This window comes from Bacillus sp. MD-5 (assembly GCF_002201875.1).
Taxonomy (GTDB): domain Bacteria; phylum Bacillota; class Bacilli; order Bacillales; family Bacillaceae; genus Bacillus; species Bacillus stercoris.
The window spans coordinates 1,149,756-1,263,755 of record NZ_CP021911.1; the positions used below are offsets into that span (position 1 = coordinate 1,149,756).

Genomic DNA, 114,000 nt, shown 5'->3' on the forward strand with positions numbered 1-114,000 from the left:
ACTGTTTTAGTTGACCAGCTTCCGAAGCTGACTGAGTTAGTCAATATTTTAACGAAGTCTTATGATTTCGCTCAGTCTGTAGCGACTGACGAAGTGTTAAAAAACGACACAGTCGGTGCGATCACTGAAATTCTTGAGCCTGTAAAAGAAACAGCGAAAGAAGTAGCTGCGACTGCGATCGAAGCAAAAGACCGCGCGGAAGCAAGCAACGAAACAATTGGTCTTTTCGGCCTGCTGCGTATGCTGAAAGATCCTCAAGCTCAAAAGCTGTTCCGTTTTGCTAACAGCTACCTTGAAGTCATGAACGAACGCGAAAACCAAAAATAATCTCAGATTCAAATTGATATAAAGGACGGAGGATATACGATGTCAAAACATATTGTCATTCTAGGCGCTGGTTATGGCGGAGTTCTTTCTGCTCTAACAGTTCGCAAACATTACACAAAAGAACAAGCACGCGTGACAGTGGTAAACAAATACCCAACTCACCAAATCATTACGGAATTACACCGTCTTGCTGCAGGCAACGTGTCTGAAAAAGCGGTTGCTATGCCATTAGAAAAACTTTTCAAAGGCAAAGACATTGATCTTAAAATCGCGGAAGTAAACTCTTTCTCTGTTGATAAAAAAGAAGTGGCGCTTGCTGACGGTTCTACATTATCTTACGATGCGCTTGTTGTAGGTCTTGGTTCTGTAACGGCTTATTTCGGCATCCCAGGTCTTGAAGAAAACAGCATGGTGTTGAAATCTGCTGCTGATGCGAACAAAGTCTTCCAGCATGTTGAAGATCGTGTGCGCGAGTACTCTAAAACGAAAAACGAAGCAGACGCAACAATCCTTATCGGCGGAGGCGGATTAACAGGCGTTGAGCTTGTTGGTGAGCTTGCTGACATCATGCCGAACCTTGCGAAAAAATACGGCGTAGACCATAAAGAAATCAAATTAAAACTTGTTGAAGCTGGTCCTAAGATCCTTCCTGTTCTTCCGGATGATCTTATCGAGCGTGCAACTGCAAGCCTTGAAAAACGCGGCGTTGAGTTCTTAACAGGTCTCCCTGTTACAAATGTAGAAGGAAACGTAATTGATCTGAAAGACGGATCTAAAGTTGTTGCCAACACATTTGTTTGGACTGGCGGCGTACAAGGTAACCCATTAGTCGGTGAATCAGGCCTAGAAGTGAACCGCGGACGCGCGACTGTAAACGACTTCCTGCAATCTACATCTCATGAAGATGTATTCGTTGCTGGAGACAGCGCCGTTTACTTCGGACCAGACGGCCGTCCATACCCGCCAACTGCACAAATCGCATGGCAAATGGGTGAGCTGATCGGTTACAACCTATTCGCTTACCTAGAAGGCAAAACACTTGAAACATTCAAGCCAGTTAACTCTGGTACACTTGCAAGCCTTGGACGCAAAGACGCGGTTGCCATTATTGGTGCTAATTCTACACCGCTTAAAGGTCTTCCTGCTTCCTTGATGAAAGAAGCAAGTAATGTACGATATTTGACACATATTAAAGGACTTTTCAGCCTGGCTTACTAATCCTTTTAATGAATCTGGCATTGCCAAAAGCATTCCTTTCCGAGTGCTTTCTGGCAATGTCTTTTTTTATGTTTATGACAGCGTTAACATTTCATTTTCAAAAAAGAGATTGATCCCAGAGGAATATAAAGGTAAAATAAAAACAAATCAAAATGTTAACGTTAACATTTTGAAATAGAATGAAAGATGGTGAGGACATGGAACCCTTCATGGGCGAAAACTTTTTATTGAAAAATGAAACCGCTGTCATCCTCTATCACAAGTATGCGAAAGACATGCCGATTATTGATTACCACTGCCACTTAAGCCCGAAAGAAATCTATGAAAATAAAACATTTCAAAACATCACGGAAGCCTGGCTGTATGGTGACCATTATAAATGGCGCATCATGAGAGCCAATGGAATTGAGGAGACATACATCACCGGAGATGCGCCAGATGAGGAGAAATTTATGGCTTGGGCGAAAACCGTGCCGATGGCGATCGGAAATCCGCTCTATAACTGGACCCACTTAGAATTGCAGCGTTTTTTTGGCATTTATGAGATTTTAAACGAGAACTCCGGGCCGGCTATATGGAAACGGACAAATGAACTGCTCCAAGGGGAAGGCTTCGGTGCAAGGGATTTAATCATGAAATCAAATGTAAAGGTTGTGTGCACAACGGATGACCCTGTCGATTCTCTTGAATACCATCTATTATTAAGAAAAGACAAAGATTTTCCTGTCAGCGTGCTGCCTGGATTTCGGCCGGATAAAGGACTTGAGATCAATCGTGAAGGCTTTCCGGATTGGGTGCAGTCACTTGAAGATGCCGCCGCCATATCCATTACAACCTATGATGAGTTTTTAAAAGCGTTGGAAAAACGAGTGCGATTCTTCCATTCAGCTGGCGGCAGAGTGTCTGATCACGCGATAGATTCAATGGTATTTGCCGAAACGACAAAAGAAGAAGCTGGACGGATTTTTGCTGACAGATTACAAGGAACAGAGGTTTCTTATGAAGATGAGAAGAAATTTAAGACATATACACTTCAGTTTCTTTGCGGATTGTATGCGGAGCTTGATTGGGCGATGCAGTTTCATATCAACGCTTTAAGAAACACGAATACAAAAATGATGAAAAGGCTCGGTCCTGATACAGGCTATGATTCTATGAACGATGAAGAAATTGCGAAGCCTTTATACAAGCTGCTGAACTCAGTTGAGATGAAGAACCAGCTGCCGAAAACGATTTTATATTCACTGAATCCCAATGATAACTATGTCATTGCCAGCATGATCAACAGTTTTCAGGACGGTATAACCCCGGGAAAAATACAATTTGGCACAGCCTGGTGGTTTAACGATACTAAAGACGGGATGCTGGACCAAATGAAAGCGTTATCAAACGTTGGCCTTTTCAGCCGTTTTATCGGCATGCTCACCGATTCCCGAAGCTTTCTTTCGTATACGCGCCACGAATATTTCAGGCGAATCGTCTGCAATTTGATTGGGGAATGGGTTGAAAACGGTGAAGTGCCGCGCGATATGGAGCTTCTGGGAAACATCGTTCAGGGAATTTGCTATGACAATGCGAAACACTACTTTCAATTTCAAGAAGAAAAAGCAAACGTGTAACAAAGTGTCCGCTCAGCATCACTGAGCGGACCACTGCCCGAAAATTCTTAAGACACAGAGGTGGAACATGCGAACTGAACTGGCAAATAAGGTTGTGTCGGTCGAAACGGAAAAAAGGCTTTCGTTGAAGGAAAAAATCTCCTATGGTTTTGGTGATTTTGGCAACGGTTTTATGTTTGATCTCGGTCAGATTTATTTATTGAAGTATTTCACTGATGTAGCGGGAATTCCGGCTGCGATGGCCGGCGGCATTTTTTTAGTCAGCAAGCTGTTTGCGGCGATAACAGATCCAATTGTCGGCTCATCAATCGATTATCGCAAAAACATCGGCAAACGAGGGAAATTCAGGCCTTATTTATTAATCGGCAGCATCGTGCTCGCGGTGCTTACTGTTCTTATTTTTCTGTCTCCAAATGTATCAACGACCGGAAAACTGATTTATGCCTATGCATCCTATATGATTTGGGGCATCGGCTATTCGTTTGTGAATATTCCCTACGGCTCATTAGGAGCAGCAATGACTCAAAATTCTGAGGACCGAACCTCCATTTCGACGTTCCGCCAAATCGGATCACTTGGCGCCTTGTTTATCACAAGTGTGGCCGTAATGCCGCTTCTCGTCAAATTTGATAATCCGAAGGTCGGCTACCCCGTGGTCATGGGCTTGTTCGCCGCGCTCGGTGTGCTTTGGTTTTATATTTGCTACCGCAATTGCAAAGAGCGCGTTGTCATATCGGAAGCCCCTAAAGAAAAATTAACATTCTCATCTGTCGTCAAAACATTTATTACAAATAAACCGCTGTTAACCCTTGTCCTAATGACGATTTTTTCAATTTCCGCATACAACATCAAATCCGCCATGCTCGTCTATTTCGCACAATATAACCTGGGCAATGTTGAATTAATGGCTTATATGAACTTCATCATTATTGGTTCTTCCTTTTTGGGCGTCGTATTCCTTCCAAAGCTCGTCAAGATGTTTGGAAAGAAACGAACGGCTATGATTGGCTTTGCCATCAGTGTGGCCGCGGATCTGATCAACTTTATGCTTCCATCTAACGTTTATGTGTTTACCATTCTCGCCAGCATCGCCTTTATCGGAATCAGTATCCCAAACGGCATCACGTGGGCTCTTGTCTCCGATATTATCGACTATGGCGAATGGAAATCCGGTGAACGGAAAGAAGCAACGACATATTCACTTTTCAATTTTTCCAGAAAGCTAGCTCAGTCTTTGTCTGGGTTTCTTTCGGGGATCGGTTTGGGGATAATCGGCTACGTGCCGAATGCAGTTCAGACAGCACAGGCACTGATCGGCATCAAAGCGCTTTTGCTTCTGTATCCGGCCATTGCTTTGGCATTGGCGATGATCATTATTGGTTTTCTTTATAAACTCACAGACCAGCAGCATGCTCAGATTGTTCAGGATCTTCATCAAAAGAGCTGATGATGTAATATAAAGAATATTTGAAATAATCCGTAAATAAAATGTGTTTGTAGGGGTTTTCACTAATGGGTGCCCGGAAGCACTGAAAAGGAAGGAGGCACTTAATTGAAAACGATAACAATTGCAGCTGAAGAAGCAAAGGGACTCGTTCGGAAAAAGCTTGCCGGTGCCGGTTTGAATGAACGAAATGCTGAAAAAGTAGCAGATGTCCTCGTGCACGCTGATTTGCGCAATGTACATTCGCATGGCGTGCTGCGTACAGAACACTATGTGAACAGGCTTTTAGCGGGAGGGATCAACCCTGAGGCACAGCCTGTTTTTAAAGAAACGGGGCCTGTGACCGGAGTGCTGGATGGTGATGACGGATTCGGCCATGTGATTTGTGATATGGCAATGGACCATGCAATTGTCATGGCCAAGAAAAATGGTGTCGGCATGGTCACAGCCGTCAACAGCAGCCATTGCGGGGCGCTAAGCTATTTTGTGCAAAAAGCGGCTGACGAAAAACTGATCGGATTGGCAATGACGCATACGGACAGTATCGTTGTCCCGTTTGGAGGAAGGGCTCCTTTTTTAGGGACAAATCCGATTGCTTACGGTGTTCCGGCTAAGCATAAAAAACCGCTTATTCTCGATATGGCGACGTCCAAAGTGGCTTTCGGGAAGATTCTGCAGGCCCGTGAAGAGGACAAGGAAATTCCTGAAGGATGGGGAGTCGATGAAAACGGAGAAGCAGTAACGGATCCTGACAAGGTTGTTTCACTTTCAACATTCGGAGGCCCGAAAGGCTATGGACTATCGATTGTGGTGGATGTGTTTTCCGGATTGCTTGCTGGCGCGGCTTTTGGCCCTCATATTGCGAAAATGTACAGCGGCCTTGATCAAAAAAGAAAGCTGGGGCATTACGTTTGCGCGATCAATCCATCCTTTTTTACCGACCGGGATACGTTTTTAGAGCAGATGGATGCCATGCTTCATGAACTGCAGCAGTCTCCTCCAGCTGCTGGAGTCGAGAGAGTGTTTGTGCCTGGTGAGATCGAGCAGCTGCATGAAGAAAGAAATAAGGAACACGGAATATCAATTGCTCGGAGTGTGTATGAATTCTTAAAAAGCAGGTGAGAAAAATGAAAGCGGTTCAAGTGCGAAAACCGTATGATCTGGTGACAGAGGAGATAAAGAAGCCGGTTCTTTCTATGGATGATGAAGTGCTCGTGAAAGTCAAGCGAGTCGGGATTTGCGGATCAGACATGCATATTTATCATGGGACGAATCCGCTCGCTACCCTCCCGAGAGTCATCGGACACGAGGTAACGGGACAAGTGGAGGCAGTTGGGGCGAATGTACAGAGCCTAAAAGCCGGTGACCATGTGGTAATTGAGCCGATTTCTTATTGCGGAACTTGCTATGCCTGCCGCAAAGGGCGGCCGAATGTTTGTGCCAAGCTCTCCGTGTTTGGCGTACATGAAGACGGGGGCATGCGGGAATATATTGTGCTTCCGGAAAGGCAGCTTTACGCGGTTTCAAAGGACTTGCCTTGGGAGGAAGCGGTCATGGCCGAGCCTTATACGATAGGGGCCCAGGCAGTGTGGAGAGGGCAGGTGGAAAAAGGTGATACCGTTCTGATCCAGGGAGCGGGGCCTATTGGGATCTGTGTGTTAAAAATGGCAAAGCTGGCGGGTGCTGCTGTCATGATGACTGACTTGAACAACGAGCGGCTGGCGTTTGCAAAAGAAAACGGCGCCGATGCTGTTGTAAATGTCCAAGCAGAACATGTTGCCGAGCGGGTCCGTGAATGGACTGGGCATGAGGGAGCAAATGTGGTCATTGATGCTGTTTGCCTGCCGGAGACTTTTGCGTTTTCCGTTGAGGCCGTTTCACCTGCGGGACGTGTGGTTGTGCTTGGATTTGATGAAAGAGCGGCACAGATTTCTCAGCTGCCGATTACAAAAAAAGAAGTCACAATAACCGGGTCGAGATTGCAGACCAATCAGTTTCCCAAGGTGGTAGAGCTTTTGAATAAAGGCCGGTTAGCGCATAACGGGCTTGTGACCCATACATTTTCAGTGGATGATGTCCATCACGCATTTCAGTTTATTAAGGAGCATCCAGATCAGGTACGGAAAGCTGTCATCGCGTTTGATTAATCGACTGAATCCGGAGGTGAAAGCATGAATATGACATTTCGATGGTATGGCCGAGGCAACGATACAGTCACACTTGAACACGTGAAGCAAATTCCCGGTGTCAAAGGCATCGTTTGGGCTCTTCATCAAAAGCCTGTCGGCGACGTGTGGGAAAAAGAAGAAATCAGAGCCGAAACCGAATATATTCAATCCTATGGTTTTCATGCTGAAGTTGTAGAAAGCGTGAATGTTCACGAAGCGATTAAACTCGGGAACGAAGAACGCGGCCGATATATTGAAAACTACAAACAAACGATCCGCAACCTTGCCGGATTTGGCGTGAAAGTGATCTGCTATAATTTTATGCCGGTTTTTGATTGGACACGCACGGACATGTTCCGGCCGCTGGAAGATGGATCAACCGCTCTGTTTTTTGAAAAGGCCAAGGTGGAAAGCCTTGAGCCCCAAGAGCTGATTCGGACGGTGGAGCAAGCATCTGACATGACACTGCCGGGGTGGGAGCCCGAAAAATTGGCTCGGATCAAAGAGCTTTTTTCGGCCTACAGAACGATCGATGAAGAACAGCTATGGGACAATTTATCATTCTTTTTGCAGGAAATTCTTCCTGTTGCAGAAAGTCACGGTGTTCAAATGGCCATTCATCCGGATGACCCGCCATGGCCGATTTTTGGACTGCCGCGCATTATCACGGGGGAGGCAAGCTATAAGAAACTGCGGGCGATATCAGATTCACCGTCTAATTGCATCACCCTTTGTACAGGTTCAATGGGAGCCAATCCCGCTAACGACATGGTGGAGATCGCTAAGACATATGCCGGCATTGCTCCGTTTTCACATATTCGCAATGTGAAAATTTATGAGAATGGCGATTTTATTGAAACATCGCATGTAACAAAGGATGGTTCGATCAACATTCAAGGCGTGATGGAAGAACTGCATAAGCAGGATTACGAAGGATATGTCAGACCGGATCATGGTCGCCATCTTTGGGGTGAGCAATGCCGCCCGGGATATGGCTTATACGATCGGGCACTTGGCATCATGTATTTGAACGGGCTGTGGGACGCCTATGAAGCAATGGCAAAAAAAGAGGTGGGCGTATGATCCCGCTGCATGAGAACCTTGCTGGTAAAACAGTTGTCATCACTGGCGGCAGCGGTGTGCTTTGCTCTGAGATGGCCAGGGAGCTAGCCCGTCATGGCATGAGGGTGGCGATATTGAATCGGACGGCTGAAAAAGGCCAGGCGGTCGTGAAGGAGATAACGGCGGCGGGCGGCACAGCGTGCTCTGTTGCAGCGGATGTGCTGGACAGGGAGTCACTGGAGCGGGCAAAGAAAGACATCCTTGGCCGATTCGGCGCTGTTGATCTGTTAATTAACGGGGCTGGCGGCAATCATCCTGACGCGATAACCGATGTGGAGACATATGAAGAAGCGGGAGAAGGCCAATCCTTTTTTGATATGGATGAGGGAGGCTTTTCAACTGTTTTTTCCACCAACTTCACCGGTGCGTTTCTGGCCTCGCAAGTGTTTGGAAAAGAGCTGCTGAAGGCGGATTCACCGGCGATTATCAATCTTTCTTCCATGAGTGCTTATTCACCTATGACGAAGGTTCCGGCATACAGTGCTGCCAAGGCGTCCATCAATAACTTTACGATGTGGATGGCCGTTCATTTTGCCGAAACCGGGCTGCGGGTCAATGCGATTGCCCCAGGCTTTTTTCTGACAAAACAAAATCATGATCTGCTGATTAACCAAGACGGAACGTTCACCAGCCGATCTCACAAAATTATCGCGGGAACACCGATGAAGCGCTTCGGAAAACCGGAGGATTTGCTCGGCACGCTTCTTTGGCTGGCGGATGAATCCTATTCGGGTTTTGTCACCGGAATCACCGTTCCTGTCGATGGAGGATTTATGGCTTATTCAGGTGTGTAACGAAAGCGGTGCAACAGAAACTGAACCAACATAGGGGTGAGGTTGAGATGTTTTCAAAAGATAAGCTTCCTATTATCCTTTTTTTGTTCCTGGCAGGGGTAATTAATTACCTGGATCGCTCGGCGCTTTCCATTGCAGCTCCTTTTATTCAGGATGATCTCACATTGTCAGCCACGCAAATGGGCTTGATTTTCAGCAGTTTTTCGATTGGTTATGCCATTTTTAACTTTCTTGGGGGCGTGGCATCCGACCGCTACGGGGCAAAACTGACCCTATTTGTCGCGATGGTCGTTTGGTCGCTGTTTAGCGGAGCAGTCGCCCTCGCTTTTGGTTTTGTCAGCCTGCTGATTATCCGTATTCTCTTTGGAATGGGAGAAGGCCCGCTGTCTGCGACCATCAACAAGATGGTGAATAACTGGTTCCCGCCGACCCAGCGGGCGTCCGTCATCGGTGTAACCAACAGCGGCACGCCGCTCGGAGGAGCCATTTCCGGTCCGATTGTCGGCATGATTGCAGTGGCGTTCAGCTGGAAATTATCCTTCGTTCTCATTATGATCATTGGTTTGATATGGGCAGTGCTCTGGTTCAAATTTGTCAAAGAAAAGCCGCCAGAGACGGTGAAGGAAGCACCGGCAATCAAAGCAGAAACGTCTCCTGGAGAAAAAATGCCGCTCACCTTTTACCTGAAGCAAAAAACGGTCCTGTTCACGGCGTTCGCTTTTTTCGCTTACAACTACATCCTCTTCTTCTTTTTGACGTGGTTTCCGAGCTATCTTGTCGAAGAGCGGGGCTTAAGTGTTGAATCGATGAGTGTTATCACGGTCATACCGTGGGTTTTAGGCTTTATCGGGCTTGCTGCAGGAGGATTTGTTTCTGACTATGTGTACAAAAAAACGTCTCGAAAAGGCGTGCTGTTCTCACGCAAGGTTGTGCTTGTCACGTGTTTGTTTTCATCAGCTGTCCTAATTGGTTTTGCCGGGCTAGTGGGAACGACTGCGGGCGCTGTCACACTGGTCGCTTTGTCAGTATTTTTTCTATATTTAACAGGTGCTATCTATTGGGCTGTGATTCAAGATGTGGTTGATCAAAACAATGTCGGTTCTGTTGGCGGCTTCATGCATTTCCTCGCCAACACAGCAGGAATTATCGGCCCGGCTTTAACCGGCTTTATTGTTGACCAAACGGGCACGTTTTCTGGAGCGTTTTTGCTTGCCGGAGGGTTAGCTGTCTTCGCGTCACTTGCTGTGATTCGTTTTGTCCGTCCGATCATCGGCAAACCAGCAGGAACAGAAGCTGAGAATCCGGTGTCTTATTAATCTGGAAATATAGTGGGAGAGGCGGTATGTTTGATGATACAATATACAGTAAATAATCGCAGCCGGTATGATAAGGAAGGGAATTAGATGGTAACCATAAAAGATATCGCAAAACTCGCTAACGTATCCCACACAACCGTTTCCAGAGCACTCAACAATAGCCCTTACATCAAAGAGCATACGAAGAAAAAAATAGTAGAGCTTGCAGAGAAGCTCAACTATACACCAAATGTAAACGCGAAAAGCCTGGCGATGCAAAAGTCACATACGATCGGGCTTTTCTTTACAAGCATCACAAACGGAACTTCACACAGCTTCTTTGCAGACACAATCAAAGGCGTCAATCAAGCCATAAGTGAGGATTACAATCTCTATGTGCGCGGCATTGATGATCTGAAAAACTATGACTCCGTTACACCGATGAGGTATGACGGCATCATTTTAATGAGCCAAAGTGATATTGATAATTCTTTCATTTACCATATACGAGAAAAAAACATTCCGCTTGTCGTGCTGAATCGTGATATTGATGACCGCACCATCACGAATATTTTATCCAATGACAAGGAGGGCTCCCAGGAAGCTGTAGAATACTTTATTAAGACCGGACATCAAAACATCGCCATCATCGAGGGGATGGAAGGCTTTAAATCCTCCCAGCAGCGAAAGGAAGGCTACTTATCCGCACTGATTCAACATCATATTCCAATCAAGCATGAATACAGTGTCAAAGGACAGTACGATATGGAAAGCGGCTTTCAAGCGATGGAGCGGCTGCTGGCGCTGCCGAATCTTCCAACCGCTGTCTTTTGTTCGAATGATGACATGGCAATCGGAGCGATGAATGCGATATTCGCAAAGGGCCTGCGCGTACCTGATGATATTTCGGTAATCGGGTTTGATGATATTGGGTTTTCACAATACATCACGCCAAGGCTTTCAACAGTAAAGCGCCCAGTGGAGAAAATCAGCGTGCTCGGCGCGCAAAAACTATTGTCGCTGATCAGCGAGCCGGAAACAAAAGCGGAGAAAATCTTGGAAAACACAGAATTCATCGTGCGTGATTCAGTCAGACGATTGACAACGTGATGCCCCGTTTTTCAGCGGGCATTCTTTACACAGAAAAATGTTAACGTATGCATAAAAGAAGAGGGAGGCAATAAGGGTGCAGAAGCTGAATAAACATGTGTACGATCACTATACTCAGTCTCCAGAAAAAATTCTCCAATTCGGAGAAGGAAACTTTCTTCGGGGATTTGTCGATTGGCAGATTGATCAATTGAATCAACACACTGATTTTAATGGGAGCGTGGCAGTTGTCCAGCCAAGAGGCTCAGAAAAAATCAAACGATTAAATCAGCAAGATGGGCTATATACGCTCTTTTTACAAGGAATGAAAGACGGAGAAGCGGTAAACGAGCATATGATTATCAACTCAATCAGCCGAGGAATTGACCTGTTTTCTGATTATGAAGCATACAAAGAATTGGCATCAAGCGAAGAGCTGCGGTTTATCATCTCCAACACGACGGAGGCCGGGATCGTATGTGATGAAAAAGATCGTTTAGAGGATAGGCCGCCAAAAACATTCCCTGGGAAATTAACTGCATTTCTCTACTTCCGCTATCAGGCTTTTAAAGGAGATCAGACAAAAGGGTGTGTCCTAATCCCATGTGAGCTGATCGAGAAGAACGGCGAAAAGCTGAAGGAAACGGTTCTTCATTATGCACATCTGTGGAAGCTGGAGGAAGGATTTACACAGTGGATTCATGAGGCCAATACATTTTGTAATAGTTTAGTAGACCGGATTGTCCCGGGTTTTCCGGTCGACAGCATTGATGAGATCACGGCAGAACTGGGCTATCAAGATGAACTGATAGTTGTGGGAGAGCAGTATTATTTATGGGTTATCGAGGGGCCGGATTGGATTGGAAAAGAAATTCCCTTTGCGGCTGCAGGGCTCAATACAAAAATCGTCAGCGACCTCACCCCGTATCGGACAAAAAAAGTAAGAATTTTAAATGGCGCTCACACAGCAATGACGCCAGTGGCATTGTTGTACGGCTTAAAAACTGTTCGGGATGCTGTCGAGCATCCGGAAGTGGGGCGGTTTATAAGAGAGCTGATCAATGACGAAATTCTTCCTGTTTTAAAACTGGAAGGTCTTTCTCAGTATGCTGACGATGTGCTGAACCGTTTTAAAAACCCGTATATGAAGCATTATCTGGAAAGCATTGCATTGAATTCCGTTTCCAAATTCAAAACGAGAAACCTGCCGACTCTTAAGGAATATGCTGAACAAAAGAGACAGCTCCCTGAACGCTTGGTGTTTTCCTTCAGCGCTCTTCTGTATTTTTATCAGGGTTACGAGACATTGCAGGATGATCCGGCTGTTCTTCAATTGTTCAAAGAGGTTTGGAGCCAGGAGGATGGAGACATGCTTCGAATTGCATCAAGAGTGTTAGGCGAACAGCGGCTGTGGGAGGCAGATCTCAATGAGATACCAAAGCTGACTGAGAGAGTCGCTGATTACTTGAATCATATTCATGAGCTGGGCATGCAGCGGGCTCTTGAAAAATACTGCATACAAAGGGGAGAGGTACGTTGAAGTCGTTTATAAAGATTCATAAGCAAGATAATGTCCTTCTTGCTCTGCGGGATATCCAAAAGGGAGAGCGGCTGCATACGGGCGGCGTGTCGATTGAAGTAAAGGATGATATAAAAAGAGGCCACAAGATTGCATTGCAGTCTATTAAAGAAAACGACAGCATCATTAAATACGGGTTTCCAATTGGGCATGCATCACAAGATATTTCGATCGGAGAGCATATTCATGTCCATAATACGAAAACAAACCTGTCAGATATCCAATCATACAGCTATACACCGAGATTTGATGAAAATCCGTATTCTAATGAGAACCGGACATTTAAAGGCTTTAGAAGAGAAAACGGTGATGCGGGTGTACGCAATGAATTGTGGATTGTGCCAACTGTCGGCTGCGTCAATGGAATTGCAGAAAAAATGCTGCAGCATTTTGTCAGAGAAACGGGAGATATCGCTCCATTTGATAACGTACTCGTGCTGAAACATCAATACGGATGCTCGCAGCTTGGCGATGATCACGAAAATACGAAGCAAATCCTGCTGAACGCCATTCGCCATCCAAATGCCGGCGGCGTATTGGTGCTAGGGCTAGGGTGTGAAAACAATGAACTGGCAAAAATGAAGGAAGCACTCCAGGATGTAAATCTGAATCGAGTGAAATTCCTCGAATCCCAGTCGGTGACCGACGAAATGGAGGCAGGCGTTGCTTTGCTAAAGGAAATACATGAAGCGGCCAAAGGGGATACGAGAGAAGACATTCCGCTGTCCGAACTGAAGATCGGACTGAAGTGCGGAGGTTCGGATGGTTTTTCCGGCATAACCGCAAACCCGCTGCTTGGCCGTTTTTCAGATTATCTCATTGCACAGGGAGGGAGCACGGTGCTGACGGAAGTTCCGGAAATGTTCGGTGCGGAAACCATCCTGATGCAGCGGGCTGCCAGTGACGAAGTGTTTCATAAGGTAGTTCAATTAATCAACGACTTTAAACAATATTTTATCAAACATGATCAGCCGGTGTATGAAAATCCTTCACCGGGCAACAAAGCGGGCGGCATTTCTACACTTGAGGATAAATCGCTGGGCTGTACGCAAAAAGCGGGGATTTCTCCTGTCACGGATGTCTTGAAATACGGGGAAGTACTCAAGACAAAAGGGCTGACACTTTTGAGCGCGCCGGGCAATGATTTGATCGCTTCCTCCGCATTGGCGGCGGCCGGCTGCCAAATTGTCCTCTTTACAACGGGGAGAGGCACGCCGTTTGGCACCTTTGTCCCGACGGTGAAGGTAGCAACAAACACCGAGCTGTATGAGGCGAAGCCGCATTGGATTGATTTTAACGCAGGCCTTTTAGCGGAGGATGATGTTCATGAGGAGTATGTGCTGCGGGAGTTTATCCACTATATGATTGAGGTGGCAAGCGGCCAGCTTGTGAACCATGAAAAAAATGATTTCAGAGAACTCGCCATTTTTAAATCGGGTGTGACGCTATAATAAGAAAAGGCTATCCGCTTGAAGGATAGCCTTCTTCATTAAATCAATTTTAAACCGCTGACTAAAATAATGGACGCCATAATAAATTGCAGCGGACGCGGGGAGAATCGAGGCGAAAGATGGCTTCCGATTAGCACGCCGGGAATTGAACCAATGAGCAGATTAGCTGCCAGCATGTAATCCACGCTTCCGAAGCTTGCGTTCAAAATGCCTGCTGCCGTAACGAGAAGAAAAGCATGCGCGATATCGGTTCCGACAATCTGAGACGCTTTCATGTTAAATAAGTAAATCATGGCGATTGCAAATAATGAGCCGGAACCGATTGATGTTAAGCCGACGATAAACCCAAACACAACACCAATAAGAATCGTCAGCGCCCGCTTATTTTCAAGCGGCATCAGCTGCCAGCGGTTCGGACGAAGCTTTCTATCCAAAAACAAACGAACGATGATTGAAATGGCAACCAGCGTTAACACGTATCCTAGAGCGTGCTTAATAATTTCTTCCTGATGCTGGTGGAAGGCGGGGAACAAATGCAAGATGCCAATGGCTAGCGAGGCACTCGGAATACTGCCGATGGCTAAGTATTTTACCAATTGAAAGTTAATCGTTTTCTGCCGCCAATGGGAGGCAACGCCAAACAGCTTTGTGATCGAGTTATATACAAGATCCGTACCGACCGCGATGGAAGGGTTAATTCCAAGCACAATTAAAAGGGGAGTCAATAAGGCGGCTCCGCCCACACCCGTCAATCCGACTAAGGCTCCGACAAACAAACCCATCAATATGATGCTTACACTCATGATAAAGGCCTCCTGAAAACCCGACTATTTTTATCAGATTATATATGATTAGGTCACGTTAATCAATTAAATTTTTTGAATTTTTGCACGTTAGATGTTTGAAATTTTGGTATGCTCCATATCTTTATTCATTTGCCCTATAATGAGTGTCTGGTCGAAGCCGGGAAGTGAGGCGGAAGCACAAAAAAAGATACCTTTTAACAGGTATCTTTTTCGTTTACGCTACATGCGCTGCTGATAGAAAGGAAGCTCTGTGTGGCCCATTTCCCGCACATAAACGAACAGGTTGCCTTTATGGTGAATTTCATGTTCCATTGCAAGCTGAAGCAGCGCGCGGCCAGTGACTTTTCTGCCGAAAGCGGATGTCAGATCAATTTCTCTGTCCAGCTGTTCTTCAGTCAGCTGTTCAAGGATAGCGACCGTTTTGTCCGTATATGTTTTTGCCAGAACATTGAGATCGGTTTCTGTTTCTTCCTGCTTGTTTTGAAAAGGTGAAGCATTGCCTTCTTTAATGACATTTGCGAACAAGTGGAACGACGTAAGAATGTGTTTGACCAATTCTTCCGCTGACATTGATGTTTCTGCCGGTTTGTAGCTGTAATGGTCTTTGCTGATTTTTTCAGCAAGCTCATTCGTCACGTTTCGATGGGATAAAAAATGGCTGACAATTTGATTGGATTGGCTCATTATGATCTCCTCCATATGTAAAAATAAATGGTGCAATGAAATCCTATATCAACGGTTACGAATTCACAAGTAATATGCTGTGGGATGAAACAAAATGCTATGTCAATCGTATATATAACGTTCACAAAATATGAAATGGAGTATAAACATGACAACCATACCTTTCATTTATCAGTACGAAGAAAAAGAGAATGAAAGAGCTGCAGCGGGCTACGGCACTTTCGGTTACCTTATCACACGGATTGAAGAAACGCTTTATGATCAATACGGTGTATTCTATGAGCTCTATGCCAGTGATGACCCGAACACGGAATACTGGGAGCTTCTTGTAGAAGATGTCCGCAGCGGTTCATTGGAGCCTGAGCATGTGGCATATATATTTGAAAAGCTTGAAAAGAAAACCTTTGCTTACGATGAAGATGAAAAAGAACCGGATTATACCGTCCATAAGTCTATAAGAAACAGCGTATACGCGTATCCTGAAAAGGGAGTTGCTTTTGCCAGAATTCCTTATTTTCAAGATGGGAGCATCATGAGTTTCGATTGTCTGTTTGCGGTTAACGATGAAAAGATGCGTGCATTTCTGGAGGGAGTCAGACCGCGTCTCTGGGAAAAAAGCAAGCGGAAAGTGACCGTTTTTACGGATGGAGATGGAGGGACTTCAAGAGAGCAGGAAGCCATTGTCAGAGAGGTTCAGCGGAGTCAGGTAATCATGAATCCGCTATTGAAAAAAGAGATATACAGATCAATTGATCAGTTTTTTCATAGTGATAAATCGTTTTATCAAACGTATGACATCCCTTATAAGCGCGGCATTCTGTTATATGGACCTCCTGGAAACGGAAAGACGACATTAGTGAAGTCGATCGCAGGCAGTATCGATGCACCTGTTGCCTATTGGCAAATTACTGAATTTACGTCGAGCGAGACAATAGAAGAAGTCTTTCAGGCAGCGAGACGCCTCGCTCCTGCAGTTCTCGTCATCGAGGATATAGATTCGATGCCGGAAGATGTGCGATCCTTTTTTCTCAATACGTTGGACGGCGCGACATCAAAAGAGGGGCTATTTCTCATCGGCACGACAAACTATCCCGAAGAGATCGATCCAGGTTTGATGAATCGTGCAGGACGGTTTGACCGTGCCTATGAAATCGGGCTTCCGGATGAAGAGCTGCGGCTGGAATATATGAAAATGAGAGGCTTTGACATCTTTTTGAGTGAAGAAGAAATAAAAAACGCCGCAAAGCTTACAGAAGGCTTTTCCTTTGCGCAGCTGGGAGAATTATATGTATCTTCAGCGCTTCAATGGCACCAAGAAGGGAATCATCATATTGAAACTATGGTGAAAGACATGACAGGAGAGCAAAGAAAAAGCCAGCAGGGAAGCTGGATGGAAAGAAACAAAGTTGGTTTTCACTAAAAGAAAGCACGGGTTTTTGAAAAACCCGCGCTTTTTTGTTGCGGTTAGCCGAAATTCGACAATTGCGGTTATTTTGCGTTCTTCTTTTTCTTGTAAATATGATAAAATATGACATATCTCGGGTAATTCAAAAGGGGGGATTAATTGAGGATGAAGCAGACGATTCCGTCCTCTTATGTCGGGCTTAAAATTAATGAATGGTATACTCATATCCGGCAGTTCCACGTCGCTGAAGCCGAACGGGTCAAGCTCGAAGTAGAAAGAGAAATTGAGGATATGGAAGAAGACCAAGATTTGCTGCTGTATTATTCTTTAATGGAGTTCAGGCATCGTGTCATGCTGGATTACATTAAGCCTTTTGGAGAGGACACGTCGCAGCTGGAGTTTTCAGAATTATTAGAAGACATCGAAGGGAATCAGTACAAGCTGACAGGGCTTCTCGAATATTACTTTAATTTTTTTCGAGGAATGTATGAATTTAAGCAGAAGATGTTTGTCAGTGCCATGATGTATTATAAACGGGCAGAAAAGAATCTTGCCCTCGTCTCGGATGATATTGAGAAAGCCGAGTTTGCTTTTAAAATGGCTGAGATTTTTTACAATTTAAAACAAACCTATGTTTCGATGAGCTACGCCGTTCAGGCATTAGAAACATACCAAATGTATGAAACGTACACCGTCCGCAGAATCCAATGTGAATTCGTTATTGCAGGTAATTATGATGATATGCAGTATCCAGAAAGAGCATTGCCCCACTTAGAACTGGCTTTAGATCTTGCAAAGAAAGAAGGCAATCCCCGCCTTATCAGTTCTGCCCTATATAATCTCGGAAACTGCTATGAGAAAATGGGTGAACTGCAAAAGGCAGCCGAATACTTTGAGAAATCTGTTTCTATTTGCAAGTCGGAAAAGTTCGATAATCTTCCGCATTCTATCTACTCTTTAACACAAGTTCTGTATAAACAAAAAAATGACGCCGAAGCGCAACAAAAGTATCGTGAAGGATTGGAAATCGCCCGTCAATACAATGATGAATTATTTGTGGAGCTTTTTCAATTTTTACATGCGTTATACGGAAAAAACATTGACACAGAATCAGTCTCACATACCTTTCAATTTCTTGAAGAACATATGCTGTATCCTTATATTGAAGAGCTGGCGCATGATGCTGCCCAATTCTATATAGAAAACGGACAGCCCGAAAAAGCACTGTCATTTTACGAGAAAATGGTGCACGCACAAAAACAAATCCAGAGAGGAGATTGTTTATATGAAATCTAAATGGATGTCAGGTTTGTTGCTCGTTGCGGTCGGGTTCAGTTTTACTCAGGTGATGGTTCATGCAGATGACACAGCAAACACAGAGGGGAAAACATTTCATATTGCGGCACGCAATCAAACATGATGCATAAAAAAAGACCCTTATGGGTCTTTTTTATTTCAGCTTCCATTCTTTTATCGTCAGCTCAGAAGATCCGCTTGCCACCAGTGGATCTGCATGCCCAATTTCCGCTGCCTCTTCCAGCGAATCTGCTTGGATGACATACGCTCCGCCTGTGGCGTCGCTGAATGGCCCAAACATTTTTAAGCGCTTTTCTGATTGTAAGCGGTCCAGAAATTCATAGTGCCCAGCCACATGCTCCTGATTAAATTTCTCCGTTCTCATTGTGAGCATTAAGTATGTATGCATATTCAGCCCTCCCATTGAAATTCAGTTTAACACATTTAACCATATAGCATTGAAAGATGATATGAGCTTTTCGTCCTACGAATGCCACCTATTTATGAAAAAAGAAAAGGAGAGATGATAGGTGAGCATTCCAGTAAAGAAAAATTTGGTTTCTGAGGCGAAATACGCATTGAAGTGTCCGAATGCAATGTCCGCTGAATACATTACCATCCACAACACGGCAAACGATGCGTCAGCAGCCAATGAAATCAGCTATATGATCGGGAACACAAGCTCGACAAGCTTTCACTTTGCGGTCGATGATAAAGAGGTTATTCAAGGTCTGCCGCTTGACCGAAACGCCTGGCACACAGGTGACGGCACAAACGGTCCGGGGAACCGCAAATCAATTGGCGTTGAGATTTGCTACAGCAAATCGGGAGGTCCAAAGTATGAGGCAGCTGAAGTCTTAGCGATTTCATTTGTCGCACAGCTTTTGAAGGAGCGCGGCTGGGGAATCGATCGGGTGAGAAAACATCAAGACTGGAACGGAAAGTACTGCCCGCACCGCATTTTATCAGAGGGGCGCTGGGATCAAGTGAAGGTGGCAATTGAAAAGGAATTAAACGGGAGCGTATCAGCGAAAAAGGCAGCAGTCACTTCTTCGGCGTCTGAATATCATGTAAAAAAAGGCGATACACTGTCAGGGATTGCCGCATCCCACGGAGTCAGTGTAAAAACGCTGCAAAGTATCAATCATATCACTGACCCAAATTACATTAAAGTCGGACAAGTGATCAAACTGCCTCAGACGGCATCTGCTTCTAAAAGCCATGCCGCATCCTCATATCCACTCCCATCCGGGGTGATGAAAGTGACAAGCCCGCTGACGAAAGGGACAAAAGTGAAGCAGGTGCAGGACGCTTTAGCCGCCCTTTATTTTTATCCTGATAAAGGAGCGAAAAATCACGGCGTTGACGGCGTCTATGGCCCGAAAACAGCTAATGCAGTCAAACGTTTTCAGTCTGTCAGCGGTTTAACGGCTGATGGGATTTACGGTCCGAAGACGAAAGCGAAGCTGGAGGAAAAGCTGTAATGAAATGACGGAAGCTTCACAGCTTCCGTCACTCATCTTACATACAAACTGCGGCAAGCACCTTTTGAATATCATAAATGCTTTCATCTTTTTTAAACTGCTTTGAGACGGCGGGAAGTTCCGCGCCAGAGATCCAAATTTTCAGCTCTGAATCAAGATCAAAGCGGCCGGCAGTTTCCACGCTGAATCTGGAAATGCTTTTGTACGGAATTGATTGAAACTCCGTTTTCTTGCCTGTGATTCCCTGCTTATCTACAAGAATAAGCCGCTTGTCAGTAAAGACAATCAAATCGCGAACCAGCTTAAACGCGGCTTCAACCTTCTCACCCTCAAGTAAAATATGAGCAAGCTCTTCTTTCACAGCAGCCGTTGACAGTGTTGACGCATTGCCGAGTAAACCATCAATAAATCCCATCATATACCTCCTGTCCGTATTCTATCAAATCATACTATAAAAAGGTTTTCATTCATAGAAGAGTAGAGTAAACTGATGCTGACTGGAAAAGGAGGGCGTTCAAAATGAAAGATCGGTATGACAGCTTTGCGGCCCTTTCTGCTTCTGAATCGGAGTACCGGATTATTTATGAGGAAAAAAACGGAAGTGAACTTATCGTCCTCGGTCCCCACGGCGGCAGAATTGAGCCTGGTGTCAGTGAACTGGTGCGGGCATTTTCCGATCGATGTTCCATTTATTTGTTTGAAGGTGTAAAACAGCGAAACAATCGTTCCTTGCATCTCACTAGCATTCGTTTTGATGAGCCGCTGGCTTTAGAAAAAGTGAATGCCCATGATTACGCATTAGCGTTTCACGGGTATTATGATCCAAACATCCCAAAAACATTGGTTGGCGGGACGGATCGCAAAAAAGCCAAGCTCATTTGTGAGCGTCTGAATGAAGCGGGTTTCAGCGCCGAACTCACTAGTGAGAAAGATCGGCTGGCAGGTGTACATCCAAACAATATTGTCAATCGGACGAAAAGAGAAATGGGGCTCCAATTGGAGGTGAGCACTGCACAAAGAAACGCGCTGTTCTGCAATTTTGGGTGCCGTGATAAAAGCTACATACAAAACGATTTGTTTGATCGATATGTGGAAGCCGTCAAACTTGGCTTTTATAAATAAAACCAGACGGGACCTGCACGGTCGGCCCATTCCTTCATACGCTGGGGTTGTGCGAAAGTGTAGGGAGGAATGATTCATGTTTTATCATATAAAAGAGCTTCAATATCAAGCAAAGCCAGCACATCCCGATCCGGTTTATGCGAAAAAGCTCCAAGAGGTGCTGGGCGGCCAATACGGTGAGATCAGTGTTATGATGCAATATTTGTTTCAGGGTTTTAACTGCCGTGCAGATGCGAAATATAAAGATTTGCTTTATGATGTCGGTACAGAAGAGATCGGGCATGTGGAAATGCTTGCGACGATGATCTCCAGGCTTTTGGACAATGCACCGGCTGATGTGCAGGAAAATGCTTATAAAAGTGATCCTGCTGTGGCAGCGGTGTTGTCCGGAATGAACCCGCAGCATGCGATTGTCGCAGGCTTAGGCGCGATGGCGGCTGACAGCGAAGGATATCCATGGAATGCCAAATATATTATTTCAAGCGGAAATTTGCTTGCAGATTTTCGCGCCAACTTAAATGCGGAATCCCAAGGCCGCCTTCAGGTGACACGGCTTTATGCCATGACCGATGATCCAGGGGTAAGAGATATGCTGTCATTTTTGATTGCAAGGGATACTTATCATCAAAATATGTGGTATGCGGCCATTAAAGAGCTGGAGGAAAGAGAACGGGATATTGTCGTCCCGACGACGTTTCCGCGTGAGCTCGAAAAGCAGGAAGTCTCCTATGATCTGTTTAACTTCTCCAGGGGGGATGAAAGCTCACAAGGAAGATGGGCACATGGGGAAGCCTTTGATGGCCGGGGTGAATTCAGGTATATCCCGGCTCCGATTGCGTTCGCATCTGCGCCTCATCTTAAACCGGCGCCAATGTGGCTGCAGAATACCATTCCACCGATGTCAAAATATTAATATCTCTGCCGGGCTGAGGATAAATGTCCCCAGCCCTTTTGGATCAAAGGTTTTTGCCGACATGATAGAACGCTTTTTCCTCTGCGACTTGCAAGTGCTGCTGATCGCTTTCCTCGTACGCATTTGGCCGCTTGTGAGCTAATAAATAAGCGAGCCGCTTCTGAAATTGAATACCTGCTTTACGCCGTTCAAACATGTCAAGCCTTTTTTCAGCAAATTCCTTTGTTACCCGGAATACCGCCGCAATTGTGGCGAGTGCCTGGCTTCTCCATTGCGGCAGTTCCATCTGCAACAGCATAAAGGTTGGCACACAGAAGTGGTACATAAATTGATTCGCCTGAAATTCCTGTAGTTCTCTGAAGAGCTTGTTCATCTGAAAGTGATTGCCTGCATGCTTTAGCACGTGGCACAGCTCATGTCCAAAATCCTCCCATTGCTCTTCCCGTGACTTTTTTTGGTTCAATACGATACTGTACATGCCGTCGTATTTCACCATCATGCTCCCCATATCCTCAAAATGCACCCAAATATCCAGGTCCTTTGCAATTTTCAGCATGTCAATGTGATGAGGGGATGTGATGCCCAGTCTGCTGTACAAATTTTTAACGTATTCCTCCAGATGTGATAAGTAATCGCCCAATTGAATACTCCCTTTCGAACGTGTGTTCTGTTTTTAGCGAGAAAGAAAAGCCCGTATAGGACTGGAAAGTGGTGTAGAAATCTTTCCCTTTTCTTTAAAAAATAAACACTTTTTCTTTATATCGGTCTATTTTTAATATGTTTTAGAGAACAGAGAACGATTTATTAATTTTTCGGCTTGCGGTTTTTCTCTTTTTCTTTTAAATAGTTGATAAATTCGATGGCCTGCTGTTTGCTTTCTGGGGAAAAATCCTGCATATCACGGTACGCAAGCTGCAGGTCCGGATCTGAGAACATATCGTCGTCGGATTTTTTGTCTTTACCCGTTAATAAGTAATCAGTCGTTACTTGAAAGTAATCAGCCAGTTTTTGGAGTGTGTCGTAATCAGGTTCGCTTCGCCCGTTTTCATAGTGGGAATATCGTGCCCGTGACACACCGATGTGTGATGCGATTTCTTCCTGTGTCCTTTTCCCTCTGAGACTTTTCAATCTGCCGCCTATCATACTATGACCTCTCTTTTTTAAACTCCCTAAGTTACTTATGATTATAGATACAATATGTATCAAAATAAAGTTATGATAAAAAAAGTATCAAAAATAACTTGATGATACTGATTGTATCGTTTATACTTGGTAACAGTTGATACGAAATGTATCGAAAACAGATCAGGAGAGTGATCACATGTATCCAATCCAAATTGTTTTTAGTGAAAATCCCATAGATCAGCGCCATCTCGGACAATCCGGCGGCACCATTTCGTTTACGGCATGCGGCCTTCCGGTGTTCCACTTTGAAACGCAAGAGCAGTTTCAAGCATACATGATGTTAAAAGGAGAAGCGGCGTACAATGAAAAACGATAAAAGCTATCCTTTTCCGATGTATTCAGGACTATTGAATTCAGAACATTATGACAAAATCGGACCGGCACTATGGCTGTTTCTCTGGTTTATCAGCTCAACAACAAAAGAAATCGAAAAAGACGGCGTAAGCTGGGGCATCGTACTCGGCCATAAGCCATTAAAAGCGAGAGAAATGGCGGCAGTCTTCGGTGTAAGTGAAAAAACCGTCAGAAGGTGGCTAGAGCTTCTCGAAACCCATGAGTACATAAAGGCAGTCCGTGCGCCATACGGACTGGTGATTTCGGTCAAGCATTCCAAAAAATTCGCCTTCAGATCGGACAAAACTGTGCACCGGAGTATAAAAGAACGGTCATTTTCGCCGCAGACACCGGACACAAGCGACCGCACAGATAAAGATAAAACAAACACATATACTGCTGCTGATGAGGCAGTAGATCACATTGCGAAGCGGTTTACAGAATTACGGTCGGCTCAAGAAGGACGCACCGTGTATCCTTCCTCAAGAGATTATCAAGCCATCGCCCGCATTGTTGCTATCGGCGTTCCTGTAACGCAAACAATCAAATGGCTTGAGGAATGCTTTCAAGCTTTTGAAAACCGGCGGACTTCCGCTTCAGAAACAATCAAGGCCTTTCGCTACTGCTCGAAATTCATTGAAGACCGATTTAACGCGCAGCAAGCCAAAAAGAATGTTGCAATTCAGCATGAGAGGATGAAAAAACATGACAAAACGAACAATCGAACAGATTTTAAACGAGCTGAGAAGAGGGAGACGTCCATTACTGGCGGACAAACCGGCCGAATTAGACGCAGGCCGGTATGATTGCCTGCGCTGCAAGGACCAGGGAGGTTATCTCGTCAGGCAGAATGGCCTGGAAGTCTGGACGATGTGCAGCTGCATGGCAGAACGGAAAGTGAAGCGGCTGCTGGGGGCAAGTGAGATTACTCACGCTTTCAGACAGCTGGGCTTCAAGGAATTCCGCACGGAGGGAAAGCCGCAGGCCATAAAAGACGCGTTTGAATGTACTAAAGAGTATGTGGCGGATTATGGACAAATCAAGGATTGCCGGAAAAACAGCATTGCCCTTCTAGGACAGCCCGGTTCAGGGAAAACGCACCTTTTGACCGCCGCTGCCAATGAATTAATGAGAACTTGCTATGTGCCTGTCATTTATTTTCCGTTTGTGGAGGGCTTTACCGATCTGAAAAATGACTTTGACCTATTAGAAGCAAAGCTGAACCGGATGAAGCAAGCGGATGTGCTGTTCATAGATGATCTGTTTAAACCGGTTAACGGCAAACCCCGCGCTACAGATTGGCAATTAGAGCAAATGTATTCGGTACTCAACTACCGCTACTTAAATCATAAACCGATTTTGCTTTCGAGCGAGCTGACAATTGAAGCACTTGTACGGATCGATGAAGCGCTCGGCACGAGAATCTACGAAATGTGCAGTGACTATTTAGTGATTATCAAAGGGGCAGCCTACGAGCTGAACCATAGATTGGAGGGCGTCAGATAATGTGCAAGCTTTGTCAGACAAAGAAAGTCATTGTGGAGCATACAGGGATTGGAGTCGTTTTTCATCCATGTCCGAACTGCAGGTCCGGCACTGATTTAACGCCTGTCATTCAAAAGCTGGAGCAAATGCTGACAGCGGGAAAAGCGAGGCTGAATGTCCGTGATTAAACAGCTGACTGCCCTGATCGCTTTGCTGTTTCGGGCAAAGCGAACAGAAAAAAACATTGAACAATGGTATAAGGATGACGGGAAGTGAAAGTGTTGGAAAAAACAAAACAGACAGAGAAAAGCCCTGCGCCGTGGCATGCTGTCCCGTGCGGGGATACAAAACCAATCTATATTTATTCAGCTTACAGTGAAGAAGAAAAAGAAAGATTTCCGTATTCAAACGGGCGGCTGATTGCCGCTGTATTTGACCTCAGCTCTTATTCGCAAAAAAGCAATGCCGCTTTGATGGCCGCTGCGCCTGAATTGCTGGAAGCGTCTAAAGCAGCTCTTGATTTTCTGAAGGGAAATGCTGTTCATTCAAAGGAGCGCATCATTCAGCTGTTAGAAAAAGCCGAAGCAAGCGCTGCACCGAAAAAGGGAGGAAAAGAAACATGATTCATCCTAAAAAACTGCTGCATATTGATTCCATCACGCTGGGGAGCCAGCTGGAAGACGGAAAAATCCGTGTCATTATTGTGGATGGGATCAAGCAAGAAGCATGGATTACAGAAGCGCCGGAGCATGGAAAAACGCTCGTTGAAACAAGAAAGGGCGACCTTGCCCGTGTGGAATTTGAAATCGGCTACAAATTAAATTAAAGCGAAAACAGAATACGTCCAAGACGGAAAGCCTGCGGACACTGATCAACTGCACAGCATTTGTGCGTTGATTGGTGTCCGTTTTTTATTTCCAAAAATGAGGAGGATCATAGAATGCAAGACTTACTATTTGAATATAAACGCACGCTCAAACAAACAAGAACACAATATAAACCGCTCGCTGAGGCAGATGAATCCGTGCTCTCAGCTGAAGAGCTGAAGGATAAAAAAATTATCAGAAATATAATTACTGATCTTGAATATGTAACAGAATGGCTTGAAAAAGGAAGACAGCCCGGCATCAGACGGGCGATTGACCGGCGTGATGCGTACCAGCGGCTTATGATTAAGGATCCGAGAATCATCGAATCATTTTCCAGCGCTATGATGTTTGAGCCGGACGGACAGGTATCAGAAGAAGACAGAGAGAGAATTCAAGCAGCATTAGCCCTGTTAACGGACAGAGAAAAAGAAATGTTTTTGCTGCACAAGGTAGAATGTTTTTCTTATGAACGGATCGCTGATCTTCTCGGCGTAAAAAAATCGACAGTGCAAACGACGATCAAACGGGCGATTGGAAAGATGCAAAGACAGCAGGAAGAATTGAATCGATCACTTGCATGAAAGCTTGTCATACGTTTGCCACCTATAAGTGAATAGAGCATGACACATAAGCGGATGGGATAATCAGCCGCTTTTATGAATAAACAACCATGCTGGAGGTGGCGGTGATGCCGTAGCATGAAAACACAACAGCGCGAACAAGCATTAGCAATCTATCAACAACATCAAGGAAAGATCACAAATCGGGCGATCGCGGACACCATCGGCGTTTCCGCGAAAACAATCGGCCTCTGGAAAAAACAAGACAAATGGAAAGAGGCCCTGTTTTCTGCGTCCAAAAACGAACAAACACAGCGCCGGATAGACAACGATGAATTAAATGAACGCCAGCGGCTGTTTTGCCTGTATTACGTCAAAAGCTTCAATGCCACGCAGTCAGCAATCAAAGCGGGCTATTCTCCGGACAGCGCTCATGTGACGGGGAGCCGGCTCTTAAAAAATGAAAAGGTCGCTGCTGAAATCAGACGCATAAAAAAAGAAATGGTCAACGAGATGTTTATTGAAGCAATGGATGTGCTGCAGGTTTATATCAAGATCGCGTTTGCGGATATTACGGACTATGTGACCTTTGGAAAAAAAGAGGTCCAGGCAGTCGGGAAATCGGGTCCGCTGTTTGATGAAGATGATAATCCGATTATGAAGGAAATCAGCTTTGTCGATGTCAAAGACTCCGGGCTCGTTGACGGCACCATCGTGACGGAAGCAAAGCTTGGCAAAGAAGGCATTGCCATCAAGCTTGCAGATAAAATGAAGGCGCTTGAGAAGCTATCCTTATATTTTGATTTGTTTCCAGATCAATTTAAACAAAAAATTGAAAATGAGAAATTGAAGCTTGCCAAACAAAAAGCGGAGAAAACAGATGACAGCCAAGAGCCGATTGAAATTATGATCAAACGAAAAGAGCGCAAGTCATGATTGTAAAAGAAATCAACCCACATTTCGAAGATTACGTGTTCAATTGGGAGCAGACGTACCAGTTTCTCGTCGGCGGCTACGGCTCATCCAAAAGCTATCATACCGCATTGAAAATCGTGTTAAAGCTGCTGAAGGAAAAACGGACGGCCCTTGTCATCCGCGAGGTGTTTGATACCCATCGGGATTCGACCTTCGCCTTGTTTCAAGAGGTGATTGAAGAGCTCGGTCTGACAAAAGCTGTGGCAGCCCTTTCTTCCCCGCTGCAGCTGCGATTTCAAAATGGCAGCCGGATCATGTTCAAAGGCATGGACAATCCGGCAAAATTAAAATCGGTTCATAACATTTCATTAATATGGATTGAAGAGTGCTCAGAGGTGAAGTATGAGGGATTCAAGGAATTAATCGGACGTCTTCGCCATCCTGAGCTGAAGCTTCATATGATCTGTACCACCAATCCCGTCGGCACCTCCAATTGGACGTACCGGCATTTTTTTCGAGATGAACGCAATAAACGGTTTGTGCTGGACGACAGCGAGCTTTATGAAAAGCGGACGATTGTGAAGGGTGATACGTATTACCACCATTCCACCGCTAACGACAATCTTTTTCTCCCGGAAAGCTATGTGAAACAGCTTGACGGACTCAAAGAGTATGATCCCGACCTGTACCGGGTTGCCCGCAAAGGACGATTCGGCGTCAACGGGATCAGGGTGCTGCCGCAGTTCGAGGTGCTCCCGCATGATCAAGTAAATGAATCTATCGCAGCCATCAGCAAGCCAATCTTTCGTACAGGCATGGATTTTGGATTCGAGGAATCCTATAATGCCGTCGTCCGGCTTGCTGTCGATCCTGAAAAAAAATATCTCTACATTTATTGGGAGTATTATCAAAACAAAATGACAGATGACAGGACGGCTGAGGAGCTTCGTGAGTTTATCGATACACAGGAATTGATCAAAGCCGACTCGGCTGAGCCGAAAAGCATCCAATATTTCCGCCAGCAGGGCTTTCGGATGGTTGGAGCCAGAAAATTTCCCGGCTCGAGGCTTCAATATACCAAAAAGGTAAAACGGTTCAAAAAAATCTTCTGTTCGGACCGCTGTGAAAATGTCATCTATGAGCTCAAAACGCTGACGTATGCTAAAGATAAAAACGGGGCTCTGATAGAGGATGAATTTACGATTGACCCGCATACGCTTTCTGCCATTTGGTATGCACTTGATGATTATGAGGTTGCTGATATGAAAGAGACAGCACACAAACGAATCCGGCCGAACCGAGAAAGGAGGAGGTCATAAATCATGCACAATCAAACAGTCAGAGCAACTGTATTTAAAGCCAATGCCGCCGCTCCTCAGACAAAGCAAATCTATGAAGATGACTTTTCTGAGCTGTACGGAGAGGACATTATCGCTCCTCCCTATAATATCCTCGAGCTCAAAACCATTGCCGAATACTCGACCATTCTGCAGCAATGCATTGATGCGTACAGAGTGAATATTACGGGTTTTGGCTTCGATGTTGAGTACACATTTGATGTCAACGCGAGTGATGTCGATCAGGCAAAAAAGAAAAGAGCGGAAAAAGACTGGGCCAGACTCGAAGCCTTTTATAAATGTCTTCACTTTGATGAATCAGCTGAAATGATTTTAGGCTATGCCATCGAAGACAGAGAAAAAACAGGCAACGGCTTTATGGAAGTGCTTCGCGACGGGGCGGGAAAACCGGCCGGCATCGAATATTTAGATGTGAAATATATGCGTGTATGCGGAGCCGGTGAGCCTGTTGAGGTCTCATTTATATATGAAGAAAACGGGAAAATGAAAAGGATCAAAAGGCAAAAACGCTTCCGAAAATATGTGCAGATGATCAATGGAAAGAAAGTATTTTTTAAAGAATACGGCGATCCGCGAAAAATGGATATGCGCACTGGTGAATATGTAAACACATTGGCAGAGAAGCATCAAGCGAATGAAGTCATTCATCTCAAAATCGGAAGCGGCGTATACGGTGTGCCCCGCTGGATCGGCAATATTGTCAATTTATACGGAGCCCGAAAAGCAGAAGAACTCAATTTTATGTATTTTAAGCAGGGGCGCCACGTCCCCGCTGCGATTACAGTGGAAAACGGGATGCTGTCAGAAGCTTCTTACCGAGAGCTGCAGGAATACATGAATGATCTTGAAGGCGTTGAAAACGCCCATAAATTTCTCCTGATCGAAGCGGAAGGAATCGCAAAAGAAAAGGATCTCCACGGAGGCGAGGATATTACGCCGGTTTCTGTGGAAATCAAATCCTTGGCGGAAATTCTGCAAAACGACGCCTTGTTTCTTGAATACGATGAAAAAAGCAGAAATAAGCTGCGCTCGGCGTTCCGCCTCCCGCCGCTGTATACAGGCGAGGCCCAGGAATACAACCGGGCGACAGCGGATACGGCGAGAAAAATTACGGAGGAGCAGGTCTTTCAGCCGGAGCGAAAAACGCTCGTGAATAAACTGAATACGCTGCTTTTGCCGGAGCTGAATATCCATGACGTCAGGCTGACATTAAAAGGACCGGACTTTCGTGATCCGCTTGAGATTGCGAAGGTGCTCGGTCCTTTTATTACAGCCGGAGCGGTCTCGCCGAATGATTTACGCGACCTTGCCGGACGGGTGCTTGGAAAAACGCTGGAGGAGTGGCCTGAGGACATTTATAAACGGCCCGCAGGACAGGATGCGGAAAAGACAAACCTGACTGCGCTCATGCAGGAGCTGAAAGAAAGCATCGAAGACATCAAAACGTCCTGAAGGGAGGTGAATCAAGCAGGTGGCGCGCGAATTAAGGAATGCCAAGATCAGCTTTGTCAGTTATGTGGACAAGGCGGCTAACCAGACTGAATTTTTCTTTACGAAATCAGCCGGACCTCCGTCATTTGAAAAAAAGGTTCGGCTGTTTACAAAAAGTGAGCAGGATGAACAAAAGCTCGTGTACGGAATCGTGTATGAGCCTAATGTTTCTGATGCCCACGGTGATTTTATGACCGCCGAGGAAATTGAAAAAGCAGCGCACGGTTTTCTCGCTGAAGCACGGGAGATTGATATCAATCACAGCTTTGAGGGCGGAACCGGCGTCGTGGTCGAATCCTATGTAGCGCCCGATGATTTTATGATCGGGTCAAAGCGGATTACAAAGGGCTCATGGGTGCTCGTGACAAGAGCGTCAGACGAGGTGTGGGAACAGATCAAGGCTGGAATCATCACCGGCTACAGCATGGCGGGCACTGCAGATGTGTATGAGGAAGAACCGGTTGAAAAAGCGGGATTCCTCAGTGTATTCAAGCAAATGCTTGCTGACAAAACAGGGAAGGAGACTGAAGAAATGAGAAAAGAAGACATGAAAGAATCATTTGAGCATGCGCTTTACCCTCTGCTCAAACGGCTTGAGCGGATTGAAAAAAACACAGACACGGAGGAAAAGCCGGAGCAGACGGGTGATGACGAGCGTCTGAAAAAGCTCGTTGAGGACATGCTTGCCCCGCTGATCGAACGAATCGAAGCTTTGGAAAAAGCGCGAGGCGCGTCTAAGCAGACAGCGGACGATACGGGCGGCAATACAGAGCAAGTCAAAAAATCAATCTGGAGCGGACTGCTGTAAAACCAGTCAAGGAGGAGGAAATCAATTGAGAAATCAAGAGATCATTCGGAAAGCGGAAATGTCGCTTTCTGCTTTAAAAAGCGGCGGGCTTATGAACCCTGCGCAAGCATCGGCTTTTATCCGCATGGTGCAAAACACGCCGACCATCTTTAGTGAATCCCGCGTGATTCAAATGGAAAACGACTCGCAAAAATTTGAGAAAATCGGCTTCGGCCAGCGTATTCTGCGGGCTGCGCAAGAAGGAAAAGCATTGTCAAACGACGAGCTGACAGTTCCAACGACAAGCACGGTCCAGCTAAACACGAAGGAAGTCATTGCGGAAATTAACATTACGTATGACACACTCGAAAACAACATTGAAAAAGACGGCCTGCAGCAGACAATCATGCAAATTTTAGCAGAGCGCGCAGCCGTTGATATTGAGGAGCTGATTGTAAACGGCGATACAGCATCAGCTGATCCATATCTGGCACAGCTGGACGGCATCCGCAAACAGGCGGTTTCCCATATCGTTGACATGAACGGTGAAGAACTGTCCAGAGCGACATTCAAAAAAGGCTTAAAAGCAGTTCCGCCGAAATATTTGCGCATCCCTCAGGAATTCAGATTCTATACGTCACATGGCTTAGAAGTTGAATGGAAGGACCGCGTGGCGGACCGCCAGACAAACCTTGGGGACCAGGCTGTTCAGGGCGGCTTGTCAACAGCATTCGGCGTGCCGGTCAAAGGGGTATCCAATATTCAGCCGTACACAGTCGGTGAAGGAGACGCGCAATATGACGCTTCTGATATCATTCTCACACATCCGAAAAATATCATTCTCGGCTTCTCTCGCAATATCCGAATTGAAGTCGACAAAGACATCCGTTCCCGTAAATTCATTATTGTCTTAACAGCCAAGCTCGACAGCAAGTTCGAGGAAGAGGATGCCTGCGCGAAATTAATTAACGTAAAAGAATAATAGAAACGGGGTGGCCAGCTCATGCTCATTGAACCGACTGACGTAGCCTCCTATTCGGTCTATGATCGGGTGAAGAACAGGCCTGAAGAACTGCTGGCGCAGGATATCATCGAGGCGGAGGCAGAAGCGGCTCTCATCACGGGCCACCGCTTTGAAGATAGCTTGTATGATCCGCTGCCCGGTAAGGTGAAGTTGGCTTTAGTAAAGCTTGCCCAGTATTTTGCGCTTGTCAACAGCGATGAATCTGCCTCATCAAGCTATCAGTCTGAGAAAATGGGGGATTATTCCTACACGGTTTCCGGAGAAGGCGGGATTCAGCGGCCAGAGGTGTATCATTTGCTCGAAGAGTTTATCACGCCGGGCTACGTCCCTGAATCCTCCAGACTGAAGGTGAGGTCTTTATGAGCTATCAGCAGATGCTCATTCATCGCTGTGACATTTATCATGAAGCAGCGCAAGCGCCATCTGCAGGCCGATTTGGTATTCCGGCAGACAGACTGCAGCCGGTGACTTCATATCCGGAGACACCCGATGAACAAGATGTCCCTTGTTATTTTACCGAAAAAACGCAGCAGCTGGTTCAGGAGGAGCCGGATCAAACTGTATATCACAGCTTTCTCGTCCATTTTCCGTTGTCAGCGGATATCCGCGTAAACGATAAAATCATTTGGGAGAATCATCAATATATACTAAAGCTGCCGAAAAGAATTAGACATCATCATTGGGAAGTCATCGCAGTCAGGGATGAAAGCCTATGAAAATAGCGGGATTGAAACAGCTAAACGCGGCATTAATAGAAGCGGCTTCGGGCGGCTTTTCCCGACAGGCGACCCGGTGGCTTGAGGAGTGCGGACAAGATTTTCTGGAGATCGTCCAATCTGAGCTCATCAGCACACAAACGGTTAATACAGAAAAACTGTTCCGCTCGTTCGAAAGAGGCACAAAGGACAATCTCTGGATTGCGCAAAGCGGCGGTCTTTCGCTTGAGGTGGGTACACAGCTTGATTACGCCTCATTCCTGAATGACGGCCATTGGACGTCAAAACAAGATGTGAGATGGGTGCCGGGACGTTTTCAAGGTTCGCAGTTTATTTATGATCCCGCGGCTTCAACGGGAATGGCGCTCAAGAGAAAATGGATCCCGGGCACGGGCTACTGGGATCATGCGCTGCTTTTATATGAACAGCTGTTTGAAAAATCGCTGGAAAGCAAACTGCGCCAGTGGCTGAAGAAGCTGTAAAGGAGGAGCAGGATGAACAGTGAAACAGGATCGATCATGGCATTTTTGTACAGCCAGTGGTCTGTTCCCATTTATGAACGCGAGCTTCCTGATCACTTTCAGGTGCCGTCGTTATATGTCCCATCGCCATCTGTTTTCGAAGAAACAGATACGGTCTCCACATTTAAAAAAACCTACAGTCTCAATGTGAAGCTGTTTCATCATGACTCCGTTCAGGCGCTGGATGAAGCGGACAGGCTCGCGGATGCCATCAGAGAAGCGAGAAACATGGTTCCGCTGCTCAGTGAATCCGGCGAGAAAACGGGGGATATGGTTCGCGTTACACGAATTGAGACAAGGGTAGGAGACAGGGGCGAGGCGGTCATGGTGATCAGGTGGAGCAGCCGATATTATTATCACAAAACAGAACAGCCTGTCTTACAGGATATCGACATGAACAGCGGGGTGAAATAAGCGGTGGCAAAGAATAAACAACAGAAGAAGGCTGTACATACGGAGAGCCGGGAAGCTCTTTTTGATACAGCGGATTTGATTAAGCACGCGAAGGAACTGTTCGGTGTTAAGCCGGATATTCTTCAGGGGGCTTTATTTGGCGTGGATCAAACACGTATGACGAAATCAGAAGCCAATCAATTGATTCAAACATTTCTAACCAAGGAGGTCATGTCATCATGAATGGCGGAACATTTACAACAGGCAAAGAAAAAGAACGTGCAGGCATTTATTTTAACTTTAAAACAACGGCACAGGAGCGGGTATCACTCAGTGAACGGGGAACAGTCGCACTTCCGGTCGCATCAAGCTGGGGCGAAGCGAAAACGTTCGTCTCCATTTCAAGCGTTGAAGACCTAAACAAAAAAGTGGGTCTCAGCATTGATGACCCGTCTTTATTGCTGCTGCGTGAAGCGAAGAAAAACGCGAAAACGGTATTGATGTACCGTCTAACCGAAGGCGTCCGAGCGTCTGCTGATATTGCTGAAGGCGTTAAAGCGACTGCGGTATATGGCGGAACCAAAGGTAATGATATTATCATCCGCGTCAATCAAAATGTGCTGGATGCTGATTCTTTCGACGTGACAACATATATGGACGAATCAGAGGTTGACAAACAGACCGTCAAAAAGGCTGAAGAATTAACAGCTAACGGCTATGTCACTTTTACCGGAACTGGCGATCTTTCTTCAACGATTCCTCTCACTGGATCAGAAGGAGACACTGCCGGTGAAACGCTGAATGCAACCGCTGGAATCCGTTTATCCGGCGGTACGGATAAAGCCCCTGTCAACTCCGACTATACAGATTTCTTAGCCGCTGCTGAAACGGAGAGCTTTGATGTGATTGCGCTGCCTGTTGCGGAAGGCGACCAGCTAAAGGCGACGTTTGCTGCTTTCATTAAACGCCTGCGCGACGGCCAAGGACAAAAAGTACAAGGCGTCACAGCCAATTATGCCGGTGACTACGAAGGCATCATCAACGTAACAGAAGGTGTCCTGCTGGAAGATGGCACGGAAGTTACACCGGACAAAGCAACAGCTTGGGTAGCTGGAGCGAGTGCAGGAGCAACCTTTAATCAATCACTTACATTTGTAGAGTACGAAGGCGCCGTTGATGTGTTACACCGCCTTGACCACGACACGATTGTTGAACGTCTGGGCAAAGGCGAATTTTTATTCACATTCGACGCCCGCGATAAATCCGTCAGTGTAGAAAAGGATATTAACTCACTCGTGACGTTCACAGCTGAGAAAAACAAGAAATTTGCGAAAAACAAAATCGTTCGTGTCCTGGATGCTGTGAATAATGATTTAACACGCGAGCTGAAAGCCTTAATTAAATCAAGAAAAGGCAGCGGGAGCGATATCCCGGCGTCTGAAGACGGCCTTCAGTATGTAAAAACGATGATCACGCAATACATGACAACGCTTCAGGATGCGGGCGGCATCACTGGCTTTGATTCCGATGAAGATATCACAATTTCAATGAATGAAGACCGTGACGGCTTCTTGATTGACCTGGCTGTACAGCCTGTCGACGCAGCAGAAAAATTCTACTTTAATGTGGAGGTAAACTAATATGGCATTAAAAGCACAAAACACAATCTCAGGAAAAGAAGGCCGCTTATTTCTCGATGGTGAGGAAATGGCGCACATCAAAACATTTGAAGCAAACGTTGAGAAAAACAAGTCTGAAGTCAACATTATGGGCCGCCGCATGACAGGCCATAAAACAACAGGGGCAAATGGAACAGGGACCGCGACGTTCTACAAAGTCACATCGAAATTCGTGCTATTGATGATGGACTATGTCAAAAAAGGCAGCGACCCTTATTTCACACTCCAAGCCGTGCTGGATGATCAATCCTCCGGCCGGGGCACAGAGCGAGTTACGCTGTACGACGTCAACTTTGACTCTGCCAAAATCGCAAGCCTTGATGTCGATTCAGAAGCGTTAGAGGAAGAAGTTCCATTTACCTTCGAAGACTTCGACGTCCCTGAAAAGCTTTCTGACACGTTTTAATCAAAACTGAAATAGCCATACGCAGACCTTTCTCAGAAAGGTCTGTTTTTCATGATGAAATCAATCAAAAGACAAGGGAGTTTTTTACATGAGCGAGAAGAACGAAAACGTATATGATCTTTCCTTTTTTATGCCGGGAAAAACAATTGAAGCTGAAGAAATCAAAGTGCCGATCTCAAAGCGTTTTGTTGATAAAAAAGGGAACATCGTGCCATTTATTTTTAAAGCGATCACAACGGAGCGTATTGATGAATTGGAGAAAGAAACTACAACGTATAAAAATGTCAAAGGCAGAGGCCGTGTTAAAGATTTAGACAGCCAACGCTTTTATGCCCGAATCGCAGTTGAATCAACCGTTTACCCTGACTTCCGTTCAAAAGATCTTCGAGAAGCTTACAAAACGGCTGACCCGGTAGAAGTTGCGAAACGCGTCCTCTCAGTTGGAGGCGAATACGCGAACTGGTTAAACAAAGCGATTGAGATTAATGGATTCGAAGATGAATTAGAGGATCTGGAAGAAGAAGCAAAAAACTAATCAAGGATGGGCATAAAGAAGCCGTGTATCTCTACTATGCGATGCACGAGCTTCACTATTCCCCATCAGATTTATTAGCGCTCTACGAAGCGCCCAGAAACTACAAAGCGCTGTTGTATGGACTGATCGGATATAAGCTTGAATTAATGGAAAAAGAATCGAGGAAAGGAGGTACATAATATCGCTAAATTGACAGCTCGTTTTGACCTGGAAGATAAAGTTTCTAAAAAGTTAAAACGAATTCATAACGGGTTTCAAATGGTTGAGAAAAAGGTGAAAACCATTAATCGACAAATCAAAATCAGTATTAAGGCAGAGGATCAAGCCTTTTACAGATTGAGAAAGATCAATGACTATATTGTTTTGAAATTCGCAAAATCACTTGAAGTTAAAGTGGTTCTTGATGATCAGGCTACTGCCGGACTTGATGTTATTGAGCATAAGCTGAAACGGCTCCCGAAAGAAAGAAACATTACTGTAAGTCTAATTGAACATGTAACAGATGCTTATAAAAAAATAGGGAAAATGTTGAGCAGAAATCAGTTTTCTGTTGGTCTTTTTGTGAATGATCAAATCACCCCAGCTATAAAACGAATATTGGGATATTTGCAAAAGAACCTTAAAAATGGGTATTCAGTTAAATTAAAAGTGATTGATGAAATAACAAAAACTGTTAATCGAATTACAGCCCTTTTAAGTGATTTTGAAAAAACGTATACAGTTAAATTAAAAGTGATGGATGAAATAACAAAAAACGCTAATCGAATTACAGCTCTTTTAAGAGATTTTGAAAAAACATATACAGTTAATATTATCGCTAATGAAAAATTAGCTGCTGATAAGATAAACGAGAAGAAACCGGAAGAAAAAAAGAATTGGTTTATGCAAACATTAGAAGACTTTGGAACAGCTTTTAAAGATAAAGTGATAGAAACGATTCTTGACTCGTTATTTGAAAAAATTCTTGGATTGAAAAAAAATGATAATGAAGCAAATACTGCGCCTGGGAATACGCAGATTAATGATAAAGTTGATAAACGCAAGACAGGGCAGAGGTGCTGTTGCTGCTGCTGTGGGTGCGGAGGTAATAGCTCTGGAAGCAAAGCCAACAAAAGATATAAAAAAAGAAAAAGTCCGACAAGTGCAAGGAATTCAGGACGAACACTGAGAGTTCCAGGAGAGGTATTACGAAGACGTCAGAGCGGTGCATCAGGAGAAAGTGCCACAAGCGGAAGAAATTCTGGTTCTAAGTTCAGAAACTGGCTTGGAGGTATGAGGTCTGCTGCCACCGACTCATCAAAATGGGGGAAAGTTTTAACGCCTTTAAAAGGTTTGGGGAAATTTGCGAAAGGTATCCCTCTTTTGGGAACTGCATTAGCGGCAACCGATTTGCTCGGGATGAACAAAGAAAATGCAGGTGAAAAAATTGGTTCCTTTGCCGGGAATCTTGGCGGAGCTGCTGCTGGTGGAGCCGCGGGAGCAGCCATTGGTTCTGTTGTCCCAGTTGTCGGCACTGCTGTTGGTGGAGTTGTCGGTAGTATCGCAGGCGGCATCGGGGGTTCTGATTTAGGATCCTCTATTGGCAAGTGGTTTGATGATGGAGGCGCTTCAAAAGCATGGGATGGAATTCAGGACGGTGCAGCAGATGCTGTCGATTGGATCAAAGATACTTGGTCTGATTTTTCAGGTTGGTTTATGGATAATGTCTGGACTCCCGTTAGTGATTGGGCCGGAGATAAGATTGATAAGATCACTGAAAAATTCGAGGATGCTAAGAAATGGCTGACTGATACCTGGAATGACGTGTCATCCTGGTTTGTGGATAACGTATGGACACCTATTTATAACACGGCAGTTCCGATCATAAATTTAGTGGTAGGTGCCTTTTTATTTGCCTGGGATGGTATCCAAGCTCTCTGGAGTATTGTTTCAACTTGGTTCATAGATAATGTCTGGAATCCACTAGTTGACGGTGTCACTGATGCTGCTGATTGGATTTGGACAAAAATAAATGACGCTTGGACTTGGATCTCAGACACATGGTCCACTGTCTCCACTTGGTTCATGGATAATGTTTGGAATCCCATTAGTGATGCAGTTGCAATTGTTGCCGGCTGGATCCAAGCACATATTGATTATGCGCGAATCTGGATCCAATTAAAATGGCTTCAGGTGGCAACTTGGTTTTATGACAACGTCTGGAACCCAATCAGTACAGCTGTTAGTAACGTAGCAAATTGGATTTGGACGAAGATCAACGAAGCATGGACGTGGATATCTGACAAGTGGAGTGCAGTTTCGTCATGGTTCAGTGAAAATGTTTGGAATCCAATTGTCTCAAAAGTGGAAGATGCCAAAAAATCCATTTCGGAAAAATTTGAATCAGCTATAACAGCAGTTAAAGACGCTTGGAAAGGTATTGAGAACTGGTTCCAAGAAAATGTAGGTGATCCGTTAGGTGGTATAGCTGACGGAATTAAGGAGAAATTCCAAGATACTTTTGCATGGGTCATTAAACTCCAAGAATTGGCCGGCGTTGGAGGACGGTTCATAAATAACCTTATCGGTAGAGGTGAGGAAGCTACTGGATTAACAACAAAGGAATCCGGTAAGTCTTCATCCGGTAAAAATTCTAACGGTGGTGGAGGAATTGCTGGTCTTGTCCAGTCTCAGTCATCAGGGCCAACAAGTATTTTTCCTAAACAAAAAAACGTTTTTGAAAAGAAGGCGACGGGTGGTTATATTACGAAACCAACCATTTCATGGATTGGTGAAGCGGGGAAAGAGTTTGTGATCCCTGTTGATAACAACAAGGGCCGCGGAAAAATGCTTCTTTCTCAGGCTGCTTCAAAACTGGGGATGAGAGTTGTTGATGACATGGCTTCTGCTTCCTCAGTAGGTGGAGAAACAGCTGTTTCACCTCTAGCTGGCGCAGCATCAGTCACCGCTACAGTATCTCCTACCGTTGATACTTCGAGTCTTAATGAACAGGCTTCTTCTTTCGGCCAACAGTTCACGCAGGGCTTTGATCAGGGTATTGAGGATAAAGTCGTTTCGATGGACGCTTGGAAACAGAAAAATGTTGGCCAGCCTATGAATAATTTGATCTCCTACTCTCCGAATTACGGAAAACAAGTTGTCAATGGCTATGCCAACGGCCAGGATAGTACAGCCACCGGCACAGATGGCTTCCTGCAGACGAAAGTCAAAACACCATTCCAGAACACCATAAATAAATCCTCTTCATGGGGAACTGGAACGATCAAAGGGTTTGCTTCCGGTCAAAATAGTTCTCAAACTGGCACTGATCAGTATGTAAATACTCATGTGAATAAGCCGTTTTTGAAGTCTAAAGAATCATCAAACGGCTGGGGAACCGGAATGATCGGGAATTTTGTTTCAGGTATGACTTCAAAGACAAGTGAAGTCCATGAAGCCGCCAAGGAACTCGCGAAAAAAGTGGAGCAGGCTTTCCGTGAAGAATTAGATATCCATTCGCCTTCTCGAGTTATGATGAGTCTCGGCCGCTTTGCCTCTGTTGGTGTCGTAAAAGGGTTGGATTCTGTCGATGTGAAAAAATACGCTGAAAAGCAAGCCGGTTCACTGGCAGCTGCTTATTCCGGAATGGGTGCAGTAGGGGGAAATGTGAAACAGTGGCTTATGGCAGCAATGATGGCCACAAAGACACCATTGAGCTGGCTCTCGGGATTAATGACGATTGCACAGTATGAATCAGGGGGCAACCCGAACTCTATTAACCTGTGGGATAGCAACGCGAAGGCGGGAAATCCATCACAAGGACTCATGCAGACAGTTCCGACCACATTTAATGCTCATAAAGCACCGGGCATGGGTAACATTAGAAATCCGATTCACAACGCTGCTGCCGCTATCGGCTATATCAAAAGCAGATACGGCTCAATTGATAATGTACCTGGCATTAAAAGCCTGAAACGTGGCGGTCCTTATGTCGGTTATGCCAACGGTGGGCTGATCACGAAAGAACAAATTGCCCGTGTCGGTGAAGGAAACAAGCGGGAATGGATCATCCCAGAGGAACGGGGCATCCGCGGTCGCTACCTTCTTCAGAGAGCGGCACAGGCTCTTGGTATGGAAGTGACAGATCCGTCTCAATCCCAGCAGTCTGAGCTTTCTTCAGGACAAGTTTCAGCTGTTACCTCGGCTAACCGGCCAACCGCAAGGGTTTCTGGATCAAAAGAGATTTATATTCAATTTAACGGTGACCAGCACTTCCATAATGGACAAGACGCCGAAAGCCTAGCGGCGAAGATCAAGCAGGCGCTTATAGATGAACTGCAAAAGGATATCAATATTGGAACGAAGGGAGTCGTTGCATTTGACTAAATCCGTATATGAATTTTGGATTTCACAAGGGAAGGACAAGCTGCGGCTCCCCGTTCTTCCCGACCAGATAAGTATTTCAAATACAGTTCAAAATGAAACGGTTAAGGTAGCCAAGTTCGGTGACCTTACATTTATTGACGAACAGGGAGCGAAAGAAATTTCGTTCTCTTCTTTTTTTCCGAAGAAATACAGTCCGATAGCAGAATATCAAAACTTCCCGTCGCCGGAAAATGCGATAACAAAAATTGAAAAATGGATGAAGGCAAAAAAACCGATCCAGTTTTTGATTACCGGAACCAAAGTGAATCTGACTTGCAGCATTGAAGGTTTTTCCTATAGCGAAGGCCAGCAGGATATAGGTGATCGTTCTTTTGATATTCAATTAAAAGAATACAAAACCGCTTCCCCCCGAAAAATCAAGCGGAAGAAAAAAACAAAGGCAAAACGCCCGTCGAAGGCTTCCCCGAAAACCTACACAGTGAAAAAGGGAGACACGCTGTGGGACATTGCCGGCAGATTTTACGGGAACAGCACGCAATGGCGCAAAATTTGGAACGCCAATAAAACAGCAATGATCAAACGAAGCAAACGGAACATCAGGCAGCCGGGCCACTGGATATTTCCCGGCCAAAAGTTAAAGATACCGCAATGAAACAGGTGATGTATGATGATAGAACTGTTCGTCATTAAAGACACAGAGTGGCTTGAGCTGGTGGCAGAAAGCGTATCGCTTGAAGGCCATCGTTATCAGGCGCCGCGCTCCATTGAAGCGACCATCGTCACCAAACAGGGCGACCAGACGTATTACAGTGTCTCAGAAGGAGATACGGTCTTGTTTAAATGGAAGGGAAAAGAGCTTTTTCGGGGCATTGTTTTTGCAAGAACCCCGGACGAGCATACGCTTGCCTTCAGCGCATATGATATGCTTCAGTACCTGGTCAAAAACCAGGATATGTACGTGTTTTCCAATCAGCGGGCCGACCAGATCATCAGAAGGATTGCCAATGATTTTCAGATACCGACAGCCTCGATCGCAAACACAGGCCACACGATCAAAAGTCTTGTCATTAAAAATGATACGACATTGTATGACATCATATTAAAAGCGCTGAAACAGACGAAAAGCCAGACAGGGCGACATTACCAGCTGTATTCGGAAAAAGGAAAGCTCGGCCTGCGTGCGTGGCCAGATCCTTCAGAGGTATGGGTGCTTGAAACGGGTGTCAATATTACGGGTTACCAATACAGCACTTCTATAAACGACACTGCTACTCGGGTGGTGCTTCGCCGGCAGAAGGACAATAAAACATATAAAGCCTCTGCCAAGGACAGTTCAGGCTTAAATAAATACGGTGTGCTTCAATATACAGAAACGGTCACAGATGACATCAACCAGGCACAGCTTCAGCAGCGGGCAGATGTACGCCTAGCTGAAAAAAAGGGCGTGAAAAAAGAACTGAAAAATATTCAGGCAGTGGGCATCCCGGAAGTGCAGAGCGGCTTGCCCGTCTATATTTCTATTCCGGAGGCCGGCATCAAGAAAACCTATTGGGTAGATACGGACCGGCATGAATTTAAAGGAACGAAACATACGATGACAATCGATGTTGTCGAAAAGAATACGATGCCGGAAGGAGTATCCTGATGAGATTAAGTGAGGCTATAAAACAGTTGGCTGTTGGCGCAGTTGATGCTGAGTCTCCGGTGGAACTGCTCCCGGCTGAGGTCGTTTCGATTTCTCCTGTGGAAATCAAATTAAAAGAAAACAGCAAACTGATCATACCGGAAGACGCCATCATTATCCCAAAACGGATGAAATCCGGAGGAGACGATGCACTCGAGCCGGGGGATCGCGTCATGACCGCGGCTCTGACTGGCGGTCAATCGTTTTTTATTTTAGATAAAGTATAGACAAACCGCTTCGATCGAAGCGTTTTTTTATTTAGCTTGTAAAAAGGAGTGGGCATCATGGCCCTGACACCAGAAGTAGAGTTTGAGGATTTTGAAGATGAGAGCGAAGTCATTGAAACCTCGCAAACGTACAAAATAGATTTTGAAAATGGAAGAATTACGAATGAGCTGATTACCGGTCTTGAAGCGATCAGGCAATTCGTCTATATCGCCTTACAGACAGAACGCTACGCGTATTCCGTATACAGCCATAATGTCGGAAATGAGCTTCAGGACGTGCTGACAGATTATGAAACGACTGATGCGTATAAAAAGATGGAGATCCCGAGACTGATAGAAGAGGCGCTGGTTTATGATGACCGGATATCGGCTGTAACAGATTTTGAGATTGAAAAACAAGGCGATGCGTTTCATGTGTCCTTCGTGGTGGAGACGGATGAAGGAACGCTTGAGATTGAGGAGGTGATTGGCGAAGATGTTTGAAGATCAGACTTTTGAAGCGATTATGGAGCGTATGCTGAACAGCATTTCCGCAGATATTGACACAAGAGAAGGCAGCGTCATTTATAATGCGTTAGCCCCGGCGGCGGCCGAGCTTGCGAAGTCTTATATATGGCTGGATACTGTGCTTGAGCTAGTTTTTTCTGATACCGCACAAGGCGAATTTTTAGACAGGCGTGCAGCGGAAGCGGGAATTGAAAGGACAGCCGCGACAAAGGCGGTCAGAGCGGGAGAGTTTACATCTGGAGTTACTATTCCTGTCGGCTCCCGCTTTTACGTCGATAATCTTTATTTTCAATATACGGCAGACGGGACGCTCATCTGTGAAACACCTGGTGAAGCGGGAAATGCGAATCTGACCGGGCGCAATTTACTATCATTGGATACCATTCCCGGTTTAGAAACGGCCATTGTCAAAGAAATCCTAATTCCGGGACGCGAGGAAGAAGGAGATGACAGCCTGCGGGAACGGTATTTTACAAGGGTTCGTCGGGAGGCTGTCAGTGCCAATAAAATGCATTATAAGGAGTGGGCTGAAGAAGTGGACGGTGTGGGGAAGGCAAAGATCTTCCCGCTTTGGAACGGTGACGGCACGGTTAAAATTGTCGTCACGAATGCGAATCTTGAGCCCGCTTCTCCTATTTTAATTCAAAAAGTGAAAGATTATATCGACCCTGAACCAGGGCAGGGAGAGGGACAGGCGCCAATCGGAGCCGTAGTCACAGTGGAAAGCGCGGTCTGGAAGGAAGTTGAGATTTCTGCCGAGGTGCTGCCAGAGATCAATCACTCAATTGATGAAGTGAAGTCAGAAATTGAGGAAGGCGTTTTAAATCTCTTTAAGAAAATGGCGTTTGAAGACAACGTCATCCGTCTTTCTCAAATTAACAATATTGTCTATAATTCGCCGTCAGTCAGTGACTACTCCAATATTCAAATCAACGGCACGTCTGAAAATCTGGTGCTGAGCGACGTGGAAATTCCTAAGCTTGGGCAGGTGAAGATTATTGAGCAAAAAAGATGACATGAGAGCTTATCTGCCGCCGTTTCTCACCAGCCTTAAAGAAATGGCTGAGCTGCTGAAAGCGGAAGCGCCTGAGTTTGATAAACAGAATAACAGCATATTTGATCTGACGGATCAGCTATTCGTGCCGACGGCGACATGGGGGCTCAGTCGCTGGGAAAAGATTTTAAACGTCCCGCGTGAATCAGGCGACACAGATGAGATCAGACGATTGCGGCTCATTTCCAAAATGTCGAACATCCCGCCAATCACTTACAAGGCCATTGAGCAGGCGGTAAATCGTTTCTTGAAAAACCCGTCTGCACAGGTCCGTCTGCTCCCCGGTGAATACCGCTTTAACGTGGATATCAATGTTGATGACCTTCAGCACATGAATGAGCTGATCGAAGCGATAGAAAACATGAAGCCTGCTCATTTGGCGTATACGCTCAGAGGCGGATTAAACGAGACGCTACACATCAAAGACACAGTCATCCTGAATCACCGCAGATACCGAACAGCCAGTGAGATGAAGGTCGGTTATTCTGTCACCCTTAACAACAATGAGGTGGTTTTAACTTGATTTCAACCATATACAGAGAACGTACAGCGGCAGATCTGAAAAGCAGAATTGATCACGTGCTGCTCAACGGCCAAAAAACAGAAATAGTAGAACTCACCATTGACGGAGCGACAGTCACCGTCCTGACAAAGCGTGAGGAAGACATTAAGCATATCGAAACGGTCCAAATTTTTGACGAGCAGGGCAATGTGATCACAGAGAGAAAGACTGACCTGGACGTCAGCGAAAACAGAACACTCGATTTCAGATTTACTTTTGAGGTGGTGTAAACATGGCATACGAAGAAAAAACAGACTGGCTTCCGGACGACCCCATCAACGAAGACGACGTCAACCGCTGGGAAAAAGGCATAAAAGACGCCCACACAGACCTGGCCGCTCACAAAAACGACATGAACAACCCCCACAACACAACAAAGGCGCAAATCGGGCTGGGGAACGTGGACAATGTGCAGCAGGCGGCTAAGAAGGATTTTGACAAGCATATTTCAGATGAAACCATACACATTTCATCCAGTGAGAGAACAAAGTGGAACAACGCACAATTAACTAAGTTAACTGATGAAAAAGGAAAATATCTAGCAAGCATCCAAAACGGTCTGGATTTTCACAAGGTTGTGGAAGAATTGGATCAAACCTTTTTCTTTTATACTGATAAGACGGGAATCAATACCCCACCGTTTGCCACTAGAGGATTGTATATTGGCTACAAATCTTATGGAGAAGCTTTGGCAATGGATTATGAAGGAGGTACATGGCGAAAAACGCTGAATGATTCCGGCTGGACTGATTGGGTTCAATTAGAAACTTCAGAAGGCGCTCAATTTAAGGTGAGGAGCCATGAAGAAAAAACTGAAATACATGTAAATAAAAGCGATAAAGACAAATGGAATTCGGGACAGTTATTTAAAGTAACTGCCGATAACGGGACACAAAAGATTAACCTGTCATCTGGATCTTTTTATGATTCGCTCAAAGATGTTGGGACTGTTACTTTCTATGGAACGAACGCGGTCACAGATAACCCGTCAAACACAAGTCTTCGTGGTATGCAATTGGTCGGTCAGCTAGGAATAGGCATTGGGTATGCTGTGGATGAGGGAGGTAACGCTTGGTGGTTTTTCTATAACGCTAACGATAATGCGATCAATTGGTATCAAATGGAGTCTGCAACGGAGGCGCAGTCAAAGATAGATGAACATGCCAATAAAACAGATATCCATGTAACACAATCTGATAAAGACAAATGGAATAATGCACAATTATATAAATTAACTGATACTCAAGGCTGCCGAACTAAAATCCCAGATGGAACTGACTTATTAACGCTGCCATCTGGCTTTTATTATGCATTAGGGAATGTCATAATAAACAATCCTGTTTCAGGAGATGGATCATGGTATAACTATGATGTAATCGAAACAGGGAGTGGCGGGCGAAAAACAATTTTGGCCTCTAAAAGTTATGACGGAACCTATTGGACGGCAACGATCCATACAGACGGCGTGTTTAAAGGTTGGAATAAGATCGAGACTGAGGCAAGTGCTCAAACCAAAGCAGATAAAGCGCTGGCTGATGCTAAAAACTATGTTGACACAAATTATACAAATCAAAAGTTAACTGTACTTACAGGCTCTAGTGCAATTCAAGACGCAAGAACTGGAGGGAATGAATATCCTCCGGGGTTAACTTTAATGGATATTGGGCAAGGTAATACAACTGGTTATCCGCTAGGTTATGGAATCGTCAAAAATGAGAAATATCATGATTATAGATTTACTCAATATTTTTACGGTACAGGAAATGAATCAAATAGTTATATTGATAGTACTGGAACGTGGGTTCGTCACTGGTGGAGTGGTTCAGGCTGGACTGCGTGGCAAAAGATATCAGGATTTGCTCATGCTAATATTGGGACTACTGGGCGTCAAGCTCTGATTAAAGGAGAAAATAACAAAATTAAATATAACCGTATTATAAAAGATAGCCATAAATTGTTTGATACAAAAAACAATAGGTTTGTAGCCAGCCATGCAGGAATGCATCTAGTCAGTGCTAGTTTATATATACAGAATACTGAACGATACTCCAATTTTGAATTATATGTTTATGTAAACGGCACAAAGTATAAATTAATGAATCAATTTAGAATGCCTACCCCTTCCAATAACAGTGATAATGAGTTTAATGCAACTGTTACTGGATCTGTTACAGTTCCGCTTGATGCAGGAGATTATGTTGAAATTTATGTTTATGTTGGTTATTCCGGGGATATAACACGATATGTTACAGATTCGAATGGAGTTCTCAATTATTTTGATGTTCTGGAGCTTGGCGGAAGAAATTATCCGAGAGTTTAGGAGGTACCTTTATGATCTTATACGACGCAATCATGTACAAATACCCTGACGCTGTGCCGAGAATGGATTTTGAGCTGAGGAATGACGGTAATGGTTCTTATATTGAAAAATGGAACCTGCGCGCCCCCATCCCAACGCAAAAAGAACTCGAATCCTGGTGGGAGGAGCTGCAAAAAAACCCGCCGTACGAGCCGCCTGATCAGGTGGAGCTCCTCGCTCAGGAGTTGTCGCAGGAGAAGCTGGCGCGCAAGCAGCTTGAAGAGTTGAACAAAACGTTGGGAAGCGAGCTGGCAGATATAAAGCTTTCCATACTTTCTTTGAAAGGAGATCATGCTGAATGAATTATTGGGTGCTTGCCCTCTATTATGAGTGGGCGACAATGGATATGGTGAAACAGGCCTTAGCATATGAAGACTGTTCTATTGAGGATCTTGCAGAAGGTGTGAACAAAAAGCTGATTACAGCTGATCAGTATAAAGAAATTACCGGTAAAGCCATGTAAAGGCTTTTTTATTTTGCCTTTTTTTAAATCAAAGGAGGATGAAAATGGTGAAGTATCAATATGAATTTCCTCTCGATAAGACTGGAAAAGCAGGAGCTGTAAAGCCCTATCGAGGAGGAAAAAATGATTTTGTGACACCTGTTTCGAATTTGTCGGGTGTAGCGGAGGTTTTAACAAATGCTTCCTTAAAGGCGACTGAGGCATACAGCCAGCTCGGGCAGGACAGGCTTGGCGCAGTTCTGATTTCGAAAGTGAAGGGCTGGGCGTATGCAGATCGTGAAGGTACGCTCTTTATAGAAGAAAGTGACAACAACAATGTTTGGACGACGACAGCATCCGTTAATGTCGCAGCAGGTGTCCTGACAGCGACGGACTGGGTATACCTTTCTAAACGCTATTACCGCTTCCGCTATGTGAACGGGAATCTTCAGCAATCAGAGTTTGTATTATACCAATCAGTCGGTGCTGGTGAGATGGATGTGCGTGTCAAAGGAAATACGCCTTTGCAGATTGACTTTCAGGAGAATCAAATACACGATGGACGGTTGAAAGTGGAGTCTCGCAAAACATTTGACTTTGTCTTTCATGAAAATGCAGAGTCCGCCGGCGAGGGTGCTGCTTTACCTGTTGACGGTGCCGGGCATTTACTCGTTGAAGTATACGGCACAGCGGAAATGAGCGAAGTCAAATTTTGGGGAAAATCGGTGTCAGGACAGAAACTACCGATCAGAGGCGTGAAAACTGATGATTCCAGCTCTGCATTGAGTACATTAGGAAAAGCTGAGGCGTGGGCCTTTGATATTAAAGGGTTTAAGGAGATCATCATGGAGATCGTCAGTGTCACCGGCGGTACTCTTTCGGTAAAAGGGACCGCTGTTTCATAACAGTTTTGGCCCTCGGAAGGGAGGTGATCTGCATGTGAAGGAGGAGTAAGTAATGCAGCAAGAGGCAGATGTGAATGTGTTTCAGCAGGATTTAGCAGACATGAAAGGCGAGCACAAAGCGCTTGAGCAGAGGGTTTCCGCATTAGAACGCGTGTCTGACCGTCAAGACCAGCAAATCATGACGCTGAACGAAAAATTAAACAAAATTGAAGAAAACACAACGTGGATCAAACGCACCATCACAGGTGCCATCATTACAGCAGTGTCTACAGGCATCATTGGCGGAGCCATCGCCATTATGTACAGCCTGCTGCAGCATTAAAGGGGGATTTTCATGAACACGTTTGACAAAGGCACGGTCATCAGGACGGTGCTTCTTTTAATTGCTTTAATCAATCAGACCATGTTGATGCTCGGCAAATCACCATTGGACATTCAGGAGGAGCAGGTCAATCAGCTCGCTGACGCTCTTTATTCAGCCGGTTCCATTGCCTTTACAATTGGAACGACACTTGCCGCTTGGTTTAAAAACAACTATGTAACAGAAAAAGGGAAAAAGCAGCGCGACTTGTTAAGAGACAATAATCTGACAAAATAAGGAGAGATGAAAATGGTTAACATTATCCAAGACTTTATTCCGGTTGGCGCAAATAACCGTCCAGGCTACGCAATGACGCCGCTTTACATTACGGTGCACAATACAGCGAATACTGCAGTAGGGGCGGATGCTGCGGCCCATGCCCGCTATTTGAAAAATCCTGATACGACGACAAGCTGGCATTTTACAGTTGATGATACAGAAATTTATCAGCATCTGCCTTTGAATGAAAACGGCTGGCATGCGGGAGACGGAAATGGCAGCGGCAACCGGGCTTCTATCGGTATTGAAATTTGCGAAAATGCTGATGGAGATTTTGCAAAAGCAACAGCAAATGCCCAGTGGCTCATCAAAACATTAATGGCTGAACATAATATCAGTCTTGCCAATGTCGTCCCTCATAAGTATTGGTCAGGGAAGGAATGTCCGCGAAAATTGTTAGATACGTGGGATTCGTTCAAAGCAGGAATTGGGGGAGGCGGCAGCCAAACTTACGTCGTGAAACAAGGTGACACACTCACATCGATAGCGAGAGCATTCGGTGTTACGGTTGCTCAGCTGCAAGAGTGGAACAATATCGAAGACCCGAATCTTATTCAGGTTGGTCAAGTATTAATTGTAAGTGCGCCATCGTCCGCTGAAGAACCAGAGCTCTATCCGCTCCCTGATGGTATCATTCAATTGACAACACCTTATACCTCAGGAGAACACGTCTTTCAGGTGCAACGAGCACTTGCGGCTCTGTATTTTTACCCTGATAAAGGCGCTGTCAACAACGGAATTGACGGCATTTACAGCCCGAAAACAGCTGACGCAGTAGCACGTTTTCAGTCTGTTAACGGTCTGACTGCTGACGGTATTTACGGACCTGCGACGAAAGCCAAGATCGCAGCGCAATTAAGCTGATCACAGACCATAAAAATCCCGGAGCTGGTTCCGGGATTTATTTTTTCTTCTTTAACTTTTTTAAAATTCCTGCACTGCGCTCCCTCACCCGAAGCGAGTACCCGGAAAGCCCAAACTTACCGTAATCAACAAACTTCACACGCCTCACCAATTTTTTCACTGTATCACCTGACATTATCCTCTGTTTGTATTTATTATATGTAACCCATTAAGAAAAGGAATAAGGACAAGAGCTGTTTTCTCTTGTCCTTTTAGTGTGATCATGCTTTTTTTCGTTTATACTCGTCAATCAGCCGTTCGTTTTCTTTGAAGATTCTCGCTGTGTGCGGACTGACTTGATAGCTTGCGACACTGGTGGTTGAACGTTTTTTCAGGATTTTAAACGGTTTGGCCGCTCTGGGCTCGCATCCGTTTTGAAACGCACGTTCCATTATCCTTCACCTTCCTCCTCAATTGGCAGCACCAAATCATATATGCTTGTTAATGACGTAAATAGCAAATAATCGAATTCCGTGACAATGCTGTCAGACGTCAGCTTGATGACATAGTTCTTTGTCTCGATGGTAAAAGGGATGAGAACCATTTTTCCGTATTGGTCGTAATAAACATCCTTTCGATCGAGCCGTGTTTGTACATCTGCCGGATCATCCATATGCTCGGTTAACCGGTCTTTATCAGCCTGTGTCGAATATTGGCAAAGAGAAGCCGTTAAGTTCATTTTATCAGCATAGGTTTTCAGCAGCTTATCAATGCCTTCAGCATAAGCATCTATACTTCCATAATAAACATGGATCGGTTCGTTTTTCAATAGGTATTGGTATGTTTTCAGCCGATTGAGATACATGTGGAGCATTTCGTTGTTTTCTTCAAGAATTTCTCTTGTGTCTGTTTCAAGCTCGCTGCCAGCCAGTTTTTTGACGTATGCACTTAAGAAGATGAAAGCATCAATCAAAGCAAAGCTGACTGCGACAATGAGATACCGATCCCAGTGGGTAAATAGGGAAGTGGGCTCATATGTCCAGTATACCATAGCGCCCAGAACAAACAGCAAATACCATGTTTTCCGGATGGCGGACATTTTTTCTTTGACCTTCGATTCGAAACGCCACGTGGCATACACGTATAACCCCAGTCCAGCCACAATGCACCAGACCATGATCTGAAAGAATAAAACCATACTCGACTCCCTCACATCTGAAATAGGTTCTGCTTATTGTATTCGAGAGATCCGGATGGTTTTCCTCTTCCATCAAAAAAACCGCTCCTTTGACAGAAGCGGTGTGACATTAAAAAATCATATTTAAAATAAAGTAGGCGATGGCACCAAGTGTCGCTGAAATCGGAAGCGTAATGACCCATGTAATGAGCATTCGCTTGGCCGTACCCCAGTTTACGCCTTTTACCCGGTGTGACGCACCGACGCCAAGAATTGATGAAGAAATGACGTGGGTTGTACTGACCGGCAAATGAATAAATGTAGCGCCGAAAATAATGGCTGCCCCGGTTAAGTCAGCGGAAACCCCGTTTACCGGGCGAATTTTCATGATCTTTCCGCCAACGGTTTTGATGATTTTCCAGCCGCCGATTGATGTTCCTAGACCCATGGCTGTCGCGCAGGCGAATTGCACCCAGGTAGGAATATCGTTAGAAGAAGTATGTAAATTCGCTGTGATGAGAGCCATTGTGATAATTCCCATTGCTTTTTGCGCATCGTTTGTTCCGTGCGTATACGATTGCAGGGCAGCTGTTACAATCTGCACTCTGCGGAATTGCTTGTTTGTTTTCGCCAAATTGCTGTCTTTGAAAATCAGCTTGACGATACTGTATAAAATAAAACCAAGGACAAAAGCGATAATCGGTGAAAAGATCAATGCTTCAATGATTTTAATGAAGCCTTTATAATTTAACGCAGTAAATCCGGCTGCCGCAACGGCTGCTCCGGCAATAGCTCCAATGATGGCATGGGACGAGCTGCTTGGGATGCCGTAGTACCATGTGATAAGGTTCCAGGCAATCGCAGCGACTAGCGCGGCCAGAATTACGACAGAGCCATTTTCCAGAGTATAAGGATCTACAATGTCTTTCGTAATGGTTTTGGCAACACCTGTAAATGTCATTGCTCCGATAAAATTCATTACAGCCGCCATGATAATGGCATGGCGCGGTTTCAGCGCTTTTGTTGATACCGAAGTCGCAATAGCGTTCGCCGTATCATGAAACCCATTGATGAAATCAAACGCCAGAGCACAAATGACTATTAGTATTGTTAATATGAATAGAATATCCATTTTTACCCCTCGTTACGCGTTTTTCATAATGATGGTTTCAAGATTATTGGCAACACTTTGGCAAGAGTCGGCAATTTCTTCAAGCGTTTCATAAATTTCACGATATTGAATAACTTTAATCGGATCTGTTTCATTTCCGAAAAGATTCTTTAATGATTTTCTGTGCAGGTTGTCACAGCTGTGCTCATACTCTTTAATTTTGATAGCGTGAGGCTGAATATCCTTTAACCGGTTTTCTGCCAGCAGTTCAATTGTAATTAAAATTTCTTTCGTACATTCTCTGATGTATCCGCTGAATTTATCAATATGCTCGTCAGATGAGGTAATTGAGAAAATCTCCATCATGGCAGAGAAATGTTCGATTCCGTCAAGCACATCATCCAGGCTGTTTGTCAGCTGAAGGATATCTTCGCGTTCAATAGGAGTGATGAACGCTTTGTTAAGCTCTTTAATCATGACATGAACATGATTGTCACCTTTTGTTTCATATTCCTTTAACGTATCTGCGAATTCTTTAAGCGTCGTTTGGTTTGTGACCTTAAAATTCACAAAATATTCGGCAGTTTCGTCTATGTTCTTTGCAATTTCTGTTAAAAGGAGTGAGAACTTATCTTTTTTTCTTCTTATCATTAAAAACCCTCCATAGTTTGAATGAGACAATGCACACATCAAATTATTATATAGCCTTTTGTCGAAAAAAAACAGGTAAAGTCGAAAAAAACACGGCTTGACTTTTTCTGCAAATCATGTCCCCTTATTTTGACCTACTTCGATTCAAAAAACCGACCCAAGTTTGCAAAATCTTTCTGCTTAACGTAAAAAGTATATCAAAAGTTGTGTTTTTCCTGTCAACTTTTATCTTCTGTTTCACCAAAAAACGGTTCCCTAAACAAGGGAACCGTTTTATCAGCTTGCTTTTCGTTTTTTCATCCAGTAATAAACAGGCAGTCCGGCAAGGCCGATGAGGATGGATAATCCGCAGCTCATTGTATCTGTAATGAGTGTGCTGCCTAATACAAAGAAGGAGCCTGCGATGGCCAAAATCGGCATGAATGGATAAAGCGGAACACTGTAGGCGCGCTTTTCTCCCTTTGTTCGCTTGCGGAGAATAAACACTGCAAAAAAGGCCATCACATAAAAAATGTAGATCATAAAAATAGAGATTTCAGAGAGCTTATCCGGGTTGCTGATCAGCATCATAATCAAAGCCAAAGCAATCTGGAAGGAAATCGCGATCCATGGTGTGCGGAATGTCGGGTGTACATGTGAAAGCTTATCAGCAAATGGAAGCTGTTTGCGTTCTGCCATTGCAAATGAAACACGCGGAAAAGAAAGTACTTTTCCATTTAAACATCCAAAGATGCTGACGATAATTCCGACACTGATCAGCTTTCCGCCAATTGAACCGAACAGCATGGTGGCAGCAGTGCTTGTCGCATTTTCGCCAAGTGTGACAATTTCGTTCGCAGACAGGATGTGAAGCAATGCAAAGTTAATGAAAATATAGATGGCTGTTACGATTAATAATCCGCCCGTCATTGCGCGTGGCAGCAGCTTTTCGGGATTTTTCATTTCTCCGCCGAGAGCGGCCAGAAGAATCCATCCGTCGTACGCAAATAGTGTAGCCAAAATGGCCGCTCCGAAGTTCATATCGGAAATACTTTCGTTTACTGCTGTGAAGATGTGCTGATCACCTTTCCAAAGGCCGAAGATGATGATGCATGCAATCGGAATCAGTTTACCGATCGTTGTCAGCGTTTGGACAAAGCCGCCGTATTTTGTACCGATTATATTAATGACGCATAAAAAGAGAACTGCTATAATTCCGATTGCTTTTGACAATCCAGATCCCCAGCCGAAAAGATTCGCCATTAAAGAGCCAAAATATAAACCCAGCGCGGCTATAATCGCCGGACCGTAAATGATAATCTGCACCCAGCCGCACAAAAATCCCCAAAATTCGCCATACACTTCTTCAAGGTACGTATAAAGCCCGCCGGTTTTTGGAATCTGCGTTCCGATTTCCGCGATTGTCAAACCGCCCGCCAGTGTTAAAATACCGCCTAACAGCCAGGCGAAAAGCGCGGTTTTTGAATCACCAGAATAAGAGAGCACAGCGCCGGGCTTCATAAAAACACCAGAGCCGATAATGGTTCCGATGACAAGAGTAAGGGCAAATAAGAGGCCTATCTCTTTTTTCAAACCGTTGTCTTCAGTATGCATGTCCGTAACCTCCTATGGTGTTGAAGCTTCATGATGAAGAATCTTTTTTTCATATTGTAAACCCTATTTTAGAAAAGTGAAATAAAATAAATTTTCTGATTTTCGATATTTGCTTTTCGTTCTGTTTAAAAAACGGTGAAACGTCTCTTTTAACAATCTATAAACGAATGAATCGCATTATTTCTTTTTATAAAGTTCGTGTTTTCTGCAGAGGAATTTTAGACGGATCAGAGGAGAGGCAGAAGTCAGAAAATGAACGAACCGTCGGTGAAGCTGATATGTTGACTTTCCCTTGCGAATAAAATACCTTGTTATTAGAACAATAAATAGATAACTATGATATGATATCTCGAAATCGAGATAAAATAACCTGGAGGGACAGCATATGAAAGTCAACGGCATTCACCATGTATCGGCATTAACGGCCGACGCACAAAAAAACTTGGATTTCTATAAGAAAGTATTAGGATTAAAGCTCGTCAAAAAATCCGTCAACCAGGATGAACCGACAATGTACCATCTGTTCTACGGAGATGAAGTGGCAAATCCGGGAACTGAGCTGACGTTTTTCGAGATTCCTCGCATTGCACCATTTCATGCGGGAACAAACAGTATTTCTTCTATTGGGTTGCGCGTCCCAAGTACAGAAGCTCTGCATTACTGGAAAGAACGTTTTGAAGAGCACGAAGTGGTACACAGCGGTATCTCAAAAAGAGCCGGACGTGACATATTGGCATTCCAAGATCATGAAGGGCAGCGGCTTGTGCTGACTGCTGATGAGAAAGGAAAAGGATATGGTCTGCCTGTTAAACAGAGCGGCATTCCGGAAGAATTTTCGTTTCGCGGATTAGGGCCGGTTGAACTGACTGTGCCATATGCCGAACCAACCTTACACGTGCTGACGAATATTCTTGGATTTACAGAAATCAGCCGTGAACCAGTTGGAGGACAAGGAACCGCTGTTATTTTGGAATCAGGTGAAGGCGGTGCGGCAACGGAAATCCATTTAATAGAAAGAAACGATCTTCCGCGCGAGCGCCAAGGCAAAGGAAGTGTTCACCACGTCGCATTTCGGGTAAGAGATGAAGAAGAACTTGCCGGGTGGCATCAGATCATCAGCCGGGAAGGCTTTAGCAATTCTGGCATTGTTGAGCGCTACTATTTCAAGGCGCTGTATTTCAGAGAACCGAACGGCATTTTGTTCGAGTTATCAACAGACGGACCGGGCTTTATGGTAGATGAAAATCTTGATGAGCTTGGCCAAACGATCGCTCTTCCGCCGTATCTTGAGCATCGAAGAGCTGAAATTGAAGCGAAATTGAAACCGATCCAATAATTTATGATTCATCTGCCTTCCGGCGCCGCCGGAGGGCTTTTTTATTTTGGTAAAACAGCATCACCCATTGGAAGGAAATATCAGATTACGGTTGGGAGAAATGGCTTGAGACCAGCTGTATCTAGGATGATTGGCATCAAATGGTCTCGGCAAAAATATTGTCTTTGTTTATTAATAGTTTATTCATATTTGCTTGTTACACTATTTCCAAGTTAGACAAAAAGGAGTGAAAAACACGTGGAAAAGAAAAAACGCGAGCTGGATATCGTCCTCATCCTCATTTTGCTCGCATCTGCATTCTTAAATATCTATAACATCTGGAATGATGATACGGTGAATCCTTACTACACCGCTGCAGTCACAAGTATGATGCAAAGCTTTCATAATTTTTTCTATGCCTCATTCGACGCGGCGGGGTTTATAACGGTTGATAAACCGCCTATTACGTTCCAGATACAAACCATCAGCGCACTTATATTCGGTATGCACGGGTGGAGCGTCATCCTGCCTCAGGCACTTGCTGGTGTAGGTTCTGTCCTTTTAATGTATCTGTTAATAAAACCGACATTCGGTAAGACGGCAGCAAGAATTGCCTCTTTCATCATGGCATGTACACCGATCGCGGTGGCTGTGGCCCGTACAAACAATGTTGATGCATTACTGGTATTTTTCTTATTGCTTGCTACATGGCTTCTCTTTAAAGCGATCAGAAAAGGAAAGCTGATCTGGTTGTTAGCAGCGTTTTTCGTTGTTGGAGTAGGTTTCAATACAAAAATGCTGCAGGCTTACATGATTTTACCGGCTTTCTTATTGTTCTATCTGATTGCGGCAAACGCCACAATCAAGAAAAAAATCATTTCGCTGGTAAGTGCGTTAGCCGTATTAGCAGCCGTTTCGTTATCGTGGCCGCTCATTGTTGACAATATCCCTGCAAGCAAGCGGCCTTATATCGGAAGCAGCCAAACCAACTCTGTGCTGGAATTGGCTTTTGGTTATAACGGAATCCAGCGGCTGACAGGCCAAAATTCCGGCAGCGGCCAGGGTGCGCCAAACAAAGACGCTTCAAAAGAAATGTCTTCTTCTGATAACACTCAAGCACCGCCTAATCAGTCATCAAGTGATGACAAATCCTCAAATGGAAATATGGCGGCACCTCCATCCAATGGCCAAATGCCAAGCGGAGGAGAAATGCCAAACGGCGGTCAAGGAGGACCTCCAAGCGGTGGAGATGGCGGCCAAGGAGGACCTGGCGGAGACGGAGGGAAAGGCGGAACAGGAACCGGCTCAAAAATGCAATCAGGTTCAGGAATGTTTGGAACGGGAACACCTGGTCCACTGCGGCTTTTCCAAACAGAGTTATCTGATCAAATCAGCTGGCTTCTGCCATTTGCGATTTTTGGAATCGCAGGCTTACTGATCGCTGGCGCGAGAGAAAGAAGAAGATTATCTATAGAGCAGAAGGAAACGGTGTTCTGGGTAGCGTGGCTTGTACCGATTGCCGGATTCTTCAGTGTCGCAGAATTTTTCCATCATTATTATCTCATCATGCTGGCACCGCCGATTGCGGCTCTTGTCGGTGCGGGGTGGGTTGCCCTTGTTCATCTGTACCGCAATCAGACAGGCTGGAAATCATGGCTTCTGCCAGGCGCAATCATTGCGACAACTGGATTTGAATTGTTTATTCTCAGAAACTACAACGATCAAATCGGTGTTGGATGGAGTATCGGGGTAGGGGTTATAGGCGTGTTGTCAGCGATTGCTTTGCTGCTGTTCAAACAGCGCCAAAAACCGATCAGTTATTATACTTCGCTTGTAGCTCTTCTCGCATTGCTGGTGATGCCGATATATTGGGCAAGCACACCGCTATTGTACGGTGGCAACAGTTCACTGCCTGAAACAGGCCCTCAGCTCGCATCAATGAGCGGAAAAGGCATGGGAATGTCTGATGCGACTGTAAATGAAAAACTGATCAAATATTTAGAGGAGAATAACGCCGGAGCTGAATACCTATTCGCCACAACCGATTCGAACACAGCGGCGCCATATATCATTAAAACGAAAAAAGCTGTCATGGCTATTGGCGGATACAGCGGTTCTGACCCGGCGATCACGCTGACTCAATTTAAAAAGCTCGTAAAAGAAGGAAAAGTGAAATACTTCTTGGCTTCAGGAATGGGGAAAGGCGGAAACAATGACATTGTCGAATGGGTTGAGAAAAATGGAAAAGAAGTAGCATCAGAAAAATGGCAATCAAGTTCTGATCAAGAAGATACTGCAGCTGATACATCAAGCAACAGCAAGGCTTCAGGCCAAACCGGCAAAATGGGCGGCGGACCTGGCGAAATGAACCAGTCAGCAACATTATACGAACTAAATGCTGATGAATAGGAGGAAAAAACATGAGCAGACATATTCAATATTCAATTGTTGTACCTGTGTATAACGAAGAGCTTGTCATTCATGAAACCTATCAGCGCTTAAAAGAGGTCATGGATCAAACGAAGGAAAACTACGAGCTGCTTTTCGTCAATGATGGCAGCAAAGATCGCAGTATTGAGATTTTAAGAGAGTACAGCCTGATCGATCCGAGAGTAAAGATTATAGACTTTTCAAGGAATTTTGGGCACCAGATCGCCATTACAGCGGGTATGGATTATGCACAGGGGAATGCCATCGCCGTCATTGACGCCGATTTGCAGGACCCTCCTGAGTTAATTTTAGACATGATTGAAAAGTGGAAGGAAGGCTATGAGGTCGTATACGCCGTACGTACAAAACGAAAAGGGGAAACCTTTTTCAAAAAACAGACAGCGGCCATGTTTTACCGGCTTCTCAGCAGCATGACAGATATTGATATCCCGATTGATACCGGGGATTTCCGCCTCATGGACAGAAAAGTCTGTGATGAAATGAAAAAATTAAAGGAAAAAAACCCTTTTGTCCGAGGACTCGTCAGCTGGGTAGGCTTCAAACAAACGGCAGTTGAGTATGTACGTGATGAAAGGCTTGCTGGAGAAACGAAATACCCGCTTAAGAAAATGCTGAAGCTTTCAATGGACGGCATTACAACATTTTCACATAAACCGCTGAAGCTGGCAAGCTATGTCGGGGTCTTAATGTCAGGCGCAGGATTTCTGTATATGTTTATCGTACTGTATTTGAAGCTGTTCACAGACAGCACGATTACCGGCTGGTCATCACTTATTGTGATCCAGCTCCTGTTCAGCGGCATTGTCCTTCTGATTCTCGGCATGATCGGCGAATATATCGGCAGAATCTATGATGAAGCCAAAGACCGGCCGCTTTACATCGTACAGAAATCGTACGGGATTGAAAATAAAAGACTCTATAGAGACCAGCACATGTCATAACCTTAAAACCTCTGTTCTTAACGGACAGGGGTTTTTTTATGTTCTGTCGATCAAAGTGAAAAATGCGAATAGATATATGGAATAAGAGAAGGAAGAAGAGATTTCGGGCTTGCACTTCGGTTCACTCACGCTGAAAGAAAAACGGCAAAGCCTAACCGTTTTCGTCTTAGGCTTTGCCGTATGTCAGCTGTTATATTGGGGGGCTTTTAAGAAACGCATGATCACTGCTGTACCAGTGACGTTTAATAGAATACTGGCACCCAGTACAACTCCCCATGCCAACGTCGATTCAGAGAGAAGAAAGCTCAGCAAAAGAAAAGCTAATCCTGCGCAGATCATACTCAATCCCGCGGTTTTCATGTTTATACCTCCTAGCAAACGATGTTTCTAGCATCTTGATGCGAATGATGTCAGTCTGTATGATATACGGATATCTCGCCAGAAAGTTTCATAGAGCAGTTAGGTCTTTGTCTATTAAAAAAGCCTCAGGCCGAATTTTGCGACCCGAGGCTTTATCTCTTACGAAGTTTTCTCTTCTTTTTGATCGAGTTTAATTTTTTTCGTCATTTCTTTGCCGTTTCTGAGAATTTTCACTTCAACGGTATCACCGATTTTTGCGTCTTTATATAAGATATTGCGCAATTCACTGCCTGTATCGGTTTCTTTACCTTTTAGGCCGATGATAATATCCTCCGCTTTTAATCCAGCCTTTTCAGCAGGAGAGCCTGAAGCGACCTCACGGATGTAAACACCTTTATTCAGCTGGCTGCCGAACAGGCCGAGTGTGCCTTCTTGGTAGTTTTGCGGCACTTGTTCTAGATCAAGCATGCTGACACCGATATATGGACGTTCAATTTGCCCTTTCGACAGCAATTCTTCAGCAATCGGTTTTACGTCATTGCTTGGAATGGCAAATCCGATACCCTCAACATCATCCTCACTGATTTTCATACTGTTAATGCCGACAATTTTGCCGTCTGTATTTAACAAAGGACCGCCGCTGTTACCTGGGTTAATTGCTGCGTCTGTCTGAATGACGTTAATGCTCGTTTCGCCGGCTGAAGTAGACATTGAAACCGTCCTGTCCACGCCGCTTACAATTCCTTGTGTTACCGTGCGGGACAGGTCTTTTCCAAGCGGGTCCCCAATCGCAATAACGGTATCGCCTGTTCTGAGATCAGATGAATTTCCGAAGTTTGCCACTTTTGTGACATGATCCTCACTGATTTGGAGGACAGCTAAATCAGTTAACGAGTCACTGCCTACCAGCTTTGCTGTCACTTCAGTGCCGTCATATAAAGATACCTTCAGTGAAGATGCTCCTTCTACGACGTGGTTATTTGTAATGATATAAGCCTTGCCATTCTCTTTTTTGAAAATGACACCAGACCCTGAACCGCTTTCTGTGTCTTCGCTGGAATCAGAGCTGGAACTGGATGAGCCAGAGCCGAACAAAGAGCTGTTTGATTGTGCCTGAAGATTTGTAATGCCGACTATTGCTGGTGAAAGGTCTTCTACCATATCTGAGATTTTAGAAGAGTCCTCGCTCTTGAATGCAGATGAGCTGCTTGAGCTTGATGAGCTTTTTTTAGATTCAGAGGACGTGCTTTTAGCAGTAACAGATTGCGTTTGCTGCTGGCTGGATGATTGTTTTGCAGTGTCCTGAGAATCATGGTCGCCAAGCGGTGTAAACGTGTAAATGCCAAGGGCGAGACTGCCGCCGATCACTCCGCCAAGCAACGGCCTGAACCATCCGAACCCTCGTTTTTTCTTCTCCTGATCATGAATGACATTGCGTGCTGAGTAGGAGGTGCTCTGATCGTTCTCTTTTGTTAAAAAGACCTCATTCTCATTACCTTCCGTTCTGTTTTCATCACGATAGTTATCCATTATGTTCACTCCGTTTCTCTATTTTCACATTACTATTTATGATAGGTTTATGACTTGAGTTTATCATAAACAAAAACTGTGGGATAAAAATGAAAAGATTATGGGAAATTGTGAAAAAGTGCGGAAAACGGTACACTTCTTATTGTATATGAAAGGACTGAGTCGATGGAACAGATTGGATTGATTGGCTATGGCAGCATGGCGGATATGATCGCCAGACAGCTGTTAAAGCATGGACAAATAAAAGAGAATGAACTATTTATTGAAACGAGAACGAAGGGGGAGCGGCTGCAGGTACTCATGTCAGATTACCCAAACGTATCGGCTGATTCGCTGGAGAATTGGGCAAATACATGCCAATTGATTTTGATATGCGTCCCGCCGCTCCATGTCATCGAAACAATGCGCCGTCTGCACCCGTATGTGAACAGAAATACTCACATCGTATCCATAGCTGCCGGTGTGCCGCTGCGTCTTTTGGAGGCGGAAACAGAAGCGGGTATCTCACGCGTTATTCCTGCCATTACGTCCGAAGCAGAAGCCGGCATCTCACTTGTCGTTCACAGTGAAGCACTGGCTGCGGAGAAGAAAGAGCATCTAAATGAATTGTTATCGGTTTTCAGCCGTGTACGAGAAATCAAAGAATCGAATGTTGATGCGGCCAGCAATTTAACGAGCTCGGCACCGGGATTCATAGCTGCAATCTTTGAAGAATTGGCACTGTCTGCCGTCAGAAACAGCAGCCTGTCCAAAGAAGAAGCCTTTGATTTTCTGATTCATTCACTATACGGAACTGGCAAGCTGCTGATTGAAAAAAATATGTCTTTCGAGGAGACGCTGGAACGTGTTGCAACGAAAGGCGGAATAACGGGAGAGGGAGCTGAGGTGATACGCGCCTCTGTGCCGGACGTTTTTGATCAGGTGTTTGAAAGAACGCTGAAAAAATATGAACTGCTTACAGAACAGACAGAAAAACAGACATGAATCCTTGCAAGAGGATTCTTTTTTATCACTGAATGGTCGAGATTTTCCCCAGTTATATTGCATTTTTCCTCTTTTTTTAATATAATTTGTTAGAATATTCATAATTTAGTAAAAAAGGAGGAGCTTTATGAAATTGTACCTGTCAGTAGATATGGAAGGTATTTCGGGTCTTCCGGACGATACCTTTGTGGATTCCGGCAAGCGTAATTATGAACGCGGGCGGCTCATTATGACTGAAGAAGCAAACTACTGTATTGCCGAAGCATTTAACAGCGGGTGTACCGAGGTGCTGGTCAATGACAGTCATTCGAAGATGAATAATCTGATGGTTGAAAAGCTTCACCCTGAAGCAGATTTGATTTCCGGTGACGTCAAACCATTTTCTATGGTTGAGGGACTGGATGATACGTTTACAGGCGCTTTGTTCCTCGGTTATCATGCGAGAGCCTCGACTCCCGGTGTCATGTCACACAGCATGATTTTCGGGGTCCGTCATTTTTACATAAACGATCGGCCTGTCGGTGAGCTTGGGCTAAATGCATACGTTGCCGGTTATTATGATGTCCCTGTATTAATGGTGGCCGGGGATGACCGGGCGGCTAAGGAAGCGGAAGAGCTCATTCCGAACGTGACGACAGCCGCGGTCAAACAAACGATTTCAAGATCTGCAGTGAAGTGCTTGTCGCCTGCGAAAGCCGGACGGTTGTTGACAGAAAAAACCGCATTTGCCCTGCAAAACAAGGACAAGGTCAAACCGCTTACACCGCCTGACAGGCCGGTTCTGAGCATTGAATTCGCCAATTACGGCCAGGCAGAATGGGCGAATCTGATGCCGGGAACGGAAATCAAAACGGGAACCACAACCGTTCAATTTCAGGCGAAGGACATGCTTGAGGCCTATCAGGCGATGCTTGTCATGACTGAGCTTGCGATGCGGACATCATTCTGCTAAAGGGGTGTTTTAGGCTTTGGCACGATACATGATAAAGCGTTTTTGGGCAATGGCAGCTACGATTTTGGTGATTACCACCCTGACTTTTGTTCTCATGAAGGTCATTCCCGGATCTCCTTTTAACGAGGAGAGAGGCACAAATGAAGCCGTTCAAAAAAATCTCGAAGCCTACTATCACTTAGACGATCCTCTCATTTTCCAATACATCATCTACCTAAAATCCATCATTACATTCGATTTTGGACCTTCAATAAAAAAACCATCCGACAGCGTAAATGACATGCTGGAACGCGGATTTCCCGTTTCCTTTGAGCTTGGAATGACGGCGATTGTCATTGCTGTGATTTCTGGGCTGGTACTGGGCGTAATCGCTGCGCTCCGCCGTAATGGCTTTTTGGACTACGCTGCGATGAGTCTTGCGGTACTTGGCATCTCCATCCCGAATTTTATTCTCGCAACATTGCTCATCCAGCAATTTGCAGTCAATCTCAAACTATTTCCTGCTGCCACATGGACGAGCCCGATTCATATGGTGCTTCCGACCGCAGCGCTTGCTGTAGGGCCAATGGCGATCATTGCCAGGCTGACACGGTCAAGCATGGTCGAAGTTCTGACTCAGGATTATATCCGCACAGCAAAAGCAAAAGGGCTTTCCCCGTTCAAAATTATTGTGAAACACGCACTCAGAAATGCACTCATGCCCGTCATTACCGTCCTGGGCACACTCGTCGCCAGCATCTTAACAGGAAGCTTTGTCATTGAAAAAATCTTTGCCATTCCGGGAATGGGAAAATATTTTGTGGAAAGCATTAATCAGCGGGACTATCCCGTGATTATGGGAACGACCGTTTTTTACAGCGTCATTCTGATCATCATGCTGTTTTTGGTCGACTTGGCCTACGGTCTCTTAGACCCGCGCATTAAACTGCATAAGAAAGGGTGAAGCGTGTGAATCTCCCTGTACAAACGGATGAACGCCAGCCAGAACAGCACATTCAGGTGCCGGATGAGTGGTTTGTCTCAAATCAGGAAAAAAATCGGGAAGCCGATTCGGTCAAGCGGCCGAGTTTGTCATACACGCAGGATGCCTGGAGGAGGCTGAAGAAAAATAAATTAGCGATGGCCGGACTCTTTATTCTATTATTTCTTTTTGTCATGGCAGTTATCGGGCCCTTTATATCGCCTCATAGTGTCGTACGCCAATCGCTGACCGAACAAAATCTTCCGCCCTCAGCCGATCATTGGTTCGGCACCGATGAACTCGGCCGGGATGTGTTTACCCGAACATGGTATGGCGCGAGAATTTCGTTATTTGTCGGCGTGATGGCAGCGCTGATTGATTTTGTGATCGGTGTCATTTACGGAGGCGTTGCCGGCTATAAAGGCGGCAGGATTGACAGCATTATGATGCGGATTATCGAAGTGCTGTACGGGCTGCCGTACCTGCTTGTTGTCATTTTGCTGATGGTGCTCATGGGGCCGGGACTGGGCACGATTATTGTGGCGCTGACTGTGACCGGATGGGTCGGCATGGCGAGAATTGTAAGAGGCCAGGTGCTTCAGATTAAAAATTATGAATATGTGCTCGCCTCGAAAACCTTTGGCGCGAAAACGTTTCGCATCATACGGAAGAATTTGCTGCCGAATACTATGGGAGCGATCATCGTACAAATGACATTAACCGTACCTGCCGCTATATTCGCAGAATCATTTTTAAGCTTTCTCGGCCTCGGCATACAGGCCCCGTTTGCAAGTTGGGGCGTGATGGCGAATGACGGCCTGCCTACGATTTTATCTGGGCATTGGTGGCGCCTGTTTTTTCCGGCCTTTTTCATATCTCTGACGATGTATGCGTTTAATGTGCTGGGGGACGGATTGCAGGATGCGCTTGACCCTAAGCTGAGGAGGTAGCTGTATGGAAAAAGTTCTGTCAGTCCAAAATCTGCACGTGTCTTTTACGACTTACGGCGGGACGGTTCAGGCGGTCAGAGGGGTGAGCTTTGATTTGTATAAAGGAGAAACCTTTGCGATCGTCGGCGAATCCGGCTGCGGCAAAAGCGTTACCTCCCAAAGCATCATGGGCCTGCTTCCGCCTTATTCGGCGAAGGTGACAGACGGCAGCATTCTATTTAAAAACAAAGACCTTTGCCGTCTCTCTGACAAAGAAATGAGAAGCATAAGGGGAGCCGACATTTCTATGATTTTTCAAGACCCGATGACGGCGTTAAACCCGACGCTGACTGTCGGCGACCAGCTGGGGGAAGCGCTATTGCGCCACAAAAAAATGGGCAAAAAAGCGGCGCGGAAAGAGGTGCTTTCCATGCTGTCATTGGTCGGTATTCCAGATCCCGAAGAGCGCCTAAAGCAATATCCCCATCAATTCAGCGGCGGCATGAGACAGCGGATTGTCATTGCGATGGCGCTGATTTGCGAGCCTGACATTTTAATTGCGGATGAACCGACCACCGCCCTGGATGTAACCATTCAGGCCCAGATTTTAGAGCTGTTTAAAGAGATTCAGAGAAAAACGAATGTGTCTGTCATTCTGATTACGCACGATTTAGGGGTCGTTGCCCAGGTAGCTGACAGAGTCGCAGTCATGTATGCCGGGAAAATAGCGGAAATCGGCACAAGAAAAGATATTTTTTATCAGCCGCAGCACCCATATACAAAAGGCCTGCTGGGCTCTGTCCCGCGGCTGGATTTAGATGGCGCTGAGCTGACCCCGATTGACGGAACACCGCCGGATTTATTTTCACCTCCGCCGGGCTGCCCGTTTGCCGCCCGCTGTCCGAACAGGATGGTTGTGTGTGACAGGGTATACCCGGCCCAGACGATCAGGTCTGACTCGCATACTGTCAACTGCTGGCTGCAGGATCAACGAGCAGAGCATGCTGTGCTGTCAGGAGATGCGAAGGGTTGAACATGAAAAGGGGGAAGAGGATGAAACGAGTGAAAAAGCTATGGGGTATGGGCCTTGCATTAGGACTTTCGTTTGCGCTGATGGGATGCACAGCAAATGAACAGGCCGGAAAAGAAGGCAGTCATGATAAGGCAAAAACCAGCGGAGAAAAGGTGCTTTATTTAAACAACGAAAATGAACCGACTTCATTTGATCCGCCGATCGGTTTCAATAATGTGTCATGGCAGCCGTTAAATAACATCTTGGAGGGGCTGACGCGTCTTGGCAAAGAGAATGAGCCCGAGCCGGCAATGGCGGAGAAGTGGTCTGTATCAAAGGATAAAAAAACCTACACGTTTACGATTCGAGAAAATGCGAAATGGACAAACGGAGATCCGGTAACTGCCGGAGACTTCGAATACGCGTGGAAGCGGATGCTTGATCCGAAAAAAGGCGCTTCATCGGCATTCCTAGGCTATCTTATTGAAGGCGGCGAAGCGTATAACAGCGGGAAAGGGAAAAAAGACGATGTGAAGGTGACGGCAAAGGATGATCGAACCCTTGAAGTTACGCTGGAAGCACCGCAAAAATATTTTCTCAGCGTCGTCTCCAATCCAGCGTATTTTCCAGTAAACGAAAAGGTCGATAAAGACAATCCAAAGTGGTTCGCTGAGGCGGATACTTTTGTTGGGAACGGTCCGTTTAAGCTGACGGAATGGAAGCATGATGACAGCATCACTATGGAGAAAAGCGACACGTATTGGGATAAGGATACCGTAAAGCTTGATAAGGTGAAATGGGCGATGGTCAGTGACAGAAATACAGATTATCAGATGTTTCAATCAGGCGAACTTGATACTGCTTATGTCCCTGCAGAGTTAAGCGACCAGCTGATGGATCAGGATAACGTCAATATTGTTGACCAGGCGGGTCTCTATTTCTATCGGTTTAATGTGAACATGGAGCCATTTCAAAATGAAAACATCAGAAAAGCCTTTGCGATGGCTGTGGATCAAGACGAAATTGTAAAGTACGTCACGAAAAATAATGAAAAACCGGCGCGCGCCTTTGTATCGCCTGGATTTACGCAGCCCGACGGCAAAGATTTCCGTGAAGCGGGCGGAGACCTGATCACGCCTAACGAAAGCAAAGCGAAGCAGCTGCTCGAAAAGGGGATGAAGGAAGAAAACTATAATAAGCTTCCTGCGATCACGCTTACTTACAGCACAAAGCCGGAGCATAAAAAGATTGCCGAGGCTGTCCAGCAAAAATTAAAAAATACCCTTGGAGTCGATGTAAAGCTGGCCAATATGGAATGGAACGTATTTTTAGAGGATCAAAAAGCGCTGAAATTCCAATTCTCTCAAAGCTCATTTTTACCTGATTACGCGGACCCTATCAGTTTTCTGGAAGCCTTCCAAGCGGGAAATTCGATGAACCGCACAGGATGGGCCAATAAAGAATACGATCAGCTGATCCAAAAGGCGAAAAATGAAGCCGATGAAAAAACACGTTTCTCTCTTATGCATCAAGCTGAAAAGCTGCTCATCAATGAAGCGCCGATCATTCCAATTTATTTTTATAATCAGGTTCACCTGCAAAATGAACAAGTAAAGGGAATTGTCCGTCACCCTGTCGGCTATATCGATTTAAAATGGGCAGATAAAAACTGATGGCGGTGATTGAGGAAATACTGCTTCTTTATGCGAAGGAGCGGTATTTTTTCTCTTTCTTTCACGTATACGTAGGGTGCAGAGCAAATGAAAGGAGTGTTTCCGTTGAATCACAAGCCGAAAGCGCTGAAAAAGGGTGATACAGTCGGAGTGATCGCGCCCGCAAGCCCGCCGGATCCAAAAAAGCTTGACACCGCGCTTTTATTTTTAGAAGAGCTCGGTCTTCAGGTGAAGTTGGGCAAGGCACTGAAAAACCAGCACGGTTATTTAGCGGGACAGGATGATGAGCGGCTGGCGGATCTCCATGAGATGTTCAGAGACGAGGAGGTGAAAGCAGTGCTGTGCGCATGCGGGGGGGTTGGGACAGGACGTATCGCCGCGGGCATTGATTTCAACTTAATCCGCAAACACCCTAAAATCTTTTGGGGATACAGCGATATTACGTTTTTACATACTGCCATTCATCAAAACACAGGTCTTATCACCTTCCATGGCCCGATGCTTAGCTCGGATATTGGCCTTGACGACGTTCACCCGCTGACAAAAGCGTCATATAAGCAGCTCTTCCAGGAGACGGAATTCACCTATACTGAAGAGCTTTCTCCGCTGACCGTGCTTGTTCCCGGCAAAGCGGAAGGTGAGCTTGTCGGGGGAAATCTGTCTTTGCTGACGTCTACACTGGGCACGCCATTTGAAATTGATACGAGAGGAAAGCTTCTATTTATTGAAGATATTGACGAGGAGCCTTACCAAATCGACCGGATGCTAAATCAGCTGAAAATGTCGGGGAAGCTGACGGAAGCGGAGGGGATTTTAGTTTGTGATTTTCACAATTGTGTCCCGGTGAAGAGAGAGAAGTCTCTCTCTCTTGAGCAAGTGCTGGAAGACTATATTATAACAGCCGGAAAACCTGCTCTGAAAGGATTTAAAATTGGCCACTGCTCCCCAAGTATTGCCGTTCCGGTCGGTGCGAAAGCTGCTATGAATACAGCAGAAAAAACAGTTGTAATAGAGGCAGGCGTTTCAGAAGGGGCGCTGAAGACATGAAAATCATTCGAATCGAAACAAGCCGAATCGCCGTCCCGCTGACAAAGCCATTTAAAACCGCGCTTCGCACTGTGTATACGGCTGAATCAGTCATTGTCAGGATCACTTATGACAGCGGCGCAATCGGATGGGGGGAAGCGCCGCCGACGGTCGTGATTACAGGTGACAGCATGGATAGCATTGAAAGTGCCATCCACCATGTGTTGAAGCCGGCATTGCTTGGAAAAAGCCTGTCGGGCTATGAGGCTATTCTGCACGACATCCAGCATCTTCTTACAGGAAATATGAGCGCGAAGGCTGCTGTGGAAATGGCGCTATACGACGGCTGGGCGCAGATGTGCGGACTGCCGCTTTATCAAATGCTTGGCGGATACCGGTATGCGCTTGAAACAGATTATACCGTCAGTGTCAACTCACCTGAAGAGATGGCCGCGGATGCCGAGAATTATTTCAAACAAGGCTTTCAAACGCTGAAAATAAAGGTCGGAAAAGATGATATCGCAACAGATATCGCCCGCATTCAGGAAATCAGAAAACGTGTCGGATCAGCTGTGAAACTGCGTTTAGACGCTAATCAGGGGTGGACGCCGAAGGAGGCTGTAACTGCTATTCGAAAAATGGAGGATGCGGGCCTTGGCATTGAGCTTGTCGAGCAGCCTGTTCATAAAGATGATCTCACAGGGCTTAAAAGGGTGACAGATGCGACAGATACACCGATTATGGCTGATGAAAGTGTTTTTACACCGCGGCAGGCATTCGAAATTCTGCAAACCCGAAGCGCAGACTTGATCAATATTAAATTGATGAAAGCGGGCGGCATCAGCGGAGCAGAGAAAATCAATGCCATAGCGGAGGCCTGCGGGGTGGAGTGCATGGTCGGCAGCATGATCGAAACAAAGCTGGGCATTACGGCCGCGGCGCATTTTGCGGCAAGTAAAAGAAACATCACACGCTTTGATTTTGACGCGCCGCTGATGCTGAAAACAGATGTCATCAAAGGCGGTATAACATACAGCGGCAGCACGATTTCAATGCCTGGCAGACCGGGTCTCGGAATCACCGGGGCTGCGCTTTTGAAAGGGGAAACAGAGCAATGATGCACACCGTCATATCAGCAGTGGCCAACATCTGGACAGCGCCTGATTCACCGCGTCTGTCTGATCAATTCATGCTTCAACCGACTGTAAGGATCAGAGACTGGCTGGAGCGCATGACGTATGATGAACGGCTTGGTTTATGTACAGACAATGTAATTCAAACTCAGGTTCTCTTTGGCGAAAAAGTACTTGTGACAGCGGAACAGGGGGAATGGGCTTCTGTGATCGTGCCTAGCCAGCCATCCCGAAAGGATCCGCGCGGATACCCGGGCTGGATGAAAAAGAACCAACTGGAAAAATCTACACCCATCCATTCACAACACGATGTGATGATCAGCAAACCTGCTGCCTTTTTGTACAAAAGCAATGGAGAAAAGGAGATCGAATTGAGCTTTTTGACAGTTCTCCCCCTCATTGCAGAAGAAAACGGATATTTTAAGGTTTCGACCGTTTTTGGGGAAAGGTTTGTGAAGCAAAGTGATGCAGTGCCTGTCAGCGAACAGAAAGGAACTGCTGAAGACATCATTCAAACGGGGGCGTTTTTTCTTGGCCTTCCCTATCTGTGGGGAGGGATCAGCGGGTTTGGGTTTGATTGCTCCGGGTTTATGTACAGTATATTTAAGGCCAATGGATACCGCATCCCCCGTGATGCAGGAGATCAGGCTAAGGCGGGGGAGGATGTCCCGCTTGATGATATGAAGGCTGGTGACCTGCTGTTTTTTGCTTATGAGGAAGGAAAAGGAGCGATTCATCACGTCGGTCTCTCTGTTGGCGGCGGGAAAATGCTTCATTCTCCAAAGACGGGAAAATCAATCGAAATCCTTACATTAAAAGAAACAATCTATGAAAAAGAACTTTGTGCGGTGCGCCGCTGTTTTTCAGAATAAGGAGGGAGACAAATGACGCCACTGCCTTTGTTAGAGGTCAGCAAGCTAAAAATGCATTTTGACGCAGGGAAAAAGCGGACAGTCAAAGCCGTCGACGGGGTTACCTTTCAGATTCGTGAAGGAGAAACGTTCGGGCTAGTCGGGGAATCAGGGTGCGGTAAATCAACCTTGGGGAGAGTGCTGATGCGCCTCTATCAGCCAACAGAAGGAAGTGTGGTATACCGCGGCACAAATCTTCATGCACTAAGTGAAAAAGAGCAGTTTGCCTTCAACCGCAAACTGCAGATGATTTTTCAGGACCCCTATGCTTCATTGAACCCGCGCATGACCGTTCGAGAAATTATTTTGGAGCCGATGGAGATTCACAATCTCTACAATACCCATAAAGCGCGGCTTCTCGTCGTGGACGAGCTGCTTGAGGCAGTTGGGCTTCACCCCGATTTTGGCAGCCGTTATCCGCATGAATTCAGCGGCGGGCAAAGACAGAGAATCGGGATTGCGAGAGCACTGTCGCTGAATCCCGAATTTATCGTGGCGGACGAACCGATTTCTGCTCTTGATGTCTCGGTTCAAGCGCAGGTGGTCAATCTGCTGAAGCGGCTTCAAAAAGAAAAAGGGCTCACATTTTTATTTATTGCCCACGATCTTTCGATGGTGAAGCATATCAGTGACAGGATCGGTGTCATGTACTTAGGGCACATGATGGAAATTACAGAGAGCGGCACTTTGTATCGTGAGCCGCTACATCCCTATACAAAGGCGCTTTTATCCTCGATTCCGATTCCGGATCCCGAATTGGAGGACAAGCGTGAGCGTATTCTCTTGAAAGGGGAGCTGCCGAGCCCAGTCAATCCGCCGAGCGGCTGCGTGTTTCGGACCCGTTGCCCGGAGGCGATGCCTGAATGCGGGGAATCCCGTCCCCAGCTTCAAGAAATCGAACCCGGCCGCTTTGTCGCTTGCCATTTGTATCGAACTGCTGAGACGAGAGAAAAGGTGAGATAGACAAAAAAGACTGGCTCCTGAGCCAGTCTTTGCTTTTATGCTTGATGTAAAAATTTCACACAAACCGGGTAAGGGACAGAAACAGTTGATGGAAGCAGTGTCAATCTGCCGGTTTCTTTGTCTCTTTCAAACAGGACAAGGCTGCCTGTTTCTTCATTTGAGGCAACGAGGAACCCTTCCGTTGGGTCAAATACAAAGTCACGAGGCCAGTTTCCTTCTGTCGAAACTCTTTCTATGAAAGCCAGCTCTCCTGAATATTGATTCACTTCAAATACGGCGATACTGTCGTGGCCGCGGTTTGCGACGTAAACAAAGCGTCCGTCCTGTGTGACATGAATTGCACTTCCCTGGCTGTTATCCTTAAAATCATCAGGGATGGCAGAAACGACCTGGATTTCTCTAAATTCACCGGCTGTCGGATTGTATTCAAGCGCAATCACTTCATTGCTTAATTCTGTCATGACATAAGCGTATTTTTCTTTCGGATGAAAAGCGATATGGCGAGGCCCTGTACCGGGAGCGAAGGAATGGCTTCCGGATTCAGCCAATACGCCGTCTTTCAGCTTATAGGTGTACAGCTTATCTGTACCTAAATCAACCGCTACGACATAATTGTGTTCAGGTGTGAACCCTGCGTAGTGTGTATGCGGTTTTTCTTGTCTTTCGTGCGGCCCTTTTCCTGTGTGAGCGGCTTCAGAAGCAGGTGATTGCAAGCTGCCGTCTTCCTGAACCGGAAACGCGTGTACCTTCCCGCTGTGATAATTGGCAGTCAGTACGAATTGATTTTGATCATCAACACTTACGTGGCATGGAGAAGGACCATCAATTAACTGATGATTCAGAAATGTCAACTCGCCGCTGTTTTTATTGATTTGATAGGCAGCAACTCCGCCTTGGCCGTCTGCTTTTTCGATGGAATAAAGGATGGTGTTGTTTTTATTCGGCGTCACATATGTCGGGTTGCCCAGCTTAGCGGCAAGCTTTGGCTCGCTGAGTGCTTTTTTCTCAGTATCAAGCTCAAATGAATAAATTCCTTCGCTTCCGCCTTTTGTATATGTTCCGACATATCCTATGTATTTTGTCATGCGATTTCCCCCTTAAAAATGATGTCACCTCTATATTAACGTATCTTGATAAAATAAGCTGTTCAAAACATGAAAAAGGGGAAGATTCTTCATTCGCCGCGAATCAGCGGCAGTGTACAGCACCTGAAGGAGCCGCCTGATTTGATGATTTCTGACAGGTCAATTTCGATAATGTGATAGCCTCTTTTTGATAGCTCTTGATTGACATGTCGGTTGCCAGGGAGGCTGATGATCGTTTTTCTCCCGATTGAAAGGACGTTGGTGCCAAGCGTAAATTGTTCGTCCTCGGGCACTTCAATAAGGTCATAACGTTTTGCCAGCATATCAGCTGCCTCTGACTCAAGTGCTTGAGGATAAATTAACGCTTCGCTTTCAGATACAATGTTAAAAACACAGTCCAAATGCAAAAATTTTTCATGCAGCTTCACTGGAACGATCGTGTACTCAGGCAGTGCCTCTTCAAGCTGGCCGATGGCTGAAATGTCGGTGCGCTGGCTGATTCCGACATATACGGTGTCACCATCGATAATGACATCCCCGCCTTCAATGCTTGTATCAAGCATACGGGTGTAAGAGATACCTTGGCTGTGAAAAAAATCTTTTATAACGGCTTCTTCTCCTTGGCGAATCGGTTCAGTCATGCTCGACAGAAAGGCTTTTTCTCCGATGACAAACCCTATATCCCTAGTAAAAACCTGTTCTGGGAGTCCGTCGCGAACGGGCAAAAGGATGACCTCAACGTTGTGTGATCTGAGTGCCTCCACTAAGCGGCTGTGCTGATTGTTGGCGGTTTTCACATGAATATTGTCATCTTCAAAATGTTTTTGTGTTTCGTTTATGACATCTTTTATGGTCATGTGCTCAGGTCTGCATAAAACCACTTTCTGAAGTGTGCCGTATTCCGTTCGACATACCGTTTTGTGCTGAGATTTCGGGATGGATACGTCCATTTGTTTTTCCTCCTAAAGTATGAAGAATACATTTATTATTCCCTCATCATGAAAATCATTAAACCATTTTAAATTTTAGACAAATGGAAGAGAATATTGTTTAATAGGAGAATATAAGTGCATTTAGCTAAAAGATCAGACATCAAAGGGGAGAAAGGTATGGAAACACCGGAAACAAGATTTTGTAAAGAGTCAAAGGTTGTAAAAACCAGCAGGGTGTTCCCGCTTGATACGAACAACCATAATACGCTGTTTGGCGGAAAATTAATGAGCTACATCGATGACATTGCCTCTATTTCTGCGGCGCGCCATTGCAGACGTGAAACCGTAACAGCTTCAATGGATTCTGTAGATTTTTTAAAACCGATCGGGCAAAAGGATTCTGTCTGCCTAGAGTCGTATGTGACATGGGTCGGCACATCTTCCATGGAAGTATTTGTGAAAGTTATTAAGGAGCATTTGATGACTGGCGAACGGGAACTCGCTGCCACATCCTTTTTGACATTTGTCGCATTAGATTCAAATGGCAAGCCGGTGCCTGTACCGAGAGTTGTACCGGAAACAGAAGAAGAAATCATGCTGCATAATACAGCTGTACAGCGCGCTAATGAACGAAAGAACCGCAAGAAACACAGCCAGGCGCTTGCAAATGCGCTTGGAACTGATAAGCCTTGGTGAACATTAAACCCAAAACATAAGTTGTTTTGGGTTTTTTTTGTACTTTTCAATGGTGATTATTTCAATGGTTAGTCCGTTTTTGCTAGGGGATTCTATAAAAAAGCAACAAATGTCATGTTAAATTGATAATTTTGTGACAACTTTATTAAAGATTCATTTTAGATATATCTTTTATTCGTAAGATCATGTATTTTAAAGATATATTCTAAATACATCTTTTCGAAAGGATTGTTTATACAATGTTAGATAACAAAACAATCGAAATTATTAAAAGCACTGTACCCGTATTGCAACAGCATGGAGAAACAATCACTGGCCGTTTTTACGATCGGATGTTTCAAGACCATCCAGAGCTTTTGAACATTTTTAACCAAACAAACCAAAAGAAAAAAACACAGCGAACTGCATTGGCAAATGCCGTTATTGCAGCTGCGGCAAATATTGACCAATTAGGAAACATCATTCCGGTTGTCAAACAAATCGGCCACAAGCACCGCAGTATCGGAATTAAGCCTGAGCACTACCCAATCGTCGGTAAATATTTGCTGATTGCCATTAAAGATGTATTGGGAGATGCTGCAACCCCTGACATTATGCAGGCATGGGAGAAAGCGTACGGAGTAATTGCTGACGCGTTCATAGGAATTGAAAAAGAAATGTATGAACAGGCGGAAGAGCAAGCCGGCGGCTGGAAAGAGTATAAGCCGTTCGTCATCGCGAAAAAAGAGCGGGAAAGCAAAGAAATTACGTCCTTCTATTTGAAATCAGAAGACGGCAAGCCGTTACCTGAATTTCAAGCGGGGCAGTACATCAGCCTAAAAGTTCGGATTCCTGATTCTGAATATACGCATATCCGCCAGTACAGCCTGTCTGATATGCCGGGAAAAGACTATTATCGAATTTCAGTAAAAAAAGATGGTGTCGTGTCTTCCTATCTACATGATGGGCTTCAGGAGGGAGATTCAATAGAGATCAGCGCACCGGCAGGGGACTTTGTTTTAAATCCTGCATCACAGAAAGATCTCGTTTTGATCAGTGCCGGAGTTGGTATTACACCAATGATCAGCATGTTGAAAACATCTGTTTCCAAACAGCCTGAACGGCAAATTCTGTTCATTCATGCGGCGAAAAACAGTGAATATCACGCATTGCGCCATGAGGTAGAAGAAGCCGCAAAACATTCTGCTGTTAAAACTGCATTTGTGTATCGCGAGCCGACAGAGGAAGACCGTGCAGGTGATCTTCAATTTCATGAAGGACAGATTGATCAGCAATTCCTCAAAGAACTGATTGCCAACACAGATGCAGATTACTATATTTGCGGTTCACCGTCGTTTATTACGGGAATGCATAAGCTTGTATCAGAGCTCGGATCAGCGCCGGAGTCTATCCATTACGAGCTATTCGGCCCGCAATTAAGTTTGGCACAGTCCGTTTAAACACGAAACTCTTCTCCTTTCAGAGAAGAGTTTTTTATTGAGAGAGAAGAAGGCGGACAAGCGCCGGTTTACATCCGGACAATCACTGACCCGCCGCCGTTTGTGCATACACGGTTTTGCATTGTTCTCAGCCTTCATTGTTTACCTCAATCGCTCTGCTGCTCCATCCTTAGCTCTAAACCGACCAGCCTGTCAAGTGTTTGCTGTTGCTGATAGTCCGTGAACTGGGGAGCCGATGGCAGATCGCAGGGCCAATGGGAATTCGTCTTCTGATATTTCATATTGCGCCTCCAATCGGTGTCACTTTCTATTGGACAAAAGGCATGCATAGAGGGTCTGCCACTGGGCACAATAGGCTCAATATGATCAGCGGATGGAGGTAAAGATCGGTGTTATGGATGGTATGGGTATTTTTACTGAAGCCAGTTATCGTATTTTCGATTGCATATATTTTGTTTCGGCTTGCCGGTAAAAAAGCTGTGTCACAAATGAACAATTTTGATCTGCTTTTGACCTTCGCAATCGGAACCATCATCAGTGAGCCGATCCTAACATCCAAGCTGCCGATGTCAATTTATTATGCGGGCGCTTTTTTGGTGCTTTATCTAATAATGAGCAAGCTCTCATTATCTAATAAATGGCGATGGCTCCTGGTCGTGAGCCCAACTGTCTTAATCCGAAACGGGGATATTGATGAACGCGGCCTCCGTAAAGAAAGGCTGACTGTTAATGAACTGCTCGGAAAGCTGAGGGAAAAGGGGTATGCTGATCCGGCTGACATTGATCTTGCCATCATTGAAGAAACGGGAGAAGTAAGCGTCATCCCAAAAGAGGAAGCGAGAGCGGTGCAGGTGCGGGATTTGAATATGAAAGCTGAACGGAATTTTATCCCGATTCCGCTCATACTGGACGGCGAAATCCTTGATCATAATTTGAAATATCTCCAAAAAAACCGATCCTGGCTGTTTGAGAAGCTTGAGGAAAAAGGGTACAGCCCGAAACTGCTGTCTTCAATCACCCTTGGCACGATGAATGCGCGCGGCGATATATCACTTGATTTAAATACCTCTAATGAACCGCAGCATGATCCTTATTTATATAAACCGGGAAATAACAATTAAGATGGCTCTCTATTGCAATGAGAGCTTTTTTCTTTTTTAAAGGGAATTATTGTTTGGTGTCAAATGTACCTAGTTAGGAGGGGAGCTGAACATGAATGACTTATTCATAAGAAACGATATGGCACCAACGGTCAGTCTGCTATATTCCGCAGTGGAAGAAAACAGTCTCCGTCTGGCTTCTATCGTAAGCCACATGACGCACAGTGAACTTTACTATAAGGGGCGCTGCCAAACAAAAAACAGCACGGCTCAGCTTTTGCACCATATCGCAAATGTTGATATCAGATGGGTCTGGCGGATCAAGGGGAATCGGATACCGAATCATATTGAACAGGCATACGGCCCGATGACAGATCAAAACGGACAGCTGCCTGAACCGAAGAATCAACCCGGATTAGATGAACTCCTGAAAATACATCAGCATGTGGTAAACGAGCTGAAATCGGTATGTTACACCTTAACTGAAAATGATTTGCATCAGCCTCTTTCTTATGATGGTGACACCGCGACCATACGGTGGGGCATTTGGCATATGTCAGATCATAGCCGCTATCATCAAGCACATATTGAAGCCCTCAAAAAAGAATGGAAGCAGGATGTGGCGAAATATGAGCGCTAAAACGAAGCTTGTAACCGATCGAATTCGTTTGCGCTGTATGGAAGATCGGGATCAGGCTTATTTGTTTGAACTTTTTAACGATCCTGACGTCATGAAATATTACTCCGGTTTAAAAGATAAGAGGCAAACCCGCGAGTGGATCAATTGGAACAAACGAAATGAAAAAGGGTACGGCGTCAGTCTGTGGGTCGCCGAAGATAAGCGGACAGGGGATTTTTTGGGACAATGCGGCATCGTACCACAGCAGATCGAAAATCAAACAGTAATGGAAATTGGCTATATGTTTGCCCGCCGCCACTGGGGGAACGGCTATGCGCAAGAAGCGGCTCGGGCCTGTCTGGACTATGGCTTTAACGAGCGGCAGTTCGGCAAAATGGCGGCTTTGATTGATCCGGGTAACAAAGCGTCCATACGGGTAGCGGAGAAAATCGGCATGCATTACAGCAAAACGATCAGAAAATGGAATAAACCGATCGCTGTTTATGAAAGAAAATCTTACAATTGAAAGATAGAGCTGAGTTTAGTATGATGATATCATGTAAAGTTTTCTAGGGTTCCGCATGTCAATGGACATGGACTGGTTCGAGAGAAAACACATACGCGTAAATAGAAGCGCGTATGCACACGGAGGGAAAAAAGCCCGGGAGAGTCAATCTCATGTGAGACGACTGTCCGGGGTTTTTTTGTTTTCGGAGAATCTTAATAGATAGAAAGGAATGACTCAAATGAAATGGGGATTGGTCGTGCTTGCCGCTGTTTTCGAGGTTGTTTGGGTGATAGGCTTAAAGCACGCTGACTCAGCCTTAACATGGAGCGGCACTGCCATCGGCATCATATTCAGCTTTTATCTTCTAATAAAAGCAACTCACAGTCTGCCTGTCGGTACTGTATACGCCGTCTTTACCGGACTCGGCACAGCGGGAACGGTACTTAGTGAAATTATTCTGTTTCATGAACCAATTGGATGGCCGAAGCTATTGTTAATTGGCGTGCTCTTAATCGGTGTCATCGGATTGAAGCTTGTGACACAGGATGAGACAGAGGAAAAAGGAGGAGGGGCATAATGCTGCACTGGATCAGTTTACTGTGCGCGGGCTGTTTAGAAATGGCCGGCGTGGCCCTTATGAATCAATATGCGAAGGAAAAAAGCGTGAAATGGGTGCTGTTGATCATTGTTGGTTTTGCCGCTTCATTTTCCTTGCTGTCGTACGCAATGGAAACCATTCCGATGGGAACGGCTTACGCGGTCTGGACAGGGATTGGCACCGCCGGCGGGGCGCTTGTCGGCATCCTCTTTTACAAGGAGCAAAAAGACGCCAAACGGATTTTCTTTATCGCGTTGATTTTATGCTCAGCGGTTGGTTTAAAAATTTTGTCATAAATTGATTTTTATCAAATCTTCAGTATAATGGATAAATAGTTTAGACTTACAAAGATAAGAGGGATTATTCATGAAATCATATATGACTCAGCGGATGGACGATTACCGTGACGGAAATGAGGATAAAGGACGCCTTTTGGTCAGCTGTCCCGATCAGCCGGGGATCGTCTCCGCGGTTTCCGCGTTTTTATTTGAACACGGCGCTAATATTATAGAATCAAATCAATATACGACAGACCCTGAAGGCGGGCGGTTCTTCCTGAGAATCGAATTCGACTGTGCGGGCATTCGTGAGAAAAAAGAATCCCTTCAAGCGGCGTTTGCCTCTGTTGCGGAAAAATTCGACATGACCTGGAGCTTAACATTGGCAAGCGAGCTGAAGCGCGTCGCCATCTTTGTTTCGAAGGAGCTTCACTGCCTGCATGAGCTGATTTGGGAATGGCAAACCGGCAACCTTATGGCGGAGATCGCTGTTGTCATCAGTAACCATGAGGAAGCGAGAGAGCTGGTTGAGCGCCTGAACATTCCATTCCACTATATGAAAGCGAACAAAGACATCAGAGCGGAAGTCGAAAAAAAGCAGCTTGAACTGCTGGAGCAGTACGATATTGATGTGATTGTGCTCGCACGCTATATGCAGATTCTAACTCCTGATTTTGTTTCGGCTCATCCGAATCGCATCATAAATATCCACCACTCATTCCTGCCTGCTTTTATCGGTGCGAATCCGTACAAACGGGCCTACGAGCGCGGCGTGAAACTGATCGGTGCGACATCTCACTATGTGACAAACGATCTTGATGAAGGGCCAATCATTGAACAGGATATTGAGCGCGTAGACCACCGCGATAATGCGGAAGCGTTGAAAAATATCGGAAGAACAATTGAGCGCAGCGTGCTTGCCCGTGCTGTGAAATGGCATTTGGAAGACCGCGTCATCGTTCATGAAAATAAAACAATCGTCTTTAACTAGACCGCAAAATGCCCGCGCAATGCGGGCTATTTTTGATCACAAAAAACCTTGACAAGTGTCTCTTTTCTTTGCATAATATAAAAAAATCATTGAGCGTTGAAGAGGATTAGTAAGCAGACCTTTCTGTGACAGAGAGCAAAATGACCCGCTGAAACATTTTGCCGCATGAAACCTGCCGAACCTGCCTTGGAGTCTTAGGGGGAAAACCTAGGCGCATAACCTGGCGTTACAGGAGAGCGGAGCGTGCACAAGCGCGTTCAATCAAGGTGGTACCACGGAAACCCATTTCGTCCTTATGAATCAGGATGAAATGGGTTTTTTTATTGTAGAAGAGCCGCGGAGGAGAATAAATGAAAAAACAAAGAATAGTAGTGAAAATAGGAAGCAGTTCGCTCACGAATAGCAAAGGGAGCATTGATGAGGCAAAAATCAGAGAGCATGTTCAGGCCATTTCCGTGTTGAAAAAAGCGGGGCATGAAATGATCCTGATTACCTCGGGAGCCGTAGCGGCGGGGTTTTCAAGCCTCGGTTATCCGTCCCGTCCCGTTACCATCAAAGGAAAACAGGCGGCAGCCGCGGTCGGACAAACACTGTTAATGCAGCAATATATGAATCAATTTAAACAATACTCATTGACTCCGGGACAAATCCTTTTAACGAGAAATGATTTTTCGAAAAGAGAACGGTATCGAAACGCGTATGCTACGATAATGGAATTATTAGAACGGGGCGTCATTCCGATTATCAACGAGAACGATTCTACATCTGTTGAAGAATTGACTTTCGGAGATAATGATATGCTTTCTGCATTAGTCAGCGGATTGATTCACGCAGACCAGCTTATGATTCTCACCGACATCAACGGACTGTATGATGCCAATCCGAATGAAAATCCTGAGGCGAAACGATTTGATTATTTGCCGGAGATCACACCTGAAATGCTTGGATATGCAGGTTCAGCCGGATCAAAGGTCGGCACCGGCGGAATGAAATCAAAGCTGTTAGCCGCACAAACCGCGCTGTCTCTGGGAGTGAAAGTGTTCATTGGAACAGGCAGCGGGGCGCAAAAACTTGCGGACATTTTAGACGGGAGGGGAGACGGCACTTATATCGGAGACAAAGAACTGTCTTCGGTTAACAACACGAGGCAGTGGATTCAGTTCCACTCTCCGATATCTGGAGAAATCATCATTGATGCGGGTGCCGAAGAGGCGATGATCCATAATGGAAGCAGTCTGCTGCCCGCTGGCGTTGTGGGCGTTAACGGAAGTTTTCCGAAAGGGGCGGTTGTGGAAGTCAGGGGACCGGGCGGCGTGATCGGCAAAGGCCAAACTCATTACTCCTCCGAGGAGATTATGGAGGCTAAAGGCAAACGAAGTGACGAACTTGATTTTGAGAAAACGTTTGAGGTTATTCATAGGAATGACTGGGTCAATGTAAAAGACTAGGAGGCGGAAAAATGAGTGAAGTTTCTGTAAAAGCGAAGCAGGCGAAAGAAGCAGCAGCCGAAATGATCATGAAAACAACAGTCGAGAAGGATGAAGCGCTCAGTCTCATTGCAAACGGACTCCGTAAAGAACTGGATTTTCTCTTGGCGGAGAATGCAAAAGACATTGAGAACGGAAAAGAGAATGGTTTAACACCGGACATCATTGACCGTCTCACGCTGGATGAGAAACGTATACGCGATATCGCGGACGCGGTGGAGCTCTTAATCGACTTAGCGGACCCGGTCGGCGACTCTCTTGAAACGATTGAAAAAGAAAACGGCCTGTTTATTGAAAAAATCCGTGTGCCGCTCGGTGTCGTAGGAATGATTTATGAGGCGAGGCCAAACGTCACAGTTGATGCGGCTACCCTTTGCCTGAAGACAGGGAACGCGGTTGTTCTGCGGGGGAGCTCCTCAGCCATCCACAGCAACAAAGCGCTCGTCAGTGTCATTCACAGAGCACTTGAGCAATCAGCGCTTCCGATTCACGCTGTGCAGCTGATTGAGGATACGAGCAGAGAGACAGCAAAAGAGCTCTTTACGTTAAATGATGGCTTAGACGTATTGATTCCGCGCGGAGGCAAGAAACTGATTGATCTCGTTGTAAGAGAATCAACAGTTCCTGTATTAGAAACGGGAGCTGGAAACTGCCATATATTCATCGACGAAACGGCTAAACCGCAAATGGCAGAAAAGGTTGTCGTAAATGCCAAAACGCAGCGCCCTTCCGTATGCAACGCGATTGAATCATTGCTGATTCACAAGGCATGGGCAAGACAGCACGGGAAAGAATTGCTGGCCCAGCTGGAAAACGCGGGAGTTGAAATTCGCGGTGATGAACTTGTATGTGAACTTCACCCTTCAAGCAAACAAGCATCAAAAGAAGATTGGGAAACTGAATTTTTAGCGCCTGTCCTCAGCGTAAAGACGGTTGAGAACGTCCAAGAAGCTGTGAAGCATATCCAACAATACGGCACCAATCATTCTGAAGCGATATTAACTGAAAATGACAAAAACGCGGCTTATTTTCAAACGGCTGTCGATGCTGCCGCTGTCTATCATAACGCGTCAACCCGTTTTACTGATGGCTTTGAATTCGGCTATGGAGCCGAAATTGGCATCAGCACGCAAAAGCTTCATGCAAGAGGGCCAATGGGGCTTCCTGCACTGACTTCTACTAAATACATCATTAAAGGAACTGGGCAAATCCGCGAATAGCGGGGAAATATTTGATACAGAAGCTTATCTCGTTACGGGATAAGCTTTTTTTATGCGGCAAAAAATTGACATTACAAAATAGATTGTGTACAATTTAATTGCACAAAAGATATTAGGGGGATAAAAAAATGAGTCAGCCATTATTTACAGCAACTGTTTCAGCGGTAGGAGGAAGAGAAGGAAAGGTCATTTCATCAGACCGCGTTCTTGAGCTTGATGTCGCAATGCCGGGAACACCAAGAGCAAAGAAATTAGAAAAAGCGACAAATCCAGAGCAGCTCTTTGCAGCGGGTTATGCAGCTTGCTTTGACAGTGCATTGCAGCTTGTCGCAAGAACAGAACGGGTAAAAGTAGAGACAGAGGTTACAGCGAATGTCAGCCTGTTAAAGGATGAAGCGGACCAGGGCTATAAGCTGGGTGTGACGCTGCAAGTAAAAGGAGAAGGAGTCAGTGCATCAGAATTGGAGGCGCTTGTGAAAAAAGCGCACGGCGTCTGCCCGTATTCAAAAGCAACCTCCGGAAATATTGAAGTGACGCTTGAAGTTGTTGAATAAATAAAAAGAGGATGCCCCGCACAGGGCATCCTCAATTTTTTTAATGAAGTGTTTCCAACAATGTATATAGAGCGGACTTTAACTGTTTTAGATCCTCTCCAGATAGCTTTGAGAGCCCTAGAATCGTCTCTGGAATGTCAACCGCTTTTTCTTTTAATAACGCTCCGTCCTCTGTCAGGCTGACCAACACGGATCGCTCATCCTCTTCAGATCTTTTTCTCATAATCAAACCCTGTTGTTCCATTCGTTTAAGCATTGGAGTAAGTGTCCCTGAATCTAAATACAGCAGCTCGCCCATTTTTTTGACAGTAAGGGTTTCATGTTCCCATAACAAAAGCAAAGCCAAATATTGAGGGTATGTTACATTCAGCTTATCAAGCAGCGGCTTGTATTGCTTTGTCATTTCCCGCGAACTCGCATATAGCAAAAAACAAAGCTGATTCTCCAATTTCATATGATCAAATTTATTTTCCATTTTGTTCACCAACTCTTTTTGTCATTCGATTCTATTGTATCTGAAAAACTTCACTTTTCCTATTCTCGGCAAACATAGCATGTTTAAAAAGATCAGAAAGGGAAATATAACAACTAGATATAAATAAGGAGGCTGAATACAAATGGCATTATTTACAGCAAAAGTAACCGCGCGAGGCGGACGGGCAGGACATATTAAGTCAGATGACGGTGTTCTTGATTTTGATATTGTGATGCCAAACGCGAAAAAAGAAGGACAAACCGGCACCAATCCGGAACAGCTCTTTGCGGCAGGGTATGCTGCATGCTTCGGCGGCGCGCTCGAACATGTGGCCAAAGAGCAAAATATCGAAATTGATTCGGAGATTGAAGGGCAGGTCAGCCTCATGAAGGATGAGAGCGACGGCGGCTTTAAAATCGGTGTCACACTTGTTGTGAACACGAAAGATTTAGACCGGGAAAAGGCACAAGAGCTTGTCAACGCCGCTCATGAATTCTGCCCTTACTCCAAGGCAACCAGAGGAAATGTTGATGTGAAACTAGAATTAAAATAATAACCGGCATCCTGAGACTCTCAGGATGTTTTTTGTGTGGAAGCAAACAGAGCGGGCATGATTTTTCTCGAGGTCTGAAACATGTCTTATAAATGGATTCAGACTTATGCATGATGAATTGACGCGGAACGGGATAGGGGTGGGGCACAGATGATTGATAAAATGTCAGAGAAGCGATCACAGCGTTTGAAGCCTGATAAGTTACAGGTGAAGCGGGCGGCTGGTGCGGTGTCTGCCGTGCTGAATTGGCGTATATGACTGCTGTTTTGGATTTGCACAGGGCATAGCGGCTACTTAGAGAAATAACAAGAATCAGGCCGTGCATGCCTGATCCTTTTAATATTCTTTCTTGTTGGCAAGATCCCGCCATGCTTGAAACGGGGATAAATGCTCTGTCAGAGTCACTTGATAAAAGGGGATTGTTCTTTCTTCAGCGGGTTTATCAATTTCTTCATAAATGAATGAATCATCAAACCCGGCTTCGGCAGCGTCTGTATGCTCCGCTGCATAGAAAACGGCTTTCGGCCGGGCCCAGTAGATGGCGCCCAAGCACATTGGGCATGGTTCACAGCTCGTATACAAAATGCAGTCATCAAGCTGGTATGCCCCTAACACCTTACAAGCGTTCCGAATAGCTGTAACTTCAGCGTGGGCAGTCGGATCATTGTTTGTTGTGACGTTGTTCTGGCCCTCTGCAATAATGGCTCCGTCTTTCACGATAACAGCTCCAAAAGGCCCGCCGATACCTGCATTCACCCCTTCACATGCGAGAGTGACAGCCCGTTTTAAGAACGTTTCATGATTCATCCCAATCCCTCCTGTCAATAGAGTGTTATTAGTATAGCCGAAAAGAATGCAAAGAACATTCTTAAAAAAGTGCAAAATAAACAAAGTATTTGGGGGATTTGCTAAAATGAGAAACCGATTGTGGCTGTATTATAGAAAAAACCACCTGCTAAATGCAGATGGTTTTTTAAAAATTATACTAGCTGTGTCTGCTGTGCTCTCGCCTGTTTTGCGGCTTCAACCATGTTTTTCAATGCGGCAACCGTTTCTTCCTGCTGTCTTGTTTTCAATCCGCAGTCCGGATTTACCCAGAAGCGGTCAGTCGGACAGACGGCAAGCGCCTCAACAATAATGTTGTACATTTCTTCAGTTGACGGCACACGAGGGCTGTGAATGTCATATACACCAAGGCCAAGCCCTTTCAAATACGGGTGGTCTTTTAAGTAATCTAAAAATCCTCCGTGGCTTCTGCTATGTTCGATTGTAATCACATCGGCATCAAGATCATTGATCGTATCAACGATATCTTCGAAGTTGCTGTAGCACATATGTGTATGAATCTGCGTCTCGTTTTTCACGGAAGAAGTGGTTAATCTGAATGCTTCTGCCGCCCAAGTCAAATACTCATCCCAATCGCGGGTTTTCAATGGAAGGCCTTCACGCAGCGCTGGTTCATCGACCTGAATGATTTGGATGCCTGCGTCTTCAAGCGCTTTAACTTCTTTGCGAAGCGCAAGCCCGATTTGGAAGGCGATTTCTTTTCTCGAAATGTCGTTTCGAGGGAAAGACCAGTTTAAGATTGTAACAGGTCCCGTCAGCATTCCTTTCACATGCTTGGAAGTCAATGACTGTGCATAGACTGTGTCTTTCACTGTCATCGGTTCAATAAATTCAACATCTCCGTAAATGACTGGCGGGCGTACACAGCGTGATCCGTATGATTGAACCCAAGCGTATTTAGTGAAGGCGAAACCGGCCAGCTTTTCACCGAAGTATTCGACCATGTCTGTCCGTTCAAATTCGCCGTGAACAAGGACATCAAGCTCCAATTCTTCCTGAATATCAATCCATCTTTTTGTTTCCGCATTGATAAAGTTTTGATACTGTTCATCGGACCACTCAGCTTTCCGCCATTTTTGGCGTGCGCTCCGCACTTCAGCAGACTGCGGGAAGCTGCCGATCGTTGTCGTCGGCAAAAGCGGAAGGCCGAGAGATTCATTTTGCAGGGCTAAACGTTCTTCAAACGGAAGCGGACGCTTGAAGTCTTTATCAGTTAATTGCTCAAGCTCTTTCTTTTGTTCAGAATTGGCGCCTGTTGCAAACTGTTTAAGCGCCTGGATATCAGCCTTAGCCTGCTGAATCTCTTCGCTGATCGCCGCTTTTCCTGATACTAATCCCTCTTTCAAAGCTGTCAGCTCGGCCAGCTTTTCTTTTGCGTAGGATAATCCGTTCAATAGATCTGTTTCCAAGTGCTCATCGGGGTGTTTCGCTACTGGAACATGCAGCAGGCTGCTTGAAGGCTGAATCCACAGTTCATCAACTTTTGCAACGCTGAGAATATCAAGAACGGCATCGAGACGCTCTTCAAGATCTGCTTTCCAAATATTGCGTCCGTCGATAACGCCGGCTGCCAGCACTTTGTCTGTCGGAAAGCCATGTGTTTTAAGCAGTTCCAGGTTTCTCCCTTTATCGTGAACGAAATCAAGGCCAATTCCCTGAACTGGGTAAGAGATCAGCTCTTCATAAGCATCGACAGAATCAAAATACGTCTGCAAAAGCACATTCAAGGATGAAAGATCACTTGTAATGCTTTCAAATAATTCTTTTGCGCCGCGGACATCTTCGCTAGAAGCGGTAACGAGCGCCGGCTCATCAATTTGAACCCATTTTACGCCGTCTTCTTCAAGTTCTTTCAAAAGCTGTACATATAATGGCACAAGACGTTTTTGGATCGCTTTTGCTTCAGACGGTTCATAGCCTTTAGCAAGCGTAACAAATGTATAAGGGCCGACAATCACAGGCTTTGTTTCAACACCGTATGCCTCTTTGATGCGGCGATAATCTTCGAGCTGTTTATTTCTTGTCAGACGGAATTCAATGCTCTCGTCATATTCCGGAACGATGTAATGGTAATTTGTATTAAACCATTTTGTCATTTCACTAGATACAGCGTCTTTGATTCCGCGGGCGATGGCGAAGTATGTATCGGTAGCGTCAGTCAAATGCCTGAACCGTTTCGGAATCCAGTTGAAGCTGACGGCTGTGTCGAGTACATGGTCATACTGTGTGAAATCAGAAACAGGCACAACATCAATCTGCTGGTCAATTTGTGTTTTTACTGCGGATAAAAATAGTTCGTCAATTTGCTTCAAAAACGTATCTTTATCAGTACTGCCTTTCCAATACGCTTCAAGTGCTTTTTTCCATTCTCGGTTTAGTCCGATTCTGGGAAATCCTAAATTCGATGTTTTGATGGTTGTCATTGTTTCTCCTCCTTTATATGTAAAACACTCTCGTTAACCCGCGGATACAGGCTGCTAAGAGGTTTTCTCACAACAAAAAGCCTCTTTCCCATGAGAGAAAGAGGCTTTTCTACGTAAAACACTGCCTCTCTCATCTCTCAGACTCAATCTGATGGAATTAGCACCGTGCCTTATGAGACATCAGTCTCGGCGCGAAAAGCAGTGCGCCCCATTTCACAATGGTATTACGGTCGGTTGCTGTTGGGGTCAAAAGGCCAATCCCTCGCCCAACTCTCGATAAGAGAAAATGTTATTAATTTTTTGAAAAGTTGAATCATTTGTTGGTAATCTTAACAGTAATTCAAATTCATTGTCAACATAGAATTTGAAATTTTATTTACATGATTTGGGGCTTATTATATAAGAAAAATAATTTTATAGGGTCAACAAATGTGATTGCTCTGCTTTTTCTGCGAGCTCATCAGGAGCTGTTAAATACAGGAATCCATTGCCTGCCAGCGTTTTTGCAATGTCAAGAGGAAGTGTCCTGCGGATTAGCTGTGCGAAAACTTCAGATTCTGAAAGCTTTCTTTGAAATGATTCTTCTTCATAGCTTTTGATTAAAGCAAGCGCACCGCTGACATGAGGGGCAGCCATTGAAGTGCCGGTAAGCTTACCGTACTTCTTGTTGGGAAGAGTGGATAAGATGTTTTCTCCTGGTGCTACAAGGTCAATCTCTTTATTCGCGTTAGAAAATTCTGATAATTCTCGCGCTACAGAAACAGATCCAACTGCAATCACTTCATTATAAGCCGCAGGGTAGGAAAGCTCTTCTGTGCGTTCGTCGCCGTCACCCTCATTTCCCGCTGCACACACGACAAGCACTCCGTTTTTGACCGCGTTTTTCACGGCTTCTTCCAGCTCCGGCACATCACTTGGTCCGCCAAGGGACATTGAGATGATATCGACTTTCTGTTCCACCGCGTAGTTAATGCCATTGATGATCCATTCGTATTGTCCGCTGCCGTTCTCGCCGCCAAGAACCTTCACAATCAATAGGCTTGCCTCAGGCGCGACTCCGGCAATGCCTCCGTTTGAATCATTAGCTGCGATCGTTCCGGCGACGTGTGTGCCGTGTCCGTTGTAGTCGGAAATCGCATCTTCCTTGCCACCATCGTCATCCGTAAAGTTCTTCCCGCCGATGATTTGATTTTTTAAATCAGGGTGGCTCGTGTCGCAGCCCGTGTCCAATACAGCAACTTTAATATTTTTGCCTTTTACCCCTTTTGCCCACATTTCTGGCGCCTTAATCACTTTAATACCCTCAGGAAGCTCGTTTACATCCATGATCTGCTCATTCGTCACATACGGGATCAAGCGGATTTCACCATTCATAAAAAAGCCCTCCTTTTTTATGCTTTCAAGTGGATTCAAGGGTGTTGCCTCATATTATATGAAAAAAACAACCGATCGGACAGAGCCATTTGAAGCATTTTGAAAAAATAGGATACACACCAAAGAATTAGTAATTTTCAAAATATTGGATGGCTTCAGCGTGTATGACTGGGATTTAGCTGGCAGTCAAGTTATAATGGTGTTGGGGAAAGGAGCAGTGTGATGAAACTGAATGAAAAATTATATGCGTTTTTTTCAGAACATGTGGAGCAAATGGCCGAGGAATGGATAGAAACGATGGAGGAAAGTGATCCGAATTCGCTTTACGCCTTACATAATGCAACAGTAACGGAAGAATTGAAAGAGCAGGACAGAGAATTTTACCGGCATCTGAATTACATGTATGTTTTACCGGAAAAACAATTTCTCGAAGAATTTCAAGAGTGGGTCATTGAGCTGACGAATGATCAAAAGCATCTCGACACACCGGTTCAGTATGTCATTCGAGAGTTTATGAGAAACCGGAGATTATATACGAAGTATTTTGAGAAGTTCGCAGAAGAAAATGAGTCAGCATTTGAACCGGGAGAGAAGCAAAAATGGGCTGATTTGATTGTAAAAGTATTTGATTTCACCATTTATACATTCGTTGATCACGCTGAAATGAATGCTAAGCAGCAATTAAACGCCCAGAGAGAAATGATATTGGAATTAAGCTCACCCGTCATTACCCTTAGCAAATCAACAGCTCTGCTGCCGCTTGTCGGTGACATCGATACCGAACGGGCCAAGTTTATTCTGGAAAACACGCTTCAGGCTTGTGCAAAAAGACGCGTGGAGCATCTGTTAATCGATCTGTCAGGTGTTGTGGTAGTGGATACGATGGTGGCGCACCAGATTTTTAAATTGATTGAGGCGCTTAATCTGATCGGTGTCCGGTCAACCCTGTCAGGAATCAGGCCTGAGATTGCGCAAACCGCTGTACAGCTGGGAATTGATTTTTCAAATATCACCATTAAAACCAATCTTGCCCAAGCATTAAACTATCATCAATAAAAAAATCCGCTATCTCAGATAGCGGATTTTTTATGATGCGAAACATAAAGATACGAGAAAAGATCCCGCGAATAATAAGAGAACGAGGCAAAAGAACACCCAGTCGCGCCGGTTCACGCTCAATTTCCTATAATATGTCCGGTTTCTGCTTCCTGTAAAACCTTTCGATTCCATCGCAAGCGCTGTCCGTTCCGCTTTTCTGATGGCGCTTGCCAATAGCGGTATGGTATATCGTTTTAACGCACTGATTTTCTTAATGATGCCGTTCTCCGCCGCTCCTCCTCTGATTTTATGAGCCTGCTGAATCAGCTGGATCTCATCCTTTAACAGCGGAAGAAAGCGAAAGCCTGCAATGACACCGTACGCGAGCTTTGGTGAGAGCCTGCACTGCTGGACAAGGCTCAGCATAAATAAAATCGGATCGGTTGTAAAAACAAACATCATCGATAAGGCGGAAAAGCATAAAATACGAAACCCAAGGGAGATGCCGACAGACACATTATCGCTGTTAATGGAGATAGGGCCTGCTTGAAACAAAAAATTATCCGGTGTTGTCGGCACCTTTCCAAAAACGGCGGCTGTCCATACGCATCCGAATGCTAAAATCAAAAACGGAATTGTAAACAACAACCATTTTTTCAATGGGATTCCGGCCGCCAATAGAACACCCGCAACGATGATGATATAAAAACACGCCGGAGTGTAAGGGTTGTAAATAAACGACAGCATGACAACACAACAAAAAACCGCCGCCGCTTTTACAGTTGGATTAATGAGATGTAACGGCTGCTTCATCGCGCACCTCCTCTTGATATGCCATCCATTCATATAGAAGGGGAAGGGTGAGCTTTGCTTTTTGGGCAAGCCCTGTTTCTTGAGAAAACAACTGCACTGGAGATCCATCAAAGGCCAAGCCTGTATTGTGAAGCACAAGCACGCTGTCAGCATACGAAGAGACTAGCTCCATATCGTGTGTAACCATGAGGACAGCGGTTCCCTCTGCCTTAATGCGCTGAATCATTTCCATACATTCAGCCGCCGTGCGGGCGTCCTGGCCAAAGGTTGGTTCGTCTAATAATAAAACCTTTACGTCGTGCATGAGCATGGTAGCAACGCTCAGTCGCCGTTTTTGCCCTTGGCTGACCGCAAACGGATGATGATCAGCCAAATGGGCAAGATCGAAACGATACAGCAGGTGTTGCGCTTTTTTCTCAGTTTCAGCATTTACCTTCTGGCCGAACAGCAGCTCATCATACACCGTATCGGTGACGAATTGATGCTCAGGGTTTTGAAAAACAAATCCCATTCGTTTACGCAATTCTTTTTCCTTATATTGCTGCAGCGGCTGATCATAGAGAAGGATTTTGCCGCTTTGCGGTTTCATAAGACGGGCCAGAACAGATAAGAGCGTCGATTTTCCAGTGCCGTTCGGGCCGACAAGCGCCGTCAAAGAGCCTTCGCGCAATGAAAAGCTGATGTCTTCGAAAATCGTTTGTTGTCCTCTCGCGAACGAAAGGCTGCGGACTTCGAGCACACTCTTTCCAGAAGGAGTTTCCTTCTTTTCGGCACGCCCGGCAGGAAAGGGCTCTCTGAACAGCGTTTCTTTTGATAAAGTAAACGGCATACTCAGCTTTTCCTGCAGATGGCAGACCTTTGGAATTGCGATGCCCAATTTCTTTAGTGTCTCCGCTTCGTGCTGAAATAGATCTTTCGTCAGGCCATCCAGCGCTTTTTGGCCTGATTTATCGAGCACGATCGTCCTCTCAATCCAAGGCGCCCATTCATCAAGCTGATGCTCAATGACGAGGAGGCTGAAACCTTTTTCCCGCTGAAGATCTTTCATCAGATGAACGAATTCCCGCGCTGAGAAAGGGTCTAATAGAGAAGTCGGCTCATCTAAAATAATAAGCTCAGGCTCCATCGCCAAAATACAGGCGAGAGCCACTTTCTGCTTTTGTCCTCCTGAAAGGGTGGATATCGTTTTTTCTTTTAAATGGGTAATACGTAATTTTTCTAATACGGCATTGATTTTTTCTGTCATTTCTTCTTTTGTAATCTGCAGATTTTCCAGCCCGAAAGCGATTTCGTCCTCCACCGTCAGCATGCAGAACTGCTGATCAGGATCCTGAAAAACGACCCCGGCATGCTGAGCAATCGTTTCGGTGGTTTCAACGTTTGTGACCGGCTTTTGAAATAGAAAGACATGTCCGGACTGAATGCCGTCGCAAGCCTCCGGATATAGACCGTTTAAACAAAGGGCGAGCGAGCTTTTACCGCACCCGCTGGGGCCTAGCAATAAAACACATTCTCCTTTTTGAAGCTCAAACGAAATATTTTGAAAAACCGGTTTTTCGTCTTCTTCATAAGAGAAGCTGAGCTGGTCAACTGTCAGAAGCTCGTCAAAGGCTTGCATGTTCTGACGCCCGCTTCCGTTTCTTTTTCAGTTCCTTTCCGAGTGCCATTCCGTTTAACACACCTGTATAAGCGAGAGAGTCGCTGACGGCTTTTCCGAGAAGCCCCGCCAAGAGCGCACCGGAAATGAGGCGGATCACAAGCATAATGAGCAGATAACCTGATGAATAGGCTGCATAGCCAGAAACAAAGAGATCGTAGATAAAGCTGGCTACTGAAGATCCCATTCCGGCCAGCATAAGGACAGGGAGAGAGTATGCTTTCCAGCGTGTTGCAAGGAATACAGCTTCAGCCCCGAGTCCTTGAACAATGCCGATGACGATGACCATCGGGCCAGACGGATTTCCCAGCAGGCACTCAACGAGAGCGGCAATGATTTCAGAAACGAGCGCCGCACCCGGTTTTCGAATGATGTATGCGGCGATGACCGAAACGATAAACCAAATGCCGTAAATCGGTTCATAGGCAATTGGCCCAAACATACCTGCAAGCACGTTTCCGAAATGTGTAAATAATAAATAAACAACGGCAAATACGATACTGATAACGGACATGATGACAATTTCTTTTACTTTCCAGCTTTTCATGTTATCCCTGCTTTCTGTTTTTTCTTGATGGGCTGTTAGCCGAAAGATTCACAGTCATGGTGATGTGGTTTGTTTGCTGCTCAGCCATGCGGAAAACGGCTTCCAATGTTCTGAATACGTCATGGGCATCCCCGTCAAGCTCGCTCGCGTAATGGACACCCTGTACAAAAGTACCTTGGGCTTTTGCGATGTCGACAGCCTTCATAATCAATCCCATATAATCCGGCTCATTCATTGGATAAAGCGCAAATTGGCACGGCGCTTCCGCGTTCAAGCCTCGGACAGCATCTTCATTGACACGCTTATTGTCTTTGGAAATATATGTATCTCCCTGAGTGTCGCCCGGGCACCCAATGGAAAACGTGCCGCTCATGACGATGTGTGTCTCGCTGTTTGCTGCATAAAGGTAAATGGCTTTTGCGGCATCGAATACATGATCAATCGATCCGCGTAACACCGTGCTGATATGGTCGGTTTTCGTCCAAACCTTGGACGTATCTGTTTTTTTCAGCGCAGACTTGATCACACTGATAAAATCATCCGTCATCGGATATAAAGAGAAGCGAAAACCGGCGATTCTGCTTGTACCGCACATATGCTCCATTTCTAAAAGCCTCCTGTTTTTTGGATAAAATAAAAAACTGCATATCCTAAGGGAATATGCAGTCATAGATCGATTAAGCGCACAAAAAAATACACCATTCGGTCAACCTGCACTTCCCCACGCTGGTATTATCCAGATCGGGTCATAAGGGATCAAAACGCGATTCTCCCGCGTTTTATCTCAGCCAAAACAGCACCCCTAGTGCTTTCCGTATACAATTTTTTATTTTGACATCATAATAGATGATAAGAATCATTTTGTAAACAACGAAATCATTTTTTTCATATAGGGACAGGAGAGGATGATCACATTTGGACAAAGGACACATATTAATTGTGGAAGATGAAGAAAAAATCGCCAGGGTTCTGCAGCTTGAATTGGAATATGAAGGATACGGCGTGACCATTAAACACAATGGAACAGAAGGCCTGAATGCGGCCGCGGAAGGCGGGTATTCCTTGGTGCTTCTTGATGTCATGCTGCCGGGGCTTAGCGGACTGGAAGTGCTGCGCCGCTTGAGAAAAACGGATCAACAGACACCGGTCATTTTATTAACGGCGCGAGACAGCATTCCTGATAAGGTAACAGGTCTGGATATCGGTGCGAATGACTATGTCACCAAGCCGTTTGAAATCGAGGAATTACTTGCGAGAATCAGGGCGGCGCTGCGTCAAAATGGAACAAAAACGGAAGAAATCGGCACCTTTCTTACATATGACGATATACGGGTGAACGAAAAAACCCGTGAAGTGAGACGCGGAGACAAAGAGGTGGAATTAACGCCGCGGGAATTTGATTTGCTCGTCTATATGCTAAAGCATCCGCAGCAAGTGCTGACACGGGAGCAAATTCTAAGCGCGGTATGGGGATTTGATTATATCGGTGATACAAATGTCGTAGACGTCTACATAAGATACATCAGAAAAAAACTGGACTATCCTTACGAAAAACAGCTGATCCATACGATTCGCGGGGTCGGCTATGCCATTAAGGGGTAAACGATGAAGCTGAAGACCAAGATTCATCTGTACACATCAATATCACTGTTAATTTTATTAATTTTGGTTCATACCGCAGTATATCTCATTTTTTCGTCTGCGCTGACATCAAAGGATGCTGCCCGGCTTGCTGATGAGACGGATAACATGGCCGAAGCGCTGCATGCTGCTGAAACAGAAGGAGTGGCTATGCAGGATATGCTGCAGGCCTACCTGCCGGCAAATGGCATGGTGCGTGTAGTGAATGGTAATCAAAAAGCCGTCATGACGATCACAAAAGAAAAAGCGTATAAAGATTTTCCCCTCTCTTTTCACAGCGGGGAAATGGCAGATGTGAGGAAACATGACGGCAAGCTGTTTGCTGAGGCTGCAATTCCGGTGATTTGGACCGATGGACAAGTGGTTTCTCTTCAATTGGTGGAAAGGCAGGAGAATACAGAAGAGAGCCTGTTTCTGTTGAAAATCATCTTAATCGCTGCAAGTGCCGCTGTCTGCATCGCTTCTTTTTTTGCCGGCAGCTTGCTCGCCCGCCGTATTATCAATCCGATCAGACGATTAATGATGACCATGAGAGACATACAGCGAGAGAAAGCATTCAAAACGATTTCTTTAGAAGGACAGTCGCACGATGAATTGTATCAAATGGGGCTGACATTTAATGAGATGGCGATGATGCTGAAAGAGCACTACGATAAACAGCAGCAATTCGTTCAAGATGCTTCACACGAATTAAAAACTCCGCTCACCATTATAGAAAGTTACAGCAGCCTGATGAAGCGATGGGGGGCAAAAAAGCCGGAAGTGCTTGAGGAATCGATAGAAGCCATTCACTCAGAAGCGGTGCATATGAAGAAACTGGCCAATCAGCTTTTGGCGCTGGCCAAAAGCCATCAAGGACTCGAGGTTGATCTGAAAACAATCGATTTGATTGAAGTGTCGCGCGCCGTCACGCAAACGCTCCAGCCTGTCTATCAGCGCGACATTTTACTCGAAACAGATAAAGAGAGCCTGCCTGTAACAGCTGATGAAGAACGCATCAAGCAGCTGCTGACCATTTTGCTCGATAATGCCATAAAGTATAGTGAAAAAGCCATTGTGATATCAGCCGGAACGAAGGATGGACAGCCGTTTCTGTCAGTAAGGGATGAAGGTATCGGGATACCTGAGGAACATATCCCGCATTTGTTCGAACGGTTCTACCGGGCAGATGAGGCACGGAACAGAAAAACCGGCGGAACGGGTTTAGGCCTTTCCATTGCCAAGCAAATCGCCGATGAGCATGGCATTGAGCTGTCTGTCAAAAGCAAGCCGGGACAAGGAACAGCTGTCACCATGCAATTCAGCGAACAGAATGGGGGAGGCCGATGAACAAACCAATAAAAGCAGTATCTTTTGCTGCAGTAGCAGTTTTAGCCTTTACCATCTGTACGTTTCTCATCATTCGGCAAACCCACGAGGACGTACTGTCAAAGGAGGCTGTCATAAAAAAAGTCGAAGCCTCTTATGAAGGCAAGGTCACGAAATCAACACAGTCAAAGGATAAAAAAACATATGAGATGACCCTTGAAAATCCCAAGGGAACTTATTTTATAAAAGCTGACGCAACATCAGCTGACATTCTTTCAATGAATAGAGTAAAAGCGATGAATCCATCTGTTATGACAGAAAAAGAAGCCGAGCATCTCGCGCTTAAGCGGGTGCCGGGTACGGTCAAAAAACGAACACACAAGAATCGCGTTGCCACATATATCATTCAAAAAGAAGGCGGAAAAACATACGAAGTGAAGGTAGATATGCAGGCAAAAACAGTCTTGTCTGCCGATCAAATCAGCAATAAAGATCAACAAAAAACACCGATTACGAAAAAAGAAGCCAAAATAATTGCAGAGCGAGAAACGGGCGGGACAGCGGATGACGCAGATCTCGAAGAAAGTGAGGGCACTCTCATCTTTGAAGTGGATGTTGATCTTCCTGATGATAAAGAAGCGACAGTGAAGATCAATGCCTACACAGGAAAGGTAGCTAACATTGTCTATGAAGACTAAAGGTTTCTCATCAAATTCTCATCTTGCTCTCGTTTTCCTTTCATGTTGAGTGTGTAAACTGTACGCATACAAAACAAAGGAGGACTCACAAATGCTCAAGAAAAGATGGATGGTCGGGCTTTTAGCAGGGTGCCTAGCGGCTGGAGGATTCAGCTACAACGCGTTTGCCAAAGAAAACAATGGAAACAGTCAGCCTTCTTCTAAGGCGGGTGCGCTCACTGAACAACAAGCAGAATCAATTGCTAAAAAAGTTGTTGATGGCAACGTAGAAGACATTGACAGAGAGCTTTACAATGGAAAAGAAGTCTATGAAGTGGAGATTGAAAAAGAAGGTGAAGACTACGACGTTTATGTAGATATTCATACAAAACAAGCGCTTAATGACCCGTTAAAGGAGAAAGCAGAACAAGTTGCCATAACAAAAGAAGAAGCGGAAGAAATTGCTTTAAGGCGAACAGATGGAACCGTAACAGAAAGTAAGCTGAACGAAGATGACGGTGCTTACATCTATGAAATTGAAATCCAAACGAAACAAGGAACTGAGACAGAATTTGAAATTTCCGCAAAGGATGGCCGCATGATCAAAACTGAGATAGACGACTAATCAAACCCCCGCTGCAGCGGGGGTTTTTCATGATAAGAAACCCTTTTTGGGACAATCTAAGTAGAAAAGGAGGCGAAACGCATGGAAAAGAAAGAGGAGCAATACATCAATCAGGCTGAATATGTCCCTCATCCGACGAAGGATGGAGAGTACGCCTTATTTCTTCATGAAACGTATCATTTGCTTTCTGAAGATGACGAGACACAAACAACAGAATAAGGGCTTAGGCCCTTGTTTTGTTCCGTAATTGTGATGTAAGCGCATTTATTAATTTTTTGAGTTGACACAGCTTGTTTTTTTCTGTAATCTCAGTGTGTCAATTCAATTAGGAACTTCGTTAGGTGAGGCTCCTGTATGGAGATACGCTGCTGCCCAAAAATGTCCAAAGACGCCAATGGGTCAACAGAAATCATCGACATAAGGTGATTTTTAATGCAGCTGGATGATTGTCCTATGCCATACAGTGCTAAAGCTCTACGATTGAAGGCGCCCGCACGCTTTTTTGCCGTGCTTCTTTCACCTTCAATCCTGAAGGCTTTTTTTATGCCTTTAAAACGAACCCAATCAAAGGAGGTGCGGAGTATGGATTCTCCCCATTCGAGTCAATCTGAAGAAGTACCCATATACTATGACAACAAGGCAATTGATTACACGATGAGGAGACGAACTGCCGCACCTTCTGGCGAGGCCGGCACGTCTCCGTAGAGGAGGTACGAGTCCCGATGGTTCAAAACATGACCTATGACGAACTCATTTTACGCATCATTATTTTATTGCGAGACGGGAAAATCAGGGATTTCAGAAGCGTTATTGATGAGCTTCAGCCCTATGACATGGCGTTTATTTTTAAAGAAATGCCGGAAAAACACCGCGCCCGCTATTTATCTTATTTAACTGTAGACGATATCACTGATATGATCGGGGAGCTGGAACGCGAATTTCAGCTTGCCGTCTTAAATAAAGTCGGAAAAACAAAAGCAACACTGGCGATGAACAAAATGGACAACGATGACCTCGCACAATTGCTTGAAGAAATGGATGAAGAACTGAAGGAGCAGCTTTTGTCCAGCATGGAAGCGTCAGAGTCAAAAGCTGTACAGCTCTTGATGAATTATCCGGCTGACTCAGCGGGACGCATGATGACAAACCGATATGTGTGGATTCCTCAGCATTATACGGTTAAAGACGCGGTCGTCAAACTGAAAAGCTTCGCTGAAATCGCTGAATCGATCAACTACTTATATGTTATTAATGAAAGCAAACAGCTGGTTGGGGTTCTTTCCTACCGCGATTTGATCCTGGGTGAACCTGAAGAAAAGGTGCAGGATTTAATGTTTACCCGCGTCATATCAGCAGATGCTCTTCAGGACCAGGAAGAAGTTGCCCGCCTGATTGAACGTTACGATTTCTTGGCAATACCGGTTGTAGAAGAAAACAACGTGCTTGTCGGCATTGTGACGGTCGATGATATTATCGACGTCGTTATTCGGGAAGCTGATGAGGATTACGAAAAATTCGCCGCTTCCGGTAAAGACATCACCTTTGACACAAAAGCTTACGTGGCGGCATACCGGCGCCTGCCATGGCTGATTTTACTCTTGTTTATCGGGCTGATTTCAGGAAGCATTATCAGCTATTTTGAAGATGCGCTGAAACAGGTTGTCGCGCTTGCGTTTTTCATGCCGATGGTGTCAGGGATGACAGGAAATACGGGAACACAATCTCTCGCGGTTGTCATCAGAGGTTTGTCTAAAGAAGAAATGAACAAAAAAACGATTGTGCGCCTGATCTTCCGGGAGTTCAGAACAAGTATTTTTATCGGAGCGGTTTGTTCTGTGCTAATCGCGATTGTCTCCATCATATGGCAGGGGAATGCGCTTTTGGGATTTGTTGTCGCTTCTTCACTGTTTTTAACCTTAATCATCGGCACCATGTCAGGTACGATTATCCCTATTATTTTGCACAAACTGAAAGTAGACCCGGCGATTGCTTCTGGACCGCTGATTACAACGTTAAACGATATTTTATCTTTATTAATCTACTTTGGCATTGCCACTGCATTCATACACTCATTATAAATATAAAAAGTCCGTCTCAACTGCGAGCCGGACTTTTATCATTTAACGGTTTTTGTACCGAAAGTGAGCATTAAGCTGCCCCTCCAGCATTTTTTTCCGCACTTGCGGATCGTTTTTTAACATCTGTTCTTTTTTGCGCATATCCTTTAAAATCTCTGCCGTCTGTACGCCGTCTTCGCGCTTATTGGCGATATCCATCAGACGCTCCACATCGGCAAAGGAGTATTTTCTTGTCCCCCTTGAAGAACGCTGCGGGTAAATGAGTTTTCGTTCCTCATAATACCTGATCTGTCTTACGGACAATCCTGTCAATTCACTCACAATTCCGATTGAAATCACTTTTTTGTCTTTATAAGAATGATCTTCTGTGGTCATTTTTCCACCCCTGGATGTCTTTTGATAATAGTATATAAAAAACAAAGAGAAAAAACCTGACGCTTGTCATATTTTCTAACATCAAATAGCAGATTTTTGAAAAAATGCGGAAGAAAAATTAACAAGAATAATGCGTAACATACAAGCGCGTTTTATCCTTTATGTAACGAACAAACGAGGAGGAAGGATAATCATGGAGGAAGAAAAAGCGGTCTCACTGGCAAAAGAAATTATCGAGTTGGATATCAAGCGTGATGAAATGCTGGAGACGTTTATGCAGCTTGCCGGAGAACAGGCTTTTCAATTATTAAGATCCGTTCAAAACGGACGGTACCGTAAATCTTCGTAAACATAAATTCTTTACATTAGATTCATACCACGTTCATTTAAATAGAGTATCTTTTGTATAGGATACCTCAAAATGAAGGAGGACGCTATGAGTAATTTATTGAAAACCGCTTTAGAAAAAGAACGAAGTCATTATTCTGAAAAACTCTATCAAATTGGGGTTTATAATAAAGAGGTCATGAACAAAATGACGATTTCTGAGCTTCGGAAAGAATATGCTTATTTCTTTCGAAGCATTACAAATCACAGAAATTATCCTTATACAAGATAATGTATAAGGATTTTTTTGCTTTTAGAAGGAATTTCTCGAATTATAGCGAATACGTATAGTAAGGGACTGAACTCTTATTATATGTAAGGGTTTTCATTATTTTTTTATAAAAATCCTATATACGAGGTAGATATGATGAGATTATCGTTTAACGAAGAAGAAGTTGAGCGTGCGATGAATTTGTACAGAGTTTTTGCAAGGGCTTTCAAAAGTGTGTCCGAACATAGTATCCGTGATAGCAAAGAGCACGGTTTTAATCCCACTGAATTTGCTGTACTGGAGCTCCTGTACACAAGAGGCCCGCAAAAATTGCAGCAAATTGGGTCGAGACTTCTGCTTGTAAGCGGAAACGTCACATATGTTATTGACAAACTAGAAAGAAACGGGTTTTTAGTAAGGGAGCAGGACCCGAAAGATAAACGCTCCGTTTACGCGCATTTAACTGACAAGGGAAATGAGTATTTGGATAAAATTTATCCGATTCATGCTCTGCGTATTGCGAGAGCGTTTTCAGGCCTTTCGCCTGATGAACAGGACCAGTTGATCGTCCTGCTCAAGAAAGCGGGCATACACAGCCAGCATTTGCTGTTTCGTTAACGACTCTACACTCTCTGTTTCAGGAGAGTGTTTTTTTGTGTCATAGGATTCTTTTTAAAACATCTTCAATCTTCCTATCAGACATTTCTTCAAGATATTCATTGACGTGTGTTTGATATTTCTTCATCAGTTCACTTGATTGAAAAAATACCGCAAAACGTTCTTCTGCTTTTTGTACATCCCAGTTTCTCATATCTATGACAAGCTTCCTTTCTTTTAAAAGGTTCAAATTCATTTCCTCCTGTCCAGGCAGTGCATGATAAATAAATACGGGGAGCCGCTTCTGTAAGCATTCACTGATGGTCACGCCTCCGGGTTTTGTCATGATGCCTGCCGCCTGTTCGTACAAACGGTTCATCTCTGCTTTGCTGTGAAGGTAAGGAATCGCTTCAATTAAAGGGTGGTGTAAACTTTTGACATAGCAGTAGAGCTTTTCGTTTCTGCCGCATAATATTTTGTATAAGATCTTACCGCCTGGCGACAGTTTCTGCACCCATTTTAACATTCCCCCAACTCCCATACTGCCTCCTGTGATGATGATGGTATATGGCGGATAATGCTGACAGGCATCTGCTGATCCCATTTCAAACATTCGGTGAACGGGTATGCCGGTCAAGTATATGTTTTTCTGATCGATCCCCTCTGATATAAGCTGCTTCTTTACTTCGGTGCTCGGAACAAAATGGTAATCAATGTTCTTCCGTCCCCATAATTGATTCACGAAAAAATCAGTGTATACATTCACAACCGTCAGATTCGGATATTCAGGCTTTAGCCGGTTCAGCAGATAAGAAGGCAGCGCATGTGTGCAGAAGGCGAAATCAGGCTGTTTTTCTTGGAGGATGTGCCTCATTTGCTGTGTGAACAGCAATTCGTACATGGAATAGCGTTTGTCATGCTGATATTCTCCGCAGGCGAGCAGCCGGTAAATGCCGCTGTACGTTTTCGGGAAGTATTGAATCCATTTTAAATAAGCCGCGGAGGACAGTTTTTCTAACCGCCTATATGCATGTGAAAAGATATCAATGTTCTCAGCTGCAAGCCCCTGAGACTCCAATTCAGCCTGCAATGCATCAGCGACATGATGATGACCGGTGGAAATGCTTAAAAAAGGAAAAATGAGAATGTTTTTCATGACAGTCCTCCCAAAAAAATATGGCAACTATATTTTGGGGAGAACGCTCACAAAATATAAGGGTGTTTTTGATCATAAGGAAGGTGAAAAGATGAAAACCTGTTTCCTTTCCATTTGGAAAATGCTTGACCCGATTTATTTCTTTTTTTCTAGGCTAAGCTTGATTGACAAAGAGCAAAAAAGCGTTTTTCGAGTCAGGCTGACGAAGTATAAAGGACATCATGTCGTGCTGAGCGACGGAACGCATATTAAAAAAAATGATGTGCTCGTTAAAATCCATCTGCACAATATTAAGCTGATAAGAGAACTGCAAAGCATTGAGAGTACGGTCAGAAAAGGAATCATTATTTATCAGAAAGTATATCAATCAATGCCGCTTCTTCTTGACTATATCAACAATCATAAAAAAAGCGAGAAAATCAAAGGAATCATTGGGATTACGATGCTTGACAAAGGTGTAAAAAGGCTCGGCTTTGATGTGATCACCCCGGTGAACCCTTTTTACAGATGCTTTAAAAAAATGTCCCATGTGCCGATTTTATATTTGACTTCAAAGCCTGTGAGCTTGCGGCATTTACCGAATTCATCCTATTTGTTGATCTCAAAAGAAAAGCTGCAGAAAACCTATCAAAAAAAAGACTGATGCCTCGGTCAGCACAGTCTTTTTTGCTTAAATCTGATGAAATGTCACTTCAGGGCGGCTTCCGACACGGATATTTACGCCGGTTTGTCCCAAGCCTTCGCTGATATAAAATGGCTTATCGTGATGATAATGAAGACCTTTAATCATGTTCATGCGCACGAGTTTGCCCATTTTCACCAAATGATACGGTTTTGGCCAATGGATTTGCCCGCCGTGAAAATGGCCTGACAGCAGGTAATCATAATGAACATCTTTCATATCCAGAATAATATTTGGGTCATGTGTTAGTACAAGATGATAGCCGTTTTCCAAACTTTGATAAGAGCCGGTGATATTACTGCGATTCGTACTGTAATCATCAATGCCGATAATATTGATTGGCCCTGCAGCCGTCTCGATTCGAACATGTTCATTTTGAAGCGTGATACAGCCGTTTTCCTCTAAAACACGCTTCAGCCTCTGAAAGTCTCTTTCTTTCAATACATAATCGTGATTACCGAACACCGCGTACATTCCATATGCAGGCTTCAGCTTTTGCAAGGCGTTCAAGTAACCTGCCAGCTTCGGAATATTACGTTTCCGATCAAGAAAATCCCCGGTAAGAGCAATGATGTCCACAGGCTGATCTTTTGTTAAAAGATACAGCTCCTCAGGTGAGACTGAAATGTTTTCCAAGTGAAGATCTGATAAATGAAGGATATTTAATTTTTTTCTGGCTGGAAGGCCGTCTTTTTGATCGATTGAAATGGTGTTGACTTTCACATCTTTTGTATTGCGGTTCGCTTTATATAGAAATGGCACAAATACGAGTATGGCCAATGAAAGTAAGATTGTAAACAAAATATATCCCCTCCCTGCTATCAGTATAGTAAGTGATCAAGCACTATGGATAGCGGGAATTAATGGGTAGAGACAGGCTGAAAAACGGATTGTCATATGATGAATGATTTGGAAGGGAAAAGGGATAATAAATTTTGACACATGAGGCAGAACATGCCGACGGAGTCAGAATAACAAATGGATGTGTAAGCAATGTTACGGTTGATGAGACAACAAAAAAAAGAAACATATTATCTCTGGATCGCATTATTTATCCTTTTGCTGTATGTATCCCCGCTTTTTATTTTAAAGGAAGATGCCCATATCCGAGTCCACGATAATTTAGATTCCAACATCGCGTGGTACAAGGTTCTTGCCGATAGCGGAGAAATCGTCGGCAAGGTTGACGCTGCCATTCCGCAAATCATTAACGGGCTGCCACGGGATGCCTTTGGCACCGAGTGGAGCGGCATTGTTTGGCTTCATGCTTTCTTTTCTTCCATGACTGCCTATGCAATAAGCCAAACGGTTACAAGAGTTGTCGCTTTTTATGGAATGTATGTGCTGCTGAAGAAACATGTGATCCCAGAGCCAAAAGCGGCTTTCATCCGAATTGGCGTATCGCTTGCATTTGCCTTAACACCTTTCTGGCCTTCGGGAATGCTAAGTACGCTTGGGTACCCTTTGGCACTGTGGGCTTTTTTAAATATCCGAAAAGGGGATATCTCATGGAGAGAATGGCTGACGCTCGGACTGCTCCCTTTATATTCAAGCTTTGTGTTAGGCTTCTTCTTTTTCCTGGCAGGAATGGCGTGTTTTTGGCTGTATGATGCCATTACAAAAAGAAGATGGAATCTGATTTTTTTAGGCAGTATTGCATTTATGACGAGTATCTATCTTTTCGTTGAATATCGGCTTGTCTATTCGATGCTGTTTGAGCACGCACCGATGCATCGGATTGAATTTATCTCATCCAGGCATGACGTTTGGCATTCTCTTCGACTATCCGTAAAAAACTTTGTCTATGGCCATAATCATGTGATGACCGTTCATACCGTTGTCATCCTTCCGATTCTGCTGCTCGTATTTGCTGCTGTGCTGTTCAAACGAAATCGGACAAAGCCAGAAAATGTTTATCTGTTTTTATGTGTGCTTAATTATGGACTGTCATTATGGTATGCGTTTTGGTTCAACAAAATTTGGGCAGTGCCTAAGCAGACATTTGCCTTTTTAGCAGAATTTAATTTTGCCCGATTTCATTTTCTGCGACCGCTTGTTATATACGTGAGCTTTGCGCTTGCTTTATATCTTATTTGGCGGATGGGGAAAGGGTGGAAATGGCTTGTGTACGCTGCGGTCGCTGCACAGCTGATGGTGCTGGCGCCTTTTAATGAAGAGTATACGTATGGTGTTCATTACAACGCGCCGACATTCAGGGAATTTTATGCATCCGAGCAATTCAACGAGATTAAGGAATTTATCGGACGCCCGCAAGATTCGTACAGGGTGGCGAGCATCGGCCTGCATCCGTCAATCGCCCAATATAACGGGTTTTATACGTTAGATACGTATAACAATCTATATCCGCTTTCTTATAAATATGAATTTAGGAAAATCATCGAAAAAGAGCTGGAAAAAAACACTCGGCTGAAACAATATTTTGATGAGTGGGGCAGCCGCTGCTACCTTTTTGTCGATGAACTCGGTAAACGATACGATTTCAAAAAGAACTCGAAGAAAACGATTAACAATCTTCAATTAAATACAGATGTATTTAAAAAAATGGGCGGACGGTACATTTTTTCTTCAGTTCCGATCATGAATGCTGAACAAAACCATCTTGCGCTTGTCAAGACGTTTGACCATAAGAATTCCGCTTGGCGCATTTATTTATATGAAACAAGATAAGGAGGATATCGATTGAAACAGCCACAGCCAGTATTAACCATCGTCGTCCCGTGTTTCAATGAAGAGGAAGTGTTTCAAGAAACAAGCCGTCAGCTGACAGAGGTTGTAGACGATTTAATTGAAGAGAAATTAATTGCTGAAAACAGTAAAATTCTATTCGTCGATGATGGCAGCAAAGACCGCACTTGGTCTTTGATTGCCATGGAGAGCATAAGAAACAAGAAGGTTACCGGTTTAAAATTAGCCTGCAATGTCGGCCACCAAAAAGCGCTTTTAGCCGGACTCCATAAAGCGAAGAATAGGTCAGACTGTGTCATTTCGATTGATGCTGATCTTCAGGACGACATCTCTGTGATCCGGGATTTTATGCTGAAATATCATGAAGGCTGCGAGATCGTTTACGGTGTCCGCCGGAGCAGAAAAACCGATACCTTTTTCAAACGCACGACCGCATTAGGATTTTATCGCCTCATGAATAAGCTTGGAATTAAATTAATTTATAATCATGCTGATTTTCGTTTAATGAATAAAAGATCCCTTGAAGAGCTTGAGCGTTATCCAGAAGCGAATTTGTTTTTAAGAGGCATTGTTCCCATGATCGGCTTTAAGTCAGCCGAAGTGTTGTATGACCGCAAGGAACGCTTTGCAGGCAAAACGAAATATCCGCTGAAAAAAATGCTGTCATTCGCTTTTAACGGGATTACATCATTCAGTGTCGCACCAATTCGATTCTTTACGCTTTTGGGATTTGTTTTATTTTTTCTCAGCGCTGTGGCAGGAATTGGCGCGTTTATTCAAAAGCTGCTCGGCCATACGAATGCAGGCTGGGCGTCTCTCATCATTTCCATTTGGTTTTTGGGTGGGCTGCAATTGATGGGAATTGGGATTATCGGAGAGTATATCGGGACGATATTTTCCGAAGTGAAAAGACGCCCGAAATACGCGATTGATATCGATTTATATAATGAGCCGCTGAGCCCGCTTCAGCGCCAGGAAAAAGAGCGATTAGAGAAAAAGTACAGTTAAACGGAAAGAGCTGACTTCATTAGTCAGCTCTTTTTTTCAACTGATGTAAAATAGCGCTAAGAGGTTCGTCCTGCGGGTTGCGGTAAAAATCAAAAAATGGGCAGCCCTTCTTCTTAATTCGATCAATGACGGTATCAATTGTAAACAGAGCGGGTGTTAAAGATGATTGGACTTCATGCCAGTAAAGCGGTGCTGCGACAGTCCCAAGCTCATTTCCTCTCGTCGAATAGGGACAGATAATCGTTTTTCCTTCTGCATGCTGCAAATAATCAAGATACAATTTGCCGTGCCTGTTTTTAATCAAGCGTTCAGTGGTAAATAGCTCGGGAAATGCATTGGTGCAGTACTCGGCAATCAGCTGTGTAAATTGGCGTGTTTCTTCATACGTGAAAGCCTCAAAAGACAAGGGAATATAAAGCTGGATGCCTTTGTTGCCGGACAGCTTCGGGTACGAAGTAATGCCAAAGGAGTCAAACAGCCGCTTTAGTTCATTTGCAGCCTGAACGGCCATAATAAAGTCCTCTCGCGAAGGCGGGTCTAAATCAATGACAATCTCAGCCGGACGCCTGCTTTTAATGGTTTGAAAAGGGACGTGAAACTCCAAAGCAAGCTGGTTGCAAAGCCATAATAATGTAGACATATCCTCGCAGACAATATGCTCATGGCTTCCGTCATAGAAGGATTGAACAAAATCCGGCGCATAGTCCGGCTTGTTTTTTTGGAAAAATGATTCGCTCCTAGCTCCATGCGGATAGCGAATGACGGTGACAGCACGGTTTTTCAGAAATGGAAACAGGTAGTCACTGACTTCAATCATATACTGAATAAAATCTTCTTTTGTTTTTTTATTCTTTTCAAATATGATTTTATCCAGGCTTGTGAACTGAAGCTTTGGGTGAACCGGTTTGGAGTGGCGTATGACTTGCGCATACGTGCATTCGGTCCAGTCCATTTGGAATTCGAAACCGACAAACGATACCTCTCTTAGTGTGCCTTGAAGAATCGTTAAGTATTGAACAGTTGCACAAATAGAAGGTTCAAGCGTAAATTCGCCAGAAGGTGCTTGATGTCCGTGCTGTTCCATAATCTCTCGTATCGCGCTTTTTTCCTCATCACGCATTCCGTGCGAGACAGAGGCAATCGGTGTCATGATCCCGTTTTTTAATACGGACACCGTCAGAAACCCATTGTTAGGGTTGAAGCCTGTTATGCAAACATGTGCTTGTTTAAAGTTTTTATATTTGAGCCAATCGGACGACCGCTTCTTTCCAAGCCATTTGCTGTTTGTTTTTTTCGCTACAATTCCTTCTCCGTCATATTTCATTACCATTTCCCAGAGTTGATCAAAATGATCGTAACAGGGGATATATTGGATGGTTTCCTTTGCGTAAGGGTCTGGAGACGCAGGAAGCTTTGCTGCGGACATGAGGTCATACAGCGATTTTTTACGGTCCAAATACGAAAGAAGCGATACATCTTCTCCGTTTCTCTCTAATAAGTCAAAAGCGAGAAAGCAGCACGGCCTCTCGTTTGCCGATTCCTGAATCTTGTCTGGCCTTTTTAAACGTCCCCGTACTTGAAGATGTTCAAAATCTGCTCGACAAGGATTCACCAAACATACGATTTCTCCATCAAGTGTCAGCGGAAGTTCTTTTTCCATAGGCTGAAAGACACTTTTGGCGAATTGTGTAATTTCAGGGAAGGTGCTGTTGAGCTCCACACCATTTCTGCTGGTTAAGGTCACACCTGAAGAATGGATGCGAAGAATACATCGGTACCCGTCATATTTAACTTCGTAACGCCATTCTTCTCCGATTGGCGGTGACGAAGTAAGGACCGGCTGCATGGTTAACGCCATGGACTATGACGTGCCGGAGGCTTTTTTTCTAGTCGTTTTCCGTTTTTTATCTCCGGCTCCTTTCGGTTCAGCGGCTTGTGCAGGTGCGGCAGCCGGTGTCTCGGGGTTCGGTCTTCTGGTTCTGTCGATGCTGGCTTGCAGTGCGCTTACCAGGTCAATGACATCTTCACGCGGTGGCGCTTTATCAGGAGTGACGGCTGTCTCTTTATTTTCAAGCTTGTCATTGACTCTTTGCAGCAGAGCCTGACGATACGTGTCCTCATATTTTTCAGGTTTAAACTCAGCAGTCAGTTCATCTATTAATGTGATAGCGGTTTGCAGTTCCTTATCATTTACATTCGATTGATCAGGTACACCTGGGACATGAGCGGCGCTTCTGACCTCATCCGGATAATGGATGGACTCCATGACGATACAATTTTCATAAACGCGGAGAATCGCCAGTTGCTGCTTTGACCTGATTGTCATATTGGCGATACCAATCTTTCCGGTTGAACGCAGCGCCTCACGCAGCAGGGTATAGGCTTTCGTCCCGTTATCCCCGGGGCCGACGAAGTAGGAGCGGTTAAAATAAATCGGATCAATTTCCTGAAGCTGAACAAAGTCAACAATCTCAACCGCTTTCTCCTCATGCTCCTGCTTTAAGCTTTTTAAATCTTCGTCCGTCAGCACTACATATTTTCCTTTTACATATTCATATCCTTTGACAATTTCATCAGGACTAAGTGTTTTTTCGCAATTTGTGCAAACTTTCTCGTATTTGATTGGTGCGTGATCCTCTTTATGGAGGCTGCGCAGCTTAATATCTTTATCTTCTGTGGCCGCATATAGCTTGATGGGGATGTTTACTAATCCGAAACTGATCGATCCCTTCCACATTGTATGCATATCGATAAACCCCTTTTTTTCTTTAGTGTGAAGAGGAGGGGGGCGATTCATGTGTAGTAACTTATGGGTGAAAAAAACAGCCGCGCTATTATTGCGGCGGCTGTTCAATAATGAATTGTTCGATTTGTTCCGGCGGTATTGGCCTGCTGAAAAAGAATCCCTGCAAATGGTCGCAGCCTTTTTCATAAAGGAGCTGCTTTTGTGCTGAATTTTCAACACCTTCGGCAATCACCTGCAAAGACAGCTGATGGCCCATGGCAATAATAGCCCCTGTAATTTGCTCTGATTTACGATGGGTTTGAATATCGTCAATAAATGATTTGTCAATTTTCAGCCTGTGAATCGGAAAGTGCTTCAAATAGCTAAGCGAGCTGTGACCAGTACCGAAATCGTCAATACTGATTCTGATTCCTAATTCCGTTAGCGATGACAAAACCTTTTTGGAGTGATCAAGATTGTCCATTGTCATGCTTTCTGTCACTTCCACTTCAAGAAGGTGCGGAGGAAGCTTGTATTTATTCAGCGTATCCTTGATGAGGGGGATCAGATCTTCGGATTGAAACTGTTTGGCGGAAATATTGATGGCGACAGAAAGATCATAGCCTTTGTCATGCCAAACCCTTGCCTGTTTGCATGCTTCATCTATAATCCACTTTCCGATATCAATAATAAGGCCCGTTTCTTCTGCGACACCGATGAATTCTCCAGGTGGGCACAGCTGCCCGTCGGGTGTGACAAGGCGTATTAATGCTTCTGCCCCTGTCATTTTTTGATTTTTTGCACTGAATTGCGGCTGATAATGTAAAACAAACCTATCGTTTTCAATTGCTTCTCTAAGTACGATCTCTTGATTCAGCTTGACGGTTTCTTTGTTCCCGATTGAAAAAGAAAAGTACCTGTATTTGCTTTTGTTTGGTTCTTTAGCGGCATACATCGCCATATCAGCCTTTTTCATCAATTCAAGGCCATCCGTCCCGTCTTTTGGAGATATTGCAATCCCGATACTGACAGATGTGACTAGAGTGTGCTCTTGGATTTTAAAAGGTTTTTCGAATTTTTGGATAATTTTTCTTGCTAAAACATCTGCCTCGCCAGTTCCTGTATTGGCGTCTGTCAATATAATAATAAATTCATCGCCGCCAAGACGGGCAATAAATCCGTTATCAGGAACTACAGATGACAGGCGCTTAGCTGCAAGCTGAAGCAGTTGATCACCGACATTATGCCCTAATGCATCGTTAATCACTTTAAACCGGTTTAAGTCCAGAAAGAATACAACGGTGTTATAGTGTAAGGTATGCTCGCGATTCAGCACTTCTGTTAGGTGAGAGATGGCATGCCTTCTGTTAGGTAAGTCTGTAAGCGAATCATAATGAGCCATTCTATGGATTTCTTTCTCTGCTCTGTACTGCTTTGTCATGTCTTTGCAAATAACATAAATGCTGTCAAGCTCTTGATTGACCTCAACAGGTATGAGCGTAATATTTAAGTGAAACTGGCCTTTTTCAGTAATCAGATCGCTATCACTGTTCATCGCTTGTTTATCTTTTTTAACTTGCTCAAAAAGGAGCTTAATCTTCTGGGATGTATAATTTCTCCAATCGTGCATGCTGAATCCAAATTTGCTGATCATTTCCTCGCCGGCATGATTTGATGATATAATGTCGCCTTCTAATGACAAAATAAAGATGGCATCAATATTGTGGTTGATTAAAGATTGAAATCTCTGTTCGTTATCCTTTATGCGTTCGCTTTGTTTCATAAACTTTCGGTCTGCATGGGAACTGAATAATAATAATGTTTGTATACAAAAAATAATTAAAGTAACAAAAATTGACCAATGAAACGTATGTACTTCCATATGGCTTCCGGGAGGAGCCGTGTCCTCATGGAAAGTTGCGGCAAGCATTCCTGTATAATGCATGCCCGAAATCCCTAAACCCATTACAAGTGAACTGATGACTTTATAGTACATAAGATGATCAGAATGTTTTTTTACGGCCAAGTCAAAGAATATCTTTAACGAGACGAAAGATGCTGCAATCGCAATGATAATTGAAACTGTAAAAAGAATCGGTTCATATATAATCATTACCCGGGAAATGGCAGACATTCCGATATAGTGCATAGAAGCAATAGATGCGCCAAGCACAACTGATCCGGTAAGCAGTCTGTAAAATGTAAGAATGTTCCGGCTGACAAAATATAATGACACAAATGATCCGGAAACAGATGCACCAATGGATGCCATTAAAGGCATGAATTCATATTCCAGCTGCATCTCCATCTCCATATGGACGGCCATCATCCCTACAAAATGCATTGACCAAATCCCGAATCCCATAATAAGTGAGCCGCCAATCAGCCAAACTTTACTTTTTAAACCCGTATGGATCGTGACTTTCCTTGACAGTTCAAGGGAAATGTACGAGGCGGCACAGGCAATAAGAATAGATAAATATATGAGCGTCGTATTATACGTAACGTGTATTTCCAAATGGAGATTCCTCCCGTATCTGATGTTCCAGTCTTGTTGACTCTCTTTATTATCGGCTGCTTAACTCCAGACTTTCAGCCTTCAAGATGATAGAAATACGAGTGAGAGCTATTTTTAGTTCAGCTGACCGTGAAAAATGTGTTAAAATCATGTTGTCGTTTTCCAAAAAAATAAAATGTACAATAAATAAATAGGGAAAAGGGGAGTTGAAGGCTATCGAAGAGCTGGTTATGTCATGGATAGAAGCATTTAAAAGTTTATCTTATTTAGGAATATTTCTAGCGCTCAGTATTGAGTTTATCCCCGCTGAAATCGTCCTGCCTCTTGCGGGCTACTGGGTATCGAAAGGCGATATGACGCTTACCGGCGTTGTTTTGGCAGGAACGCTAGGAGGAGTGGCCGGTCCGCTTACGCTGTATTGGATAGGAAGGTACGGAGGAAGGCCGTTTCTTGAACGTTTTGGGAAGTACCTTTTTATTAAGCCTGAAGCGCTTGATAAGTCGGATCAATTTTTTAAAAAACATGGGGGCTTTGTCGCCTTCAGCGGCCGTTTTTTGCCTGGCATCAGGACATTGATCTCCATACCGTGCGGCATTGCAAAAATGAATGTTTGGGTGTTTTCGCTTTATACATTCATCGCTATGCTTCCGATTACATTTGTATATGTTTATCTCGGTGTGAAGCTCGGTGAAAATTGGAAGGAAGTCGGCTCTATTCTTGATCAATATATGCTTCCGATCGGGATAGCGATTTTGGTGCTGTTCCTGCTCTACTTATTGATGAAAAAGAGGAAGAAACGCACGCACTCCGAACATTTATCAGTATTTTTAAAAAATAAACGTTGACAAATCACCGCACTGCGCATATTATTGACGTATAAAATGATATTTCTTGAAATCCCAAAGGGGAGTAGCGTCCGGAATATATTCCGGAAACAAAGTCGTCATTTCATGGATGGTATCCATCGGCTTTGTTGGCATGCTTGAATTCATGTCTAGCAAGACCTTTGCCTTATGTCGGCAAAGGTCTTTTTTGCATGGTCCGGCCGGCATAAGATCGGATGAAGAGAAAGAAAACAACTTTTTTGGGAGGGTATCATTTATGGATGCAGCATTATTATTAGAGTATGGTTGGGTTCTTCTCGTCTTGATCGGGCTGGAAGGGATTTTAGCCGCCGATAACGCACTGGTTATGGCGGTAATGGTAAAACATTTGCCGGAAGAAAAAAGAAAAAAAGCGCTGTTTTATGGATTGGCAGGGGCTTTTGTACTGCGATTTGGCTCTTTATTTGCAATTTCTTTCTTGGTCAACGTATGGCAGGTTCAAGCGATTGGCGCGATCTATTTGCTGTATATCTCAGCAAGCCACTTATTGAAAAGATATGTATTTAAGAAAGAAGACACGCATAAAGAGACGAAGAAAAGCGGTTTTTGGCCGACTGTTTTAAAAGTGGAACTGGCAGATATCGCGTTTGCTGTTGATTCTATTTTAGCAGCAGTAGCACTGGCGGTTACGCTCCCTGGGACATCACTCCCGAAGATCGGCGGACTTGACGGAGGGCAATTTATCATCATTTTGGCCGGTGGTATAATCGGACTGGTGATCATGCGATTTGCGGCTTCAATGTTTGTAAAGTTATTAAAGGAACGTCCAAGCCTAGAAACAGCAGCCTTTGTGATTGTCGGCTGGGTCGGAGTGAAGCTTGCTTTATATACGCTTGCCCATCGTGACATAGCGGTTGTTTCTGAACACTTTATCCATTCTGGAACATGGAAGCTGATATTCTGGGGTGTCTTAGCGGCAATTGCAGTTAGCGGCTGGTTTATGTCAGGTGGGAAAAAACAGCCGGAGGGCACACAAAACGAACAAAAAAACAGCACTCGGGAACGGGCGTAATCTGAAAGACTCTGCTTAAAAGCAGAGTCTTTTCGTGTTTGAAGCGTTTTCATACCCGAAATAAAATAACATTTTTATAACAGCTTTGTTACAAAAAACACGCATAAAACCCCCTTAATTCTTTAGAAAGGCACGAAATCATGTATAGGACGTCAGAATGGTTTGTCATAATTGAGACATTGGAAATCAATATTTCTTTTTCTCCTTTGCGAATCCCTATCAAATTAGCTATCATTAATGAGTAGTTATAGGGAGGAACTGAGGTGAAACCAGTGCTTAGCCTTTTGTTTAAATTGGGAAAAAAGAAGCAAACGCTTGAAAAAGCTGTTGAGAGTATACAAAAAGGCAATAAAGATCTGCAAAATGAATTAATACAGCAATATAAGCCATTTATCGCAAAGACGGTTTCATCCGTTTGTAAACGATATATAGATGAAAAAGACGATGAGTTCAGTATTGGGCTGATCGCGTTTAATGAAGCTATTGAAAAATATTCACCTGAAAAAGGAAATTCTCTGCTCGCATTTGCTGAGCTTATTATAAAAAGAAAAGTCATTGATTACATTAGAAAAGAAGCCAGAAGCGCACAAAATATAAATATCGATTTACAGGAAGGAGACGATCAGGAGTCATCACAAAGCCTGATTGAAGCCGAGCTTTCCATTGATGAATACCGCCGTCAGATTGAACAGGAGCAGAGGCGGGAGGAAATCCTCTATTTTCAAAGGCAGCTCAAGGATTATGGTTTGTCGTTTAAAGAACTGCTTGAAAATTCTCCAAAGCACACGGATGCAAGGCAAAACGCCATAAAGGTGGCAATGACGCTTGTTGAACACGAAGAAT

The 114,000-nt window shown here is 44.7% G+C and carries 125 protein-coding genes, 3 pseudogenes and 5 riboswitches (2 of these 133 running past the window's edge); of the genes and pseudogenes, 97 read left to right on the forward strand and 31 right to left on the reverse strand.

Annotated elements, in window-relative coordinates; all coding sequences use genetic code 11:
* The 12 genes from CDO84_RS05710 to CDO84_RS05765 all read left to right on the forward strand — a co-directional run.
* A protein-coding gene (locus CDO84_RS05710; RefSeq protein WP_014663610.1) for a DUF1641 domain-containing protein crosses the window boundary here: on the forward strand, window positions 1-327 show its 3' portion. It extends 96 nt beyond the left edge of the window; 327 of the gene's 423 nt are visible here — the last part of the coding sequence; the start codon falls outside the window, past its left edge; the stop codon is at window positions 325-327.
* 39 nt (window positions 328-366) lie between these two features.
* Complete coding sequence (locus tag CDO84_RS05715; RefSeq protein ID WP_040083394.1) at window positions 367-1,545, forward strand: NAD(P)/FAD-dependent oxidoreductase; 1,179 nt, start codon at window positions 367-369, stop codon at window positions 1,543-1,545.
* Between the two features lie 197 nt (window positions 1,546-1,742).
* Window positions 1,743-3,164: a glucuronate isomerase gene (gene uxaC / locus CDO84_RS05720; RefSeq protein ID WP_040083393.1), complete on the forward strand. Its 1,422-nt coding sequence runs from the start codon at window positions 1,743-1,745 to the stop codon at window positions 3,162-3,164.
* A gap of 67 nt (window positions 3,165-3,231) precedes the next feature.
* The gene (locus CDO84_RS05725) at window positions 3,232-4,611 is read left to right on the forward strand and encodes an MFS transporter (protein ID WP_040083392.1); all 1,380 of its coding nucleotides are present in this window, start codon (window positions 3,232-3,234) and stop codon (window positions 4,609-4,611) included.
* A gap of 105 nt (window positions 4,612-4,716) precedes the next feature.
* A complete protein-coding gene (allD, locus tag CDO84_RS05730; RefSeq protein WP_040083391.1) occupies window positions 4,717-5,730 on the forward strand; it encodes an ureidoglycolate dehydrogenase in 1,014 nt (337 codons plus the stop codon).
* Window positions 5,731-5,735: 5 nt separating this feature from the next.
* Window positions 5,736-6,755 carry a zinc-binding alcohol dehydrogenase family protein gene (locus tag CDO84_RS05735; RefSeq protein ID WP_014663616.1) on the forward strand — a complete coding sequence of 340 codons (1,020 nt, stop codon included), beginning with the start codon at window positions 5,736-5,738 and terminating at the stop codon, window positions 6,753-6,755.
* Between the two features lie 24 nt (window positions 6,756-6,779).
* Complete coding sequence (uxuA, locus tag CDO84_RS05740) at window positions 6,780-7,859, forward strand: mannonate dehydratase (RefSeq protein WP_014663617.1); 1,080 nt, start codon at window positions 6,780-6,782, stop codon at window positions 7,857-7,859.
* Window positions 7,856-8,692 carry an SDR family oxidoreductase gene (locus CDO84_RS05745; RefSeq protein WP_040083390.1) on the forward strand — a complete coding sequence of 279 codons (837 nt, stop codon included), beginning with the start codon at window positions 7,856-7,858 and terminating at the stop codon, window positions 8,690-8,692. The genes uxuA and CDO84_RS05745 overlap by 4 nt, the downstream gene beginning before the upstream one ends.
* A gap of 47 nt (window positions 8,693-8,739) precedes the next feature.
* Window positions 8,740-10,008: an MFS transporter gene (locus CDO84_RS05750; protein ID WP_040083389.1), complete on the forward strand. Its 1,269-nt coding sequence runs from the start codon at window positions 8,740-8,742 to the stop codon at window positions 10,006-10,008.
* A gap of 87 nt (window positions 10,009-10,095) precedes the next feature.
* Window positions 10,096-11,097, forward strand: coding sequence for a LacI family DNA-binding transcriptional regulator (locus tag CDO84_RS05755; RefSeq protein ID WP_040083388.1), 1,002 nt, complete (start codon window positions 10,096-10,098; stop codon window positions 11,095-11,097).
* Between the two features lie 76 nt (window positions 11,098-11,173).
* Window positions 11,174-12,616 carry a tagaturonate reductase gene (locus CDO84_RS05760; RefSeq protein WP_040083387.1) on the forward strand — a complete coding sequence of 481 codons (1,443 nt, stop codon included), beginning with the start codon at window positions 11,174-11,176 and terminating at the stop codon, window positions 12,614-12,616.
* Window positions 12,613-14,106 carry a UxaA family hydrolase gene (locus tag CDO84_RS05765; RefSeq protein ID WP_040083386.1) on the forward strand — a complete coding sequence of 498 codons (1,494 nt, stop codon included), beginning with the start codon at window positions 12,613-12,615 and terminating at the stop codon, window positions 14,104-14,106. The genes CDO84_RS05760 and CDO84_RS05765 overlap by 4 nt, the downstream gene beginning before the upstream one ends.
* 38 nt (window positions 14,107-14,144) lie before the next feature.
* Here the strand turns inward: CDO84_RS05765 and CDO84_RS05770 are convergent, their stop codons facing one another.
* Both CDO84_RS05770 and CDO84_RS05775 read right to left on the reverse strand, forming a co-directional pair.
* Complete coding sequence (locus CDO84_RS05770) at window positions 14,145-14,909, reverse strand: sulfite exporter TauE/SafE family protein (protein ID WP_014663623.1); 765 nt, start codon at window positions 14,907-14,909, stop codon at window positions 14,145-14,147.
* A gap of 222 nt (window positions 14,910-15,131) precedes the next feature.
* Complete coding sequence (locus CDO84_RS05775) at window positions 15,132-15,596, reverse strand: DinB family protein (protein ID WP_040083385.1); 465 nt, start codon at window positions 15,594-15,596, stop codon at window positions 15,132-15,134.
* A gap of 148 nt (window positions 15,597-15,744) precedes the next feature.
* On the opposite strand from CDO84_RS05775, the gene yjoB reads away from it, so the two are divergent.
* From yjoB to phrA, 3 genes are all read left to right on the forward strand, one after another.
* On the forward strand, window positions 15,745-17,016 hold the full coding sequence (gene yjoB, locus CDO84_RS05780) for an ATPase YjoB (protein ID WP_040083384.1): 1,272 nt from the start codon (window positions 15,745-15,747) through the stop codon (window positions 17,014-17,016).
* Between the two features lie 144 nt (window positions 17,017-17,160).
* Window positions 17,161-18,297 carry a response regulator aspartate phosphatase RapA gene (gene rapA, locus CDO84_RS05785; RefSeq protein WP_080478209.1) on the forward strand — a complete coding sequence of 379 codons (1,137 nt, stop codon included), beginning with the start codon at window positions 17,161-17,163 and terminating at the stop codon, window positions 18,295-18,297.
* The gene (gene phrA, locus CDO84_RS05790) at window positions 18,287-18,421 is read left to right on the forward strand and encodes a phosphatase RapA inhibitor PhrA (RefSeq protein ID WP_014663627.1); all 135 of its coding nucleotides are present in this window, start codon (window positions 18,287-18,289) and stop codon (window positions 18,419-18,421) included. Before rapA ends, phrA begins: the two co-directional genes overlap by 11 nt.
* Window positions 18,422-18,451: 30 nt before the next feature.
* Here phrA and CDO84_RS05795 read toward each other — a convergent pair whose 3' ends face one another.
* Entirely contained in the window at window positions 18,452-18,706 is a 255-nt protein-coding gene (locus tag CDO84_RS05795) for a YciI family protein (RefSeq protein WP_014663628.1), read from the reverse strand.
* Window positions 18,707-18,827: 121 nt separating this feature from the next.
* Between CDO84_RS05795 and CDO84_RS05800 the strand changes: the two genes are divergently transcribed.
* Window positions 18,828-19,781, forward strand: coding sequence for an N-acetylmuramoyl-L-alanine amidase (locus tag CDO84_RS05800; protein ID WP_040083382.1), 954 nt, complete (start codon window positions 18,828-18,830; stop codon window positions 19,779-19,781).
* Window positions 19,782-19,818: 37 nt separating this feature from the next.
* Here the strand turns inward: CDO84_RS05800 and CDO84_RS05805 are convergent, their stop codons facing one another.
* Window positions 19,819-20,196, reverse strand: a complete 378-nt coding sequence (locus CDO84_RS05805; protein WP_014479546.1) for a PH domain-containing protein — start codon at window positions 20,194-20,196, stop codon at window positions 19,819-19,821.
* Between the two features lie 104 nt (window positions 20,197-20,300).
* Between CDO84_RS05805 and CDO84_RS05810 the strand changes: the two genes are divergently transcribed.
* Window positions 20,301-20,903 carry a poly-gamma-glutamate hydrolase family protein gene (locus tag CDO84_RS05810; protein ID WP_040083381.1) on the forward strand — a complete coding sequence of 201 codons (603 nt, stop codon included), beginning with the start codon at window positions 20,301-20,303 and terminating at the stop codon, window positions 20,901-20,903.
* Between the two features lie 76 nt (window positions 20,904-20,979).
* Entirely contained in the window at window positions 20,980-21,816 is an 837-nt protein-coding gene (locus CDO84_RS05815) for a manganese catalase (protein WP_014663631.1), read from the forward strand.
* A 43-nt stretch (window positions 21,817-21,859) separates the two neighbouring features.
* Here the strand turns inward: CDO84_RS05815 and CDO84_RS05820 are convergent, their stop codons facing one another.
* Window positions 21,860-22,456, reverse strand: a complete 597-nt coding sequence (locus CDO84_RS05820; RefSeq protein WP_040083380.1) for an ImmA/IrrE family metallo-endopeptidase — start codon at window positions 22,454-22,456, stop codon at window positions 21,860-21,862.
* 164 nt (window positions 22,457-22,620) lie between these two features.
* Complete coding sequence (xre, locus tag CDO84_RS05825) at window positions 22,621-22,959, reverse strand: HTH-type transcriptional regulator Xre (protein WP_014663633.1); 339 nt, start codon at window positions 22,957-22,959, stop codon at window positions 22,621-22,623.
* Window positions 22,960-23,137: 178 nt separating this feature from the next.
* Between xre and CDO84_RS05830 the strand changes: the two genes are divergently transcribed.
* The 36 genes from CDO84_RS05830 (at window position 23,138) to CDO84_RS06005 (ending at window position 49,682) form a co-directional block, all read left to right on the forward strand.
* Window positions 23,138-23,317: a hypothetical protein gene (locus tag CDO84_RS05830; RefSeq protein WP_003232712.1), complete on the forward strand. Its 180-nt coding sequence runs from the start codon at window positions 23,138-23,140 to the stop codon at window positions 23,315-23,317.
* Window positions 23,304-24,140 (forward strand): hypothetical protein, encoded by an 837-nt coding sequence (locus CDO84_RS05835; RefSeq protein ID WP_040083379.1) that lies wholly within the window; start codon window positions 23,304-23,306, stop codon window positions 24,138-24,140. The genes CDO84_RS05830 and CDO84_RS05835 overlap by 14 nt, the downstream gene beginning before the upstream one ends.
* Entirely contained in the window at window positions 24,040-24,840 is an 801-nt protein-coding gene (locus CDO84_RS05840; RefSeq protein WP_080478210.1) for an ATP-binding protein, read from the forward strand. Before CDO84_RS05835 ends, CDO84_RS05840 begins: the two co-directional genes overlap by 101 nt.
* Window positions 24,840-25,007, forward strand: a complete 168-nt coding sequence (locus tag CDO84_RS05845) for a hypothetical protein (protein ID WP_014663637.1) — start codon at window positions 24,840-24,842, stop codon at window positions 25,005-25,007. Before CDO84_RS05840 ends, CDO84_RS05845 begins: the two co-directional genes overlap by 1 nt.
* Before the next feature lie 84 nt (window positions 25,008-25,091).
* A complete protein-coding gene (locus tag CDO84_RS05850; RefSeq protein ID WP_014663639.1) occupies window positions 25,092-25,442 on the forward strand; it encodes an XkdD/Y8K6 family phage-associated protein in 351 nt (116 codons plus the stop codon).
* Window positions 25,439-25,645, forward strand: coding sequence for a phage-like element PBSX protein XtrA (xtrA, locus tag CDO84_RS05855; RefSeq protein ID WP_040083377.1), 207 nt, complete (start codon window positions 25,439-25,441; stop codon window positions 25,643-25,645). The genes CDO84_RS05850 and xtrA overlap by 4 nt, the downstream gene beginning before the upstream one ends.
* Window positions 25,646-25,759: 114 nt before the next feature.
* Window positions 25,760-26,269: a sigma-70 family RNA polymerase sigma factor gene (locus CDO84_RS05860; protein WP_014663641.1), complete on the forward strand. Its 510-nt coding sequence runs from the start codon at window positions 25,760-25,762 to the stop codon at window positions 26,267-26,269.
* Window positions 26,270-26,386: 117 nt separating this feature from the next.
* Window positions 26,387-27,184, forward strand: a complete 798-nt coding sequence (xtmA, locus tag CDO84_RS05865) for a phage terminase small subunit (RefSeq protein ID WP_040083376.1) — start codon at window positions 26,387-26,389, stop codon at window positions 27,182-27,184.
* The gene (locus CDO84_RS05870; RefSeq protein WP_040083375.1) at window positions 27,181-28,482 is read left to right on the forward strand and encodes a PBSX family phage terminase large subunit; all 1,302 of its coding nucleotides are present in this window, start codon (window positions 27,181-27,183) and stop codon (window positions 28,480-28,482) included. The genes xtmA and CDO84_RS05870 overlap by 4 nt, the downstream gene beginning before the upstream one ends.
* Window positions 28,483-28,485: 3 nt before the next feature.
* Window positions 28,486-29,973 (forward strand): phage portal protein, encoded by a 1,488-nt coding sequence (locus CDO84_RS05875; RefSeq protein WP_040083374.1) that lies wholly within the window; start codon window positions 28,486-28,488, stop codon window positions 29,971-29,973.
* Between the two features lie 19 nt (window positions 29,974-29,992).
* Entirely contained in the window at window positions 29,993-30,820 is an 828-nt protein-coding gene (locus tag CDO84_RS05880; protein WP_040083373.1) for an XkdF-like putative serine protease domain-containing protein, read from the forward strand.
* 25 nt (window positions 30,821-30,845) lie between these two features.
* Window positions 30,846-31,781, forward strand: a complete 936-nt coding sequence (locus CDO84_RS05885; RefSeq protein WP_003232690.1) for a phage major capsid protein — start codon at window positions 30,846-30,848, stop codon at window positions 31,779-31,781.
* Between the two features lie 21 nt (window positions 31,782-31,802).
* Complete coding sequence (gene yqbG, locus CDO84_RS05890) at window positions 31,803-32,186, forward strand: protein YqbG (protein WP_040083372.1); 384 nt, start codon at window positions 31,803-31,805, stop codon at window positions 32,184-32,186.
* Entirely contained in the window at window positions 32,183-32,539 is a 357-nt protein-coding gene (locus CDO84_RS05895; protein ID WP_040083371.1) for a YqbH/XkdH family protein, read from the forward strand. The genes yqbG and CDO84_RS05895 overlap by 4 nt, the downstream gene beginning before the upstream one ends.
* Window positions 32,536-33,021, forward strand: a complete 486-nt coding sequence (locus CDO84_RS05900) for an HK97 gp10 family phage protein (protein ID WP_014663648.1) — start codon at window positions 32,536-32,538, stop codon at window positions 33,019-33,021. The genes CDO84_RS05895 and CDO84_RS05900 overlap by 4 nt, the downstream gene beginning before the upstream one ends.
* Window positions 33,022-33,033: 12 nt before the next feature.
* Window positions 33,034-33,474 (forward strand): phage tail terminator family protein, encoded by a 441-nt coding sequence (locus CDO84_RS05905; RefSeq protein ID WP_040083370.1) that lies wholly within the window; start codon window positions 33,034-33,036, stop codon window positions 33,472-33,474.
* A 3-nt stretch (window positions 33,475-33,477) separates the two neighbouring features.
* The gene (locus CDO84_RS05910) at window positions 33,478-33,696 is read left to right on the forward strand and encodes a YqzN/YkzM domain-containing protein (RefSeq protein WP_003220589.1); all 219 of its coding nucleotides are present in this window, start codon (window positions 33,478-33,480) and stop codon (window positions 33,694-33,696) included.
* Window positions 33,693-35,093: a phage tail sheath family protein gene (locus CDO84_RS05915; RefSeq protein ID WP_040083369.1), complete on the forward strand. Its 1,401-nt coding sequence runs from the start codon at window positions 33,693-33,695 to the stop codon at window positions 35,091-35,093. Before CDO84_RS05910 ends, CDO84_RS05915 begins: the two co-directional genes overlap by 4 nt.
* A gap of 1 nt (window position 35,094) precedes the next feature.
* Entirely contained in the window at window positions 35,095-35,538 is a 444-nt protein-coding gene (locus tag CDO84_RS05920) for a phage tail tube protein (protein WP_003232677.1), read from the forward strand.
* A gap of 88 nt (window positions 35,539-35,626) precedes the next feature.
* Window positions 35,627-36,073, forward strand: coding sequence for a phage tail assembly chaperone (locus CDO84_RS05925; RefSeq protein ID WP_014663652.1), 447 nt, complete (start codon window positions 35,627-35,629; stop codon window positions 36,071-36,073).
* Between the two features lie 41 nt (window positions 36,074-36,114).
* Window positions 36,115-36,252, forward strand: a complete 138-nt coding sequence (locus tag CDO84_RS05930) for a hypothetical protein (protein ID WP_082033017.1) — start codon at window positions 36,115-36,117, stop codon at window positions 36,250-36,252.
* 10 nt (window positions 36,253-36,262) lie between these two features.
* Window positions 36,263-40,438 (forward strand): transglycosylase SLT domain-containing protein, encoded by a 4,176-nt coding sequence (locus CDO84_RS05935; protein ID WP_040083368.1) that lies wholly within the window; start codon window positions 36,263-36,265, stop codon window positions 40,436-40,438.
* Window positions 40,431-41,090 (forward strand): LysM peptidoglycan-binding domain-containing protein, encoded by a 660-nt coding sequence (locus tag CDO84_RS05940; RefSeq protein WP_040083367.1) that lies wholly within the window; start codon window positions 40,431-40,433, stop codon window positions 41,088-41,090. The genes CDO84_RS05935 and CDO84_RS05940 overlap by 8 nt, the downstream gene beginning before the upstream one ends.
* Window positions 41,091-41,105: 15 nt before the next feature.
* Window positions 41,106-42,083: an XkdQ/YqbQ family protein gene (locus tag CDO84_RS05945; protein ID WP_040083366.1), complete on the forward strand. Its 978-nt coding sequence runs from the start codon at window positions 41,106-41,108 to the stop codon at window positions 42,081-42,083.
* A complete protein-coding gene (locus tag CDO84_RS05950; RefSeq protein WP_040083365.1) occupies window positions 42,083-42,349 on the forward strand; it encodes a DUF2577 family protein in 267 nt (88 codons plus the stop codon). Before CDO84_RS05945 ends, CDO84_RS05950 begins: the two co-directional genes overlap by 1 nt.
* Window positions 42,350-42,406: 57 nt before the next feature.
* Window positions 42,407-42,832: a DUF2634 domain-containing protein gene (locus CDO84_RS05955; RefSeq protein ID WP_040083364.1), complete on the forward strand. Its 426-nt coding sequence runs from the start codon at window positions 42,407-42,409 to the stop codon at window positions 42,830-42,832.
* Window positions 42,825-43,871, forward strand: a complete 1,047-nt coding sequence (locus CDO84_RS05960; RefSeq protein WP_014663658.1) for a baseplate J/gp47 family protein — start codon at window positions 42,825-42,827, stop codon at window positions 43,869-43,871. The genes CDO84_RS05955 and CDO84_RS05960 overlap by 8 nt, the downstream gene beginning before the upstream one ends.
* Window positions 43,855-44,433 (forward strand): YmfQ family protein, encoded by a 579-nt coding sequence (locus CDO84_RS05965; protein ID WP_040083363.1) that lies wholly within the window; start codon window positions 43,855-43,857, stop codon window positions 44,431-44,433. Before CDO84_RS05960 ends, CDO84_RS05965 begins: the two co-directional genes overlap by 17 nt.
* On the forward strand, window positions 44,430-44,702 hold the full coding sequence (locus tag CDO84_RS05970; RefSeq protein WP_014663660.1) for a hypothetical protein: 273 nt from the start codon (window positions 44,430-44,432) through the stop codon (window positions 44,700-44,702). Before CDO84_RS05965 ends, CDO84_RS05970 begins: the two co-directional genes overlap by 4 nt.
* A gap of 2 nt (window positions 44,703-44,704) precedes the next feature.
* A complete protein-coding gene (locus CDO84_RS05975) occupies window positions 44,705-46,792 on the forward strand; it encodes a hypothetical protein (protein ID WP_040083362.1) in 2,088 nt (695 codons plus the stop codon).
* Between the two features lie 11 nt (window positions 46,793-46,803).
* Window positions 46,804-47,133: an XkdW family protein gene (locus CDO84_RS05980; RefSeq protein WP_040083361.1), complete on the forward strand. Its 330-nt coding sequence runs from the start codon at window positions 46,804-46,806 to the stop codon at window positions 47,131-47,133.
* Complete coding sequence (locus CDO84_RS05985; protein ID WP_040083360.1) at window positions 47,130-47,294, forward strand: XkdX family protein; 165 nt, start codon at window positions 47,130-47,132, stop codon at window positions 47,292-47,294. The genes CDO84_RS05980 and CDO84_RS05985 overlap by 4 nt, the downstream gene beginning before the upstream one ends.
* A gap of 44 nt (window positions 47,295-47,338) precedes the next feature.
* Window positions 47,339-48,178: a phage-like element PBSX protein XepA gene (gene xepA / locus CDO84_RS05990; protein WP_040083359.1), complete on the forward strand. Its 840-nt coding sequence runs from the start codon at window positions 47,339-47,341 to the stop codon at window positions 48,176-48,178.
* A gap of 52 nt (window positions 48,179-48,230) precedes the next feature.
* Window positions 48,231-48,500: a hemolysin XhlA family protein gene (locus CDO84_RS05995; RefSeq protein ID WP_003232655.1), complete on the forward strand. Its 270-nt coding sequence runs from the start codon at window positions 48,231-48,233 to the stop codon at window positions 48,498-48,500.
* Between the two features lie 12 nt (window positions 48,501-48,512).
* Window positions 48,513-48,776 (forward strand): phage holin, encoded by a 264-nt coding sequence (locus tag CDO84_RS06000; RefSeq protein WP_003232653.1) that lies wholly within the window; start codon window positions 48,513-48,515, stop codon window positions 48,774-48,776.
* 12 nt (window positions 48,777-48,788) lie between these two features.
* Window positions 48,789-49,682, forward strand: coding sequence for an N-acetylmuramoyl-L-alanine amidase (locus tag CDO84_RS06005; RefSeq protein ID WP_040083358.1), 894 nt, complete (start codon window positions 48,789-48,791; stop codon window positions 49,680-49,682).
* 37 nt (window positions 49,683-49,719) lie between these two features.
* Here the strand turns inward: CDO84_RS06005 and spoIISC are convergent, their stop codons facing one another.
* The 6 genes from spoIISC to steT form a co-directional block, all read right to left on the reverse strand.
* Window positions 49,720-49,857 carry a three component toxin-antitoxin-antitoxin system antitoxin SpoIISC gene (gene spoIISC / locus CDO84_RS21340; RefSeq protein ID WP_136654612.1) on the reverse strand — a complete coding sequence of 46 codons (138 nt, stop codon included), beginning with the start codon at window positions 49,855-49,857 and terminating at the stop codon, window positions 49,720-49,722.
* 85 nt (window positions 49,858-49,942) lie between these two features.
* On the reverse strand, window positions 49,943-50,113 hold the full coding sequence (gene spoIISB / locus CDO84_RS06010) for a three component toxin-antitoxin-antitoxin system antitoxin SpoIISB (RefSeq protein WP_003239095.1): 171 nt from the start codon (window positions 50,111-50,113) through the stop codon (window positions 49,943-49,945).
* Window positions 50,113-50,859 (reverse strand): toxin-antitoxin-antitoxin system toxin SpoIISA, encoded by a 747-nt coding sequence (gene spoIISA / locus CDO84_RS06015; protein WP_040083357.1) that lies wholly within the window; start codon window positions 50,857-50,859, stop codon window positions 50,113-50,115. The genes spoIISB and spoIISA overlap by 1 nt, the downstream gene beginning before the upstream one ends.
* Before the next feature lie 109 nt (window positions 50,860-50,968).
* Window positions 50,969-51,970, reverse strand: a complete 1,002-nt coding sequence (locus CDO84_RS06020; RefSeq protein ID WP_014663667.1) for an inorganic phosphate transporter — start codon at window positions 51,968-51,970, stop codon at window positions 50,969-50,971.
* 12 nt (window positions 51,971-51,982) lie between these two features.
* On the reverse strand, window positions 51,983-52,600 hold the full coding sequence (locus tag CDO84_RS06025) for a DUF47 domain-containing protein (protein WP_040083356.1): 618 nt from the start codon (window positions 52,598-52,600) through the stop codon (window positions 51,983-51,985).
* Window positions 52,601-52,876: 276 nt separating this feature from the next.
* Window positions 52,877-54,193, reverse strand: coding sequence for a serine/threonine exchanger (gene steT, locus CDO84_RS06030; protein ID WP_040083355.1), 1,317 nt, complete (start codon window positions 54,191-54,193; stop codon window positions 52,877-52,879).
* 385 nt (window positions 54,194-54,578) lie between these two features.
* On the opposite strand from steT, the gene CDO84_RS06035 reads away from it, so the two are divergent.
* The 4 genes and pseudogenes from CDO84_RS06035 (at window position 54,579) to CDO84_RS06045 (ending at window position 58,900) form a co-directional block, all read left to right on the forward strand.
* A complete protein-coding gene (locus tag CDO84_RS06035; RefSeq protein ID WP_040083354.1) occupies window positions 54,579-55,529 on the forward strand; it encodes a ring-cleaving dioxygenase in 951 nt (316 codons plus the stop codon).
* A gap of 84 nt (window positions 55,530-55,613) precedes the next feature.
* Window positions 55,614-55,759, forward strand: a pseudogene (locus CDO84_RS21345) (hypothetical protein).
* A gap of 7 nt (window positions 55,760-55,766) precedes the next feature.
* Entirely contained in the window at window positions 55,767-57,917 is a 2,151-nt protein-coding gene (locus CDO84_RS06040) for a glycosyltransferase family 39 protein (RefSeq protein WP_040083353.1), read from the forward strand.
* 11 nt (window positions 57,918-57,928) lie between these two features.
* Window positions 57,929-58,900 (forward strand): glycosyltransferase family 2 protein, encoded by a 972-nt coding sequence (locus CDO84_RS06045; protein WP_014663672.1) that lies wholly within the window; start codon window positions 57,929-57,931, stop codon window positions 58,898-58,900.
* A gap of 183 nt (window positions 58,901-59,083) precedes the next feature.
* Here CDO84_RS06045 and CDO84_RS21550 read toward each other — a convergent pair whose 3' ends face one another.
* Window positions 59,084-59,260, reverse strand: coding sequence for a hypothetical protein (locus tag CDO84_RS21550; protein ID WP_052438167.1), 177 nt, complete (start codon window positions 59,258-59,260; stop codon window positions 59,084-59,086).
* A 159-nt stretch (window positions 59,261-59,419) separates the two neighbouring features.
* Window positions 59,420-60,790, reverse strand: coding sequence for a serine protease HtrA (gene htrA / locus CDO84_RS06050; RefSeq protein ID WP_040083352.1), 1,371 nt, complete (start codon window positions 60,788-60,790; stop codon window positions 59,420-59,422).
* 165 nt (window positions 60,791-60,955) lie between these two features.
* On the opposite strand from htrA, the gene proG reads away from it, so the two are divergent.
* The 10 genes from proG (at window position 60,956) to CDO84_RS06100 (ending at window position 71,334) form a co-directional block, all read left to right on the forward strand.
* Entirely contained in the window at window positions 60,956-61,774 is an 819-nt protein-coding gene (gene proG, locus CDO84_RS06055) for a pyrroline-5-carboxylate reductase ProG (RefSeq protein ID WP_040083351.1), read from the forward strand.
* 127 nt (window positions 61,775-61,901) lie between these two features.
* Window positions 61,902-62,726, forward strand: a complete 825-nt coding sequence (gene dppA / locus CDO84_RS06060) for a D-aminopeptidase DppA (RefSeq protein ID WP_040083350.1) — start codon at window positions 61,902-61,904, stop codon at window positions 62,724-62,726.
* A 16-nt stretch (window positions 62,727-62,742) separates the two neighbouring features.
* Window positions 62,743-63,669, forward strand: a complete 927-nt coding sequence (dppB, locus tag CDO84_RS06065; RefSeq protein WP_014663677.1) for a dipeptide ABC transporter permease DppB — start codon at window positions 62,743-62,745, stop codon at window positions 63,667-63,669.
* 5 nt (window positions 63,670-63,674) lie between these two features.
* Window positions 63,675-64,637: a dipeptide ABC transporter permease DppC gene (gene dppC / locus CDO84_RS06070; protein ID WP_014663678.1), complete on the forward strand. Its 963-nt coding sequence runs from the start codon at window positions 63,675-63,677 to the stop codon at window positions 64,635-64,637.
* Between the two features lie 4 nt (window positions 64,638-64,641).
* The gene (dppD, locus tag CDO84_RS06075) at window positions 64,642-65,649 is read left to right on the forward strand and encodes a dipeptide ABC transporter ATP-binding subunit DppD (protein ID WP_040083349.1); all 1,008 of its coding nucleotides are present in this window, start codon (window positions 64,642-64,644) and stop codon (window positions 65,647-65,649) included.
* A gap of 2 nt (window positions 65,650-65,651) precedes the next feature.
* Entirely contained in the window at window positions 65,652-67,301 is a 1,650-nt protein-coding gene (gene dppE, locus CDO84_RS06080; protein ID WP_082033051.1) for a dipeptide ABC transporter substrate-binding protein DppE, read from the forward strand.
* 87 nt (window positions 67,302-67,388) lie between these two features.
* Window positions 67,389-68,348 (forward strand): S66 peptidase family protein, encoded by a 960-nt coding sequence (locus tag CDO84_RS06085; RefSeq protein WP_040083347.1) that lies wholly within the window; start codon window positions 67,389-67,391, stop codon window positions 68,346-68,348.
* Window positions 68,345-69,445, forward strand: coding sequence for an L-Ala-D/L-Glu epimerase (gene ykfB, locus CDO84_RS06090; protein ID WP_040083346.1), 1,101 nt, complete (start codon window positions 68,345-68,347; stop codon window positions 69,443-69,445). The genes CDO84_RS06085 and ykfB overlap by 4 nt, the downstream gene beginning before the upstream one ends.
* Window positions 69,442-70,332 carry a gamma-D-glutamyl-L-lysine dipeptidyl-peptidase gene (gene eepC / locus CDO84_RS06095; RefSeq protein ID WP_040083345.1) on the forward strand — a complete coding sequence of 297 codons (891 nt, stop codon included), beginning with the start codon at window positions 69,442-69,444 and terminating at the stop codon, window positions 70,330-70,332. Before ykfB ends, eepC begins: the two co-directional genes overlap by 4 nt.
* 12 nt (window positions 70,333-70,344) lie before the next feature.
* On the forward strand, window positions 70,345-71,334 hold the full coding sequence (locus CDO84_RS06100) for an ABC transporter ATP-binding protein (protein ID WP_040083344.1): 990 nt from the start codon (window positions 70,345-70,347) through the stop codon (window positions 71,332-71,334).
* A 35-nt stretch (window positions 71,335-71,369) separates the two neighbouring features.
* On the opposite strand, the gene pgl is transcribed toward CDO84_RS06100, so the two are convergent.
* Window positions 71,370-72,419, reverse strand: a complete 1,050-nt coding sequence (gene pgl, locus CDO84_RS06105) for a 6-phosphogluconolactonase (RefSeq protein ID WP_040083343.1) — start codon at window positions 72,417-72,419, stop codon at window positions 71,370-71,372.
* Between the two features lie 89 nt (window positions 72,420-72,508).
* Window positions 72,509-73,369, reverse strand: a complete 861-nt coding sequence (locus CDO84_RS06110; protein ID WP_040083342.1) for a dimethylarginine dimethylaminohydrolase family protein — start codon at window positions 73,367-73,369, stop codon at window positions 72,509-72,511.
* Between the two features lie 159 nt (window positions 73,370-73,528).
* Here CDO84_RS06110 and CDO84_RS06115 point away from each other — a divergent pair, with 159 nt between their 5' ends.
* Window positions 73,529-74,047 carry an acyl-CoA thioesterase gene (locus tag CDO84_RS06115; RefSeq protein WP_003232595.1) on the forward strand — a complete coding sequence of 173 codons (519 nt, stop codon included), beginning with the start codon at window positions 73,529-73,531 and terminating at the stop codon, window positions 74,045-74,047.
* A gap of 227 nt (window positions 74,048-74,274) precedes the next feature.
* Entirely contained in the window at window positions 74,275-75,486 is a 1,212-nt protein-coding gene (gene hmpA / locus CDO84_RS06120) for an NO-inducible flavohemoprotein (RefSeq protein ID WP_331281204.1), read from the forward strand.
* Between the two features lie 68 nt (window positions 75,487-75,554).
* Here hmpA and CDO84_RS06125 read toward each other — a convergent pair.
* Window positions 75,555-75,767: pseudogene (locus CDO84_RS06125) on the reverse strand (hypothetical protein).
* Window positions 75,768-75,875: 108 nt separating this feature from the next.
* Between CDO84_RS06125 and CDO84_RS06130 the strand changes: the two are divergent.
* The 9 genes from CDO84_RS06130 to CDO84_RS06170 all read left to right on the forward strand — a co-directional run bounded on the left by CDO84_RS06130 (window position 75,876) and on the right by CDO84_RS06170 (window position 82,841).
* A complete protein-coding gene (locus CDO84_RS06130; protein WP_040083340.1) occupies window positions 75,876-76,607 on the forward strand; it encodes a DUF421 domain-containing protein in 732 nt (243 codons plus the stop codon).
* 91 nt (window positions 76,608-76,698) lie between these two features.
* Window positions 76,699-77,226, forward strand: coding sequence for a DinB family protein (locus CDO84_RS06135; protein WP_040083339.1), 528 nt, complete (start codon window positions 76,699-76,701; stop codon window positions 77,224-77,226).
* Window positions 77,216-77,731: a GNAT family N-acetyltransferase gene (locus CDO84_RS06140; protein WP_040083338.1), complete on the forward strand. Its 516-nt coding sequence runs from the start codon at window positions 77,216-77,218 to the stop codon at window positions 77,729-77,731. Before CDO84_RS06135 ends, CDO84_RS06140 begins: the two co-directional genes overlap by 11 nt.
* A 32-nt stretch (window positions 77,732-77,763) precedes the next feature.
* A riboswitch (guanidine-I (ykkC/yxkD leader) is annotated at window positions 77,764-77,875 on the forward strand.
* A gap of 76 nt (window positions 77,876-77,951) precedes the next feature.
* On the forward strand, window positions 77,952-78,290 hold the full coding sequence (ykkC, locus tag CDO84_RS06145; RefSeq protein ID WP_014663694.1) for a multidrug efflux SMR transporter subunit YkkC: 339 nt from the start codon (window positions 77,952-77,954) through the stop codon (window positions 78,288-78,290).
* Complete coding sequence (gene ykkD, locus CDO84_RS06150; RefSeq protein ID WP_014476583.1) at window positions 78,290-78,607, forward strand: multidrug efflux SMR transporter subunit YkkD; 318 nt, start codon at window positions 78,290-78,292, stop codon at window positions 78,605-78,607. Before ykkC ends, ykkD begins: the two co-directional genes overlap by 1 nt.
* Before the next feature lie 70 nt (window positions 78,608-78,677).
* Window positions 78,678-79,580 (forward strand): formyltetrahydrofolate deformylase, encoded by a 903-nt coding sequence (gene purU, locus CDO84_RS06155; protein WP_014663695.1) that lies wholly within the window; start codon window positions 78,678-78,680, stop codon window positions 79,578-79,580.
* A gap of 350 nt (window positions 79,581-79,930) precedes the next feature.
* Complete coding sequence (gene proB, locus CDO84_RS06160) at window positions 79,931-81,028, forward strand: glutamate 5-kinase (RefSeq protein WP_014663696.1); 1,098 nt, start codon at window positions 79,931-79,933, stop codon at window positions 81,026-81,028.
* An 11-nt stretch (window positions 81,029-81,039) separates the two neighbouring features.
* Entirely contained in the window at window positions 81,040-82,287 is a 1,248-nt protein-coding gene (proA, locus tag CDO84_RS06165; RefSeq protein ID WP_014663697.1) for a glutamate-5-semialdehyde dehydrogenase, read from the forward strand.
* Window positions 82,288-82,415: 128 nt separating this feature from the next.
* Window positions 82,416-82,841, forward strand: a complete 426-nt coding sequence (locus tag CDO84_RS06170) for an organic hydroperoxide resistance protein (protein WP_014663698.1) — start codon at window positions 82,416-82,418, stop codon at window positions 82,839-82,841.
* A 40-nt stretch (window positions 82,842-82,881) separates the two neighbouring features.
* On the opposite strand, the gene ohrR is transcribed toward CDO84_RS06170, so the two are convergent.
* A complete protein-coding gene (gene ohrR, locus CDO84_RS06175) occupies window positions 82,882-83,316 on the reverse strand; it encodes an organic hydroperoxide resistance transcriptional regulator OhrR (RefSeq protein ID WP_040083337.1) in 435 nt (144 codons plus the stop codon).
* Between the two features lie 142 nt (window positions 83,317-83,458).
* Between ohrR and CDO84_RS06180 the strand changes: the two genes are divergently transcribed.
* The gene (locus CDO84_RS06180) at window positions 83,459-83,869 is read left to right on the forward strand and encodes an organic hydroperoxide resistance protein OhrB (protein ID WP_014663700.1); all 411 of its coding nucleotides are present in this window, start codon (window positions 83,459-83,461) and stop codon (window positions 83,867-83,869) included.
* Between the two features lie 336 nt (window positions 83,870-84,205).
* Here CDO84_RS06180 and guaD read toward each other — a convergent pair whose 3' ends face one another.
* The 3 genes from guaD to isp form a co-directional block, all read right to left on the reverse strand.
* A complete protein-coding gene (gene guaD / locus CDO84_RS06190) occupies window positions 84,206-84,676 on the reverse strand; it encodes a guanine deaminase (RefSeq protein WP_040083336.1) in 471 nt (156 codons plus the stop codon).
* A gap of 173 nt (window positions 84,677-84,849) precedes the next feature.
* Window positions 84,850-87,138: a 5-methyltetrahydropteroyltriglutamate--homocysteine S-methyltransferase gene (gene metE, locus CDO84_RS06195; protein WP_040083335.1), complete on the reverse strand. Its 2,289-nt coding sequence runs from the start codon at window positions 87,136-87,138 to the stop codon at window positions 84,850-84,852.
* 127 nt (window positions 87,139-87,265) lie between these two features.
* Window positions 87,266-87,421: riboswitch (SAM riboswitch) on the reverse strand.
* Between the two features lie 131 nt (window positions 87,422-87,552).
* On the reverse strand, window positions 87,553-88,512 hold the full coding sequence (gene isp, locus CDO84_RS06200; RefSeq protein WP_014479598.1) for a serine protease Isp: 960 nt from the start codon (window positions 88,510-88,512) through the stop codon (window positions 87,553-87,555).
* Window positions 88,513-88,734: 222 nt separating this feature from the next.
* Here isp and rsbRB point away from each other — a divergent pair, with 222 nt between their 5' ends.
* A complete protein-coding gene (gene rsbRB, locus CDO84_RS06205) occupies window positions 88,735-89,568 on the forward strand; it encodes an RsbT co-antagonist RsbRB (protein WP_003232560.1) in 834 nt (277 codons plus the stop codon).
* Window positions 89,569-89,598: 30 nt separating this feature from the next.
* Here rsbRB and thiX read toward each other — a convergent pair whose 3' ends face one another.
* From thiX to thiU, 4 genes are read right to left on the reverse strand one after another with little or no spacing between them, the layout of a single operon-like run.
* Window positions 89,599-90,363: an HMP/thiamine ABC transporter permease ThiX gene (gene thiX / locus CDO84_RS06210; protein WP_040083334.1), complete on the reverse strand. Its 765-nt coding sequence runs from the start codon at window positions 90,361-90,363 to the stop codon at window positions 89,599-89,601.
* Window positions 90,338-91,981 carry an ABC transporter ATP-binding protein gene (locus tag CDO84_RS06215; RefSeq protein ID WP_040083333.1) on the reverse strand — a complete coding sequence of 548 codons (1,644 nt, stop codon included), beginning with the start codon at window positions 91,979-91,981 and terminating at the stop codon, window positions 90,338-90,340. The genes thiX and CDO84_RS06215 overlap by 26 nt, the downstream gene beginning before the upstream one ends.
* Entirely contained in the window at window positions 91,968-92,567 is a 600-nt protein-coding gene (locus tag CDO84_RS06220; RefSeq protein WP_014663711.1) for an ECF transporter S component, read from the reverse strand. Before CDO84_RS06220 ends, CDO84_RS06215 begins: the two co-directional genes overlap by 14 nt.
* A gap of 1 nt (window position 92,568) precedes the next feature.
* Complete coding sequence (gene thiU, locus CDO84_RS06225) at window positions 92,569-93,171, reverse strand: HMP/thiamine ABC transporter substrate-binding protein ThiU (protein ID WP_040083332.1); 603 nt, start codon at window positions 93,169-93,171, stop codon at window positions 92,569-92,571.
* Window positions 93,172-93,268: 97 nt separating this feature from the next.
* Window positions 93,269-93,381, reverse strand: a riboswitch (TPP riboswitch).
* Between the two features lie 101 nt (window positions 93,382-93,482).
* On the opposite strand from thiU, the gene ykoG reads away from it, so the two are divergent.
* The 7 genes from ykoG to mgtE all read left to right on the forward strand — a co-directional run bounded on the left by ykoG (window position 93,483) and on the right by mgtE (window position 98,896).
* The gene (ykoG, locus tag CDO84_RS06230) at window positions 93,483-94,169 is read left to right on the forward strand and encodes a two-component system response regulator YkoG (protein ID WP_040083331.1); all 687 of its coding nucleotides are present in this window, start codon (window positions 93,483-93,485) and stop codon (window positions 94,167-94,169) included.
* Window positions 94,170-94,172: 3 nt separating this feature from the next.
* Complete coding sequence (gene ykoH / locus CDO84_RS06235) at window positions 94,173-95,537, forward strand: two-component system sensor histidine kinase YkoH (protein WP_040083330.1); 1,365 nt, start codon at window positions 94,173-94,175, stop codon at window positions 95,535-95,537.
* Complete coding sequence (locus CDO84_RS06240) at window positions 95,534-96,214, forward strand: PepSY domain-containing protein (protein ID WP_040083329.1); 681 nt, start codon at window positions 95,534-95,536, stop codon at window positions 96,212-96,214. Before ykoH ends, CDO84_RS06240 begins: the two co-directional genes overlap by 4 nt.
* A 91-nt stretch (window positions 96,215-96,305) precedes the next feature.
* Window positions 96,306-96,818 carry a PepSY domain-containing protein gene (locus CDO84_RS06245; protein WP_040083328.1) on the forward strand — a complete coding sequence of 171 codons (513 nt, stop codon included), beginning with the start codon at window positions 96,306-96,308 and terminating at the stop codon, window positions 96,816-96,818.
* An 81-nt stretch (window positions 96,819-96,899) separates the two neighbouring features.
* Window positions 96,900-97,037: a transcriptional regulator SplA domain-containing protein gene (locus CDO84_RS06250; protein ID WP_052438166.1), complete on the forward strand. Its 138-nt coding sequence runs from the start codon at window positions 96,900-96,902 to the stop codon at window positions 97,035-97,037.
* A gap of 107 nt (window positions 97,038-97,144) precedes the next feature.
* Window positions 97,145-97,310, forward strand: a riboswitch (M-box (ykoK) riboswitch).
* 90 nt (window positions 97,311-97,400) lie between these two features.
* Window positions 97,401-97,523 (forward strand): hypothetical protein, encoded by a 123-nt coding sequence (locus CDO84_RS21815; RefSeq protein ID WP_041521309.1) that lies wholly within the window; start codon window positions 97,401-97,403, stop codon window positions 97,521-97,523.
* A gap of 17 nt (window positions 97,524-97,540) precedes the next feature.
* A complete protein-coding gene (mgtE, locus tag CDO84_RS06255; protein ID WP_014663717.1) occupies window positions 97,541-98,896 on the forward strand; it encodes a magnesium transporter in 1,356 nt (451 codons plus the stop codon).
* A gap of 42 nt (window positions 98,897-98,938) precedes the next feature.
* On the opposite strand, the gene tnrA is transcribed toward mgtE, so the two are convergent.
* Entirely contained in the window at window positions 98,939-99,271 is a 333-nt protein-coding gene (gene tnrA, locus CDO84_RS06260) for a MerR family transcriptional regulator (RefSeq protein ID WP_003232541.1), read from the reverse strand.
* Between the two features lie 193 nt (window positions 99,272-99,464).
* Here tnrA and CDO84_RS06265 point away from each other — a divergent pair, with 193 nt between their 5' ends.
* The 3 genes from CDO84_RS06265 (at window position 99,465) to CDO84_RS06275 (ending at window position 100,487) form a co-directional block, all read left to right on the forward strand.
* Entirely contained in the window at window positions 99,465-99,620 is a 156-nt protein-coding gene (locus CDO84_RS06265) for a hypothetical protein (protein ID WP_052438165.1), read from the forward strand.
* A gap of 87 nt (window positions 99,621-99,707) precedes the next feature.
* Window positions 99,708-99,890, forward strand: a complete 183-nt coding sequence (ykoL, locus tag CDO84_RS06270) for a stress response protein YkoL (protein ID WP_014663719.1) — start codon at window positions 99,708-99,710, stop codon at window positions 99,888-99,890.
* Window positions 99,891-100,022: 132 nt separating this feature from the next.
* Entirely contained in the window at window positions 100,023-100,487 is a 465-nt protein-coding gene (locus tag CDO84_RS06275) for a MarR family winged helix-turn-helix transcriptional regulator (protein ID WP_003232536.1), read from the forward strand.
* 5 nt (window positions 100,488-100,492) lie between these two features.
* Here the strand turns inward: CDO84_RS06275 and CDO84_RS06280 are convergent.
* A pseudogene (locus CDO84_RS06280) lies at window positions 100,493-101,622 on the reverse strand (MGDG synthase family glycosyltransferase).
* 91 nt (window positions 101,623-101,713) lie between these two features.
* Here CDO84_RS06280 and CDO84_RS06285 point away from each other — a divergent pair.
* Complete coding sequence (locus tag CDO84_RS06285) at window positions 101,714-102,265, forward strand: YkoP family protein (RefSeq protein ID WP_040083805.1); 552 nt, start codon at window positions 101,714-101,716, stop codon at window positions 102,263-102,265.
* A gap of 27 nt (window positions 102,266-102,292) precedes the next feature.
* Here the strand turns inward: CDO84_RS06285 and CDO84_RS06290 are convergent, their stop codons facing one another.
* A complete protein-coding gene (locus CDO84_RS06290) occupies window positions 102,293-103,105 on the reverse strand; it encodes a metallophosphoesterase (protein WP_040083326.1) in 813 nt (270 codons plus the stop codon).
* A gap of 192 nt (window positions 103,106-103,297) precedes the next feature.
* Between CDO84_RS06290 and CDO84_RS06295 the strand changes: the two genes are divergently transcribed.
* Together CDO84_RS06295 and CDO84_RS06300 are read left to right on the forward strand one after the other, a co-directional pair.
* Complete coding sequence (locus CDO84_RS06295) at window positions 103,298-104,992, forward strand: DUF6044 family protein (RefSeq protein WP_040083325.1); 1,695 nt, start codon at window positions 103,298-103,300, stop codon at window positions 104,990-104,992.
* Window positions 104,993-105,004: 12 nt separating this feature from the next.
* Window positions 105,005-106,018: a glycosyltransferase family 2 protein gene (locus CDO84_RS06300; protein WP_040083324.1), complete on the forward strand. Its 1,014-nt coding sequence runs from the start codon at window positions 105,005-105,007 to the stop codon at window positions 106,016-106,018.
* Window positions 106,019-106,037: 19 nt separating this feature from the next.
* On the opposite strand, the gene CDO84_RS06305 is transcribed toward CDO84_RS06300, so the two are convergent.
* The 3 genes from CDO84_RS06305 to CDO84_RS06315 form a co-directional block, all read right to left on the reverse strand.
* The gene (locus CDO84_RS06305) at window positions 106,038-107,876 is read right to left on the reverse strand and encodes a DNA ligase D (RefSeq protein WP_040083323.1); all 1,839 of its coding nucleotides are present in this window, start codon (window positions 107,874-107,876) and stop codon (window positions 106,038-106,040) included.
* A 3-nt stretch (window positions 107,877-107,879) separates the two neighbouring features.
* A complete protein-coding gene (gene ku, locus CDO84_RS06310; RefSeq protein WP_040083322.1) occupies window positions 107,880-108,764 on the reverse strand; it encodes a non-homologous end joining protein Ku in 885 nt (294 codons plus the stop codon).
* Window positions 108,765-108,852: 88 nt separating this feature from the next.
* Window positions 108,853-111,261, reverse strand: coding sequence for an EAL domain-containing protein (locus CDO84_RS06315; protein WP_040083321.1), 2,409 nt, complete (start codon window positions 111,259-111,261; stop codon window positions 108,853-108,855).
* Between the two features lie 230 nt (window positions 111,262-111,491).
* Between CDO84_RS06315 and CDO84_RS06320 the strand changes: the two genes are divergently transcribed.
* From CDO84_RS06320 to sigI, 3 genes are all read left to right on the forward strand, one after another.
* Window positions 111,492-112,106 (forward strand): DedA family protein, encoded by a 615-nt coding sequence (locus CDO84_RS06320; protein WP_040083804.1) that lies wholly within the window; start codon window positions 111,492-111,494, stop codon window positions 112,104-112,106.
* Window positions 112,107-112,153: 47 nt separating this feature from the next.
* Window positions 112,154-112,313, forward strand: a riboswitch (yybP-ykoY riboswitch).
* 49 nt (window positions 112,314-112,362) lie between these two features.
* Complete coding sequence (locus CDO84_RS06325; protein ID WP_040083320.1) at window positions 112,363-113,157, forward strand: TerC family protein; 795 nt, start codon at window positions 112,363-112,365, stop codon at window positions 113,155-113,157.
* A gap of 263 nt (window positions 113,158-113,420) precedes the next feature.
* Window positions 113,421-114,000: the 5' portion of an RNA polymerase sigma factor SigI gene (gene sigI / locus CDO84_RS06330; RefSeq protein ID WP_040083319.1), read on the forward strand. Its footprint extends 176 nt past the window's final position; the window shows 580 of its 756 coding nt (coding positions 1-580); it begins with the start codon at window positions 113,421-113,423; its stop codon lies beyond the right edge, outside the window.

Bases quoted from the DNA above. Each gene is read 5' to 3' on its own strand.
- CDO84_RS06000 (WP_003232653.1), top strand. From the start codon at position 48,513: ATGAACACGTTTGACAAAGGCACGGTCATCAGGACGGTGCTTCTTTTA.
- CDO84_RS06140 (WP_040083338.1), top strand. From the start codon at position 77,216: ATGAGCGCTAAAACGAAGCTTGTAACCGATCGAATTCGTTTGCGCTGT.
- proA (WP_014663697.1), top strand. From the start codon at position 81,040: ATGAGTGAAGTTTCTGTAAAAGCGAAGCAGGCGAAAGAAGCAGCAGCC.
- yjoB (WP_040083384.1), top strand. From the start codon at position 15,745: ATGACAACCATACCTTTCATTTATCAGTACGAAGAAAAAGAGAATGAA.
- CDO84_RS06245 (WP_040083328.1), top strand. From the start codon at position 96,306: ATGCTCAAGAAAAGATGGATGGTCGGGCTTTTAGCAGGGTGCCTAGCG.
- proG (WP_040083351.1), top strand. From the start codon at position 60,956: ATGGAACAGATTGGATTGATTGGCTATGGCAGCATGGCGGATATGATC.
- CDO84_RS06020 (WP_014663667.1), bottom strand. From the start codon at position 51,970: ATGGATATTCTATTCATATTAACAATACTAATAGTCATTTGTGCTCTG.
- CDO84_RS21550 (WP_052438167.1), bottom strand. From the start codon at position 59,260: ATGAAAACCGCGGGATTGAGTATGATCTGCGCAGGATTAGCTTTTCTT.
- CDO84_RS06115 (WP_003232595.1), top strand. From the start codon at position 73,529: ATGGAAACACCGGAAACAAGATTTTGTAAAGAGTCAAAGGTTGTAAAA.
- CDO84_RS06295 (WP_040083325.1), top strand. From the start codon at position 103,298: ATGTTACGGTTGATGAGACAACAAAAAAAAGAAACATATTATCTCTGG.
- CDO84_RS06025 (WP_040083356.1), bottom strand. From the start codon at position 52,600: ATGATAAGAAGAAAAAAAGATAAGTTCTCACTCCTTTTAACAGAAATT.
- CDO84_RS05905 (WP_040083370.1), top strand. From the start codon at position 33,034: ATGAACAGTGAAACAGGATCGATCATGGCATTTTTGTACAGCCAGTGG.
- ykoL (WP_014663719.1), top strand. From the start codon at position 99,708: ATGAGTAATTTATTGAAAACCGCTTTAGAAAAAGAACGAAGTCATTAT.
- dppE (WP_082033051.1), top strand. From the start codon at position 65,652: ATGAAAAGGGGGAAGAGGATGAAACGAGTGAAAAAGCTATGGGGTATG.
- CDO84_RS06045 (WP_014663672.1), top strand. From the start codon at position 57,929: ATGAGCAGACATATTCAATATTCAATTGTTGTACCTGTGTATAACGAA.
- CDO84_RS05900 (WP_014663648.1), top strand. From the start codon at position 32,536: ATGAAAATAGCGGGATTGAAACAGCTAAACGCGGCATTAATAGAAGCG.
- metE (WP_040083335.1), bottom strand. From the start codon at position 87,138: ATGACAACCATCAAAACATCGAATTTAGGATTTCCCAGAATCGGACTA.
- CDO84_RS06275 (WP_003232536.1), top strand. From the start codon at position 100,023: ATGATGAGATTATCGTTTAACGAAGAAGAAGTTGAGCGTGCGATGAAT.
- yqbG (WP_040083372.1), top strand. From the start codon at position 31,803: ATGCTCATTGAACCGACTGACGTAGCCTCCTATTCGGTCTATGATCGG.
- xre (WP_014663633.1), bottom strand. From the start codon at position 22,959: ATGATAGGCGGCAGATTGAAAAGTCTCAGAGGGAAAAGGACACAGGAA.
- guaD (WP_040083336.1), bottom strand. From the start codon at position 84,676: ATGAATCATGAAACGTTCTTAAAACGGGCTGTCACTCTCGCATGTGAA.
- CDO84_RS05975 (WP_040083362.1), top strand. From the start codon at position 44,705: ATGGCATACGAAGAAAAAACAGACTGGCTTCCGGACGACCCCATCAAC.
- CDO84_RS05810 (WP_040083381.1), top strand. From the start codon at position 20,301: ATGAAAGATCGGTATGACAGCTTTGCGGCCCTTTCTGCTTCTGAATCG.
- tnrA (WP_003232541.1), bottom strand. From the start codon at position 99,271: ATGACCACAGAAGATCATTCTTATAAAGACAAAAAAGTGATTTCAATC.
- CDO84_RS06005 (WP_040083358.1), top strand. From the start codon at position 48,789: ATGGTTAACATTATCCAAGACTTTATTCCGGTTGGCGCAAATAACCGT.
- spoIISC (WP_136654612.1), bottom strand. From the start codon at position 49,857: ATGTCAGGTGATACAGTGAAAAAATTGGTGAGGCGTGTGAAGTTTGTT.
- thiX (WP_040083334.1), bottom strand. From the start codon at position 90,363: ATGAAGCAGCCGTTACATCTCATTAATCCAACTGTAAAAGCGGCGGCG.
- CDO84_RS06285 (WP_040083805.1), top strand. From the start codon at position 101,714: ATGAAAACCTGTTTCCTTTCCATTTGGAAAATGCTTGACCCGATTTAT.
- proB (WP_014663696.1), top strand. From the start codon at position 79,931: ATGAAAAAACAAAGAATAGTAGTGAAAATAGGAAGCAGTTCGCTCACG.
- ykoH (WP_040083330.1), top strand. From the start codon at position 94,173: ATGAAGCTGAAGACCAAGATTCATCTGTACACATCAATATCACTGTTA.
- ku (WP_040083322.1), bottom strand. From the start codon at position 108,764: ATGCATACAATGTGGAAGGGATCGATCAGTTTCGGATTAGTAAACATC.
- CDO84_RS06265 (WP_052438165.1), top strand. From the start codon at position 99,465: ATGGAGGAAGAAAAAGCGGTCTCACTGGCAAAAGAAATTATCGAGTTG.
- CDO84_RS05960 (WP_014663658.1), top strand. From the start codon at position 42,825: ATGTTTGAAGATCAGACTTTTGAAGCGATTATGGAGCGTATGCTGAAC.
- CDO84_RS06320 (WP_040083804.1), top strand. From the start codon at position 111,492: ATGTCATGGATAGAAGCATTTAAAAGTTTATCTTATTTAGGAATATTT.
- CDO84_RS05945 (WP_040083366.1), top strand. From the start codon at position 41,106: ATGATAGAACTGTTCGTCATTAAAGACACAGAGTGGCTTGAGCTGGTG.
- CDO84_RS05985 (WP_040083360.1), top strand. From the start codon at position 47,130: ATGAATTATTGGGTGCTTGCCCTCTATTATGAGTGGGCGACAATGGAT.
- CDO84_RS05930 (WP_082033017.1), top strand. From the start codon at position 36,115: ATGCACGAGCTTCACTATTCCCCATCAGATTTATTAGCGCTCTACGAA.
- CDO84_RS05845 (WP_014663637.1), top strand. From the start codon at position 24,840: ATGTGCAAGCTTTGTCAGACAAAGAAAGTCATTGTGGAGCATACAGGG.
- CDO84_RS05775 (WP_040083385.1), bottom strand. From the start codon at position 15,596: ATGAGCCAATCCAATCAAATTGTCAGCCATTTTTTATCCCATCGAAAC.
- phrA (WP_014663627.1), top strand. From the start codon at position 18,287: ATGAAATCTAAATGGATGTCAGGTTTGTTGCTCGTTGCGGTCGGGTTC.
- CDO84_RS05770 (WP_014663623.1), bottom strand. From the start codon at position 14,909: ATGAGTGTAAGCATCATATTGATGGGTTTGTTTGTCGGAGCCTTAGTC.
- CDO84_RS05805 (WP_014479546.1), bottom strand. From the start codon at position 20,196: ATGGGATTTATTGATGGTTTACTCGGCAATGCGTCAACACTGTCAACG.
- CDO84_RS05795 (WP_014663628.1), bottom strand. From the start codon at position 18,706: ATGCATACATACTTAATGCTCACAATGAGAACGGAGAAATTTAATCAG.
- xtmA (WP_040083376.1), top strand. From the start codon at position 26,387: ATGAAAACACAACAGCGCGAACAAGCATTAGCAATCTATCAACAACAT.
- CDO84_RS05745 (WP_040083390.1), top strand. From the start codon at position 7,856: ATGATCCCGCTGCATGAGAACCTTGCTGGTAAAACAGTTGTCATCACT.
- CDO84_RS05950 (WP_040083365.1), top strand. From the start codon at position 42,083: ATGAGATTAAGTGAGGCTATAAAACAGTTGGCTGTTGGCGCAGTTGAT.
- isp (WP_014479598.1), bottom strand. From the start codon at position 88,512: ATGAATGGTGAAATCCGCTTGATCCCGTATGTGACGAATGAGCAGATC.
- CDO84_RS05955 (WP_040083364.1), top strand. From the start codon at position 42,407: ATGGCCCTGACACCAGAAGTAGAGTTTGAGGATTTTGAAGATGAGAGC.
- mgtE (WP_014663717.1), top strand. From the start codon at position 97,541: ATGGTTCAAAACATGACCTATGACGAACTCATTTTACGCATCATTATT.
- dppA (WP_040083350.1), top strand. From the start codon at position 61,902: ATGAAATTGTACCTGTCAGTAGATATGGAAGGTATTTCGGGTCTTCCG.
- ohrR (WP_040083337.1), bottom strand. From the start codon at position 83,316: ATGGAAAATAAATTTGATCATATGAAATTGGAGAATCAGCTTTGTTTT.
- CDO84_RS05870 (WP_040083375.1), top strand. From the start codon at position 27,181: ATGATTGTAAAAGAAATCAACCCACATTTCGAAGATTACGTGTTCAAT.
- CDO84_RS05840 (WP_080478210.1), top strand. From the start codon at position 24,040: ATGACAAAACGAACAATCGAACAGATTTTAAACGAGCTGAGAAGAGGG.
- CDO84_RS05725 (WP_040083392.1), top strand. From the start codon at position 3,232: ATGCGAACTGAACTGGCAAATAAGGTTGTGTCGGTCGAAACGGAAAAA.
- ykkC (WP_014663694.1), top strand. From the start codon at position 77,952: ATGAAATGGGGATTGGTCGTGCTTGCCGCTGTTTTCGAGGTTGTTTGG.
- CDO84_RS05715 (WP_040083394.1), top strand. From the start codon at position 367: ATGTCAAAACATATTGTCATTCTAGGCGCTGGTTATGGCGGAGTTCTT.
- CDO84_RS05750 (WP_040083389.1), top strand. From the start codon at position 8,740: ATGTTTTCAAAAGATAAGCTTCCTATTATCCTTTTTTTGTTCCTGGCA.
- steT (WP_040083355.1), bottom strand. From the start codon at position 54,193: ATGCATACTGAAGACAACGGTTTGAAAAAAGAGATAGGCCTCTTATTT.
- CDO84_RS06100 (WP_040083344.1), top strand. From the start codon at position 70,345: ATGACGCCACTGCCTTTGTTAGAGGTCAGCAAGCTAAAAATGCATTTT.
- spoIISB (WP_003239095.1), bottom strand. From the start codon at position 50,113: ATGGAACGTGCGTTTCAAAACGGATGCGAGCCCAGAGCGGCCAAACCG.
- xtrA (WP_040083377.1), top strand. From the start codon at position 25,439: ATGATTCATCCTAAAAAACTGCTGCATATTGATTCCATCACGCTGGGG.
- ykkD (WP_014476583.1), top strand. From the start codon at position 78,290: ATGCTGCACTGGATCAGTTTACTGTGCGCGGGCTGTTTAGAAATGGCC.
- CDO84_RS06180 (WP_014663700.1), top strand. From the start codon at position 83,459: ATGGCATTATTTACAGCAAAAGTAACCGCGCGAGGCGGACGGGCAGGA.
- CDO84_RS05980 (WP_040083361.1), top strand. From the start codon at position 46,804: ATGATCTTATACGACGCAATCATGTACAAATACCCTGACGCTGTGCCG.
- CDO84_RS05920 (WP_003232677.1), top strand. From the start codon at position 35,095: ATGGCATTAAAAGCACAAAACACAATCTCAGGAAAAGAAGGCCGCTTA.
- uxaC (WP_040083393.1), top strand. From the start codon at position 1,743: ATGGAACCCTTCATGGGCGAAAACTTTTTATTGAAAAATGAAACCGCT.
- CDO84_RS06220 (WP_014663711.1), bottom strand. From the start codon at position 92,567: ATGAAAAGCTGGAAAGTAAAAGAAATTGTCATCATGTCCGTTATCAGT.
- CDO84_RS06085 (WP_040083347.1), top strand. From the start codon at position 67,389: ATGAAAGGAGTGTTTCCGTTGAATCACAAGCCGAAAGCGCTGAAAAAG.
- CDO84_RS21815 (WP_041521309.1), top strand. From the start codon at position 97,401: ATGGATTCTCCCCATTCGAGTCAATCTGAAGAAGTACCCATATACTAT.
- spoIISA (WP_040083357.1), bottom strand. From the start codon at position 50,859: ATGGTTTTATTCTTTCAGATCATGGTCTGGTGCATTGTGGCTGGACTG.
- eepC (WP_040083345.1), top strand. From the start codon at position 69,442: ATGATGCACACCGTCATATCAGCAGTGGCCAACATCTGGACAGCGCCT.
- CDO84_RS06305 (WP_040083323.1), bottom strand. From the start codon at position 107,876: ATGGCGTTAACCATGCAGCCGGTCCTTACTTCGTCACCGCCAATCGGA.
- uxuA (WP_014663617.1), top strand. From the start codon at position 6,780: ATGAATATGACATTTCGATGGTATGGCCGAGGCAACGATACAGTCACA.
- CDO84_RS05815 (WP_014663631.1), top strand. From the start codon at position 20,980: ATGTTTTATCATATAAAAGAGCTTCAATATCAAGCAAAGCCAGCACAT.
- CDO84_RS06110 (WP_040083342.1), bottom strand. From the start codon at position 73,369: ATGGACGTATCCATCCCGAAATCTCAGCACAAAACGGTATGTCGAACG.
- CDO84_RS06170 (WP_014663698.1), top strand. From the start codon at position 82,416: ATGAGTCAGCCATTATTTACAGCAACTGTTTCAGCGGTAGGAGGAAGA.
- CDO84_RS05915 (WP_040083369.1), top strand. From the start codon at position 33,693: ATGAATGGCGGAACATTTACAACAGGCAAAGAAAAAGAACGTGCAGGC.
- CDO84_RS05875 (WP_040083374.1), top strand. From the start codon at position 28,486: ATGCACAATCAAACAGTCAGAGCAACTGTATTTAAAGCCAATGCCGCC.
- CDO84_RS05835 (WP_040083379.1), top strand. From the start codon at position 23,304: ATGAAAAACGATAAAAGCTATCCTTTTCCGATGTATTCAGGACTATTG.
- CDO84_RS05860 (WP_014663641.1), top strand. From the start codon at position 25,760: ATGCAAGACTTACTATTTGAATATAAACGCACGCTCAAACAAACAAGA.
- CDO84_RS06215 (WP_040083333.1), bottom strand. From the start codon at position 91,981: ATGCAAGCCTTTGACGAGCTTCTGACAGTTGACCAGCTCAGCTTCTCT.
- CDO84_RS05895 (WP_040083371.1), top strand. From the start codon at position 32,183: ATGAGCTATCAGCAGATGCTCATTCATCGCTGTGACATTTATCATGAA.
- pgl (WP_040083343.1), bottom strand. From the start codon at position 72,419: ATGACAAAATACATAGGATATGTCGGAACATATACAAAAGGCGGAAGC.
- rsbRB (WP_003232560.1), top strand. From the start codon at position 88,735: ATGAAACTGAATGAAAAATTATATGCGTTTTTTTCAGAACATGTGGAG.
- ykfB (WP_040083346.1), top strand. From the start codon at position 68,345: ATGAAAATCATTCGAATCGAAACAAGCCGAATCGCCGTCCCGCTGACA.
- CDO84_RS05995 (WP_003232655.1), top strand. From the start codon at position 48,231: ATGCAGCAAGAGGCAGATGTGAATGTGTTTCAGCAGGATTTAGCAGAC.
- CDO84_RS06135 (WP_040083339.1), top strand. From the start codon at position 76,699: ATGAATGACTTATTCATAAGAAACGATATGGCACCAACGGTCAGTCTG.
- htrA (WP_040083352.1), bottom strand. From the start codon at position 60,790: ATGGATAACTATCGTGATGAAAACAGAACGGAAGGTAATGAGAATGAG.
- CDO84_RS06240 (WP_040083329.1), top strand. From the start codon at position 95,534: ATGAACAAACCAATAAAAGCAGTATCTTTTGCTGCAGTAGCAGTTTTA.
- CDO84_RS05925 (WP_014663652.1), top strand. From the start codon at position 35,627: ATGAGCGAGAAGAACGAAAACGTATATGATCTTTCCTTTTTTATGCCG.
- CDO84_RS05755 (WP_040083388.1), top strand. From the start codon at position 10,096: ATGGTAACCATAAAAGATATCGCAAAACTCGCTAACGTATCCCACACA.
- CDO84_RS06325 (WP_040083320.1), top strand. From the start codon at position 112,363: ATGGATGCAGCATTATTATTAGAGTATGGTTGGGTTCTTCTCGTCTTG.
- CDO84_RS05735 (WP_014663616.1), top strand. From the start codon at position 5,736: ATGAAAGCGGTTCAAGTGCGAAAACCGTATGATCTGGTGACAGAGGAG.
- thiU (WP_040083332.1), bottom strand. From the start codon at position 93,171: ATGGAGCATATGTGCGGTACAAGCAGAATCGCCGGTTTTCGCTTCTCT.
- CDO84_RS06035 (WP_040083354.1), top strand. From the start codon at position 54,579: ATGAAAGTCAACGGCATTCACCATGTATCGGCATTAACGGCCGACGCA.
- CDO84_RS06250 (WP_052438166.1), top strand. From the start codon at position 96,900: ATGGAAAAGAAAGAGGAGCAATACATCAATCAGGCTGAATATGTCCCT.
- dppD (WP_040083349.1), top strand. From the start codon at position 64,642: ATGGAAAAAGTTCTGTCAGTCCAAAATCTGCACGTGTCTTTTACGACT.
- purU (WP_014663695.1), top strand. From the start codon at position 78,678: ATGAAATCATATATGACTCAGCGGATGGACGATTACCGTGACGGAAAT.
- xepA (WP_040083359.1), top strand. From the start codon at position 47,339: ATGGTGAAGTATCAATATGAATTTCCTCTCGATAAGACTGGAAAAGCA.
- CDO84_RS05830 (WP_003232712.1), top strand. From the start codon at position 23,138: ATGTATCCAATCCAAATTGTTTTTAGTGAAAATCCCATAGATCAGCGC.